General features: G+C 69.4%; 89 protein-coding genes and 13 pseudogenes (2 of these 102 only partly in view). 50 read left to right on the forward strand and 52 right to left on the reverse strand.

Going from position 1 to position 115,343, the window contains the following annotated elements; genetic code table 11:
• The 6 genes from OHT76_RS43210 to OHT76_RS43235 all read left to right on the forward strand — a co-directional run.
• Positions 1–2,038, forward strand: partial view of a polymorphic toxin-type HINT domain-containing protein gene (locus tag OHT76_RS43210; protein ID WP_328876324.1) — the final stretch only. 4,580 nt of this gene lie to the left of the window's left edge; only the last 2,038 of its 6,618 coding nucleotides appear in the window; the start codon falls outside the window, past its left edge; the stop codon is at positions 2,036–2,038.
• 15 nt (positions 2,039–2,053) lie between these two features.
• Positions 2,054–2,596: a hypothetical protein gene (locus tag OHT76_RS43215; RefSeq protein ID WP_328876325.1), complete on the forward strand. Its 543-nt coding sequence runs from the start codon at positions 2,054–2,056 to the stop codon at positions 2,594–2,596.
• Between the two features lie 73 nt (positions 2,597–2,669).
• Positions 2,670–3,377, forward strand: a complete 708-nt coding sequence (locus OHT76_RS43220) for a hypothetical protein (protein ID WP_328876326.1) — start codon at positions 2,670–2,672, stop codon at positions 3,375–3,377.
• Between the two features lie 77 nt (positions 3,378–3,454).
• A complete protein-coding gene (locus OHT76_RS43225) occupies positions 3,455–4,279 on the forward strand; it encodes a hypothetical protein (protein ID WP_328876327.1) in 825 nt (274 codons plus the stop codon).
• A 205-nt stretch (positions 4,280–4,484) separates the two neighbouring features.
• A complete protein-coding gene (locus OHT76_RS43230) occupies positions 4,485–4,958 on the forward strand; it encodes a hypothetical protein (RefSeq protein WP_328876328.1) in 474 nt (157 codons plus the stop codon).
• Positions 4,900–5,735 (forward strand): IS5 family transposase gene (locus OHT76_RS43235; protein ID WP_328868630.1). Its coding sequence is split into 2 segments (ribosomal slippage): positions 4,900–5,275 and positions 5,275–5,735, totalling 837 coding nucleotides; the frame shifts between segments, so codons are not numbered across the junction. The genes OHT76_RS43230 and OHT76_RS43235 overlap by 59 nt, the downstream gene beginning before the upstream one ends.
• A gap of 191 nt (positions 5,736–5,926) precedes the next feature.
• Here the strand turns inward: OHT76_RS43235 and OHT76_RS43240 are convergent.
• Positions 5,927–6,466: pseudogene (locus OHT76_RS43240) on the reverse strand (IS5 family transposase); the annotation flags it as partial.
• Positions 6,414–7,310, reverse strand: a complete 897-nt coding sequence (locus OHT76_RS43245; RefSeq protein ID WP_328876329.1) for an ISL3 family transposase — start codon at positions 7,308–7,310, stop codon at positions 6,414–6,416. The pseudogene OHT76_RS43240 and the gene OHT76_RS43245, both read right to left, overlap by 53 nt.
• Positions 7,311–7,471: 161 nt before the next feature.
• On the opposite strand from OHT76_RS43245, the gene OHT76_RS43250 reads away from it, so the two are divergent.
• Positions 7,472–7,819: an effector-associated constant component EACC1 gene (locus tag OHT76_RS43250; RefSeq protein WP_328876330.1), complete on the forward strand. Its 348-nt coding sequence runs from the start codon at positions 7,472–7,474 to the stop codon at positions 7,817–7,819.
• Positions 7,800–9,593: a caspase, EACC1-associated type gene (locus OHT76_RS43255; protein WP_328876331.1), complete on the forward strand. Its 1,794-nt coding sequence runs from the start codon at positions 7,800–7,802 to the stop codon at positions 9,591–9,593. Before OHT76_RS43250 ends, OHT76_RS43255 begins: the two co-directional genes overlap by 20 nt.
• Before the next feature lie 620 nt (positions 9,594–10,213).
• On the opposite strand, the gene OHT76_RS43260 is transcribed toward OHT76_RS43255, so the two are convergent.
• Positions 10,214–11,830: an IS4 family transposase gene (locus tag OHT76_RS43260; protein WP_328876208.1), complete on the reverse strand. Its 1,617-nt coding sequence runs from the start codon at positions 11,828–11,830 to the stop codon at positions 10,214–10,216.
• 112 nt (positions 11,831–11,942) lie between these two features.
• On the opposite strand from OHT76_RS43260, the gene OHT76_RS43265 reads away from it, so the two are divergent.
• Positions 11,943–12,659, forward strand: a complete 717-nt coding sequence (locus OHT76_RS43265) for an IS5 family transposase (RefSeq protein WP_328876209.1) — start codon at positions 11,943–11,945, stop codon at positions 12,657–12,659.
• On the opposite strand, the gene OHT76_RS43270 is transcribed toward OHT76_RS43265, so the two are convergent.
• The 15 genes from OHT76_RS43270 to OHT76_RS43340 form a co-directional block, all read right to left on the reverse strand.
• A complete protein-coding gene (locus tag OHT76_RS43270; RefSeq protein ID WP_328876006.1) occupies positions 12,631–13,101 on the reverse strand; it encodes a hypothetical protein in 471 nt (156 codons plus the stop codon). The genes OHT76_RS43265 and OHT76_RS43270 overlap by 29 nt on opposite strands.
• Before the next feature lie 508 nt (positions 13,102–13,609).
• The gene (locus OHT76_RS43275) at positions 13,610–14,788 is read right to left on the reverse strand and encodes a DUF2637 domain-containing protein (protein WP_328876760.1); all 1,179 of its coding nucleotides are present in this window, start codon (positions 14,786–14,788) and stop codon (positions 13,610–13,612) included.
• 212 nt (positions 14,789–15,000) lie between these two features.
• Complete coding sequence (locus OHT76_RS43280; RefSeq protein ID WP_328876332.1) at positions 15,001–17,574, reverse strand: bacterial transcriptional activator domain-containing protein; 2,574 nt, start codon at positions 17,572–17,574, stop codon at positions 15,001–15,003.
• A gap of 5 nt (positions 17,575–17,579) precedes the next feature.
• Positions 17,580–18,272 (reverse strand): hypothetical protein, encoded by a 693-nt coding sequence (locus tag OHT76_RS43285; protein ID WP_328876333.1) that lies wholly within the window; start codon positions 18,270–18,272, stop codon positions 17,580–17,582.
• On the reverse strand, positions 18,269–18,421 hold the full coding sequence (locus OHT76_RS43290) for a hypothetical protein (protein ID WP_328876334.1): 153 nt from the start codon (positions 18,419–18,421) through the stop codon (positions 18,269–18,271). Before OHT76_RS43290 ends, OHT76_RS43285 begins: the two co-directional genes overlap by 4 nt.
• 333 nt (positions 18,422–18,754) lie before the next feature.
• The gene (locus OHT76_RS43295) at positions 18,755–19,669 is read right to left on the reverse strand and encodes a replication-relaxation family protein (protein WP_328876335.1); all 915 of its coding nucleotides are present in this window, start codon (positions 19,667–19,669) and stop codon (positions 18,755–18,757) included.
• Positions 19,660–22,293, reverse strand: a complete 2,634-nt coding sequence (locus tag OHT76_RS43300) for an ATP/GTP-binding protein (RefSeq protein ID WP_328876336.1) — start codon at positions 22,291–22,293, stop codon at positions 19,660–19,662. The genes OHT76_RS43295 and OHT76_RS43300 overlap by 10 nt, the downstream gene beginning before the upstream one ends.
• On the reverse strand, positions 22,269–22,679 hold the full coding sequence (locus OHT76_RS43305) for a hypothetical protein (protein WP_328876337.1): 411 nt from the start codon (positions 22,677–22,679) through the stop codon (positions 22,269–22,271). Before OHT76_RS43305 ends, OHT76_RS43300 begins: the two co-directional genes overlap by 25 nt.
• A 224-nt stretch (positions 22,680–22,903) precedes the next feature.
• Positions 22,904–24,055 carry a C40 family peptidase gene (locus tag OHT76_RS43310; protein WP_328876338.1) on the reverse strand — a complete coding sequence of 384 codons (1,152 nt, stop codon included), beginning with the start codon at positions 24,053–24,055 and terminating at the stop codon, positions 22,904–22,906.
• Positions 24,052–26,823 carry a hypothetical protein gene (locus tag OHT76_RS43315; protein WP_328876339.1) on the reverse strand — a complete coding sequence of 924 codons (2,772 nt, stop codon included), beginning with the start codon at positions 26,821–26,823 and terminating at the stop codon, positions 24,052–24,054. Before OHT76_RS43315 ends, OHT76_RS43310 begins: the two co-directional genes overlap by 4 nt.
• A 1-nt stretch (position 26,824) precedes the next feature.
• Entirely contained in the window at positions 26,825–27,175 is a 351-nt protein-coding gene (locus tag OHT76_RS43320) for a hypothetical protein (RefSeq protein WP_328876340.1), read from the reverse strand.
• Complete coding sequence (locus OHT76_RS43325) at positions 27,175–29,859, reverse strand: ATP-binding protein (protein WP_328876341.1); 2,685 nt, start codon at positions 29,857–29,859, stop codon at positions 27,175–27,177. Before OHT76_RS43325 ends, OHT76_RS43320 begins: the two co-directional genes overlap by 1 nt.
• Entirely contained in the window at positions 29,856–30,428 is a 573-nt protein-coding gene (locus OHT76_RS43330) for a hypothetical protein (RefSeq protein WP_328876342.1), read from the reverse strand. Before OHT76_RS43330 ends, OHT76_RS43325 begins: the two co-directional genes overlap by 4 nt.
• Complete coding sequence (locus tag OHT76_RS43335; RefSeq protein ID WP_443049955.1) at positions 30,425–30,745, reverse strand: hypothetical protein; 321 nt, start codon at positions 30,743–30,745, stop codon at positions 30,425–30,427. Before OHT76_RS43335 ends, OHT76_RS43330 begins: the two co-directional genes overlap by 4 nt.
• 17 nt (positions 30,746–30,762) lie before the next feature.
• Positions 30,763–31,698: a conjugal transfer protein gene (locus OHT76_RS43340; RefSeq protein WP_328876344.1), complete on the reverse strand. Its 936-nt coding sequence runs from the start codon at positions 31,696–31,698 to the stop codon at positions 30,763–30,765.
• Between the two features lie 635 nt (positions 31,699–32,333).
• On the opposite strand from OHT76_RS43340, the gene OHT76_RS43345 reads away from it, so the two are divergent.
• The 3 genes from OHT76_RS43345 to OHT76_RS43355 all read left to right on the forward strand — a co-directional run bounded on the left by OHT76_RS43345 (position 32,334) and on the right by OHT76_RS43355 (position 34,498).
• A complete protein-coding gene (locus OHT76_RS43345) occupies positions 32,334–33,521 on the forward strand; it encodes a hypothetical protein (protein WP_328876345.1) in 1,188 nt (395 codons plus the stop codon).
• Positions 33,514–33,960: a hypothetical protein gene (locus OHT76_RS43350; RefSeq protein ID WP_328876346.1), complete on the forward strand. Its 447-nt coding sequence runs from the start codon at positions 33,514–33,516 to the stop codon at positions 33,958–33,960. Before OHT76_RS43345 ends, OHT76_RS43350 begins: the two co-directional genes overlap by 8 nt.
• Positions 33,961–34,231: 271 nt before the next feature.
• Entirely contained in the window at positions 34,232–34,498 is a 267-nt protein-coding gene (locus OHT76_RS43355) for a hypothetical protein (protein ID WP_328876347.1), read from the forward strand.
• A gap of 212 nt (positions 34,499–34,710) precedes the next feature.
• Here the strand turns inward: OHT76_RS43355 and OHT76_RS43360 are convergent, their stop codons facing one another.
• From OHT76_RS43360 to OHT76_RS43370, 3 genes are all read right to left on the reverse strand, one after another.
• A complete protein-coding gene (locus OHT76_RS43360; protein WP_328876348.1) occupies positions 34,711–34,881 on the reverse strand; it encodes a hypothetical protein in 171 nt (56 codons plus the stop codon).
• Positions 34,882–35,314: 433 nt separating this feature from the next.
• Positions 35,315–36,424, reverse strand: coding sequence for an NAD(P)/FAD-dependent oxidoreductase (locus OHT76_RS43365; protein ID WP_328876349.1), 1,110 nt, complete (start codon positions 36,422–36,424; stop codon positions 35,315–35,317).
• Between the two features lie 25 nt (positions 36,425–36,449).
• A complete protein-coding gene (locus OHT76_RS43370; protein ID WP_328876350.1) occupies positions 36,450–38,087 on the reverse strand; it encodes a LodA/GoxA family CTQ-dependent oxidase in 1,638 nt (545 codons plus the stop codon).
• A gap of 425 nt (positions 38,088–38,512) precedes the next feature.
• Here OHT76_RS43370 and OHT76_RS43375 point away from each other — a divergent pair, with 425 nt between their 5' ends.
• A complete protein-coding gene (locus OHT76_RS43375; RefSeq protein ID WP_328876351.1) occupies positions 38,513–39,193 on the forward strand; it encodes a DUF899 family protein in 681 nt (226 codons plus the stop codon).
• A 21-nt stretch (positions 39,194–39,214) separates the two neighbouring features.
• Here OHT76_RS43375 and OHT76_RS43380 read toward each other — a convergent pair whose 3' ends face one another.
• The 4 genes and pseudogenes from OHT76_RS43380 to OHT76_RS43395 form a co-directional block, all read right to left on the reverse strand.
• Positions 39,215–39,976: a hypothetical protein gene (locus tag OHT76_RS43380; protein WP_328876352.1), complete on the reverse strand. Its 762-nt coding sequence runs from the start codon at positions 39,974–39,976 to the stop codon at positions 39,215–39,217.
• A 598-nt stretch (positions 39,977–40,574) separates the two neighbouring features.
• Entirely contained in the window at positions 40,575–41,642 is a 1,068-nt protein-coding gene (locus OHT76_RS43385; RefSeq protein WP_328876025.1) for an IS110 family transposase, read from the reverse strand.
• A 225-nt stretch (positions 41,643–41,867) separates the two neighbouring features.
• A pseudogene (locus OHT76_RS43390) lies at positions 41,868–43,483 on the reverse strand (IS200/IS605 family accessory protein TnpB-related protein).
• 1,055 nt (positions 43,484–44,538) lie between these two features.
• Positions 44,539–44,643 (reverse strand): annotated as a pseudogene (locus OHT76_RS43395) (IS5/IS1182 family transposase); the annotation flags it as partial.
• Between the two features lie 303 nt (positions 44,644–44,946).
• On the opposite strand from OHT76_RS43395, the pseudogene OHT76_RS44285 reads away from it, so the two are divergent.
• Together OHT76_RS44285 and OHT76_RS44290 are read left to right on the forward strand one after the other, a co-directional pair.
• Positions 44,947–45,360, forward strand: a pseudogene (locus OHT76_RS44285) (aldo/keto reductase); the annotation flags it as partial.
• Between the two features lie 21 nt (positions 45,361–45,381).
• Positions 45,382–45,705 carry a cytochrome P450 gene (locus OHT76_RS44290; protein WP_443049956.1) on the forward strand — a complete coding sequence of 108 codons (324 nt, stop codon included), beginning with the start codon at positions 45,382–45,384 and terminating at the stop codon, positions 45,703–45,705.
• A 143-nt stretch (positions 45,706–45,848) separates the two neighbouring features.
• Here the strand turns inward: OHT76_RS44290 and OHT76_RS43405 are convergent, their stop codons facing one another.
• The 3 genes from OHT76_RS43405 to OHT76_RS43415 all read right to left on the reverse strand — a co-directional run bounded on the left by OHT76_RS43405 (position 45,849) and on the right by OHT76_RS43415 (position 50,756).
• Positions 45,849–47,423 carry a family 10 glycosylhydrolase gene (locus OHT76_RS43405; RefSeq protein WP_328876354.1) on the reverse strand — a complete coding sequence of 525 codons (1,575 nt, stop codon included), beginning with the start codon at positions 47,421–47,423 and terminating at the stop codon, positions 45,849–45,851.
• Between the two features lie 75 nt (positions 47,424–47,498).
• Positions 47,499–48,239, reverse strand: a complete 741-nt coding sequence (locus OHT76_RS43410) for a peptidoglycan recognition protein family protein (protein WP_328876355.1) — start codon at positions 48,237–48,239, stop codon at positions 47,499–47,501.
• A gap of 891 nt (positions 48,240–49,130) precedes the next feature.
• Complete coding sequence (locus tag OHT76_RS43415; protein WP_328876356.1) at positions 49,131–50,756, reverse strand: transposase; 1,626 nt, start codon at positions 50,754–50,756, stop codon at positions 49,131–49,133.
• A 323-nt stretch (positions 50,757–51,079) separates the two neighbouring features.
• On the opposite strand from OHT76_RS43415, the gene OHT76_RS43420 reads away from it, so the two are divergent.
• From OHT76_RS43420 to OHT76_RS43430, 3 genes are all read left to right on the forward strand, one after another.
• Positions 51,080–51,211, forward strand: coding sequence for an SDR family NAD(P)-dependent oxidoreductase (locus OHT76_RS43420; protein ID WP_328876357.1), 132 nt, complete (start codon positions 51,080–51,082; stop codon positions 51,209–51,211).
• A gap of 458 nt (positions 51,212–51,669) precedes the next feature.
• On the forward strand, positions 51,670–52,293 hold the full coding sequence (locus OHT76_RS43425; protein ID WP_328876358.1) for an RNA polymerase sigma factor: 624 nt from the start codon (positions 51,670–51,672) through the stop codon (positions 52,291–52,293).
• Positions 52,290–52,700 carry a hypothetical protein gene (locus OHT76_RS43430; protein WP_443049901.1) on the forward strand — a complete coding sequence of 137 codons (411 nt, stop codon included), beginning with the start codon at positions 52,290–52,292 and terminating at the stop codon, positions 52,698–52,700. Before OHT76_RS43425 ends, OHT76_RS43430 begins: the two co-directional genes overlap by 4 nt.
• 8 nt (positions 52,701–52,708) lie before the next feature.
• On the opposite strand, the pseudogene OHT76_RS43435 reads toward OHT76_RS43430, so the two are convergent.
• A pseudogene (locus tag OHT76_RS43435) lies at positions 52,709–52,891 on the reverse strand (transposase); the annotation flags it as partial.
• Between the two features lie 298 nt (positions 52,892–53,189).
• Here OHT76_RS43435 and OHT76_RS43440 point away from each other — a divergent pair.
• Both OHT76_RS43440 and OHT76_RS43445 read left to right on the forward strand, forming a co-directional pair.
• Positions 53,190–55,964, forward strand: coding sequence for a DUF6603 domain-containing protein (locus tag OHT76_RS43440; protein ID WP_328876359.1), 2,775 nt, complete (start codon positions 53,190–53,192; stop codon positions 55,962–55,964).
• Complete coding sequence (locus OHT76_RS43445; RefSeq protein ID WP_328876360.1) at positions 55,961–58,924, forward strand: hypothetical protein; 2,964 nt, start codon at positions 55,961–55,963, stop codon at positions 58,922–58,924. Before OHT76_RS43440 ends, OHT76_RS43445 begins: the two co-directional genes overlap by 4 nt.
• A gap of 45 nt (positions 58,925–58,969) precedes the next feature.
• Here OHT76_RS43445 and OHT76_RS43450 read toward each other — a convergent pair whose 3' ends face one another.
• The 3 genes from OHT76_RS43450 to OHT76_RS43460 all read right to left on the reverse strand — a co-directional run bounded on the left by OHT76_RS43450 (position 58,970) and on the right by OHT76_RS43460 (position 68,725).
• Positions 58,970–60,613, reverse strand: coding sequence for a hypothetical protein (locus OHT76_RS43450; RefSeq protein WP_328876361.1), 1,644 nt, complete (start codon positions 60,611–60,613; stop codon positions 58,970–58,972).
• Between the two features lie 3 nt (positions 60,614–60,616).
• A complete protein-coding gene (locus tag OHT76_RS43455; RefSeq protein WP_328876362.1) occupies positions 60,617–68,386 on the reverse strand; it encodes a hypothetical protein in 7,770 nt (2,589 codons plus the stop codon).
• 123 nt (positions 68,387–68,509) lie between these two features.
• On the reverse strand, positions 68,510–68,725 hold the full coding sequence (locus tag OHT76_RS43460) for a hypothetical protein (RefSeq protein WP_328876363.1): 216 nt from the start codon (positions 68,723–68,725) through the stop codon (positions 68,510–68,512).
• A 510-nt stretch (positions 68,726–69,235) separates the two neighbouring features.
• Between OHT76_RS43460 and OHT76_RS43465 the strand changes: the two genes are divergently transcribed.
• On the forward strand, positions 69,236–70,318 hold the full coding sequence (locus OHT76_RS43465; protein WP_328868654.1) for an IS110 family transposase: 1,083 nt from the start codon (positions 69,236–69,238) through the stop codon (positions 70,316–70,318).
• A gap of 209 nt (positions 70,319–70,527) precedes the next feature.
• On the opposite strand, the gene OHT76_RS43470 is transcribed toward OHT76_RS43465, so the two are convergent.
• Both OHT76_RS43470 and OHT76_RS43475 read right to left on the reverse strand, forming a co-directional pair.
• Complete coding sequence (locus OHT76_RS43470) at positions 70,528–71,232, reverse strand: hypothetical protein (protein ID WP_328876364.1); 705 nt, start codon at positions 71,230–71,232, stop codon at positions 70,528–70,530.
• Between the two features lie 421 nt (positions 71,233–71,653).
• Positions 71,654–71,794 carry a hypothetical protein gene (locus OHT76_RS43475; protein WP_328876365.1) on the reverse strand — a complete coding sequence of 47 codons (141 nt, stop codon included), beginning with the start codon at positions 71,792–71,794 and terminating at the stop codon, positions 71,654–71,656.
• Between the two features lie 199 nt (positions 71,795–71,993).
• Between OHT76_RS43475 and OHT76_RS43480 the strand changes: the two genes are divergently transcribed.
• Positions 71,994–72,815: a hypothetical protein gene (locus OHT76_RS43480; protein WP_328876366.1), complete on the forward strand. Its 822-nt coding sequence runs from the start codon at positions 71,994–71,996 to the stop codon at positions 72,813–72,815.
• A gap of 21 nt (positions 72,816–72,836) precedes the next feature.
• Here OHT76_RS43480 and OHT76_RS43485 read toward each other — a convergent pair whose 3' ends face one another.
• Positions 72,837–73,646, reverse strand: coding sequence for a hypothetical protein (locus OHT76_RS43485; RefSeq protein ID WP_328876367.1), 810 nt, complete (start codon positions 73,644–73,646; stop codon positions 72,837–72,839).
• 203 nt (positions 73,647–73,849) lie between these two features.
• On the opposite strand from OHT76_RS43485, the gene OHT76_RS43490 reads away from it, so the two are divergent.
• The 5 genes from OHT76_RS43490 (at position 73,850) to OHT76_RS43510 (ending at position 77,999) form a co-directional block, all read left to right on the forward strand.
• Positions 73,850–74,599 (forward strand): DUF6345 domain-containing protein, encoded by a 750-nt coding sequence (locus tag OHT76_RS43490; RefSeq protein WP_328876368.1) that lies wholly within the window; start codon positions 73,850–73,852, stop codon positions 74,597–74,599.
• 30 nt (positions 74,600–74,629) lie between these two features.
• Positions 74,630–75,511 carry a hypothetical protein gene (locus OHT76_RS43495; protein ID WP_328876369.1) on the forward strand — a complete coding sequence of 294 codons (882 nt, stop codon included), beginning with the start codon at positions 74,630–74,632 and terminating at the stop codon, positions 75,509–75,511.
• Between the two features lie 71 nt (positions 75,512–75,582).
• A complete protein-coding gene (locus tag OHT76_RS43500; protein ID WP_328876370.1) occupies positions 75,583–76,335 on the forward strand; it encodes a hypothetical protein in 753 nt (250 codons plus the stop codon).
• A gap of 4 nt (positions 76,336–76,339) precedes the next feature.
• A complete protein-coding gene (locus OHT76_RS43505) occupies positions 76,340–76,897 on the forward strand; it encodes a hypothetical protein (RefSeq protein ID WP_328876371.1) in 558 nt (185 codons plus the stop codon).
• 46 nt (positions 76,898–76,943) lie between these two features.
• Positions 76,944–77,999, forward strand: a complete 1,056-nt coding sequence (locus OHT76_RS43510) for a hypothetical protein (RefSeq protein WP_328876372.1) — start codon at positions 76,944–76,946, stop codon at positions 77,997–77,999.
• Positions 78,000–78,176: 177 nt separating this feature from the next.
• Here OHT76_RS43510 and OHT76_RS43515 read toward each other — a convergent pair.
• Positions 78,177–78,379, reverse strand: a pseudogene (locus OHT76_RS43515) (ISKra4 family transposase); the annotation flags it as partial.
• Positions 78,370–79,454, reverse strand: a pseudogene (locus OHT76_RS44295) (IS630 family transposase). The pseudogenes OHT76_RS44295 and OHT76_RS43515, both read right to left, overlap by 10 nt.
• A gap of 670 nt (positions 79,455–80,124) precedes the next feature.
• Here OHT76_RS44295 and OHT76_RS43530 point away from each other — a divergent pair.
• On the forward strand, positions 80,125–81,579 hold the full coding sequence (locus tag OHT76_RS43530; RefSeq protein ID WP_328876374.1) for an NF041680 family putative transposase: 1,455 nt from the start codon (positions 80,125–80,127) through the stop codon (positions 81,577–81,579).
• Between the two features lie 234 nt (positions 81,580–81,813).
• Here the strand turns inward: OHT76_RS43530 and OHT76_RS43535 are convergent, their stop codons facing one another.
• On the reverse strand, positions 81,814–83,061 hold the full coding sequence (locus OHT76_RS43535) for a helix-turn-helix domain-containing protein (RefSeq protein WP_328876375.1): 1,248 nt from the start codon (positions 83,059–83,061) through the stop codon (positions 81,814–81,816).
• 138 nt (positions 83,062–83,199) lie between these two features.
• Between OHT76_RS43535 and OHT76_RS43540 the strand changes: the two genes are divergently transcribed.
• From OHT76_RS43540 to OHT76_RS43560, 5 genes are all read left to right on the forward strand, one after another.
• Positions 83,200–83,739 (forward strand): hypothetical protein, encoded by a 540-nt coding sequence (locus tag OHT76_RS43540; RefSeq protein WP_328876376.1) that lies wholly within the window; start codon positions 83,200–83,202, stop codon positions 83,737–83,739.
• Positions 83,736–84,236 (forward strand): DUF6415 family natural product biosynthesis protein, encoded by a 501-nt coding sequence (locus tag OHT76_RS43545; protein ID WP_328876377.1) that lies wholly within the window; start codon positions 83,736–83,738, stop codon positions 84,234–84,236. Before OHT76_RS43540 ends, OHT76_RS43545 begins: the two co-directional genes overlap by 4 nt.
• Before the next feature lie 681 nt (positions 84,237–84,917).
• Positions 84,918–85,753, forward strand: a protein-coding gene (locus OHT76_RS43550; protein ID WP_328868630.1) for an IS5 family transposase whose coding sequence is annotated in 2 segments (ribosomal slippage) — positions 84,918–85,293 and positions 85,293–85,753 — 837 coding nt in all. Because the reading frame shifts where the segments join, the coding sequence is not laid out codon by codon here.
• A 30-nt stretch (positions 85,754–85,783) separates the two neighbouring features.
• Entirely contained in the window at positions 85,784–86,119 is a 336-nt protein-coding gene (locus OHT76_RS43555; protein WP_328876378.1) for a hypothetical protein, read from the forward strand.
• Complete coding sequence (locus OHT76_RS43560; protein WP_328876379.1) at positions 86,116–86,655, forward strand: hypothetical protein; 540 nt, start codon at positions 86,116–86,118, stop codon at positions 86,653–86,655. The genes OHT76_RS43555 and OHT76_RS43560 overlap by 4 nt, the downstream gene beginning before the upstream one ends.
• A gap of 560 nt (positions 86,656–87,215) precedes the next feature.
• Here the strand turns inward: OHT76_RS43560 and OHT76_RS43565 are convergent.
• Positions 87,216–87,593 carry a MerR family transcriptional regulator gene (locus tag OHT76_RS43565; RefSeq protein WP_328876380.1) on the reverse strand — a complete coding sequence of 126 codons (378 nt, stop codon included), beginning with the start codon at positions 87,591–87,593 and terminating at the stop codon, positions 87,216–87,218.
• 117 nt (positions 87,594–87,710) lie between these two features.
• On the opposite strand from OHT76_RS43565, the gene OHT76_RS43570 reads away from it, so the two are divergent.
• A complete protein-coding gene (locus tag OHT76_RS43570) occupies positions 87,711–88,784 on the forward strand; it encodes an alkene reductase (RefSeq protein WP_328876381.1) in 1,074 nt (357 codons plus the stop codon).
• 353 nt (positions 88,785–89,137) lie between these two features.
• On the opposite strand, the pseudogene OHT76_RS43575 reads toward OHT76_RS43570, so the two are convergent.
• Positions 89,138–89,809, reverse strand: a pseudogene (locus OHT76_RS43575) (transposase); the annotation flags it as partial.
• Between the two features lie 262 nt (positions 89,810–90,071).
• Here OHT76_RS43575 and OHT76_RS43580 point away from each other — a divergent pair.
• The 4 genes and pseudogenes from OHT76_RS43580 to OHT76_RS43595 form a co-directional block, all read left to right on the forward strand.
• Positions 90,072–90,491, forward strand: coding sequence for a hypothetical protein (locus OHT76_RS43580; RefSeq protein WP_328876382.1), 420 nt, complete (start codon positions 90,072–90,074; stop codon positions 90,489–90,491).
• Positions 90,428–91,201 (forward strand): ABC transporter ATP-binding protein, encoded by a 774-nt coding sequence (locus OHT76_RS43585; protein WP_328876383.1) that lies wholly within the window; start codon positions 90,428–90,430, stop codon positions 91,199–91,201. The genes OHT76_RS43580 and OHT76_RS43585 overlap by 64 nt, the downstream gene beginning before the upstream one ends.
• Positions 91,198–93,687: an ABC transporter permease gene (locus OHT76_RS43590; RefSeq protein WP_328876384.1), complete on the forward strand. Its 2,490-nt coding sequence runs from the start codon at positions 91,198–91,200 to the stop codon at positions 93,685–93,687. The genes OHT76_RS43585 and OHT76_RS43590 overlap by 4 nt, the downstream gene beginning before the upstream one ends.
• Before the next feature lie 384 nt (positions 93,688–94,071).
• A pseudogene (locus OHT76_RS43595) lies at positions 94,072–94,836 on the forward strand (IS256 family transposase); the annotation flags it as partial.
• Positions 94,837–95,033: 197 nt separating this feature from the next.
• Here the strand turns inward: OHT76_RS43595 and OHT76_RS43600 are convergent.
• Positions 95,034–95,504 carry an ATP-binding protein gene (locus OHT76_RS43600; RefSeq protein WP_328876385.1) on the reverse strand — a complete coding sequence of 157 codons (471 nt, stop codon included), beginning with the start codon at positions 95,502–95,504 and terminating at the stop codon, positions 95,034–95,036.
• Between the two features lie 143 nt (positions 95,505–95,647).
• Between OHT76_RS43600 and OHT76_RS43605 the strand changes: the two genes are divergently transcribed.
• The 5 genes from OHT76_RS43605 to OHT76_RS43625 all read left to right on the forward strand — a co-directional run bounded on the left by OHT76_RS43605 (position 95,648) and on the right by OHT76_RS43625 (position 101,017).
• Entirely contained in the window at positions 95,648–96,415 is a 768-nt protein-coding gene (locus OHT76_RS43605) for an IclR family transcriptional regulator (RefSeq protein WP_328876386.1), read from the forward strand.
• Positions 96,416–96,456: 41 nt separating this feature from the next.
• Positions 96,457–97,971, forward strand: coding sequence for a glycerol kinase GlpK (gene glpK, locus OHT76_RS43610; RefSeq protein ID WP_328876387.1), 1,515 nt, complete (start codon positions 96,457–96,459; stop codon positions 97,969–97,971).
• A gap of 1,013 nt (positions 97,972–98,984) precedes the next feature.
• A complete protein-coding gene (locus OHT76_RS43615; protein ID WP_328876388.1) occupies positions 98,985–99,533 on the forward strand; it encodes an RNA polymerase sigma factor in 549 nt (182 codons plus the stop codon).
• 62 nt (positions 99,534–99,595) lie between these two features.
• Positions 99,596–100,603: a CU044_5270 family protein gene (locus OHT76_RS43620; protein WP_328876762.1), complete on the forward strand. Its 1,008-nt coding sequence runs from the start codon at positions 99,596–99,598 to the stop codon at positions 100,601–100,603.
• Positions 100,604–100,606: 3 nt separating this feature from the next.
• Positions 100,607–101,017 carry a hypothetical protein gene (locus OHT76_RS43625; RefSeq protein ID WP_328876389.1) on the forward strand — a complete coding sequence of 137 codons (411 nt, stop codon included), beginning with the start codon at positions 100,607–100,609 and terminating at the stop codon, positions 101,015–101,017.
• Between the two features lie 90 nt (positions 101,018–101,107).
• Here OHT76_RS43625 and OHT76_RS43630 read toward each other — a convergent pair whose 3' ends face one another.
• Positions 101,108–101,806 carry a peptidase inhibitor family I36 protein gene (locus OHT76_RS43630; RefSeq protein WP_328876390.1) on the reverse strand — a complete coding sequence of 233 codons (699 nt, stop codon included), beginning with the start codon at positions 101,804–101,806 and terminating at the stop codon, positions 101,108–101,110.
• Between the two features lie 614 nt (positions 101,807–102,420).
• Between OHT76_RS43630 and OHT76_RS43635 the strand changes: the two genes are divergently transcribed.
• A complete protein-coding gene (locus OHT76_RS43635; RefSeq protein ID WP_328876391.1) occupies positions 102,421–102,840 on the forward strand; it encodes a hypothetical protein in 420 nt (139 codons plus the stop codon).
• A 144-nt stretch (positions 102,841–102,984) separates the two neighbouring features.
• On the opposite strand, the gene OHT76_RS43640 is transcribed toward OHT76_RS43635, so the two are convergent.
• From OHT76_RS43640 to OHT76_RS43660, 4 genes and pseudogenes are all read right to left on the reverse strand, one after another.
• The gene (locus OHT76_RS43640; RefSeq protein ID WP_328876392.1) at positions 102,985–103,719 is read right to left on the reverse strand and encodes a dienelactone hydrolase family protein; all 735 of its coding nucleotides are present in this window, start codon (positions 103,717–103,719) and stop codon (positions 102,985–102,987) included.
• 341 nt (positions 103,720–104,060) lie between these two features.
• Positions 104,061–104,480, reverse strand: a pseudogene (locus tag OHT76_RS43645) (transposase family protein); the annotation flags it as partial.
• A gap of 58 nt (positions 104,481–104,538) precedes the next feature.
• Positions 104,539–105,015 (reverse strand): annotated as a pseudogene (locus tag OHT76_RS43650) (DUF4253 domain-containing protein); the annotation flags it as partial.
• Between the two features lie 159 nt (positions 105,016–105,174).
• Positions 105,175–106,167, reverse strand: a complete 993-nt coding sequence (locus OHT76_RS43660; protein WP_328876393.1) for an ArsR/SmtB family transcription factor — start codon at positions 106,165–106,167, stop codon at positions 105,175–105,177.
• Between the two features lie 202 nt (positions 106,168–106,369).
• Between OHT76_RS43660 and OHT76_RS43665 the strand changes: the two genes are divergently transcribed.
• Entirely contained in the window at positions 106,370–107,794 is a 1,425-nt protein-coding gene (locus OHT76_RS43665; RefSeq protein WP_328876394.1) for an alpha/beta fold hydrolase, read from the forward strand.
• Positions 107,795–107,885: 91 nt separating this feature from the next.
• Here the strand turns inward: OHT76_RS43665 and OHT76_RS43670 are convergent.
• Positions 107,886–108,065, reverse strand: a pseudogene (locus OHT76_RS43670) (winged helix-turn-helix transcriptional regulator); the annotation flags it as partial.
• 428 nt (positions 108,066–108,493) lie between these two features.
• Positions 108,494–109,222, reverse strand: a complete 729-nt coding sequence (locus OHT76_RS43675) for an SDR family oxidoreductase (protein ID WP_328876395.1) — start codon at positions 109,220–109,222, stop codon at positions 108,494–108,496.
• Between the two features lie 76 nt (positions 109,223–109,298).
• On the opposite strand from OHT76_RS43675, the gene OHT76_RS43680 reads away from it, so the two are divergent.
• Positions 109,299–109,676, forward strand: coding sequence for a MerR family transcriptional regulator (locus OHT76_RS43680; protein ID WP_328876396.1), 378 nt, complete (start codon positions 109,299–109,301; stop codon positions 109,674–109,676).
• A 535-nt stretch (positions 109,677–110,211) separates the two neighbouring features.
• Here the strand turns inward: OHT76_RS43680 and OHT76_RS43690 are convergent.
• Positions 110,212–110,379: pseudogene (locus OHT76_RS43690) on the reverse strand (transposase); the annotation flags it as partial.
• Between the two features lie 413 nt (positions 110,380–110,792).
• Positions 110,793–111,500 (reverse strand): GntR family transcriptional regulator, encoded by a 708-nt coding sequence (locus tag OHT76_RS43695; RefSeq protein WP_328876398.1) that lies wholly within the window; start codon positions 111,498–111,500, stop codon positions 110,793–110,795.
• Between the two features lie 153 nt (positions 111,501–111,653).
• Between OHT76_RS43695 and OHT76_RS43700 the strand changes: the two genes are divergently transcribed.
• From OHT76_RS43700 to OHT76_RS43710, 3 genes are all read left to right on the forward strand, one after another.
• Positions 111,654–112,193, forward strand: coding sequence for a YbhB/YbcL family Raf kinase inhibitor-like protein (locus OHT76_RS43700; RefSeq protein ID WP_328876399.1), 540 nt, complete (start codon positions 111,654–111,656; stop codon positions 112,191–112,193).
• 8 nt (positions 112,194–112,201) lie between these two features.
• Positions 112,202–112,894 (forward strand): metal-dependent transcriptional regulator, encoded by a 693-nt coding sequence (locus tag OHT76_RS43705; protein WP_328876400.1) that lies wholly within the window; start codon positions 112,202–112,204, stop codon positions 112,892–112,894.
• A gap of 326 nt (positions 112,895–113,220) precedes the next feature.
• Positions 113,221–113,382, forward strand: coding sequence for a hypothetical protein (locus OHT76_RS43710; protein WP_328876401.1), 162 nt, complete (start codon positions 113,221–113,223; stop codon positions 113,380–113,382).
• A gap of 320 nt (positions 113,383–113,702) precedes the next feature.
• Here OHT76_RS43710 and OHT76_RS43715 read toward each other — a convergent pair whose 3' ends face one another.
• Together OHT76_RS43715 and OHT76_RS43720 are read right to left on the reverse strand one after the other, a co-directional pair.
• Positions 113,703–114,110, reverse strand: a complete 408-nt coding sequence (locus OHT76_RS43715) for a hypothetical protein (RefSeq protein WP_328876402.1) — start codon at positions 114,108–114,110, stop codon at positions 113,703–113,705.
• A gap of 278 nt (positions 114,111–114,388) precedes the next feature.
• Positions 114,389–115,054, reverse strand: a complete 666-nt coding sequence (locus tag OHT76_RS43720; RefSeq protein WP_328876763.1) for a TetR/AcrR family transcriptional regulator — start codon at positions 115,052–115,054, stop codon at positions 114,389–114,391.
• 110 nt (positions 115,055–115,164) lie between these two features.
• Between OHT76_RS43720 and OHT76_RS43725 the strand changes: the two genes are divergently transcribed.
• Positions 115,165–115,343: the start of an SDR family NAD(P)-dependent oxidoreductase gene (locus OHT76_RS43725; RefSeq protein WP_328876403.1), read on the forward strand. Its footprint extends 769 nt past the window's final position; the window shows 179 of its 948 coding nt (coding positions 1–179); its start codon is at positions 115,165–115,167; its stop codon lies off the right edge, out of view.

Raw genomic sequence — 115,343 nt, forward strand, 5'->3', positions numbered from 1 at the left:
GTCGGCGGGCAACAAGCTGAAGCACGTCGCATCGGGCAAGTGCCTGGACGTGCCGGCGTCGAACTCGGCGGACGGGACCGACCTTCAGCTGTACACGTGCGACGCGAACGGCCTGGCCCAGTCGTGGGCGCCGGACAAGGAGACGAAGTACATCTACGGCGGTGACGGCGCGCGTCTAATGGCCATCTCGGCGTCGGAACGCACCCTGTACCTGGGCGAGTCGACGATCTCGGTCAACGCGAACAAGACCCCCGCCTACACAGAGCGCTACTACTCCCAGCCGGGCGCTCCGACGGTGATGCGCCACGCGGTGGGCACGGGCGGCGCTGGCGATCTCTCGGTCCAGATCACCGACCAGAACGGCACGGCGTACGCCAACGTTGCGCTGTCGTCGGGCAACAAGGTCAAGTTCTCCAAGACGGACCCGTTCGGTGTGGAGCGGTCGGAGTCGTCGACCTGGCGTTCGCACCAGGGCTACATCGGCGGTGACGAGGACGCTTCGGCCGGTCTGGTGCACCTGGGGGCGCGGGAGTATGACCCGTCGACGGGCCGCTTCCTCTCCGTGGACCCGGTGCTCGACTTGGCGGACCCGGTGCAGATGAACGGCTATGTGTACTGCGAGAACAACCCGGTCACGTTCTCCGACCCGACCGGCTTGGCGACCCAGTACGACGGCGGCGGGGGCGGCGGCGGTGACTACGGGGCTCCGTCGGCGTCCGAAGAGGCGTGGGCGAAGCAGCAGCTGAACATGACGATGTCGGACGTCATTTTGAACAACGGCTGGGCGATCGCGGTCGGGCTCATCGGCTGGGACGATTTCCAGGGCTGCGTCAGCCGTGGTGACGCGTGGGCGTGCGGAAGCCTGCTGCTCGACTTCTTCGGAGGCGGGCTGGGCAAGGCGCTGGACGTGGTCAAGGCGATCAACCGGGCCATCAACGCGGTCCAGGCCTGGCAGAAGGCCAAGGAGCGAGCCCGCGCGATCATCAAGATGGCCGAGAAGGCCCGCGAGATGGCGCGCAAGGCGGCCGAGGCCAAGAAGAAGGCTGCCCAGCGAGCGGCTCAACTGAAGAAGAAGGCGGAGGAAGCGGCCACCCGGCAGGCCAAACGGGCTGCACAGAAGACCGGTAACGCCGTTCAGAAGTCACACAAGGCGGCGGCCAAGGCCCGGGAGAAGGTCAGTACCGGCTATCAGAAGGCCAAGGCCAGGCTGACTGGAAAGACCAGCTGCGAGGACAACAGCTTCGTCCCTGGCACCAAGGTCCTTATGGCCGATGGCACCGCCAAGCCCATCGAGGACGTTGAGAACGGCGACAAGGTCCTGGCGACCGACCCGGAGACTGGCGAGACCGCAGTAGAGACGGTCACGGCCGAGATCAAGGGCGAGGGCGTCAAGCACCTGGTCAAGGTCACGTTCGCTACCGAGCAAGGCGCGACCGCCGAGGTCGCTGCCACGGACGGGCACCCATTCTGGGTCCCGGAGCTGGGCGAGTGGATCGACGCCACCGACCTGAAGACCGGACAGTGGCTGCACACCAGCGCTGGCACCTACGTCCAGATCACCGCGATCGAACGCTGGACCACGCAGAAAGCCACGGTCCACAACCTCACCGTCAGTGATCTGCACACCTACTATGTGCTGGCGGGGACCGCTTCGGTCCTTGTCCACAACTGCAACGGCGCAACGCTTGAACTGAAGTACAAGGAGGGATGGGACGACGATCAGATAGCAGCCGCTGATCGCAAGGTTGCTGCTCTCAACGCTGCTGGATCGGCAGGAAAACTCGTCGTGACCAAGGTAGAACGCTCCGGAAGCGCAGCGGATATGTGGCGGCGCGCAGGCAAGAAGACGGTCGAGGGGACGGACATCGACCACATCGTTGAGTTGCAACTCGGTGGTGCGGACGATGTAAAGAACATGACGCCGCTTGACAGCTCCGTCAACCGAAGTATTGGAGCGCAGGTATCTCGCCAGTTGAAGAAACTGGGACTTAAGCCTGGTGACCGCGTATGCAAAGTCAATATCAGCAAACGATGCTAGAGCTGGGAGAGGTCAGTGTCCTTGCTTGACCTGGATATGACGGAGACGGTAGGCACGTCGGCGGGAATGTTTGCCTTGTGGCGGCTGTCGCGCTTCGCCTCGGTCAGGGATATCGATTCCTGGGAAGATGAGGTAGCGGACAACGAGAGCCTTGTCGAGGCTGTTCGGGAGGGCGCTCTCGTGCCCATCGATTTTGGCGGCGACGGTGCCTACCAGTTCGCTGTTCGTGGAGTCTCCTTGCTGGGGAGGCTGACGGAGCGGGAAGCGCGATACTGCTTGGTTTCGTCGCGCCCTTACCTCCTTGTCTCGGATGGCATCGTGGGACTTGGTGGGCTGGAGGCTGTTGGTGAGTACACGGGAGCCGATCGCCTTGAGATTCCCCTTGAAGCTGGAAGGTACGCGGTCCAGGTTCACCTCATCGATTGGAAGGCTGAACCCGGCTCGCTCGGTGCAGATGGAAAACCGACGGACGGTGCGCTGGGAGACTTCATCATCGAAGTCACCTCTGAGATCGCCGGTGCTGAGTACAGGCGGAGCCTGCAAACATTCGCCGGGTGAAGTGTCGATTAGCTTTCCGCCGTGGAGTTTCTGGAGGTCGAGCTGTCGGACTGGACGGTCATCCAAGGGAGATATGCTATGGCTCGATGGGAGGGGCGGGATGCGTTGTGTGTGGGCGTGCGCCGTGTTGGCGTTGTGCGCATCGATCTCCGGGTGCGGTGTCGCGAGCGGTGGCGTTGGTTCGGCTGACGAACTGGATCTGAGGCCGGTCACGCAGGCGAGTGCCGACCCCTTGTCCGGTGGACTGGACAAGGCGGCGCTGACGGGCCGGGAGGTGGACAGGTTCGCGGTGACCGTGACCGAGGCTGCGATTGATCAGAGGGAAGTGCGGGTGCCGTGGCGCGCCTGTGTCTCTGCGGCGTACGTCCTGTCCGGCACAGTGCTGGGTAAGCCAAAGAGCATGGTCGTACGCCAGGCGTCGGGGGAGGACGTCATGGTGACCGTGGTCCTCGCCCAGTATGAGGGCGATCAGGCTCAGTCGGCGATGGAAGGTCTTGCGGCAGCGGTCGACGAGTGTGCGGACGGTTTCACGGCGACCGTGGACGGCGAGGAGCGGGGCTTCAAGAAGGTCGCCTTGGATCTGGCTCCGGACGGTGCGGACCAGGCGATGGGGCTGGGCGCGGTCGTCGAGAGGGCCGGGGGGAAGACACGGGGGAAGGCAGTGCTCCTGCGGAAGGGGAACACCGTCGCCTACCTCAGCGCCGTGCCCAAGGGCCGTGCCCCCAGGGACTTCGCCGTGCCGGCGGCTCTCGTGGACGCCCAGTTGGCCAAGCTCCCTTGAGGCGCCTGGTATGAGCAGATTTGGCTGGCGGTACGTCAGTCACCTTTGAGGAACAGAGAAAGCGAACGCAGCACATCGTGAACAGATCCGGCATACGCCGCTCCCGCTTCCGTACCGGCGCTCTTGCCGCCTCCGTCCTGGTCTCCGTCGGCGCGCTCACTGCGTGCGGCGGCTCCGGGGACGGTGACTCCGCCGCCGACGCGTCCGCATCTCCGTCTGCTTCCGTTGCCGCTGCCGTTGCCGTTGCCGCTGCCGCTGCCGCCGCAAAGCCGCTGACCGTCGCCGAGTTGGACAAGGCGTCCCTGACTGCGAGTGATCTCACGGGCTTCGAGGTCGACAACCCTGGCGCGGCAGGTCTGCTCGCCCAGGGGCCAGTGAGTACGGGTGAGGAAGACTGTGCCGCGGTCGACCGGGTCATGTGGGGCGTCGCCCTCGGCGATCCGGTGGCCGCCACCCAACGGTGGATCACCTCCGAACTCGACGACGCCGCGATCGACTCGGCGCAGGGCGTCGAGGAACTGAACGCTGCGTTCACGGTCACCGAGACCACGCTGACCCTCGCCTCCTACGACAGCGCCGATGCGGCAAAGGCAGCCCTCAAGTCGCTGCACAGTGGGATTGCCGCATGCGACGGGGACTTCGACTCCGAAGCCGACGGTATGCCGCAGGACGTCGACACGGTGGACACGGCGACGGCGCCGGAGGTCGGGGACGAGGCCGTGGCCTTCACCGCGACGGTCAGCCAGGGCGGCGGCGAGCCGGGCCCGATGAGGGTGGTCGTCTTCCGCCACGACGGTGTCCTGGCCCAGTTCAGCACCGTCAATGCCGCCGCCACGGTCTCCGGCGACGACTGGGACTTCCCGACCGTCCTGGCCGAGACCCAGGCCGCGAAGCTGGGGTGACCGAAGGACTACTCGGCGTCGTCCGAGGGTTATGTGTCCGAGGTAGGGGCGGCGATCACGAACGTTCCCTTGGCGGGCGTGTGGCGACGAGCCTCGCTTCCGAAACGCGAGCACAGCAACCTCGGTGGTGGACGCGCGCAGCTCCAGGCTAGGGCCTGTCCGGTGAGTCGGCAGGGTCACCTTGCCTGCCTTCTAGGCTGGCGCCATGGACAACGGGCTCGCTCACGAGGAAAGCGCCTTCATCAACTTTCGACGCTGCGTCCCAGATCCGAAGGAGCACGGGTTTCGGTGGGTCGACATCAAGCAGCTCCGCTTCTCTGCGGAGTCCGTGGACGATAGAGGGCTGCTTGCCGCACTGATTGGGCACGAGCAGTTCCGGGACGACTATGCAGGTGGTGGAGTGCTGCCGGACGGACACCGGCACGGTCCGTACTGGCTGCGATTGATCACTCCCGACCTGTACGAGCCCATCAGCCAGGAGAATGCCGTGCAGATCCTGCGGGAGTGGGTGGATCCGCTCTGGGACGTGCCCACCGAGCTGGAGGCAGATCTGCAGCAGGAGGTGTTCGCCCGCTTAGAGGTCCTAACAGAAGCTGTTGATCATGTGACCTTCGGCTTGGATGGTCGTTGGTCTGGTCGTGGGAAAGCGACAGTCGCGGCCTTGGATCGTGTCGGATGAACTGTGGTCGCTCATCGAGCCGTTGCTGCCCGAGCCGGGGCCGAAGCTGGTGGAGGGCCGGCCGCGGGTACCGGACCGGCAGGCCTTGTGCGGGATCCTGTTCGTGCTGCACACCGGCATCCAATGGGAGTACCTCCCACAGGAGTTGGGCTTCGGCTCGGGCATGACGTGCTGGCGGCGGCTGGCCGCCTGGAACGAGGCCGGCGTGTGGGACGAACTGCACCTGATACTGCTGAAGAAGCTGCGGGTAGCGAAGAAGCTGGACTGGTCGCGGGCGGTGATCGACTCCTCCCACGTGCGGGCCGCTCGGCGCGGCCCAAAAGCGGCCCCAGCCCGGTCGACCGCGCACGGCCGGGCAGCAAGCACCACGTCCTCACCGACGCCCAGGGCATCCCGCTCGCGGTGTCCCTGACCGGCGGAAACCGCAACGACGTCACGCAGTTGCTGCCCCTGCTGGACAAGGTCCCGGCCGTGGCCGGCGTCGTCGGCCGGCCCCGACGCAGACCCGATGCGCTCCTCGCCGACCGCGGCTACGACCACGACAAGTACCGCCGATTGCTCTGGGCCCGCGGCATCCGTCCGGTCATCGCCGAACGAGGACAGGAACACGGCAGCGGCCTGGGCATGTTCCGCTATGTGGTCGAGCGCACGATCGCCTGGCTGCACGGTTTCCGCCGCCTGCGGATCCGCTGGGAACGACGCGACGACATCCACGAAGCCTTCCTCGGCCTCGCCACCTGCCTCATCACCCACCGCCACGTCCAACGCCTTTGTTAGGACCTCTTAGCCGCAGTCGATGGCATCTACTACCTCAGCGAGCTCGGTGACGATGCGATTCATGACTGGGGACGCGTGCACGACTACTTCCACGAGTTCGTGCTCATCGACCGCTCGGCTGGGCGTATCACGCTCATCGTCGCCGCCGACGACTGAGGCAACCACCGGGGCATCTGCTGCGGTGGCTGATATCAGTAGCGGAGCCACAACCGAATCGCCGCAAGAGTGACCGTGCCGTGAAAGACGTAGGCCCTCTTGTCGTAGCGAGTCGCCACGGCTCTGGAGCTTTTGAGTGCGTTGAGGCAACGCTCGACTTCGTTCCTCCTTTTGTAGGTAGTGCTGTCGAAGCTGGTCGGCCGCCCACCGTCGCTACCGCGCCGTTGGCGGTTGACCTTCTGATTTTTCGGCTCAGGGATGGTGTGCTTGATCTGGCGTCGCCGCAGGTAGCGGCGGTTCCGGCGAGAGCTGTACGCCTTGTCGCCGCACACGTGGTCCGGTCGCGTTCGCGGGCGACCGCCAGCTGGGCGAGGGACTCGAACACGATCCATAACATTGATCAGCTGTGGCGCGTCACCCCACTGTCCGGGAGTGATCAGCACAGCCAATGGGCGACAGCTGCCGTCACTCGCCAGATGAATCTTCGTTGTGAGACCACCCCGTGACCGGCCTAGCGCCTCATCAAGGCGATGCTCGGCCGGACGGCGCCGCCGCCCCAGCACCCGGGGCACGCGGTGATGAGCCCTCGTCGACTGCCGTGCCGGTCTCCATGACGATGGTGCCGGCGGTCGTGTCCTTGGTGGGCTCGGTGAGGCACGTGCGGTGCTGGGCGACGCACTTCTCGACAGCCTCGCACAGGTTCTTCCACAAGTGGAACCGGTCTGCGACTTGCGTGGCGTCGGGGCAGACGGTGCGGACGGCCTCCGCGTAGGCGCTGGCCCTGTCCCGGCACACGATCTGCGCGCCGGGGTGGTCGCGCAGCCATGTGGTGAGCGTCTCCGAGGTGCGGTCGGAAAGCACGTCCACACGCTCGCCGGTCTCGATATCCAAGATGATCGTCCCGTATACGTGGCCCTTCTTGAATGCGAAATCGTCCAGCCCCATCACGCGCGGAGCCGCGGCGGGCTGTCGGTCGGGGAGCTTGCGCAGCAGCCTGATTAGCGAGTTCGCGCTGACCGGGATCGCCAGGTGTGCGGCCATCCGGGCCGCCGGGCGACCTGCCAGTGCCAGCGCGACTCTCTCCAGCGTCCTACGCAGGGCAGGGGTGCGGCGCGCGAACCGCTCGGTGAGCCCGTCTATCTGCTCGACGAACGTACGCCGCGAGCACCCTGCGGCAGAGCACGCAAATCGCCTCACCAACAGGTTGATCACGGCCTTCCGTCCGGCCACCGCCAGATCGGTCAGACGTCGCCGGTAGCTGCCGTGGACACGGTCGGAAACGGTGCCGCAGTCAGGGCAGGCCGCCTTCGGGGTCACGGCCCGCGCCGTGAACGTCACCGACCACCACTTGATCCACCGCGACCGTCGCCAGATGAGCGAAGACCGACCAGAGCACGTTGCAATCACACGAGCAGCCATCCTGCCAGCCAGTGATGACGCTCCGTCACAGACCCCACAACAGGTGGATCAGAACCGCACCACGTGGCGATTGAGGCGGGTGCACTTCGGGTCAATCTCCTTCGCGGGAGGGCTCATTCCTGGAATCATCCGACCATCGCCAAGAACGAGGGACGGCAGACATGGATGTAGAGATCCGGATCACGAGCGGGGACCGGGCCGATGAGCTGGCGGCATTGTGGCGGTGGCTGCAGGAGGAAGATGAACTGCAGGGAGACGTCAGCCCGATGGAGACCCGGATCAGCGAGGGCGAGTTGGGAGGTGCCTTCGATCTGATCACGGTGGTCCTGGGATCCGGCGGGGCGGGGTTTGCGCTGACCCGGTCGCTGAACACCTGGTTGCGGACGCGCCACAGTGACGTGAAGGTGACCGTGTCGGCTGGGGAACGGTCAGTGGAGCTGGAAGCCACGAACGTCAAAGACGCCGTGCCGATGCTGCAGGAAGTGCTGCGTGACTTCGACCGCCCCTGACCTGCCGTTCCGCCAGGGGTCGCGGGCGATTTTGATCGGCGTGTCCGACTACGAGGACACCGCTGCGTTCCCGCCGATTCCCGCGGCGATGAACAGCCTGGCGAGGATGCGGGAGATGCTGACCGACCCGGCACTGTGCGGATGGCCCCCCGACCAGGTGACCGTCATGCCGAATCCGCGCAACGCCGGCAAGGTGGCCACGGAGCTTCGGAAGCTGCTCCAGGACGTCCCGCCCTCAGGGGTGGCTTTGCTGTACTACGTTGGGCACGGCAGACTCACTGTGGAGGGTCGGCTGTGTCTGACGGTGGCCGACAGCGTCGATGAAGCTCCCGAGTACACCGGCATCAGCTACACCTGGGTGGCTCAAGCTCTGAGGCGCGGCGCGTGCGCAGCCCGGGTGAAGACCACGATTTTGGACTGCTGCTATTCCGGGCACGCCGATGAGACCCTGGCGGCCGACTCCAGCGGTGGACTGGCCGACCTCACCCACATCGACGGCGTCTACACGCTGACCGCGACGGCCCGCAACCAGACCGCTCATGTCCCACCACTGGCCGAACAGGACACCGCCACGACCTCCTTCACCGGACAGTTGCTGGACCTGGTCCGCACCGGCATCCCCAGCGGCCCGGCCCACCTGGCCTTCGTCGACCTCTATCCGCTCTTGCAGCAGCGGCTTGCCTCCCGCGGCTTACCCCGGCCCGGCCAACGAGGAACCGGCACGGCCGATCGGTATCCCTTCACCAAGAACGCGGCGTTGAGTCTCGCCGACCCCGTACCACCTCCCTCCACCGCACGAGCCGGAGGGGCCCCGACCCCCAACAGCTCGCCGATTAAGCCCACGATGAGCATCGCGGAGGCCATCCGCTTTGCCGACCATGAGATCCTCGAGCATTCGGGCAAAAGGAATGGCGGCCTGGAGCTGGTGGAGCGGCGGGCCGTACATCGGATCAAAGCAGCGCAGCGCAACGGTTCTAGGGTCCTGGACCTGGGTCATCTGGTGTTGGAGCGTCTTCCCCGATCGCTCTACGACCTCACCGACCTCAAGGTGCTGAACCTCGGAGGCAACTGGCTGACGAGCTTTCCGCCCGACCTCCTTCGGCTTGCCGAACTCACCGAGCTGAGCCTCGACTACAATCCGCTCACCAGGCTGCCGGACAGCATCGGGCAGCTGACACACCTCACCTACCTGAGCATCTGCGGGTTCCGGCTCGAGCACGTGCCCGACGGCCTCGGCGGCCTGACCCATCTCACTCACCTTGACCTCGGCGGCCAGACGCCGAGGTCGCTGCCGAAAAGCATCGGTCAGCTCACCAACCTCACGTACCTGGACCTCGGCGGGCACCTGGATAGCAGGTGGCCGCGACCGAAAGCACAGGTCAACAGCCTCACTCAGGGCCGCAGCCTCATGACCGCACTGATGAAGCGCACCCCCGGCCGGTTCGTTGACTTCGTCGGAGTGGCGCTCACGTCCGCCACTCGTGGGCTGACGTACCTGCCCAAGGAGATTGGTCGGCTCGCTAACCTTACCCACCTGAACCTCTGCCAGAACAAGCTGACTACGCTGCCGCCCCAGATCGGAGAGCTCGCCAGCCTGACCCATCTGGACCTCCGCGAGAACGGGCTGACCAAACTGCCCAAGGAGATCGGTCAGCTCACCAACTTGGTCCACCTGGACCTCAGAGGCAACAACTTGGCTCGCCTGCCCCGCGCCATCGACCAACTCCCCAGCCTCCGCGTACTGGATGTCAGCGGAAACCCGCTCGTTAGGTGACCTCCGTCAGCCGCCTTCGGCACCATGGGCCGTTCCGGGCGCGGTAGAAGACTCAGACGTTGGTTGTGACCTGGGCTTCGCGGTGCGGAAGCGTAAATAGTGCGAAGCGGATCAAAAGGGGAGGCTATGGCGAGGCTGGCTTCGACCTCCTGCAACGGCAGATCATCCTCTCCGACTACGCATCGTGACGCCGCGTCACCACTCCACAAGAAGTGGATCAGATCCGAACTGAGACGCCATCCGCTTATCGATCACGGGGCTGGGCTGGTCGAACAGGGTTCCTGATCGGGTGATCGCGGGAAGGCCGACGCATGGCAGCAGGGCCTCTTGGTAGTTCGGGGGTGCGATCCCAACCGAGCACCAGGAGGCCCTGTTGCCGCAGTCTTTCGCGTCCGCGTGCGTGGAGTCCAACTCGCTGCCACCGTCGTGTGACTGTCTCGCGCACAGGTTCGGCAATGCGGCGGACCGGCCGGACCGCACTGCGAGTTATGGCTCCGACATGACGGAGGCGGAGTGGCGGGTCGTACGGCCGTTGCTTCCGGTTCCGGCCTGGCTGGAGGGGCGAGGCGGGCGGCCGGAGGGCTATTGCCACCGCGTGATGCTCGACCAATGCCACGTAGTTAAGGGCGAGTTGGCGGTGTCAAGCCATCAGGGAATGTGATCTTGTAGGTGCTCGGTGCCGTACGAATGAGCCGTCCGTTTCGGGCCCAGTAGCAGAGTTGCGCGTTGAAGCCGCTGAGGATGCGTCCCGTAACGGTGAGGCCGAGGCGTTGTGCGATCTCACGGGCGTGCATGGACTCGTTGGAGTTCATCGCCAAGATCTGGCAGACCCTGTCCCAGCGGCCGGAGTCAGCCCTGTGTCGGGCATGCGTGCCGGTGAGGCCCGGTGGACGAACGCTGATCTCGATGGTCGTGATCGACGTGCTGCCGCGAGATCGACCATCGCGATTCCAGTTGTTGTAGCGGGAGGTTCCGCATTTCACGATGCGGGTGGACAGCCGCATCCGACGGCCGGGAAGCAGCGTCTGGAGGACGCGGGCACCGATGCGTCCCACCAGGTCGCAACCGATGATCGGCTCAGCGGCGGGAGTGGATCCGGCTGAGCTGATGACCGTGTCGCGGGCGGCTTCCAAAGCGACGGTGAAAGCGGCTCGGTCGGGATCGCAGCCGGATGCCGTCTCCACCGCGGTAACCATGACAGAGCGCAGGGCTTGATAGAGAGTGAGCAGTGCCCACATCTCCTGCGTCAGCCCCACCGGGTCCTTCGAACGCAGGACTCGCCCCTGGAGCAGAGTGTGACGGAGCGCCAGGTATGCGATCTCGATCTCCCAACGCTCGTGGTAGAGATGCACCAGGTGGTCGGCGGGGTCGCTGGAGTGGTCGGTGAGTGTGGTCAGCAGGCGGTAGGTCCCGCCGAACACGCCGCCGTCGGCGGTACGGGAGCGGACCTCGGCCTCGATCACTCGCAACGAGAGGTCACCGATCCGGGTCAGGTAGGAGCCGTCGGGCAGCAGTGCCAGCACCGGCGGGCGTCGGACGCTGGTGGCGCGAATCAGGAACTGGGCCCCTTGAGCCGCGATGTCTACCAGCAGTCTGTTGCTGTCGAAGGCGCGGTCCGCCAGAACAAGCATGTCCGAGGTCAGGTGGCCGACCAGGTCGTGAGCGTAGTCGGTTTCACCCTTGCTGGCGGGGCCGAAGACGGCGCCGATCAGGCCGCGGGTGCCGGTTTCGCACAGAGTCATGAGCATCAGCCGGGGGTAGCCCGTTGGACCGTGACGGCGCTGGGTTCGGCCGAGCCAGGACCAGTTGCGTTCGTGGTCGGGGACGTTCAGGCTCCCGCAGCCGTCGAAGGCGACCGTGCGCCAGCAGCGGTAACGCACTCCGGGCGTGGACGGCTGGGCCAGCGGGCCGGCCAGCACGTCGAACAGCTGCTTGAGCGGGGCCACGCCGACCCGCCGACGGAGATCGCGAAGTGCCTTCTCCGATGGTCGCGGCACCATGACGGTCAGTCCGGCCACGAGTTTGCCCCACACCAGGCCGGTTCCCAGGTGCCCGAACAACCCGAGCGCGAGTACGAAGTACACCCCGACGCGTGAGGGGAGACTTCGCAGTCGTCGCTCGCGAGCCCCGGTCTCGTCCAGCACTGCATCCACCAGCTCGAGTGGGATGACCTGCGTCAACTCACCGATATGACCAGGCGCGAACACGTCGGTTCCGCCCGTGACAGACTGAGCCACAGGGCCTCTGCTTCCTCAGGTAGATCTTGGTCGATCCCCTGAATAGCAGAGGTCTCCTCTTTCTCACCTCACCCTTGACACTGCCAACTCGCCCTTAACTACGTGGCATTGGATGCTCGACGCGGTGCGCTATGTCGTGGACAACGGTGTGAAGTGGGCCAACCTGCCCGCGGACTTCCCGCCGTATCGGCGTGTGCATGCCTTCGCCCGCCGCTGGCAGGTCACGGGGCTGCTCGCTGAACTCCACGACCGGCTGCGCGACCGCGTCCGGGAGAAGGAGGACCGCACGGCGGACCCGACGGCCGCGATCGTGGACTCCCAGTCGGTGCGGGCGGCGGTGAACATCCCGCGCTCGACGTCCGGCTGGGACGGCGGGAAGAAGGTGGGCGGCCGCAAGCGACACCTGGTGGTGGACTGCCTCGGCCTGGTCCTGGCCGTCGCGGTGAGTGCGGCGAGCGTGCAGGACCGCGACGCCGCCGTCCCGCTGCTTCAGCGGCTGCGACGAGAGTACTTCTCCATCCGCCTGGTGTGGGCGGACGGCGGCTATGCCGGCCGGCTCGTTGACTGGGCCCGCGAGAAGCCCCGGCTCACCCTTCAGATCGTCAAACGCACCGATGACACAGTGGGGTTCGTGGTGCTGCCGCGCAGGTGGGTGGTGGAAAGGACGCTGAGCTGGCTGATGCGCTCGCGTCGCCTGGTGCGCGACTACGAAACACTGCCGGCCATGCACGAAGCCATGGTGCTGTGGTCGATGACCATGCTCATGAGCGGTCGCCTGGCCGGACGCCGCCCCGGCGCTTTCAGACGGCCGGCACCGCGAGAGCGGTGAACACTCCCGGCCGCACCTGGAGTGCCCATCCCCGCTCCACCAGGCGTTTCGCCTTCGATCGCAGTCCCTCGACCTTCGCCGGGACGGCCTCGAGCCCGAGAGTGACGGCCAGTTGCTGACAGCGCATGCCCTCCCGGCCCGCTTCAGACTCCAGCACCGACAGGATCCGCTGGTAGTCCGGCGCGAGGGCTGTCGCCGCCATGCCCGTCTCCCGCCGGGGCACCGTCGAACCCGCCACCGCGCTTCCCATCGGCTCCGGGACGACCGAGGGCGGCCCGGCCAGTACCTCGGTCACTGTCACCCGGGCGTCCACCAGCCGCTGAAGCACAGCTTCCGCCTCACCGAGCGCGGCCTGCACCCGCTCGGCCTCCTCCCGCAACCGCGCGATCTCTTCCCGGACCCTCTTCTCCCTGGCCTCCAGCAGACCGAGCACCGACGCCACCAGCGACCTCCACGAACCAGACCAGCGGACGAACCACGCCCATCACTCCCGCCACGAACGGGAGTTCATGCCCACCCACCCGAACTAAACGATCACGTTCGGAAAGCGGATGGCGTCTGAGTGGCCGTTGACAGCTGAGTCAGCCGCGGGGGACCGGAGCCCACCACCGCGTCCTTGGCTGGTGATCTTCAACTGGTGTGAATGGTGTGGTGGTTGAGGGTGTGCCAGCGGTGTTCGAAGGCGTCCAGGTGGGATGTGAGGTCGCTGGTGGTGAGGGGTTTGTTGTACTGGCCGGTGATGCCGTTTTGGGTGAGTTCTTTGAGGATGAGGTCGAGGTCGGGGTGGGTTGTGTGGGTGCGGTGGTGGGTCCAGGTGGTGTAGATGCGGAATTGGACGTAATAGCGGGCGAGTGTTTTGGGTTTGACGGGCTGGCCTTGCCGGCCCCGGATTCCGTTGCGGGCGAGGAGTTGGGAAAGCTCGCGGGGGGTTGGTTCTTGGTTGTGGTGGATCAGGTGGGTGTGCCAGGCGTGGTAGTAGCGGTCGACTTGGGTGAGTTGGTGGTCGGCGGGATCCGGGGAGGTGTGGCTGTCGTGTGCGGGTGACGCGGCCCGTTCGAGCGGTGCGGCATGTGATTGCCCGTCGGGCGGGGATGGCGGTCCGGAGCCCGGTGTGCGCTGGTCTCGTTGGGCTTGTGGGGTGGGGCGGCTGTGCTGTGGTTGCTGTTGGTGGGGTGCTCGTTGGTGGCCTTGGCCGTGTGAACGGGCTGCTGGCTTGTGCTCGTTGCTGTGGGCCGGGTCGGGAAGAGGCGGGCGGGGGAACCGTTGCGCTTGCTGGTTGCGGCAGTCGGCGGGGGTGTGGGCGGGTCGGTGGGGGGCTGGGTTTGCGTGGTGGTGGGTGTCGCGATGCCGCGCGGTTCGGTGGGCGGGGTGCGGGCTGGTGTGTCTCGGGCTGTGTCGGCGCCGGGTGCGGCGGTGTCGGGAGAGGTGTGCCCTGTCGGTTGTGAGGGCGGGGCGTGCGGGTTCGGTGGTAGGCCTGCTGCTGCCAGTCCTGCGGGGGCCGTTTCCGTGAGGGGGATGCCGTAGCGGGCGAGTTTGAGTGGTATGAGGGATTGCACTGGGGCTTTGCGGCGCCAGGCTCGGCCGTAGCGGGAGCGCAGTTGTGCCTGGTAGATGAGGCGTTCCTGCTCCAGCTTGATGGCCTGCTCGTAGGAGCGGAGTTCCCAGAGCTTCATGCGGCGCCACAGGAGGAACGTGGGCAGGGGGCTGAGGAACCAGCGGGTGGGGCGGACGCCCTCCATGTGCTTGTCGGCGGTGATGTCGGCGATGCGGCCGATTGCGTGCCGGGCGGCTTCGACGGCGACGACGAACAGGATCGGGATCACGGCGTGCATGCTGACGCCGAGGGGGTCCGGCCAGGCCGCGGCGCCGTTGAAGGTGATGGTGGCGGCGGTGAGCAGCCAGGCCGTCTGGCGGAGCAGCGGGAACGGGATGCGGGTCCACGTCAGGAGCAGGTCCAGGGCGAGCAGGACGCAGATGCCTGCGTCGATGCCGATCGGGAAGAGGTAACTGAAGTGCCCGAAGCCCTTCTTGAGGGCCAGTTCGCGGACGGCGGCGTACGACCCCGCGAAGCCGATGCCGGCGATGATCACGGCGCCCGCCACGATCACACCGGTCAGCGTGCGGTACAGGCGGCTCGGGGCGGGCGTCGGGTGGGTGTGTGCGGCCGGGCGTGAAGGCGGGGTTGGTCGCGTGCAGGACGGCCCCCGCTCGCCGGGCGTCGGGCTGCTGTGGACGGCCACGCGCAGTGGCCGGGTTGTCGTTGGTGTGTGCGGCTGGGGCGGTGTCCGGCCGACGCGGCCTGTGGGCTGTGGGGGCCCTGGTGATGTGGTGGTGTGACGGGTCATGGGTGGTGTGTCGGGTCGGGGCCGGTGTGGTGGAGGAGGGTGGCGATGAGGTCTTCGGTTTCTGGTTCGAGTGGGCAGCCCAGACTGGTGTTGATGTGCTGGAGGCGCGTGAGGGCAGTGTGGAGGCCTTGGCGGTTGCCGGCTTGGGCTTCGATGCGCATCCAGTCGCGGTAGAGGATTTCGGCGGTGTCGTCGACATCGAGTGCGGTGGCGATGGCCTGGCGGGCGGTGGTGAGGTGGTGGTGAGGGCCGGGTGGTGTGCGGTGGGCGGCGATGGTGTGGGCGACGGTGATGATGTGGGTGGTCATTTCCTGTTGGTGGGGTTCTTGCCAGGGCAGGGGCCGGTTGCCGAAGGGGCGGCTTCGTACGAGGGCCAGGGCCTGTTCCAGGTCGGGGAGTCCGGCGGGGCCTTGGGTGAGGGCGTGGTCGGTGAGGGTGCGGAAGCGGGTCCAGTCACACTGCACGTGGGGGGAGAGCCGGTAGGGGTCGTCGGCGGTGTGGCGGCGGGGGACGTAGGGGTGGCCGTTCGGGTCGTTGCCCAGGGCGCGGCGTAGGCCTTGGAGGCGGGCGTTGAGGGTGCGTGTGGTCCAGGGACGGGTGGGGTCCATGTGGGTGCACAGGGCGTCGGCGTTGCGGCCGGGGCGGAAGTACAGCAGGGCGGCCAGCTGTGCCTGGCGGGGTCCGTGCCCGGTGGTGGCGACGCGGTCCATCTCGACGGGGCCGAGGACTCTGAGCTCGGGTGCCTGCGCATCGTCCACCCCCGCCCGCACCCCGCTGCTGTGGCCTTGTGCTGTCTTTGCACCGGCTGGCGGTGCTGGGTTGGAGCGTGCCGGGCCGTATGTCCGGGGTGGGGCTGGGTGGGCTGGTATCGGTTGGGGGTGCGCCGCGGCCGGGGGGTGCGGGTGACGGGATGGAGTGGGGCCGGGCGACTGGTCCTGGCCGGTGGCGGCCAGCAGCGCCGGGAAGATCATGCCGTCATCTGCCGTGGGTTCGGGTTGCGGGGTGTTGTCGCCGGTGGGGTGCGAAGCAATGGCGGGGCGGGGTGCGTTCTCGTGCCCGCCCGGCCCGGTGTGGTGCCCTGCGTTGGACGGTGGGCCGGATTCGGCTGCGTCGGCCAGTGCCTGGATGATCTGGCGGTAGTCCGGGTGCGGAAGGCGTTGCAGCGTGATGCGGGTGCGGGCGCAGCGCAGTTGCTGCGGTCCGCTGCGGGAGGCATCCAGGATCTGCGCGGTGGGGAGGTGGGCGGCGGCAGTGTGGGCCGGTGCGATCAGCGTCACCGGGGCGTGGTCGGTGGTGGCGATGAGACCGGCGAACTGCTGTGCGGTGTAGGCGTCGAGGGTCGGCGCGCACACCAGGAGAGGGGCCGGGCGGGCGTTGGGGGGTTGTTGGTGGAGTTCCAGGAGCCGTTCGGTGAGGTGGCGCAGGGCCCGCCCGGCGTGGGGCAGGTGGGTGATCGGGCGGGTGGGCAGCATGTGCGGCAGGTCGTCACCGAATCCGATGGCCCAGAGTTCCGTTTCGGCTGCCCATGGGCTGAGGAGGGTTTCCAGGGTGAGGGAGTTGCACACCTCGGTGATGTGGTCGGGGCTTCCTTCCAGGAGCAGGGCGGGAAGTTGGGCGAGGTTGAGCAGGAGCAGGTCGCCGTGGTTGGTGGTGCCCACGGTGACGAGGCCGGGGTAGGGCGCGGGCACCGTGCGGGCGTCCTCGTCGTCGAGGAGCATCGCGTTGTCGGGCAGCGTCCACCAGCCGCGTCGTTTGCGGGTGAAGGGCGGCTGGGGCGCCAGCCTTTTGTCCTGGGGGAGTACCTGCAGTGAGCCGGCGGCGATGCATGCTGCCCGCAGCGCGGGGGGCTTGTGGCCGGTGTGGTGAACGCGGTGATGGTGGGCCAGCGTGCGCAGGGCCGTGTCCAGACGGTCCGTGTCCGCGCGGGCTGTTCCGGCTTCTTCGGCGCCCTGCGTCGGCACGTGTGGGTGTGGGGGGTGCGTGCGGGCCGTTGTGCGTGCGGCGCGTCGGTGCAGGCGCAGTGCGAGCAGTGCGGTGAGCAGGGCTGCCAGCAGGGCGCCGGCGCCCAGGACGGTGCGCAGGACCGGGACGCCGACGGTCGGGGCAGAAGCAGGTGGGGACGAGGGCGGGGAGGTGGCGGGCGGGCGCGCCTGGCGTGACGGAGGCGCAGGGAGCAGGGACGCGCTGGCGGTCGGTGCCGGGGTCTCCGCTGCGGAGGGGGTGTTGCTCGGTCCGCGGCCCGGCTGCTGCGCGGCCGGCGCGCTCGCGGAGGGCGCGGGCGCAGCGGTCTCGTCCTTTTGTCCGCCGGCCGGCCGGTGTTCGACGAGCTGCTGGATGGTGAGCCGGGTGACGTCGAGTTCGAGGATCTTGGGAGCGGCGAGGGTGGCGCCGTCGGGGAGGGCGAGGACCGGGTCGTCGCGATCGAGGGTGAGGGGCGGCTGCTCGGTGGGGGTTGGGGTGGGTTGGGCGGCGGCAGGGGGGTGTGGTCCCAGGAGCAGGCCCGTGCTGAGCAGGACGGCGGCCGGCGCGTGGCGTAAGCGGGCGGGCCAGGGGCGAGTGGGGGAGGCCATGGCGTTCACGAGAGGGGGAGGGTGGCGGTGTCGAACTGCGGGAGGTAGAAGTCGACGTGCGTCGTGGCGGCGGGCGGCGCCGGGAACTGCATGAACACCGCGACACTCTCCCCGGACTTGAGGGTGGACAGTCCGGTGGTGGTCAGGGGGCGTCCCTCGGTGTCGCGCAGCACGTAGTAGCGCTTGCGGCCGTGGAAGTCCACGAGGGTGGCCCCGCCCAGGGACTGGCCGTTCTTGGCGATGTCGTGTTCGTTGCCGCGCAGGGCGGCCGGCACCACGGTGGTGCCGTCCCCGGTGTTCTTGAGGGTGCCGCGCAGGGTGAGGATGCCGCTCGAGGTGCGGGTCGCCGAGCTGATCGTGAGGACAAGGCCGTCCTGCCCTGCGATCCGTGCCAGAGGCGCCGCCGAAGACGTCGCCTGCGGGCGCGGCGTACCGGTGGCGTCCGGCGAGGCGGCATGCGAGGTGCCCTCGGCCTGTAAGTCGCGGCCGATGCAGCCGGCCGCGGCGAGGGCCAGGCAGGCCGCGAGGGCCAGCACGGCCGGTGCCCTGCGGGTCAGGAACGTGGGCCGGCCCCGGTGGCGCCACGCGTTGAGGGCGGTACGCCGCCCGGCGCCGTCGCCGTGACGGTGACCGTTGCTGGGACTGGGGTGTTGGTGGTCGGTGCGGGGTGTGGCCGGGCGTATCAGGCGTATGGTCACCGTGCCTCCCTGGGGCGGGGCCAGACGGTGATGACGTCGCCGTCGAGGGTGACGTGGTGCTGCGGGAAGCGGCCGCGGACCTGGTTGAGGTCGTCGAGGTCGAAGTCGCCGGCTGCCTGCACGACCCAGGCGTTCCCGATGCGTGACACGCACAGTGTTCGGACAGGCCACAGGCTGTCGACGATTACGTTGTTGCTGCGAACTAACGGTGCATCAGAGTTCATCTCTGATCCCCCAAAGTGGTTGTAGTACAGGGTGTTTGGCTGGTGTGTCGTGTGACGCGACAGTAAGCTAGCGGTTCGCGTAAGCAAAGTTCAATGGGGTTAGGGAAGATTCATGACGTGTCGGCAAGGCTGTTGCGGTGCAGCCGTCCCGACCAGGCCTCACCCGGCGGTGACCGGTTCCGGTCGTGAACGGCCCCTTCGCTTGCACAGCCCTTCACCGTTCCCTCCAGGGCCGTCGTTCGACCCTCGCCGCGCTGTTCACAGCCCAGTCCAGGGCCGACAGGCGCCTCCGGCCAGGGGCACCCACACGTCAGAGCTGGGACCGTGCTCTTCCAGGTCGTCGAGGGTGACCGCGCCCAGCGGCACCTCGCAGGCGAGGTCTGCCACGAGTGGGTGGTGGGCCGTCATGGCTTTGAGATCGTGGATCCGGTTGTCCATGGTCCGGCGTGATGCACCAGTCAGCACGACAAGGACCCGCGGGAAGACGGGGTACCAGCCCAACCACCCGAGGCCGGGACTCTTGGCGCGTCGGCCAAGGGGCTGCGGCTCGTACGCCCACAACCGCGCGTACCCGATCAGCTTCGCCGCCAGGCGCCCGCTGCTCATGGTGGCGCGGTCGACCTCGACGAACGCCCGCAGCTTGCGCCGCTGTTCGCCCTCGATGAGCGTGTAGTGCATCACCGCGTCTGCCACGACCCGCTCTCCGTCACCGATCGAATGGAACACTTCCGGAGTCCAGTCGAGGTGACCGTGCTCGTCGCCGCGGCGGCGGGCGTCCGCGACGAACACCAGATGGGTGCGCAGGACCGTGAGGGTGTGCGGGGTCTTGAGCGAGGCGGCCGTCGCCGAGGTGATCGGATACGGCGGGCGGCCCCGCAGCGCGGGCCAGTCCCGGGTCAGGCGGGCTCCGTTCGGCGTGAGGTACCAGACGCGGGTGCGATGGGACTGAGGCAGTACCACGGAGTCGACCAGGCGCTCGCCGAACAGGTCGTTCAGCTGCTCCGAGACCGCCTGCCGGGAGCGGTCGGGCCGCAGCAGGATGTGCAGCTGATGAGTGGAGGCCATGCGGTGCTGCGCGAGCGTGGCCAGGAGCTGATGCTTGAGGGGCTCCATGGGGCTGGGCGTGAAGCCCCCCGTCGTACGGTCCGTGGGCTGGGCGGTGCTCAGTACCATTCGTTGTCCTTCGCAGGGCGGACAGCGGCGGAGCGGGCGGGGGCGTGCGCGGCGAGGAAGGCGCTCACCCGGCCGAGCTGGGCGGCGGCGCGGTCGGTGAGCTGGTGCAGCGGGAGCGCCTGGGCGTTCGCCTGGGCGGCCTGCTCCAGAGCCCGGACGTTGCCTGGGCGGGCCTGCGCGGCGAAGACGTCGTCGAGGTAGGGGCCGCGCAGCCGGATGGGTCCGATGCGCCGCCCGTGCACGGTCAGGGAGACGTAGTGCTCGAAGCGGTCCATGGTGGCGACCCGGTCGGGGCTGGGATCATCGCCCCACTCCGCGGTGACGGGTGCGATCGCGGACGTCGAACCGGCAGTGGTGGCCAGCGTGGAGGCGTTCTGCACCAGCGACAGCCGCACCGGCGCGGGCAGCCGTGACAGCAGCTGCGTCATGCCGTGGACGTGGCACCGGTACTTACGGAGATCCTCGAACATCGCGGCGATGGTCTCCGGGGCCACGCCGGTCAGGGTGATCAGCTCGTCGAAGTACGGGCGGAACGGCACCCGCTTCACCTCGGGGGTGTCGCGGCGTGAGCGCGCGGCCCGCAGCAGGTCCCGGGCGAGCAGCGCGGTCAAAAGACGGTCGGTGGGACCGTTGCCGCCCGGGCACACCCACACGATCATCTTCGAGTCCATCGCCGCACGGATGTTGTAGACGCCGACCGGCTGGCCGAGGAAAGCACGCGTGACCGGGTTCGCGGCCAGGCGGGCAAGCGGGTTGAGGACCACGGCGAACGCGTCGGGCGGCAGGGTGGGGAACACCGACTGCCACCACGCACGGCTCTCTTGATCCAGTCGGCCCGCCACGGCGGCGAGCGCATCCTTGCGGAAGGCGGGATCGGTGAGCAGAGCCCGCAGGTGGAAGAGGGTGGCCTGGTCGTCGGGCCGGCCGGCCCGGCAGGCCGCCTCATTGACCGCGACCAGGACGGTCAGCGCGGCGGTAACGATGGTCAGCGCACGCGGAGCGGTGGCATCGTCCCAGCCCAGCACGGAGGCGTAAGCGTCGGCGACCGACTCGACGACCTCGTGCACCGCCTGCCCGTGGTGCATGCCGAGCGGATTCCACGCACTCACCCGCGGGGAGTGGCCCAGCGCGTTGAGGTCGATCAGCGCGATCCGATCCATCAACTCCTCATGCGCGAGAAACGGCAGGGCGCGGGGCCAGGAGTCGCGGTGCGGATCGACAAACAGCAGCCCGCCGCCGGAATGGGCCCAGCCGATCGCCTGCGCCAGGGCCCGCTCGGTTTTGCCGCCGCCCGCCTTGCCCACCCCGACCTCGAACAGGGTCTCCTCGGCGTAGGTGGCGACCAGCCGCTCGCGGCCGTCCGCACTGCGGTAGCTGCCCTGCAGCAGCAGCCGCGGGTCGCCGAAAGTGAACGTCGGCAGGTCAGCGGCGAACACGGGCAGACGGCAGTGCACGGTGGGAGGCTTGAGCAGCCCGGTCAGTTCCGGCAGCTGGACCCAGTTCGCGCGGGGCGGCCGGCACTGCCCAAGATTCCAGCGGCGTTCGAAACCGCGGCGGGTGGGCCAATGGTCGGCCCCGACCCGCCACGGTCCCAGCCGCCAGCCACGCATCGCCCACCGCGAGCTGCCGCCGAACACATCCAGAGCGGCCTGCAGTTGGGCGAGCCGAGCCTGGGCCCGGCCTTCAACGTTGGACGCGCACATCACCAGCAGCTGCACCCGCACCAAGTGGTCGTCCTCGGCGAGCTTGCCCAGCGCCTCAGCCGGCTCCACCCGCCGCGGCACCGGCGGCATGACCAGGCGCCGCCCCGCCCCTGGCCCCTGTGAGGCGCTGCTGAACAGCTGCTGAAGCTGCCAGCGGAAGGAGTCCTCGGTACCGCCGGCGTCCTGCCGCAGCCAACGCGCGGCACGCTGGGCCTCACGATGCTCCAACCGGCGTGCGGCTCCCAGCAGTTGCACACGGCGTGCCCGCAGCGCCCACTTCGGTGCGCGCTGGATGTCGAGGTGGACCTCGGCGAGATCCCCGAGTTCGGCGCGCAGGTCGGCCACCGCATCGACGAGCGGCTGCAGTGGGTCAGGCTGCAGCGGCACCTCGCGCAGCGGCGCCATCGTCTTGCCCCGCAGGACGAACTCGGCCCGCACTGTGTGCGTGCGGGGCTTGTCGGCGATCGGCCTCGCCCGGTGGACGGTGACGTCCGGGCCGAACGGGGTGATGGACAACAGCCGTTGACCGCCGGCCGGTCCTTCGATGCGGTAGCGCAGCGGAGTGGTGCCGTCCGCGCGCAGCCTGATCTGCACCGTCTTCGCCCGGCGCGGCGCCCACCACGGCATCGCCGTGGAGGCACGCGCGAGCTGAACTCCGCGCCGGAAGATCTCCTCCAGGCCAGGGTCGAAGTGCCGGGTGGGGACGAGTTCGAGGGCCATCCGCTCGGCGGAAACCTTCCTCGCCAGGCGGCGCACCACCCACTCAGCCACGCCCCAGGACACGGCGACAGCAACGGCCACCACGTACCAGTGCTCGTAGAGCCAGCCGACAGCATCGGCCAGGCCGGTGAGCAGACCGAGCGCTGGACCAGCCGCCCTCTGGTCGGCCTGACCGGTCAGGTACCGGGCTGCGGAATCCACGTCGGTGCTCCCTTCTTGATGGCGCGAGTGAAGAACCGGTCGGTGATACGCAGGTCGGTGAAGGTGCCGCCGCGGTCCATGCCGGCCCACACCAGGTGGACCACCGCCCTGTTCGGGCCGCCGTCGCGGCGGGCGATCGCGGCCTGGATGCGGAAGCGAGCAGTGGCGAACGCCGGAGCCACCACCCCCGAGCGGGGAAAGACGCCTGGCCACGTCGCCCGGCCGGCTCCGGTGGCGTCCGCGCGGAGCAGCGCGCGGCCGACGATGAGCAACTCCCGCTCGTCATCGGTGGGAAGGTCGGCGGGCCAGGCCGCCTCCAGCGACCGCTGGATGGCCCGGTCGCCGGCCACGCCCTCGCCGTGCGGCGCCAGAGCGGCCCCGGGCACCGGCGGTGTCGATACGGCGGCCGTCGCTGAGCGAGCCGCACCCACGCTCGCCCTGCCCTCTGAAGGCACGGATGCCGCGGACAACAGATCCGCGATCGCGGTCGATGACACCTCAGGGGCCGGTGACTTTGGGCCGTGCGGCACGCTCAGCAAGGCGACGCCGACGACGGCGAACAAGACGGTGCTCAGCAACAGCAGACGCGGTGAGCGCGACATCGGTGTCGTCATAGCAGCCGTGCCCCTCCCGCATAGCCCGGCATCGCGCTGACCGCGTCCACGCGTATGACGGTGCCCGGCCGGGCAGCGTTGACCATCTGGCCGCCTCCGAGGTAGATCCCGACGTGATAGATCGTCGAATCCCGGCCTGGGGCGTAGGCGTAGAAGACGAGGTCGGCCGGTTTGAGGGCGCTGGTACCGAGGCGCGCGGGGATCCGCTCGCCGACGCCGGCCTGGGCGGCCGCGGTGCGCGGCAGGCGGATCCCGGCCTTGGCGTATGCGTACACGGTCAGCCCCGAACAGTCGAAGCCTTTGATGCTCACGCCGCTCTTGCCGCTGGGGGAGCAGCAGATCCCGTACGACGGGCCGTTCGCGGTGCCGCCGCCCCACGAGTAGGGGACGCCCCGCTGGGCGAGCGCGGCCTCGATCACCGTGCGGGCCTTGCCCGAGACCTCCGTCAGATTCAGGTCTTTGGCCGCTGCGGCGTACTGGTCGATCCAGCCCAGCACGTTGGCGACGTAGGCATCGGAGTGGTTGTACTGGAAGACGGCTGACTTGAGTTGGTCCCGCTGGGTCAGGTCGCGGCCCTCGCCGCACAGGTAGATGGCAGCGCCGAGGGCGGCGTCGTCGGCGTTGTGCGGGTCGGCCGCCTTGTCACGGTTGGCGTCCTCGCCGAACACAGTCCAGGTGGAGGGAAGGAACTGGAAGGGTCCGACGGCGCGCTCCCCGCTGGCGGTGCCGTCCCAGCGGCCGTTGTCTGTGTCGGGGAAGACGGTGGTGTTGCCGCCTGCGCCGGAGCCGTTGAGGAGCACTCCGTAGATGCGCGGCCGTATGTCGCCGGTATCGGCGATGTTCCGGCCCACGGCGTGGTTGGACTCGACCTTGGCGATCCCGGCCAGGATCGGCCAGCGCATGCCGCGGCAGTGCGGCGCGTGCCTGCCGACCTGTGGGACGGCCTTCTTGTACGCGGTCAGCATCCGCGGTGGGATGTCCGCGGCCGTGCCGCCTTCGGCGTTCCCTCCACCGTCCATCGCCCCAGCATTCAGGGCGACGTAGGTGCTGATCGCGTTGCCGGCCGGGACGGCACAGCACACCGCGGCGAACAGCAACGCCGCCCCCACACACCCCCACCGCGCGAGGCGGCGCCTGGTCCGCCTCACTCTCGCTCACCGCTCTGGTCGTCGTGCCGCCAGCGGGCGCGTAGCTGGCGCAGGGCGTCCGCCTGCCGCTGCCGCTCGCGCGCCTGCTCGTCTTGATCGTCAGCGGGGCTGCCATCCTGGCCTGGCGGTTGGGGTGGGTCGCCACGCATGGCCCGCGCGAGTGCGGGATCCACCCGCGCAACGTTCGCGATGGTCTGGCGCCGCAGTTCCGCGGGGTCGTTCAGCAGGCGCTGCAGCGCCTGGCCCGGAGAAGCGGCGGAGGCCGGCCGCGGCGAACTGCTGGTGCTGGGCGCGGAGGGTGTCGCCGCGGGGCGAGTGCCTGGGATGGCGGTCTGTGAGGCAGTGGGGCGGCGGCCTCCGGTGGCTGGGCTGTTGGTGAGGCGGCGGGCGGTGAAGGGGCCGTTTCCGCCGCGGTCGTCGGTGTTCTCCCGCAGCGCCTGGGCAACGTGGCGTCCTGCGTCGCCCCAGGCGCGGCCGTCTTCGCGGAGGGTGTTGCCCCACACCCGCACTTGCTGGCGGGCGTCCTGGGAGAAGCGGGAGCCTCCCGTCCTGGCCCGGCGCACATTGGCGGGCAGACCGGCCGTCGCCCCGTAGACGGTGCGGCTGCCGCGGTGAAGGATGCGGTAGCCGCGGAAGCGGACGAGCCGGTTGTGGGCGCGGGTGGACAGCAGCGTGCGGTCGGCGTGCTGATCGTGCAGGACCTGTCCGGAGGTGCGGTCGACGACCTGGCCCTCCTCGTTGCGGTAGCGGTCGGGCGGGCCACCGGGCCGCGACGGCCCCGCTCCGCCTGACCCCCCGCCGCCCGCAGGACCACCTGGATCCCCCGGGCCGCTGCGGCTGGGGTCGCCGTCGGCGGTGGGCTTGCGCCACGCGGCAAGCTGCTCCCGGTCCGGCCGACGCCCGATCAGCAGCCAGTTGGCGCCCTTGGCGCCAAGTCGGGCGCCCAGCCCGCCTACGGCGGCGGCCGCGGTGAGCGGGGCAAGCCCCCGACCGGCTTCTGCGCCTGCGTCGGGGAGGACGCGTCCGGTGTCCACTGGCATGCCCGCCCCGTCGGTCAGCGAGGCGAGCGCGCCCATCAGCTTGTGGCGGGTGCCGAGGATCCCGTACCGGCCGCCACCGCCGCCGGTGAAGGCGCGCAGCCCGCCGCTGTAACCGCCCAGCATGGTGGGGGAGTTCATGGCGAGGGCGGCGCCGAGTTCGGAGGTGTCGCCGGGCAGGTGGGTGCCGCCGATCTTGGCGTAGCGCATCCGCATCGCCATGCGCTGCCCGAAGGAGGAGATCGAGGCCAGCAGGCGGCGGTGTCCGGCCGCACCGGCGATGGCCAGGACGTCGATGAGCAGGATCCGTTCGACCATCAGGTCCGGGCCTTCTGTGATGGTGGCGTCGACGGCGATCCCGAAGAACGGCACGAACGCGCAGATCCCCACCACCGCCAGGACCGCGATCCCCCACAGGGACAACCACTTCCACACCGACTGGCGTGCCGGGCCGGGCAGCATGCCCGCGATGAACGCCACGCCGCCGATGGCCGCGGCCGCGGCGCAGATGCCCTGGGTGCCGAGCAGGACGATCGCGCTGGACAGGAGCATGCCGCAGATGAACAGGGCGGCGATCAGCAGCAGGGCGGCGCCGCCGATGCGCCACCAGGTGGGCTGCTTGGCGTAGGCGGCACAGGCCTTGCCGACGTCCCCGGCCTTCTCCAAGTCGGCAAGGAACGCAGCGAACTCCTGGTCCTCCTCGCTGACCACCGCGTTCGAGGAGTCCAGCAGTTCGCCCCCGGGCGTCAGCGACGGCAACTCGCCGTCCCCGGCCGCGTCGCCGCCGTCCATGCAGTAGTTCTTGGCCGGGCCGTAGACGAGGTCGCAGGCACCCTCCCGGTCCTGCTTCGACTTCTGGGCGTCGTATCCGCCGGTGACCCACTTCAGATGCACGGCGTAGGCCTTCTGATCACCCTTCTTGGCGGGGTCGAGGATGCGCCCGTACTGCAGCAGCATGTACGGCTTGACGATCAGCGCGTTGGTGACCGCGTCCTGCAGCGGGCGGGCGACGTCGGTTGCGTCGACCGGGCCTTCGCCCTCGCGTTCCAGACACCTGATCTCGGCGTTGCCCGCCAGGCCGTCGCACGGCCCGATGCTGGCGAGCTTGCCGCCCCAGTCATAGGAGTTGACGCTCTGCTGGGCGACCTCGGCGGCCACCTGCTGGGACTGCCCCAGCGGACCGTCCTCGGTAAGGAGCACATCGGGGCGTACGAACGTCGAGGCCGCGAGGGCGCCGATGAGCAGGGTGAGGAAGATTTCGCCCAGGCCGCGGCCCACCCGCCCGCGCACGATCATGAAACCGGCGAACACGAACGCCCAGGCCAGCAGCAGACCCTTCAACCCCAACGAGTTGACGACCACGTCGTTGTAGGTGTCCGCGACCTCCTGTGCAGGGCGGGTCAGGATCGACAGCAGCGGGAACCGGAACGCGACCTCGATCGCCCACCCGGCCAGGCCGACCAGCAGCCGGATCAGGGTGAACAGCCCGGACAGGGCGAAGGCCAGGGACTGCGTCTTGAAGCTGACGATGGAGCCGCCCTCGGCATTGAGCTCGTAGCCGTTGATCGGCACGCCCTCGGAGGAGGTGATGTTCAGCGGGGCGAGCAGGTCCCCGGTCTCGCTGTTGCTGCCCGCCGCGTACACGACCTGGCTGTTGACCATGACGAACACGCCGGTGAGCAGTACGAGGACGCCGGCCGACCGGAGCGTCGCGCGAGCTGGACGGACCATGTCATCGCCGCCCGGACCCAGTTGCGCTCCTGCGCCGCCACATCACGAGGGCAGCGACACCTGCCCCGGCCGGGACCAGCCGCCACGCCGCACCGGCAAGGTCGGGCTGCTCAACGTCGGCACTCGTCGTGGTGCCCCGCTGGCAGTAGTCCTTGGCCGGGCCCACGATCAAACCGCACGGATCCTGGTCCCGGGCGCCGGCGGTGAAGGCCTGCCCCGTGTGCGGCCACCACGCCTCCGCCACACTCACCCCGACGGCCAGGACGAACACGCCGACCCCGACGACGATCAGAGTAAGGACACTCGCGACCACGGCAGGGCGCCGGGAGCGTGCCCAGGAAGAGGAGGTCATCAGATGCGTTCCTTCGGACAGGGTTCCGCGGTCTCACCGGCGAGCGGCTCCGGCAGGGAAGGCGAGGCATCGCTCGTGCGGCGTCCAGGCGTGGTGGTGATGGACGTGGTGATGCGCGGGATACGCGGAATGGTGACCTTGATGCGGCCGGTGTTCTGCCGCGGGCAGGTCAGCAGGAACTCGCCCTCCCGGCCCTTGTGGCCGACGGGGGACAGACCGTTGGTCACCAGCCGCAGCAGCTCGCCGTCGTTCGGGTCGAGGCCGATGAACTCCAGGCCACGGCGGGCGCGTTCGCGGTCTGCGGTGCGGGCGAGCGCACGATAGGCCATCAGACCGCGGTCGGGGCCGAGTTCCTCGGCGTCGTGAGAGGCGGCGAGCAGACCGGCGCCGTGCTTGCGGCCGTCGTGGAGGATCTCGTGGACCAACGCGGTGCCCTCAGCCGAAGAGGTGAGCCAGTACAGCTCGTCTGCGACCACCGCGGTGAACCGCTGGGGGTCCTCGAAGGCTGTCTGCCGGGCGATCGCAGCAATCAGATAGAGAACGGCGCGCCCGATAAGCGCCTCCAGCGGCTGCTGATGCAGGACCTCCGGATTGCCGAACGCGGCCTTCGGCGGCAGCTTCAGACCCGTCGTCGTGATCACGATCATGTCGGAGGTGCTGGAGGCGTCCAGCCGCACCGGCGGCAGCGTGGGGTCGAACACCATCGCCGCCAGGGAGTTGGAGGCCACCACGCGGATGAGGCCGGCGAGGGTGGCGGCCGCGTCCTGCCGCTTGCCCCCCTCACTCTCGCCCATAGCCTCCAGGATCTGAAGTGCGCGGTGCATGGACGGCTGATCACTTGCGGCGGCCTGCTCGATCGCGTGGTGCAGAACTTCGCCGTTGGTGCTCATCGGGCCGATGCCGAGCTGGAGCGTGAGGTAGGACAAGGCGTAGTGACGGCCTTCGGGACCGTCGAACATGCGTAACGGGTCGATGGACACCTCAGCGCGGGCGGCGTCGATGATCTGCACGCGGCCCTGGGCTGCGGTGCGGGCGAAGGTGGCCCATTCGCGGACGGGGGTGCGGTCGATACAGATCGCGCAGCCGCCGCGCGCCCACACCGCTTCCGCGATCAGCTTCTGCAGGACGCTCTTGCCCGCTCCCAGGTCCCCGACGATCCCCATGGAGGCGGAGGCATCCACCTTGGGGGCGTCCGCCACGTTGATCATCACGGGGCGGGTGGTGCCCGAGTCGAGGTCGATGCCGAGGAACATGCCGTTGGGGTCGCCGACCTCGGCAGAGGTGAACGCGCCGCCCAGAGCCCAGTCTTCGGAGATCTGGTGCTGGGTGAACTCCCGCACCAGGCCAGGGCGTACGGTGCCGGGCAGGCCGAGGGTGAACAGAGCCTCCTGCAGGCCTGCTGGCCGCACCGCGCGGTAGTCGGCACCGCCCAGCAGTGCGGCCAGCGCGCGGGCCCGGGCGTCGCAGACCGAGGCGGTCGACCCCCACACCGTCAGGATCGTGACGGATTGCACCTCGACCTCCACCGACGTGCGCGACAGGCGCGCGTCCAACTCACCGAGGTCGCGGGCGGCCTCGGTGAGGGAGGCGGGCATGCCGGTGGGGCGGGCGTCGTACTGGTCGGCCTGGTCGATGAGTTCGTTCTTCTTGCGCCTCACCTGGTCGCGGACCTTCTCCGCGGGCACGAGAGTGAGGTCGACGGCGTAGTCGACGGGAAAGTCGAGGGTCTCCAGCTGGGCGAACAGATCGGCGGCGTCCTGGCTGACCGCGGGCGGGCACTCGGCCAGCGCCACCTGTGCCTGGTAGCCCACCCCGGCGTCGGATTCGACCTGCAGCCAGCGTCGGCCGAGCGGCGAGCCGGTGTTCAGCCGCCACCAGGCCCTGCGTCCAGACCGCGTGATCCGGCCCGCGCTCTTGAGCTCGTCGATGTCGTCGAGTTCGGGGTCGATGCCGCCTTCCTGCAGGCGCACCTGTCCGAGGTCGGCGTAGCTGGGGGAGCGCAGCACACCGTCCCGCAGCTGCCCGCCGTACAGGTCGCTGGTCTCGGCTTCCGCCAGCAGCGGCTCGGCGAGCCCGCGGTGCAGGGCGTGCTGGATCATCCACACGACCTCCGCCGGGCGGGCCGGACGGAAGGCGATCCCGCCAGCAAGCGCGGCCTCGACCCGGGAGGCCTGCTCGCGGTAGGCAGCCACCTCGCGCCGGGCGACGGGCGACGGGCGCATGCCGAGCATCGGGGTCAGCTCCGCCCACGCTGCACCGAGGGACGCCGACACCTGCAGACCGGCGGTCTCGGTCGTGAGGGGGACAGCCAGCCACAGGGTGCGGCGGTGCATCTCCTGCCCGTCCAGCAGATCCAGGGCCGCCTCGACATTCTCGACCCACGGGTGCGCGCTTGGTGCCTCGTTGGCCGGCTCGATGCCGTCGATCATGCGCAGGGCAATCTCACCGGGATCGACCTGCGCGCACAGCCCGAACAGTCGCGGCGCCCCGGACAACGACCGCACCAAATGCGTGATCTTGGCGAGCTGTTCGTCACGGACCGCCGCAGGCACGTACGTACCCTGGACGGTCTCCTCATGCTGTCCCTGCGCGTTGGGGCCCGGGTGAAGGCGGTAGACGGCCCACACGCTGCCGTGCGTCGACCAGACCAGGTGCCCGGCGATGTGACGGATCGGAACCCTCACCGCGCACCCCCCTGCTGGGCGAGTGCGAGCAGCTGCTGAACCCCCGACACCGGCCCCGCCGCAGCTGGAGTAGCGGGCTCCGCGCGGTGGGGCGCGGACGAGCGAGCCGCTTCCGGCCTCAGGTTCGGTGCTCGATCGATGCGCCGCTGCGCCGCACGGGACGGTGCGATCGCCGGGTCGAGGTTCGATGTGTCCTCGATCGTGAAGGCGCCGATCAGCGGGTGGGGAGCGCGGTCGCGGGCGGCCCGCCCGCCGATCCTCCCTCCCTGGGGCTGCCAGCCCAACAAAATCCAGCCCAGCGCCGCCTGGACCGGGGCACGGCCCCGGATCTTCGGACGGCGCACGGCCCAGATCGCCAGTAGCCAGGCCACGACCGGTACCGGCCCCATCCACGACCACCAGGAGATCGTTTTGACCAGCAGGAAGCCGCCGCCGACAGCGAGGGCGATCTGCGCAGGCGTGTACGGACCCAGCGGGATCTTCCAGTCCGCGACCTTCCCCAGCACCCATGGATGGCGCCGGGCGGCGGTGTAGAAGCGGCCCACCCGCCCCGCGGCCGCCGCGCTCACAACCACCCTCCAATGCCAACGGAGTGCTCCCGGGCGGCCGGATCAGAACCGTGCACGAGGCCGGGAACGACGGGCGCGCCCTTGGCCGGGTTTTTGACCTCGTCCTCGAACATGTCCGCCAGGTCTTGGCGGGACCCGTACAGGCCCAGCGCGACGATCATCAGCAGGAGGGCGCCGATGCCGGCCTTCAGGCTGAACTTCTGGATCATGATGATGACGACGAGGACGATGAGACCGGCCTGCAGGCCCTTGGTGCCCCAGCGCTCAAACATGCCGATCCATGCCTCACCGAAGTCGTCGAGCTTGCCCGCGAGCATCAGGCTGTCCCCGGCCTTCACGAGCGTTCACCCCCACCCCGGGAGGTGCCGGTCTGCAGCTCTGCGATGTCCCAGCGTCCGGAGCGGGCGGTGAGGGTGAGCTCGTAGCCGAGCGGCCACCGCCCCTGCGCATCCCGGGCCTCCACCTGCGCGAGGACGCGGACCTTCGTGCCGTCCCCCGGCATCCGCTCGGCGGCTGCGGCCTCCTCGACGGCCAATACCTGCTGGACGGTGACGGCCTGGTACGGGGCGGGGGAGACGGCCGTCAGGTGCACGCCGGGGGCGAGGTAGCGGTCCACCTCTCCGGCATCGGTCAGGTACGCCGACAGGAACTCGCCGACGGTGGCGGCCAGTTCGCCGTCCGGGACAGTGACGGCGTACGGTGCCGGCGGTGCCTCGGCCCGGGCCGGGCCGGCCACCACGCCCGGCGCACCGGTCACCGTGAAGATAGTGCCCGCGCGGTCGGTGGCCACCGGCACCGTGTAGTAGCGCACCGCTCCGTCGGCGTATTGCGCAGCCACCGTCACCGACCATCCACCGTCGGCGCGCTGTGCACTGCGCACCGCCGTGACCGACTCCGGCGCTGGGTGCGCATTCGTAGCGGGGTCGGGCAGTTCGACGTCCGGCGCCAGCGACTGCGCAAGCCGGGTCTGCGCATTCGCGGCATCGTCGGCGTTGCTGCGCAGCCACGCACCGACGAACAGCTGCGCATAGCCGGCCGGGTCGGCGGCCACCGCCGTGGTGCGCACCGTGGACGGCTTGGGCAGCGGCGCGGCCCCGGCCGTGGTCGGGGTGGAGGTGACGGCAACGCCCAGGGCGATCGGGCCGGCCGCGATGACGCTCCACACGGCGATGCGTGTGAGGCGTGCGCGGCGCCGCATCGCTTCGAGCGCGAGGCCCGCGGCCATCGGTGGGGTCGCCTTGTTCCGTGAGGCATGCCTGCCAGGGGGCATGGTCAATCTCCCAGGTCAGAAACGGATGTTGCTGGCCTTGAGAACATCCGCCGGGCCCGACCGGACCACCGACCACGAGACCCCGACCACGGTCACGATGGGGTCACGAAGTCATGGTCGGTTCCGTGGTTGGCCCCACCACCGCCCCCACCACGCTCCGGCCGTGCCCCGGCGACAGGGCATCACGTTCGGCATGCGTTGCACTGTCGGGCGGCTGCGCAGTGTGATCCGGACCTGTGCAGCACGCGACGGAAAACTGCGGAGCGCCTTGCGCAGAGGCATTGCGCAGCGTGACTGCGCAGGATGCCCGGCCGGTTGCGCAGCTCGCTGTGCGCAACCGGCCGTTCGAGGTTGCGCAGCGGCTGTGCGCAATGGCTGCGAACGGGGTGAAGGGGGCGTGGTGGGGTCTGTGGTGGGGCCAACCACGGACCCGACCATGGCTGCTGGACAGTTGCGTTGCCGGATCGTGACCGTGGTCGGCATCTGGTGGTCGCTGGTCGGGTCGGGCTCGGCGGGTGAGCTGAGTTCATGTACCACACCCCCGTCCCCGCCTCTGGGACTACCGACCGCCGGTCCGCGGCGGGCCTGCTGTGCTGCCTGGACCACCGGAAGCGGCCCGCTGCGGAGGCCTGGCGGTGAGCCGCTCGGGGGTGGGGATCCGGCGCGGGGTGATGGCGGCCGATCAGTTCACGCAGATCGCCAACGGCCTGTTCCGGCACCCGAAGCTGTCCTTCCGAGCGAAGGGGATCTTCGGCTATGTCAGTACGCACCAGGACGGCTGGCACGTCACCGTCGCCGACCTGGTGCGCCGCGGCCGTGAAGGCGTCGACGCCGTCACCACCGGGCTCAGGCAGCTGGAGCGGCACGGCTTCCTGCACCGCACCCGTGAGCGCAACGCCAACGGCACGCTCGGCCAGGCGCTGTATGTCATCACCGACCTGCCCGCCCTGCACAACCCCAGGTCGCAGCCAGAGTCGGGTTTTCCAAGCCTGGCTGAGCCTACGTTGGCTGACCCCGCCACTAAGAACACCAACAGAAAGAACACCAACCAGCAGAACACCAGCCCCCTCCGTCCGTGCCGCCGCAACAACGCGACGCGACCACCGGCACGGACGAACCCGCCGCACACACCGCCCTCCCCGCCGGCCGCTCCCGCGGCGGATGAGATGCACCCCGGGATCCGGCTGCTCCTGGACCTGGCGGCCGCGCGCCCCGAGCTGGTGCTGACCGGGCAGGCACTCACCGACCAGGGCCGGGTGGTGACCGCGATGCTGGAGGCCGGCTGGAGCACTGAGCAGCTGCGCCACGTCATCGCCGGCCGGCCCTTGCCGTACCCGGTGCGCACTTCGGTCGGCGCGATCATCGCCGCCCGTCTCCGCGCTGCGCAGGCCTACCCGCCGCCCGCCCTCGCGGCCCACCACCGCGCCCCGCCCTCTGGTGACACTCCCCGGCTGCAACCGGCCAGTTGCGCCGCCGCCCGCTCAGTGAGCCAGGCCCTGAGCTACCGGGCCATGGTCGAGTGCGCGGGCTGCGGCCACCCCGCGACCGCGCCCGGCGAGGACCTGTGCCCGGCCTGCCTCGGCTGGCCGCCCTGCCGTACCTGCCCCGGCCCCACCCCACGCCGCGCCCACCCCGACGGTGACGGCCGCTGCACCACGTGCGTTTCCGTCCTGGCCGACCGCCTGAGGGGGGCCCGCTGGGGACCGACACGCTCCATACCCCCGCCGCCGACCGCCACCGGGCATTACGAGCGCCCCTGCACCCGACGCCGCCTGACAGTTCACCCGTCATCCCCGACCGGAAGGCCGAACCCTCATGAATGAGACCCACGACCGCTCCCAAGCCGGCACTGTCTACCTGCTGTTCTCGCACGAGCCGTACTACCTCGGCCCCGGCAGCCGGGAGATCAACACCACGGTGGTGGCTGGTGCTTCGCTGCTGCACCCTGGTGTGCGCCAGCCCGACGGGGCGCGGATCCACGACCTCCTCGTCCGCGAGCGCCGGCCGGGTGAGATCGTCCCGCTGTCCACCCTCACCCACGAACTGGACGGCGGCGCCCGGTGGCCGCAGGTCGGCGACTGGGAAGCCGTCACCAGCGACCTGGTCCAACTCGTGCGCGGCGGCCAATGCGACGGATTCAGCCTGGGCCTGCCTTTGGTCGCGCGCGCCCTGCTGTGCGCCGGGCCCGGAGTCAGGTGGTCCGTGCCCAAGCCGACGACAGCGGACGGCTCACGACGTACGGGCCAGACGACCGCGGCGTAGTACTCGCCGAGATCGACAAGGTCCTCACCCCTCTCGTGACCGAGCGAGCCTGGTGGTCCGGTGACGGCCTGCTGCCCCCGCTAAGCCACCGCTCATGAACCGAGCGGTATTCACGGCGCCCCGCACACCCGCACAGCCACCCCCGGACGGGAAACGGGCCGTGCTGGGTCATGAACCACGGCCGGTGAGGGCGGTGTTGAGCCGCCTGATGCCGACCGCACCACGCCGCGCAGCTACTCCCGCCAGCCCACCCACCAAGGAACGATCTCTGATGCCCGTACCCCACACTGTGGTGGCCGCCTTGACCGGCGCCGCCGTGCTGATCGCGCAGGCATTGCACCGCCGCCTCAACCCCGAACCCACCTGCGTCACCTGCGGCAACCGGTCCGGTCACCGGGTGGCCGGCCACGACGATCGCACCTGCCGCGACTTCGTCCAGGAACAGCGCCGCCGCGTCCAGGCTGCGGCGACTGCTGCCGGCAACCCGCCCCCGACCCTGCCCGACACCTACGGCCACGCCTGGCCCACCAGTTCGTGATGGCCTTCAACGTGCCGCCGCATCTGGTGTGCTGCGACGGCGTGGCCGCATCATCGCGAGGGCCTTGACACCTTCGCTGCAAGAGGAGGCACACCGGGCGTTGCGTTCGCGAGGGGAGTCCGCTGGTTGTAGGGCTGTCCCGTAAAGATCCAGCTGACTGCCTCGAGCCTGAGGGCCGCCAATGAATCCGAGGTAGTGCGCCAGCACGAGCCCTACGGGTTCGGGGGCAGGTCCAGGGCGCGGCCGAGGGCGGCGGTGGCAGGGGCGGTGTATTCACGCAGGTGCAGGGTGGCCCAGGCGGCGGCTAGTTGGAGGAAGTCGATCAGGTCGCGCTCTGCGTCGGCAAGTAGGCGACGCAGGTCGGTGACGGGTAGCTCGATCACTGGGCTGTTGTCATGCTCGGCGTCGAGGGTCAATCGGACGATTTTGCCGTCTCGTTCAGCGAGCGGAGAGGGGTCGTGACCTAAGGACGCCCAGCCACGCCAGGGGTACGGCGTCGGCCGCCGGCACGAAGACGAGCCGTCAACGGTTGCGCTGCCAGCGGGCCAGGCTGCCGAAGAAGTAGGTCTCCAACTTCGCGCCCCGCTCCGGCGTGAGCAGGTCGCCAGGTCCCTTGCTTCATCGCGGCCGTCAGGGTGTCCCCGGCGAGCGCGTCGCGGTCCGCCATGGAGTCCTGGATGGTCGGCCGGTCATCGAGAGTGGGGTACACGGGGCGGTCCTTGGACGCGCACTTCTCGAAGATCTCGCCGTCCCTGATCATCCGCGTGAGGGCGGAACGGTGCGATGACCCGACCCCGTGTCGGAGAACCGCACCGCTCAGTGCCGACGGTCCCAGAACGGGGTGTCCCAGCGTTGTTCCCGGCGGTACTGTGCGGCCCTTGTCTCCAGGTACTCGGCGTGAACGGCTGACATACGGCGGGCGTAGGCCGTCATGGCATTGGCGTCACCGGCCCAGGCGGCCAGGATCGCCCGCGCCCCGACGAGGCCGGTGGCCAGTGCGGTGACGATCCCCCGGGCAGCTAGCGGGTCAGTGGCGGTGGCGGCGTCTCCCACCGCTACCCAGCCCGGGCCGGCCGCGGGAGTGGCGCAGGCCGAGCCGGCGGCGAGCACCCGCAGCCGCCGCGGCGGTCGCTCCCAGCCGGCGATCCGGTCCCGGATATGACCGGCATCCTGCGCCTGGGTCCACCACACGCCCGGGTCGAGCAGGCGTAGGCCGGCGAGGAGATCGGCATCGGTCATGGCCATGAGGATCCGCTCACCACCGGGTAGCGGGGCGGTGTACCACCAGCCCCAGCGAGTGGCCTGCACCAGCGACGTGCGGTCCAGGTGGGCGGGCTGCTTCCTTGGCGGGCCCAACAGCCCGGCGACCGCGATCAGGCGGTCGGAGCGGGTGCGTGCCGCGCCGACGCGACGAGCCAGCCGAGCGGCTCGGCCCGTGGCGTCCACCAGATAACCGGCCTCCAGTACACCGCCCTCGCCAGTGGTGATCTGCCAGTGGCTCCGATGCCGACGGGCGTCGCGGACATGTCCGGCGAGCCAGAGAGCACCACTGGCGCGGGTCGCTTCCAGGAGGGTGGCGTCGAACCGGGTGCGGTCCAGATGCCAGCCCTCGCCGTACGGACCGAGCTGGTGGTCCACCGCGGTGAGCGCATCCTGGCCCCAGGCGGCCTGGGTGCCGTAGCAGGGAGCGTGCCCAGCGCCGGCGAGCCCGTCGAGCACCCCCAGTCGTTCGAGAAGCGGGCGGGCGGTGGGAGCGAGACTCTCTCCCACCCGCCAGTCGGGGGAGCTCACCGGGGAAACGAGGACGACGCTCGCCCCTGCCCGGACGAGGGGCAGCGAGGCTGCACACCCGGCGGGGCCTGCGCCGGCGACGAGAACGTCGAAGCGCCGGCTCCTCCCACAGCCGCTCGGCCCGCCGCTGTCCAACGTGCCGCTCCCGCCTCTGCCCGGCCTACCCGGTCTCGTGGTCGGTCCGTTCCGTCTCCACCAGGATCACGTCGCCGTTCGGCACGGTCCGGGCGACGATGAACCCGAGAGTGCTCCACTTCTCGACCATCTCGTTCATACCTTTTTCGGCGTTTTCACCGTCGCCCACACCGCGGTCCCACTCCTGGAACACCCCGGCCGCCGCGTCTTGTACCAGCCCGTCGTGCGCCGGCTCGGGAAGGACCTCATCGGGGCGGGAGGCCGGCCACCAGTGGTCCATGCACATGTAGAAGTCGGCCTGCCAGGGCAGGGCCATGTACTTGGTGACATCTCCGGCGACCAGATCTTCGCGCAGCCGGAAGGGCGCTGCCCAAGTGGACTGCCGGTCAGCGATATACGTCATCTCGATGCCGGGGAAGAATCCGCCGCCGCTCGCCGTTTCCAGCGCGGCCCGCACCAGGGCGTGGGGCTGGTCGGCCGGCGCGAGAGCCTCGAACGGGAGCGGGGCGGGCACGCCCGTCCAGTCGGCCAGGAAGTCGCCGGCGGCCCAGCGCTGCATCCGCGCGTACTGGCCCGGCAACAGCGACAGCCACGTCCGTGGCTTGTTGGGCTCAGCGTCCCCGTCATCGCCGGACAGGACGGGCATGAACCCCGCGTTTGCCTGGCTGGTGTCGTCCACCAGTCCGGGCTTGCGCAACCTCTTGAAGACGATCTGACGCGCAGTGGCGTCGTCCGGGGCGTTCGAGGACAGCCGGGCGAGACGGCTCGGCGTGAGGAAGTTGCGTCGAGGGTCGCCGTGCATCTCTCGCGCTCTCTTGTTGACCCATGCGAACAAGACCGGGCGGGCGAGCAGCGGATAGATGTCGCGGGTGAAGGAGACCTCCGGCGGGGTGGGCAGTCCGCCCGACGTGCGGGCGACCTCCAACACGACGTCGTACAGGGTGACCAGACTCGGTACGACGGCGGCGTGATCGGGCGGGGCCACCACGCACCAGGCCGAGGTCACCGGGACCTGGCGCCCGTCCGGGCCCAGGCGCACGGTTGCGCTGACCGGGCCGTCGGAGACGTCGTCGTGCCAGCCGTCATTGTTGGCGTAGTGGCGGAGCGGATTGGCGGGCTGGACCGAAGCGGACGTGCCGAAGCCGCCGAGGACGAGCAGCCGACCGGCCTCGTCGGTGCGCAGTTCGCCCAGCGGTACCGGCGTGTCCAGGAAGGTCCCGGTGTCGAACCTGGCATCCGTGCCGTCCTGGGACGAACCGGTCACACTGCGCGGCCCCGGCCGGATGACCAACCGCGCCCGAGCGGCGGGATCAGCGGGATCGATGTGGTGGTTACGGCGGTCGGAGTCGGCGGTGGACTCATGGAAGCGCCCGGCGAACTTGAACCACTCAGCCTTGGCATTGGCCAGTTCGGCGGTCCAGACGATCTGCGCCTCGGCCGAGGTGAGCTCGCCCAGGACGGTGCCGGCCCGGTCATAGGCGTACACACGGAACCGGGCGGCCTGACGCTTGATCCGCCCGTCGGCGTCCTTGAAACCGCCGGACGGACTCGACGGGAGCCCGGGGGTCTCCGGGCCGATGAAGAAGCCGTCGGGGCTGTTGCCCACCCGGGCGATGCCGATCGTGGGATGGATCTCGCAGCGTGCGACGTTATCGAGATTCATGTCAGCTCCCGGTGAGGGTGAGAGGCTCGGGATCGAAAGGCCCGTGATGCTGCTCGGCTCAGCCGGGCGCGGAGCACATGACGACGTCCCGGAACGGCTCTCCTTCAGCCGGCCGGTGCTGTGCACCGCTCTCGTCCTTACGAGGTGCGGCAGCGCTGAGAGTTCGCTCGCCACCCGCTCGAGTCCGGCGATACGACCCAGCCGTGGAGGACGCATCCATCGTCCCCCCGATCGTGGGTGGTCGCAATCCAGTGGCAAGCCGCTGCAACCCGGTGCCGGCATGTGTTCCGAGGCGATGTCCGGGAGACGAGCGGCAACTGGTCGCTTCAGGTGAACCGCGCTGCGCGCCTGGCGCACCGCGGCGGACCGACCTGTTCTTCTGGGGCGGGTGAGCCGCGCCGAACGGCGACTGACGAGGAGGAAACATGCGCGTGACCAACCTCGGCAACGAATCCGCTCAGTACACCGCCGCCATTGAAGAACTGCGCCGGGCGGAGACCGAGATGATGCGCCAGCGCGAGCACGTCGCCGAACTGAGGCGACGCCTGCCCGAGGGCCCGGTCGTCGAGGACTATCCTTTCCACGAGGGGCCGGCCGACCTGGCAGCCGGGGACGATCCGGTGCGCGAGGTCCGGCTCAGCGAGCTGTTCTCCGGCCCTGACAGGCCGCTGATGCTCTACCACTTCATGTACGGCAAGGAACAGGACCGGCCCTGCGCCTCGTGCACGATGTCGATCGACGGCTTCCATTCGGTCGCCGACCGCCTGGCCGGCACCCTTGACTTCGCCGTCGTGGCCGCCGCCGAACTGCCCGCGCTGCGCGCGTACGCCAGGGAACGGGGCTGGACGGGTCTGCGGCTGCTCAGCGCGGCACCCAGCCGCTTCAAGTACGACCTGGGCAGCGAGGACTCCGCCGGTGGCCAGGACGCCACCTTGTCTGTGTTCACCCGCGACGAAGGCGGCGCGGTCCGCCACTACTACAGCACCCGTGTGCAGATGGCCGACGGCGACGGTCAGCAGGCCACCGACCTGCTAAGCCCCGTCTGGCACCTGCTCGACCTCACCCCGCAAGGCCGTGGCGACTGGTATCCCCGGCTCTCCTGGTGATGATCGGAGGGTGCCGCTGCGTCAGTGAGGTGTCAGTTCGCCGGTTTCGAAATACAGCTCGGTGCCGGCCTCGACCTCGACCGTGACATGCCCGCCGTTGACCGCAGCGACGGCGGCCGCTCGTTCACGTTCCCTGAGCTTCCCGCGGGGCTCGTCCGGACGACCGGTGACGGTGATCTCAATGCCATGGCGCAGCCGGTCGTCGGACACCTCCAGGCCCTGGACATCGGCCGTCATCAGGTGGTCGAACTCCTGACGGCTCGTGGGCTGGAAGGGGCCGGTGATCCAATGCGCTAGGAACCGCTCGGGCCCCTTGCCGAACAGCAGGTACGTCAACTCCTCCGGCTGTTGGTCGTCCGCGGTGAATTTATGGTGGTTGACCACGGTGGCCACCTCCACCACGACATCGGAGGCGATCTCGACAGGCGTCTCGGGGTGGGCTTCCGGCTGTTCGAAGTGGTTGCGGAACAGACTCCCGGTGAAGGACGTGCGGGCGGGCGGTTCGCCGGCCTCGCCGGGATAGAGGTCGGAAAGCGTGAACACCTCGGGGGCAAAGGTGTAGAGCCGGGCTTCCGGGTGCGCCTTGCGGTCGTTGCGATACGCGCGGTGGGCAGCCCCGAAGGCAGCTTGCACGATCGTCTGCTCGTTGTGCGGTGGTCCGGGCATCGACAGGTGGGAGAGGAAGGGGGTGTCCTCGCCCACCACCGCCATGCCGTGGAAGGCAGGGGCGTCGGGTTCCGGGTGTCCGCCTGTGTGGTGCATGTGGCCGCCGTGCTCGTCCATGGGTCTCCACCTCTTCGCTCGGACCCGCCGGGGGCTGCTGTAGATGGCGGCGGTTTGTGGATGAGAGCGCGGTCAAGGATCCCGTGTGTGGGGCACGACCGGCCCCGGTTGCGCGAGGAGCATCTAGCGCTCCTGAGCCCCTGTGTCAAGGATGTGACCAGCCGGGGCGTGACGCATCTTGGGAAGCTGGCCCGGTGCTGGGCGAGCAAGCGGTCGGCGGTTAGCTGGAGGCGTCGGCCATCTGCTGCTCGTGGTGGTGCTTGAGCGCGTCACGGGCCGCGAGGACATCGGCCGGGGCGAACTCGCTCCAGTACGCGTGCGAGACGATCGCCGTGGCGAGTTCGAGCTCCCGCGCTCGTAGCCGGGCGATCTCCGCCGCGTCCTGGGGATCCCAGCCGGGGGAGGCGGGGCGGGACGAGGGCCGCCAAGGCGTTCTCGTGCGTCTCCGACGCGTCCAGCGGTTCGGCCGACCACGGCACCCGCCGGTAGACCGTCTGCAGATCAGTGCGGACCTGACGGAGTTCGTCCTGAGCGTCTGTCAGCGAGGTCTACTTCCGACCGTTCCTAAAGACTGAGTGGGAGAAGCTCCTATAGATCGTCAAGCGGCTTGCTTGAACTGTTCGGCGGTGATGTGCGGGCGGGGCAGATGCTGGTAGACCTCGCGGGCGACGAACCGTTTCAAGCAGCGCATGATGTCCTTCTTGGTCATGCCTTCGGCGGTGCGTCTGGCGACGTACTCGCGGGTGCGCTGGTCGTGGCGCATGCGGACCAGCACGATCGTGTGCAGGGCCCGGTTGGCTTGGCGGTCGCCGCCCCGGTTGAGGCGGTGCCGGTTGGTGCGGCCGGAGGAGGCCGGCAGCGGGGCGGCACCGCACAGGTGGGCGAAGGACGCTTCCGAGCGCAGGCGGTATGGGTTGTCGCCGACGGTGGTCAGCAGCTGGCCCGCGCTCTCGGGGCCGACGCCGGGCAGAGCGATCAGCCGTGGTGCGGCCCGGGTGACCAGCGGGCCCAGGTCCACGTCGGCTTCGGTGATTTCCTCCTCCAGCCGCTGGCAGCGGCGGGCGAGCCGTCGCAGCGTGATCCTGACCGCGCAGTGCGGATCCGCGAGGTCGCCCGCGGGCCGGGACCGGGCCAGGGCGTCGATCAGCTCGCCGGTGGCCAGGCCGCGCAGCCTCTCGCGCACCGCGGCCGGTGCGGTGATGATGAGTGTGCGGATCTGGTTGATGGTCTGGGTGCGGGCCTTGATGGCCGAGCTGCGGGCCACCCGCAGGGTGCGGATGGCCTCCACGATCCCGTTGCGAGTCTTCGGAATGCCCGAGGCCCGGCCGGACAGCACGGCGGTCGCGGCGGCGTAGGCGTCCACCGGGTCGGACTTTCCGTTGTCCCGCCTGGCCTTGCGGTCGGGCCGGTCGACCTCGATGACGGTGACACCCTGTGTGGTCAGGAAACGGGCGATCTCGGCACCGTAGGCGCCGGTGCCCTCGATGCCCACTGCCAGAACCTCGCCATGCGAACGCAGCCAGTCGAGCAGGCTCTCATAGCCGGCGGGACCGGTCGGGAACGGCTCGGTGGCCAGGTGCCGGCCCACGGTGTCGATCACGGCCGCCTGGTGCAGGTCGGTGTGGGTGTCGATCCCGCCAATGACCGCTATCTCATCTGCTGCCATGCTGGATGTGCTGTCCTTCCGTACGACGCGTCAGGGAGGGCACGCGCCGGTCGGACGGACGGACAAGACAGTGATGGGACCTTTGGCCGGGCTCCTATGAGGTCACGAACGCCTGACCGGCACGCGCGCGGTGGCACCGCCCGACAGACCGACGGTTCTCCCGACAGACAGCCGAAGCGCCAGTGAGTCCTTGAGTCAGGCCTCCGAGCGGTGCCACCGCAATCATCACTGTGAGTCCTGGTGCCAGGACTCGTGCTCAGCCGAGCGCCCCGAACGGTGTTGGGCGTTCTGGTCGACCGCTTTCGCTCCGCGTCCGGGCGGCACGGATCGTGTCCGTGGTCCGGGGATGCGGGGGCGGTTTCCCTCGCGCCCTGGGGTGCCCGGTGGGGCCTGGACGGTCCGATGCCCCGCACGATCGCTCTGGTCGTGTGGGGGCGGTGCCGTCCGTCGCCGGATCGGGTGCTCCAGGGCGCGCCTGCCGATCGCCACGGCGGCTGCGTCGTGGCGGGTGGTCTTGCGTGTGGTGCTGGTGAGGGGCTTTTGCCAGTGCTGGGCGCCCCATCGGCTGGTGTAGGCCGGGTCCACGGCCACGATGGCCAAACCCTGTTCGGCGGCCATGGAGATGAGGCGGGCCCTGAGTTTGCTGGTGGGCATGCCGGAGATCAGCTGCCGGAACCGTGTGCGACGCCCGTGCTTCTCGCGGGTCTTTTCCGCGGTGAAGTCGAGGTTCTCGATGGCGATCGCGGCTACGCCGCGCTGCTGGGCCCAGTGCAGCAGGCGGGTGATCGCGTGCCGGACCTGGGCGTCGCGGTGGTCGGCGGTGCCGGTCAGGCCGAAGGAGAAGCGGTGCGGGTTGCCAACAGGGTTGCCGTGGACGTCGAGGTGGTAGGCGGCCAGGTGGCCGGCGTTGGTGTCCACGCCGATGAGGCCGTGGGCGCGGGCCGCGTCCAGCGGGATCGGCTCGACGGGCGCTGCCAGGACGCGGTGAGGTACCAGCGGCCCCGGCCGGTGTCGTAGTGGATGCGGTAGGCGACGGCCCGGTTCGCCTCCACGCGGTCGGCCCATTCGCTGCCCCGGTGCTTGAACTGCACGCGGCCGGTGAGCGTGTACCGGCCGTGCGGGGCGTTGGCATGTGTGGCGAGGGGTGCGGGCAGTTTGATGCTGATCTCGCCGTCGGGGCTGACGCGGATGGTCTCGTTGCCGAACCTCTTGCCGGACTCGCCGTCCGCGGCCAGGAACCAGCGTTCGGTCTGCCACCGCTGCCGCCACTGCACTTCGGTGAGACCGGCCGCCTCCAGGTGGTGGCGGGTGTTCAGCAGTGCTTTGCCGCCGCGGACGATGTGCACGCGCCCGGCCTCGCGGTCCGCCCGCGCCCGCTTGAGCCGGTCACTGAGCACGTGCAGGCGGCGGGACTTCGCCAACCACTCCCGCCTGCTGCCATAGCCGCACGGCGCTTGTTTGCTGCCCTTCGCTCCGAGGGGCTGGGACAGCCGGTGCGTGATGGTGCGCACACCCGCCTCCAGGCTCTGGATGTGCGCGAGCTGACCACGGCGGGCCAGCGCCCACTGGTCGTTGCCGGCCTTCGTGATCGACCCGGCCCAGCGCGAGGACGACTGGCCGGTGAGGATGCGCTTGCGCTCAGCCCATTGCCTGCTGCCGTGGTCCGGCCCGGCCTGGCAACGGGCTTTGAGATCACGAGAGGCCAGCGTTCCGAGATGCTCCCCGACCAGACGCAGAACCTTCTCGTCCGCGGCGGTCAGGCCCTTGAGCCGGTCACGAACCGCGACCCCGGCCGGGCCGGGCACCACGAACGACGGCCCCACCTCCCGCAGCCCGCCCACCCCACAACCTCCCTGCCGTGGACTGAAGATCCTGCCATCACATCCAACGACCGCTACCCGGCAAGGTCACGCACTCGACGGACGAACCTCCGTTCCCCCGCGAGCATCACGATCTCCGCGGACAAGGCGCCCACGCGCACGCCAGAACACACTCATACACAGTCACTGAGCAGCAGCTCCCAACCCCTCGCCTGGGCCCTGACCCTCAGCGGCCGCGGGTACGACGAGGACATGGGCGAGTCCGTCTTCGACAACCCCAAATGGGCGACTCGGAGCGCGCCCTCGCGCTCATGGACACCCATGACGAGGAAACCCGCCAATACGCGTGGCCTGCTATCGCCGAGGAAGCCACAGAGCTCGCCATCGACGTGGTGAAACGGATGGCCGGTGTTGACCGCTGCTGTGTGGCCCTGGGCCGTATCGTCCGATCACTTACCGCTTCGGGTGACAAGGAGGACCGAGCATGGGCAGCGCACCTACTGGAGTTCGCCGTGGCGGACGCCGACGCGGCCGAGGCAGAGGCACAGCGCCATGACGCGGCGAATGCCGAGACGGCCCGTCAATGGCGAGAGGCAGCCTTTTCCGCACAGGCGGCGGTCGCCCAAGCTCGGATCGCTCTCGGCGACCACGAGGCGGCCGAACGCTGGCTGATCAAGGCCGCACCCCAACTCGCTTCCGATCCCGAGTTGTTGATCCATCGCGACCGATGTGAGGCCTTGGCAGCCGTGCAAATCGGTGTTGGCCGCTATGACGAGGCCGAGGAACCCATCGAGGATATGGTCCGGTCCGATATCCGGGACCAGTCGCGACTGGCCCTCGTCAAGGTGTACCTCGGCATCGGCGAGTTGGAGCGGGCCGCCGTGCAGGCCCAATATGTCGACCCATCCAGCGACGAGGCTGTCGAGGCGTACATCCTCATGGCCGAGCACGCCGAATGGCCAGACGCCTGCCGTTGGCTCTGTCTCGCGCTGCACCACGGAGAGTGGACGAGAGCCCTGCCCACCCTTCTCTGGGCTGAGCCCACGACCGCACAGCAGGCCATCGACGCTTGCCGTTTTCTTGGCCGGGTCGGTGCCTTGGCTGGTCAGGGGGATGGTGGCGGACGTCTTGATGCTCTGGCTGTCGATCAGGCAGGCGCTGGGCTGGCTCGAGCGGCCCTCGGCTTGTGGGCCTGGTGGAGGAGGGTGTGGCGCTGACCGAGAGGGCGCTGGCTGAGACTGACTCGTCGAAGTCGTGCGGAACGGAGGCCTGTTCGAGGCCGAGCACCCGCGAGGCACGGGATGGCGTGGTGCCAGCCGTCCCGGGTGAGGGCTTCGGCGAGCAGGGCTCTGGCGCGGGGCAACTGAACGGCCATATGCAGGCGGCAGCCTGGCGATCCGCCGGGAAAGCGGCTTATGTAGAAATCTGTAGGCCGGTGATACGCCGGTTTCCTTGACAGAACTCGTATCGGTGGGGATCTGAGCGTGCGGCGGCTGGGGTTCGGGGCCATGCACTTGCCGACGGGGCCGGGTCCGGCCCGTGAGACGTCTGTCGCGGTTGCCCGGCGGGCTGTCGAGCTGGGTATCACGGTGATCGATACCGCGTATCTGTATGGCGGGGGAGCAGGCGAGGAGTTCCTGGCTGAGGCCCTGCACCCCTACCCGGAGGGACTGCTGATCACCACCAAGGTCGGCGTTGCCCGATCGGGCGCCTCGGGTGAGTGGAAGCTCGACGGGCGGCCGGCCATTGTGCGCGCTCAGGTCGAGCAGGCACTGCGGCGACTGCGCGTCGAGCGGATCGAGCTGCTTCAGCTGTCGGTGATGATCGCGGTTCCGGAGACCCCTCCGTTCGCACCGTTTCTCGGCGGCCTTGCCGTCCGTGACCTGCCCCTGCGAGGCATGTTGGTGCCGGCCGACGGGATGGTGCTGCTCGATGTCCTCGGCCAGAACCACGACGAGGAGCTGTGGGGCGACCCGCACGCCTTCCGTCCCAAACGGTTCCTCGAACGCGCAGTCGATCCTGACGAACTGATTCCCCACAGTGGTGGTGAGCCGAACACCGGGCACCGCTGCCCCGGGAGGGGCTCACCGTCGGGCTGCTCGAAGCCCTCGCGCTCCGTCTGGCCGGCCTCGGCTTCACCGTCCCCGACCAGGACCTCAGGATCTCCCTGCGGCGGATCCCCGCCCGGGTACGCAGCGGCTTCGCCGTACGGGCCGTGTGTGTGCCGAGTGAGTGCGCGCTGAGGACCGTATGAGCCTTGCGGTCGCGGAACGTGGAGGCGGTACGCCTCCGGTGAGGTCGTCCCCGAGGAGGCGGGTGTGACGTGACGGCTTGAGCAGACCCGTCAGGGTCGGTGCTGTGCTGCGTACAGTCGCAGTCGCGGGCGTCATGGCATGGCGAGGAACGGCGGGAACGCCGTTTTCGCGAGGCTGCCTTTCGTCACCCTCACCACGGTCTTCACAGCGCCGATCACACCCTTGGGCAGGGAGAGGGTGAGGAGATACAGACCCGGTTCCACATGGGTGAAGCCGAACCAGCCCGAGCCGTCGCTGAGCCGGGTGGTCTTTTGGCCGCCGCCGGTGAGCGGGGCGAGCGTCACCGGTACTTGGTCCAGCGGGCCGCCGCTGCGGAGCAGGAGCCTGCCGGTCACGTGCCCGTCCCGGGGTGCCGTCTTCCACGGCATGCCGGGCACCGCCGCCTCGTTGCTGAACGGCGCGTCCTCGCCCCGCGTCAGCGCCTGCACCAGCTTGGCACGCTCGGCCGCCAGGCCGTTGGCCGCCACGTCCTTGCTGGGGGCGGCGTACGAGTAGCCGCTCCAGCCGGCCGCGGTGTTGCCTGCCGCGCTGGGTCTCAGCGCCTCTCTGACCTGGCTGAGCGAGTCCGCGACGCCGTTCAGGTACAGCGCGGGTCCGTTGACCGCCTGCCGCTGGCCCTGGTGGTCGGCCAGGAACTCGGACCACTCGGAGAACATCCGCGCCTGGTCCGGATTCCAGTTGCGCTTGTAGTTCATGGTCACGGCGGTGTCCATGATGCCCTCGTCCAACCATCCCGCCCAGTCCTGAAGGACTTCGGTGTACGTGCGTGTGGCCCGCCAGCCGCCGACCGCCTGCGGCCCGTGTCCGTAGGTGATGGCGTCCATCGACAGGCGGGCTTGCGGGTCGACCTCCCAGACTCCGAGGTAGATCCTGCGCACCAGCTGGGTGACCTGGCTGCGCCGCCAGTCGCTCCAGGCGGTGTCGGACGCAAGGGGTACGTCCGTCCGGCCCGTGGCCTGCTGGAAGCGGGCGACGGACACGGCGTTGTAGCCCCAGTCGCTGTGGGTGGTGGTGGAACTGCCGTCCGGGTAGCGGACGTAGTCGAGGTTGACGCCGTCCACGTCGTAGTTGCGCACGATGCTCTGGATGCCGCGGACGATGTAGTCGACGGCCGCCGGATGGCCGGGGTCTACATAGGCGTTGGCACCCACCAGTTCCTGGCCGTCGGCCTTCTTGTTGAGCCAGCGGTCGGCTCCGGTGGCGTTTGGGCCGTGCTGGTTGAAGACGTGGTCCGGGGGGCGGGGCGGGGTGCTGCTGTTCCACATGGTGTTGACGTTGACCCAGGCGTGCACCTGCAGTCCGGCCGCGTGTCCCTGTCGGACCACTTCCGCCAGCGGGTCGTAGGGCTCCGGGGCGATCGCGGCGTCGGTGCGCGGGTACAGGGCGTTGTTGCAGAAGCAGTCGTACCGCCGGGCCGTCTGCACGATCAGGACGTTGGCGTTGACGTCCAACGCGTCCTCGACCAGGGCCGTGACCTGTGCGGGTGTGTAGATGCCCGGGTTGAACGCGTCCACCCAGTAGCTGCGCCACTGGGCCGGCGCCGCCGCGCCGTCGTCGGCACGTGCGTGGGCGGGCGGCGAGGTGATCGCACCGAGGAGCAGGCCGAGGCCCGCCGCCAGGGTCGTGAGTACGCGAGGCAAACGCATGTCGAGGTGTCCCCCCCCGTGGAGTTCGTCGGCTGCGGGCGTACGTCGTGGGAAGGCGGTAGGCCCTGGCTGGCTCTAGGCGAACGTGGCTCCCCAGGTGGCCGGCCCGACGACGCCGTCCACGCTCAGACCCCGGCTCGACTGGAAGCTGCGGCAGGCGGAGTCGGATCCCGGCCCGTACTGGCCGTCCACGGCGAGGGAGTAACCGTGCGCGCTGTTCATCCGGTACTGCCAGGTCGCCACGCTGGCGTGCACGAAGGTCGGCGGCTGGCGGAAACTGACGCCGGGGTAGGGCAGGGGGCCGCCGCCGGGGTTGACCTCGCCGCTGAGCACCCTGGCGTACAGGTTGCCCGGGCATGCGGTCGCGTGGTGGTCCCGGTGGCCGGTGATGGCCCGCGCGGCGCCGCCCGACACCCGCAGGCGGTTGATGCCGTGGCGGACGGCGTCGATGAGCCCGGCGGTGATGGTGTCGTAGCTGCTGCTGGAGCCGCCGGTCAGCGCACAGACCGCGTACCAGTCGTCGTTGCCCTGCGTGGTGCCCTGGGCGGCGGTGCGGACGTGCTCGCCGCGGCCTTGGAAGAGGTAGCCGTGGACGCAGGCGAGGTGGCTGTAGGCGATGTCCGACCAGCCGTTGGAGTCCATGTGGAAGTTCTGGATGCCCCGCACCTGGGCGGCGCAGTCGGCGTGATTGGCCTTGGCCACCTTCACGGCGTCGACGTGATGGACGACCACGCCGCCCTGGGCTGGGGTGATGTTGTTGCTGACGCTCCTGGGCGCCCTGGCGCCCCATTGGGAGCGGGTGACGAACGTGGCCATCAGCTCCGCCCTCCCCGGTCCAGGGCGCAGTTGACGGCGGCGTTCAGGGGTTCGGCGTGGGCGCCGCGCGCGGCTTCGGGGCCGTGGACGGCGCCGGGGTGGCGGGAGTGCGTGACGATGGGGAGTTCACGGCGTCCCGGCGGGAGGGGGGTGCCCGCACGCGCGGGTCCGGAGCATATGGCGGGCAGCGCGAACGCACCGGCGGCTGCCGCCAGCAGCGTCGTGCGGCGAGACGGGCCGTGGGTCAACGGTCCTCCAAGGGGTGGGGAGGTACGAGCAATTGTCGAGACATTGACAGGTTCCAGTCAAGACAGCGGTAGTCGTCCGACGTACCGGCGTGGAAGCTGTTCCGCTCTTGGTGGCCGTGGATCGATGTGCGCAGTGTCAGAGGCTGATGGCAGCATCAGCCGCCATGAATGTCACCCGGACCACCCCGCCGCGACCGCTCGATGTCGCTGCGGTGTTCCGTCGACTGGCGCCGCTGGCCCGTAGGGCGACCCGGTTGCACCGACGCCCCGGTACTCCTTCACCGTGCGACAGTTCAATCGGCGGGCCGCTGTTGTGGCCCGCCGGCGAGCAGTGGCCGTACTGCGACGGCCCGCACGCCCTGGACGGGCTGAAGCCGGCCCTGTCCCTGGAGGACGTGCGACGGGAACGCTGGATCCGTGCTGCCGCGCACGGCAGGGGCATGACCCCGCAGGAGCGGGAGACCCTCGCCCGGATCCGTCCCCCGAGGAAGTACCCGACAAGGAGGTCGCCGGGCCCTCACCCGTACGAGGGCCCGGTAGCGATGCTGCCGTTGGCGCAGCTGTACGCGTCCGACATACCCGGTCTGCCCGCGCTCGCGGGGACAGAAGTGCTCCAGGCGCTGTGGTGCCCATTCGACCGTTCCTATTCAGTGAGCGGGAGTGAGTTGTGGACCCACGCCTGCGCATCTGGCGCATCCCGAACGGTTTTGGATGCACTGGTCGCCCGCTTTCGCTCCGCGTCCGGCGACACGCATCCTGTGCGTGGTCCGGGAATGCGGGGGCGGGTTTCCTCACGCCCGCGGGATCCGTGTCCGGCCTGGGTGGTCCGATGCCCGCGACGATCGCTCCGGTCGTCGCGGGGCGGTGCCGTCCGTCGCCTGATCGGGTGCCCGAGGGCGCGTCTTGCGATGGCCACCGCGGCGGCGTCGTGCCGCGTGGTGGCCCGCTTGGAGCTGGCCAGGGGCTTGCGCCAGTGCTGGGCGCCCCACTTGCTGGTGTAGGCGGGATCGACCGCGACGACGCAGATGCCCAGTTCGGCGGCCATCGACACCAGCCGGGCCCGCAGTCTGGCTGTGGGCATGCCCGAGATCAGCTTGCGAAACCGCTTGTGCCGTCCGTGCTTCTCACGGGTCTTCTCCGCGGCGAAGTCGAGGTCCTCAACGGCGACGGCCAGGCGGTGACGCTTCGCGAAGTGCAGCAGCCGGATCAGGGCGTGCCGGATCTGGGCGTCGCGGTGCGCGGCGGTACCGGACAGGTCGTAGCCGAACCGCAGCGGCGCGCCGACCGGGTTGCCGTGCTGGTCCAGGCGCCAGGCGGCGAAATGGTCGGCGTTGGTGTCGATCCCGATCAGCCCCTTGGTGCGTGCCGCCGCCAGCGGCACCGGTGGCACCGGTGGGATGGTCCAGGAGGCGGTGAGATACCAGCGGCCGCGGAGCACGTCTTCGTGGATGCGGTACGCCACGGCCCGGTTCGCGGTGATGCGGTCGCGCCACTGCTCGCCCCGGTGCGCGAACCGCACGCGCGCCGTGAGCACGTACCGGCCGTGCGGCGCGTTGGCCAGATGGACCAGCGGCACGGGAAGCTTGATGCTCACCTCACCCTCCGGTGTCACCCGGATGGTCTCGTTGCCGTACCGCTTGCCCGACTCCCCGTCGGCCTTGAGGAACCGCCGCCCGGCCTCCCAGCGGGCCCGCCACCCGGCCTCACTGAGCCCGGCCGCGTCCAAGTGGTGGCGGGTGTTCAGCAGCTGCTTCCCACCGCGCACCACACGCACGACGCCGGCCTGCCGGTCGGCACGCGCCGCCTCAAGCCGGTCCTGAAGCACCCGCAGACGGCGGGACTTCGCATGCCACTCCCGCCGCGAACAATAACCCCCGGGCGCGTGCCTGCCCGCCTTCTCCCCCAGAGGCTGCGACAACCGGCACGCGACCGTCCGGACACCGGCCTCAAGCCCCTGGATGTGCCCGAGCTGGGCGCGGCGGGCCAGCCCCCACTGATCGTGCGTGGCCTTCGTGATCGACCCCGCCCACCGCGACGACGACTCCCCCGTCACAACCCGCTTGCGCTCCGCCCACGCCTGCCCGTCGTGATCCAGCCCCGCCGCACACCGCGCCCGCAGATCACGCGAGGCAAGCGAGCCGAGATGGTCACCGACCAGGCGCAGCACCCGCTCGTCAGCAGCGGTCAGCTCCTTGAGCCGGTCCCGGACCGCCACCCCGGACGGGCCGGGCACCACGAACGGCACCGCCACTTCCCGCAGACCATCCAACCCCACCATCCCCGCCCACAGACCGACGCTCTCCCCAACACACCCAACGACCACCACCCACAAAAGGTCACCCATTCGACGAAGGAACTCCCGTTCCCCACCCAGGCACGACAGCCCTCAATACCCGATCACGCGCACTCACACACGCCCAAGCAGACTCCTGCACAGCCATCCCGCAACAGTTCACAACCCCTGGCCCGCCTGGCACCGCACGGTAGCTACCTGTCCGTCCCCCATGGCGACCATCTCCTCGGCAACGCCCGCCCCGACTGGCTGCCCCACCTCAGGGACTACATGGCCCGCACCCTGACGGAAACACCAGCATGAAGCGCTCCACCGGCAAGACCCTCCTCATCACCGGCGGCACCAGCGGCATGGGCCTGGCGACCGCACATCGCCTTGTCACCGAAGGCGCCCACGTCATCGTCACCGGCCGCACCCCGCGCACGGATTGACGCCGCCGTGAGGCAGATCGGCCCCGGCGCCTCGGGATCGTGGCCGACGCCGCTGACCTCGGCGCAGTGGACGCGCTGATGCAGACCGTCCGTGACCGTCACGGCCAACTGGACGGCCTGTTCGCGAATGTCGGCACTGGCACAACCGCGGCCGCCACGGCGGCCGGCCACCGGCATTCGACCGGCAGATCTACCGTCAGCGCGTCTGTGGCTGCGGGAGCGGGGTCCAAAAGAGACTTCGGCCGGAGGTGAATCCTTTTCGGATCTCCGCGCCTCTTGTCTGTGTACCGGCCGAACGGGCCGGCAGAACTGGGAGGAACCACCAATGATGGTCACTGGCCTCGTAGTGATCGGAGCCCTGCTCGTGGGTGCGTGCAGCTGGCACCTGATGCGGCGCTACAAGAGCCGAAGCTGACCAGTACCTGCCCGTAGGGCGCCTTCCGGGTAGGAGTCTTTAGATGAACCAACGCTTCACATGGCCGGACGAGCGGCTGATCAAGGCCGCTCAGGACGGTGACGTCACGTCGCTCACCACCGTCGTCATGGAATCGCAGCCTCATGTACGCAGGTTCGCCATGTCGCTGTGCTCCTCACCGCAGGACGCGGAGGACGCGGCGCAGGAGGCGCTGATCATCCTCTACCGGAAGATCGGCACCTTGCGGGCCGCTGGCGCGCTTGCCTCATGGATGTTCCGGATCGTGCGCAACGAATGCCTCCGGCAGGTACGGCTGCTCGTCTCACGGAGCGACGAGGCGACAGCCGAAGCGGAGGCGACTGCGGAACCGTCCGCCGAGGACGCGGTGCTGCACAGGCTGGAGGCGGAGCGGGTCGCGGCTGCGGTCAGTGTCCTTCCCCGTGACCAGCGGCAGGTCCTGATCATGCGGGACGTACAGGGCTTGCCCGGCAAGACCGTCGCCGATTCGCTCGGTCTGAGCAACGCCGCGATGAAGTCGCGGCTGCACAGAGCACGCGCAGCACTGCGTCACTCTCTGGCAGTGACGGACCAACCAGTCGGTCAAGTCGCCGATCAGGCGCGCGATCAAGCTATCGACCCACCAGTCGGAGGAGTCTCACGACCGTGAACGTCGCGACCACAGTGAAGCCCGCGCAGAAAGCGAAGGCCCAGGCTGCCGCGCCCGAGATGAACTTCGCCAGCAAGTCCGTCCCGCGCCATCTGGCGCGCGGCGCCGCTGGCTTCGGGCTGATCATCGGCTCGATCGCCCTGGTGCCCGTCGCCGGCCCCGCCACCCTGCTTGCGGCCCCGTTGGCCCTGATTGCCTTCCGCGGCTGCCCTACCTGCTGGATGGTCGGCCTGGCACAGACCATCGCCCTCGGCCGTCTGGAGCGCCGGTGCGTGGACGGCGTTTGCACCCTCACCAAGGCGTACACGGCGGCGAAGGCCACAGACAGCCGACAGCCGACAGCAGGGATCAGCACCCGACAACAACCCGAAGAGATCAGTAACTCCTCGGTCAGCGCTACGGCTTGACAACATCATTAGGAAGTGAGTTCGGTCGGGAGGACGGTGTCGTCGGTTTCTGACTCGATCGGGTGGAGGCGGGCCTTGGCGAGCAGGTCGAGTCCCATGTATCGGCGGGCCTCGGTCCATTCGTCGTTCTGCTCGGCCAGCACCGCGCCGACCAGGCGGATCAGGGCGGGGCGGTCGGGGAAGATGCCGACCCCGGAAGCCAGGCCTGGCTGGAGTCCTGTGGCGGAACATGCTCGCCACCACCTCCAGCCGCACCAACTACTACGCCACCAGCGCGCAGCTGCAGTCCATGCTCGTCGTCACCCACAGCTGGACGCCGTGAAACCCTCTCTGAACCCCGTGAGGCGCGACTCCCGACGCCGCTCGCCGCCGGTCGCGGACCGGCCACGGTCCGCGACCGCCGGCCGCGAACTCGCCGAGGGCCGGCGGGGGACCTACCGTCGAAAGAGGACGGCGTTTCCCGCGATTCCGCTGGGAAGGCGAGCGGCGATGGACCCGAACACACTCTTGAAGACCGTGTCGGCGTTGTTCTGGAAGCTGGCCGACGACGCGGCCCTCGCCCTACGAGAACCGCTGGAAGGCCTTCAGGAGCTCACCGGCGAGCACTCGGCCCTGCAGGACAAGCTCCTGGAGCCGCTGGACGCCCTCCCCGACAGCCGCGCCCTGCTCCGGCTGCTGCGTGACGTACTCGGCGACGTCACCGACGCCGGATCGCGCGTCCGCGCCCACGGATGGGAGCGCGCAACAGGAGCGGCACGCGGGCTGGCCCTCGTACTGACCGATGGCGGCTCCCGTGCCGTGCTCGCCGTGTCACCCGGGCCGGACGACACCGGACCGATCGTCGATGTCGTCGTCACCCCGGGGGTGACGTTCAGCCGCGCACACCCCGACGGCCTCTGGAGCGTCACCGCCGAAGCGCAGTCCCAGGACGCCTGGACCGCGTCCTTCTCTCCTGGCGGCGCGTCCGTGACACCGGCGGGGACCGCGACGATCAGCCTGGACCATCGCGCTCAGATCACCTGCGGCCCGGCCGACGGGCCGCACATCTCGATGGACGCCCTCCACCTCAAGACGACAGCGTCACCTGAGGTCCCCTTCGCCGTCGAACTCGGCGTGTTGGGCTTCCAGGCTGCCGTACTGCCGCCCGCGCTCTCGTCCTTCCTGGGTGACAGCGGCGCCACGACGACCCGCAAGACCGACTTCGCCATCCGGGCGAGCCGCGCGGACGGCCTGCGGTTCAAGGACGGCGGCGCCCGCGTCGAACTCCCCGTCAGCCTGAACCTGCCGGGGGTAACCGCACGGCGCTTTGCACTGGAACTCGACCACGACGGCACCGGAGTCGTCCTCAGACCCACCCTGTCCCTGTTCGCGAAACCGCCCGCCCTCCCGCTGAGCGCCGGCCTCGACGGCCTGGGGCTCAGCCTGCCCGTCAGCTTCGACGCCGACCGGATCGGTGTCGACCCACTGCGCATCGCGGCGAACTTCCCCACCGGAATGGGCATCGAGCTCGCCGCGGGCCCGGTCTCCGGCGGCGGGGCGGTGCGGCAGCGCGGCGAAGCCGGCAGCGGCGCGTACGCGGGCGTCCTGGACATCGACCTCGGCGTGGTCCGCGTACAGGCGATCGGATTGCTGCAACTCCCCGTGAACGGCAAGCAGTTGTCGTTCCTGGTCCTGCTCGGGGCGGAGTTCGGGTACCCGGGGATCCAGCTCAGCTTCGGCTTCGCACTCGATGCGGTCGGCGGCCTGGTCGGCGTCAACCGGCGGGTCGACGAGGAGCGGCTGCGCGGGCTGATCCTCGATGGCAATGCCGACCGTGTCCTGTTCCCGGGCAACGCCGTCGCCCGCGCCGACGAGATAGCGGGCTCCCTGGAAGCCTGTTTCCCGGTCGCGCGGAGCCGGTTCGTCATCGGCCCGATGGTGCGCATCACCTGGGGCGGCCGGATCGTCTCCCTGTCCGCCGCGCTCATCCTGGACCTGCCCGACCCGGTACGGGCCTTCCTCGTCGGCCGGCTGGTGATCGCCCTGCCGGATCCCGTCGTGCCGCTGATCCGACTCCAGGCCAACATCTTCGGCAAGATCGATCCCGGTGTGCCGTCGGTCGAGCTGCTGGCGACCCTCACCGGGTCGCGCATCGTCGGCCTGCCCGTCTCCGGCGAGTTCTTTCTGCTGCTGCGCGGCGGCCGGGATGCGGTGTTCGTCCTGTCCGCCGGCGGCTTCCACCCGCGCTACGCCCGCCCGCCCGGCGTACCCCAACTGCAGCGCCTGTCCATGGACTTGGGCAACGGAATCATCAACCTGCGCGCGGAGGCCTACCTGGCGCTGACCTCGAACTCGCTGCAATTCGGCGCCAAGCTGCACCTCGACGCGGTGATCGCCGGGTGCGGCGTGGAGGGCTACCTCGGCCTCGACGCGCTCTTCGTGTGGGAGCCGACGCTGTCCTTCGCCGTGCACGTGTACGCCGGGGTCGCCGTCCTCGCGTTCGGCGAGCGACTGGCCTCCATCGGGCTCGACTTCACCCTGGAAGGGCCCGCGCCCTGGCATGCGTTCGGCACGGGAACCATCTCCGTGCTGTTCTGGGACGTGTCCCTGGACTTCGACGAGCGGTGGGGCGAACTCCCGGCGTCGGCGGCCCAGGCCGAGGACATCCTCCCGCTGCTGCGCGACGCGCTGGCCAAGCCGGATGCCTGGACGGCAGAGCGCAGCCCGGCGGACCGCAGCGGCCTCCGGTACACCGACGCGGCCAACGGATCGCTGGCCCGCGGCGAAGTGGCAGCGCCGGACGCGACCTTCCGTGTGAGCCAGAAGGTCGTACCGCTCGAAACACCGATCACCCGGTTCCACCGGGTGGGTGTGCCCGAGCAGTTGTGGCGGATCACCCCCGTCGAGCGTGCGACGGACGAACCGATGGATACCTTCGGACCGCTCACGCAGCCGTTCGTACCCGGCGAATTCTTCGCGATGAGCGACGAAGAGCAACTGTCACGACCGGCCTTCGAAGACTGCACGAGCGGCGTCCGCCTCTCCGACACCGACGTCCAGATGGGTGCGCGGCACCTCGTCGACGAGAGCTACGAGACCGGCTACAAGGTCGAGCCGGACTGGTTCACCGGCCTCCCGGTGCCGGACAACGGCAAGCCCCTGCCCGGCGCCGGAGCGTTCGTCCTCGAAGGCTTCGCCCGCCCTGTGCGCGCGGCCGAGCGGGCCGACCGGTGGCGTGCCGCGCAACGACCGATCGACACGATGAAGGTGGAGATCCTGCGATGACCCGACGTTGGTTCATCTCGTCCGCAGCGGTCGGCGCCGCCGCCGACGCGACGTCGGTGACGGGCTCCCGGCCGTCGTTCAGCCCCGCCGTCCGTATCGCCCGGGCGATCGAAGACCAGGCCGCCGAGACCTTCCCCGACCGCCCCGGCCCCGCCCTCCAGCTCCTCGGCCCTGGCGACACCATCGGCTTCGACCGCGCGGTGGTCGTACGGGAGGAACCGCCGCCGGGCTGCCCGAACAGCCCGGCCAATTACCTCGCCCATGTGGAGTTCTCGGACGCGAGCCTCCCGTGGCTGCTCAGCTTCCCGGCCGCCCGGAAGCTGCCGTGGCTTGCCCTGCTCGTCCTGCGCGACGACGAGGGCGACCTGAAGCAGGGTGTCCCGCTGCCCGTCGTCGACGCGCCCGGGACCGCGCTGCCCGACCTGGGCGATGCCTGGGCGTGGGCGCACGTCGAGGCGCGGGTGGAGGACGGCGAGACCCCCGAGGGCGCCGTCACCCGCGATGTGCGCAGCGGCGTCGACAACGTCGTCGCCCGGCTGATCTGCCCGCGCGCGCTGGACCCGGACCGGGGCTGGCTGGCCTGCGTGGTCCCGGCCACGAAAGCCGGCGTCGCCGCCGGGCTCGGCGACACACCGCCACCGGACGGCACCGCCCCGGCATGGTCCCCGGGACAGCCGCACGCCCGGCTCCCCGTCTACCACTGGTGGCGCTTTCGCACCGGGAAGAAGGGATCGTTCGAGGAGCTCGCACGCGACGTAGACCCGGTCGAGGGAGACAGCCTCGAAGGCTTCGGCTCCCGCACCGTGGACGTACGCCACCCGTGGCCGCACAAGGACGTGCTGCAGGGCGTGGCACCCGCGCAGGTCACCGTGCCCGTCCACGGCGCCCTGCGGCTGCCGCACACCGATACCGCGAAAGACGTGTGGAACGACACGGCCAGCATGAACAAGTTCCGCGAGCTGATCGTCGAGCACCTGGACGCGCCGGCGGCCCGGCGGCAGCCCGACCGGGTGGGGATGCCGCCGGACCGCGACGAGAAAGCCGTCGCCGCACCCCTGTACGGAAGCCACCACACCGGCGCGCAGCAGGTCCCCGCGGACGGCTGGATGAACGAGCTGAACACGCAGGTGAAATATCGCATCGCGGCCGCGATCGGCGCCCGGTACGTCCAGCTGGAACAGGAATTCCTGATGGCCCGGGCCTGGGAGCAGGTCGGGCAGGTCAACGAGGCGAACCAGGCCCTGGCGGCCACGGAACTCGCCGCCGAGGCCGCCCGGGCCGCGCAGGCCAAACACCTCGACCCCATGCGGACCGCCCCGCTCACGGAACTGTCCTCGCTCTACCGTGACGTCATCGAGACGGAGGAGGAGGGCACGGGCGGAGTGCCGGTCGCGAGCCTGTTGCGCCACTCGGCCGTCCCGGACGGCGTCGCCACGACGGCGTTCGTCCGGCTGACCCGCCCCGGCGGGGCACTGCGCCGCCGCAGCGGCCGGGCCATGGAGGTGGCAGCGGCCGCGGCGCCGGCGTCGGCAGCGGTCCCGGCGGGTGGCGTGAGGGCGACGGCCGCCACCGGGGCCTTCCTCAGCCGGGCCCTGGATGCCTCGAAGGTCTCGATACCGTCGACCTGGCTTGCCGGCGTCGAGCGCTCGGCGATCCCGCCGGCCGGCGAAGTGGTACACGGGCCGATGGCGGCATCGGAGGCCCGTGCCGGCGACCCGTCGGCCGCGTTCGCGTCCCAGACCCTCAACGACGTGCTGTTCGGGCTGTGGATGGTCGCCGTCGACTTCTGCGAGCAAGGCATCGCAAGCCCGATGTTCGACGAATTCGGCGACCCGAGACAGGAACTCGAAGAACTTTTCGCCAGGAAGAAGGAAGGGGAACGGCCGGGTGATCCTCGTCCAGCGGCGCGGCCGGTGGCCCTGCGTGGGATCCGCCGGAAGATCAGCGTCGAGAAGCGAGCCGCACCCCTGCTGACCGCAGCCGACATGGGCATGACGTCCGAAGCCCTCGTCAAGCACATCCGGCGCGTAGTCCGCCCGGTGCCGCAGTGCATGGGACACATGACGTCGCGTCTCGGAGAGGTGGTGATGGGCGAACGCAGCGACCAGGATGCCCGCCCGCTGCGTCCGATCATGGCCCACCCGGAATTCGGTTTCCCGATCGCGGCGGAGCTGCTGACCCGCTGGCCCGAATGGGCCGTACCGGGTATATCGGCCTTCCCGGACAACTCGTCGACGCTGCTCGAACCCAACCCGGCCTTCGTGGAGGCGATGCTCGTCGGACTGAACCAGGAGTTCAACCGCGAGCTCCGGTGGCGTGAATACCCGACGGACGAGGCGGGCACACCGTTCTCCCGCTTCTGGCCGCCGGGCGGCACCCAACCCGGCTACGGCGAGATCGCCCGCTGGGCGCTGGACGGAAAACTGGGCGACCACGACCCCGACCGGGGCACGAGCCTTCTCGTCCTCCTGATCCGCGGCGAGGTACTCCAGCGGTATCCGGGCACCATCGTCCTCGCCGCCAAGTCTGTGGACCGGAAGGTGGAAAGCCCGGACGTCACCTGGAAGGAACCCAGGTTCGTGCTGACCGTGGACGAGCGCACCAACCTGTACTGCTTCGCCGGCCTGACCGCCGCACAAGCCGTCGCCGAACACTGGATGTTCGTGATGCGCGAACCCATGCGCGGCGCACAGTTCGGCTTCGACGTACGGACCCCCCGATCCTTGCCGTTCGACTCCTGGCCCAACCTCACCTGGGACGAAGTCCCGACCGTGAACGGATTCGTCGTACCGAGGGTTCTGGCCGGGGCCGAGGGCGAACGCCCGCCCGCCCTCGGCCCCGGCCAGGACCCGCCCGGATGGGAAGGCCTGGACGCTTCGAATTTCGCGCGAATCCTCTTCCAGCGCCCGTTCCAGCTGGCGTTCTCGGCGAGCGCGATGGTCGGCGAACCGCCTGCGTGACGTAACCGCTGCTTCGTGCCAGCCGTACGTACCACTGCGTACCGCCTACGGCCACGTCTCGGACGGCCGGACCACGTCGAAGTGCAATCCGCTGGAACTCTCGCCGCCGCCAGGGTTCTTCTCGCGGCGGACCCACACGTGCCAGGAGCCGTCGAACCACCGCGCGAGCACCGGGCGGCGGGTGATCAGCGCCCCCTCCCTCGGCACCTCCTCCTCGTGCACCCAGTGGTCGGTGTGCAGCAGGCGGCCGAGCGGCTTCGAGTCCGCGCCGGGCTGCAGCAGCGGCACGAGGGCAAACCGGATCGACGCCGCCGTCATCGCGTGCGGCACGAGCGGCAGCCAGTAGTCGGGCACGATCGTCTGCACCGCGTACGAACCGACCGGGTTGGGCGGCGGCCCCTGCGGGGCGATGGGCAGCCAGCGCGCCCTGCGGTCGACGAGTTCGCCCCGGGCATCGGTGAAGGACGTCTCGACGGCCCATGCGAGATTGGCCAGTTCGTCGCGAGCGAGGGTCACCGATTCGAGCCGCTCGCCGACAGCGCCTTGCCCGGACGGCAGGAGCAGCAGTCCGTCGTCGGCGCCGGTGACCGTGAACAGGTTCCAGTGAGGGTTGTCGCGCCCGGCGCGTTCGACGGTGTGCGTGGCGCCGAACGAGTCGGTGACGACGATCGGCTTCAGCGCCGTCAGCGAACCGGCCGGCACTTCCAGCGGGACCAGGAACCAGTCGTTGCCGTAGACCTCGGCAAAGGCGATCATCAGCAGGCGGCCGGTGTCCAGTGCGGAGACGTCCGTCGACCCGAAGTCCAGTTGGGCGTCTTCCATCTCCCAGAAGCGATCGGCCGGGATCCCGCCGAAGCGTACGGTCGAGGGGACCACCTCGTGATGGAACGGCCTGACGGGTGCGGAGGCCGCTGCCGGTGCCGGTGAGGCAGCCGGGTCGAGATCGACACTGAACCAGTCCAGGCCGTCACCGAGGTATTCCTCGGCGTGGAAGACCCGGTCGCCGAACGAGAAGTCCGCGCTGTGCTCGAAGCGGTGCGGATCGAAGGTGTCGAGCGCATCGGGCGTACCGGGTCCAGAGGGCGCTGGCGCGGGAGCGACCCCGTGCCACCAGCCGATCCACTCTTCGCCGACGGCGGCCAGCCCCGGCACCCGCAGCCCGTTGCCGTCCAGATCCTTGGCCAGTTCGACCGCATCGGGGACCCTGGGCGCGAGCAGCGTGACGAAATTCGCCGGCTCCGCAGGTATCGACCTGAACGCGTATACGGCCAGGACTTGCGGGAGTTTGGCCGTCAGGCCCGCCTGGTCCAGCAGCCGGACGAAATGCGCGCCGCCTTCCACCCGCAGGTATTCGTCCGGCCCGGCGCCGTCCTCCGACTCGACGAGCGCATCGAGCGGACCGGTCGTCGGGTCGTACGGCACCCAGGGCCGGGGACCCGCCGGCGCCGGCAGGTCCCCCTGGCCCGCCGGCCGCCATGCGGAAATGAGGGTGCTGTGCCCGTCGATCTGCGCGAGCACGGGCGAGCCGGCATCCTGGCCGGCGAATTCGCCGAATTGCCACTGCCGGGCGAGGGCCCATGCCGGATCGTGTACGCGGGCCGCGAGCCCGGAGGCCACCTCGTGGGTACGCGAGAGCGGCTCCAGCCGGAATCGGAAGAATCCGCTGTGCTCAAACGCCGTCCGGGGCATGGGTTACTCCTCTGCCAGCTCGATCCAGAAGTCCTCCAGCATCGACGCCAGCGCCGTGCTGCCGAAGTCGCCCACCCGGCAGGCGGGGAGTATGTCGTCGATCAACGGAAGATCGGCGAGGTCGACCGTGCGCATCTTGGCCAGCTCCAGGGTGTCGCGCACCACCAGTGCAAGTCCGTCCGCGGTCCAGCCGCGTACGGGATTGGGCGGCACGGCGATCAGGACGGCCTGCGGCGCCTTCGCGTCGGGCCGGTCGAAGTGGAACGCCACTCCGGTCAGTTCCGATTCCACCGGGACCGGGTCCTGGCCCGTCTTCGTCGCGGCCAGCGCATCGGCGCCGGGCAGCACCTCGGCCCACTCGTCGAAGACGATCCCCGCGATCGGCTTGCCGGCGGGCAGATCGGCTGGTGTGTGGCAGACCAGGTGCCGGCGGGTCGAGGGCCGCTTCAGGGGCTCGAAGGTGCCGCCGATCCATGCGCCGCCCCGGGGCAGCTGCGACGCGGACAGCCGGCAGGGCCTGCCGGCGCGGGCGCCCGCCAGCAGCAGCGTCTCGTGCCAGGTCCGGACCGCCGGCCGGACCGTGCCGAAGCGGCGCACCCAGTCGGCCACGGCCGCGCCGGACGTACCGGTCGCGGAAGCGGGCAGCGCCACGCCGGGCAACAGCGCGGTGAGCGGAAGGGCGGTGCCGAGCAGCTCGCCCAGCACGCGGGTCACGTTTCCCAGCCAGCCGGGGGCGGTTGCGTCCGCGGCAAGTGCCTTGAGGCGGGTCAGGTCGCCCTCGATGCCGAGGATGTTCCGCAGCCCGGCATCAGCGAGGCCGGCGACGAAGCCTGCGACCCGCCGCCGCACTTCCTCGTTGTCGGGGGCCGGCAGGTCGGACTGGCCGATCTGGTCGTCGAGTACGTGCGCCGGCAGCAGGGGGCCGGCGCCCGCCAGCAGGCCCTGGATCCGGCCGGCGACTGCGCGTAGCTCATCCCAGCCCCGTGTGAACTCGACCTCCGTCGCGGAGATCTGGGTCAGCTGACCGAGTCTGGCGTACAGCCTGCGGTGTGTGCTGCCGGCGGCATCCAGGACCAGTCCCAGCGCGCTGAACCCGATCCGTTCGAGCGTGACGTCGAACGGCCTTGACACCGATCCGTCCTTGATCGTACCGGCCAGCTTCCATGCGGCGGCAGGCCCGAGGAGACCCGCCGCCCAGGCGTCCACCCGGGGTTCGAGTGCGGAGAACAGGTCCGCACCCCACCCGGCAGGACGCGGCGGGTCGGCGGGCAGCACGGCCGCGATGCGGTGGGTGATGGCCCTCCCCCGGTGCGGGGTGCGCAGTACGTCGAACCGGTCCGGTACGTGCTGTCCGCTGCCCAGGGTGTCGGCGGCCAGGCCTGCCCGCATGGGATTCCCGCCGACGAGCTGGTGCACGCTCTCGGCGAGCAGCAGGTCGCTCACCGCGTCGAGCGCGTCGAGCAGATCGTTCAGCAGCGGAAGGACCAGCGGGTCGGCGGCCGGCCGCTCGTTCGCGGCCAGCAGCCTGTCCACCGTGCCGGCCGCGTGGGCCCGCGCGAGCGCGATGCCGTCGACGACGTTCCGGGCGGCGATCGCCTGGGAACTGCGCTTCCAGAGCTCGGGGTCGGGCTGCCCGGTTGCGGGCTCGGGGGCGACCGGTGCGGGGAACGTCCGCCGGAACTTGTCCTTCTCCCGGTCCAGCTCCGCATCGTGCAGAGCCCGCTCGAAGCGGTACCCGAGCAGCGCCCCCAGGTTCTGACCACGCCGGACCCCGCTGAGCAGCCAGCGGGCGGTCCTGGCCCGCCGGGAGGTCAGGTCGACAGCGAGCGGTGAGAGCGCGCCGTCGGCGCCGTCCGGGGGCTGGGGCAGCCCGTCGACGGGCGGCGGAGCCTCGTCCCGATGGGCCAGATAGCCGGACCGGAGCACGGCTGCGGTGGCCGCGTGGTGCAGCGAGGGGGCGTGCACGTACCCGTCGGACGGCTTCGCCGAACCAGGGTAGAGGTTCTCCACCCAGCCGTACCCGCCGAAGCGAATGCCGGTGGTGCCTGCCGCCCGGGTCTCGCTGAGCCTCTTGGTGGCCAGGGAGGTCGCCCACGCGTCCCACCGGTGGGAGTAGACGTCGAGCAACTCGAAGGAGAGCGGCAGGAATTCACTCGCGGCCACTCCTGCGAGGGCTTGCAGCCCTGCCGCCATCGCGTCGACCTCCGGCAGCCCCTGCTGTACGGAGGCGATGAGCCTGGCCGCGTCGGCCTCGACCGTCGGCCCGCCCTGCTGTCGTAGCACAACCAGCCGGTCGACGGTGTGGGGGATTGTGAAGGCGATGTCCGTCGAGTCGCCGAAGACGTCACGATGGGTCATGAAGACGTCGCGGCTGTCGCCGTTCAGCATCAGCGGAACGAAATCGCTGGGTTTCTGGGCCGCCGTGTTGAAGTGGAAGTTCCTGAAGATGGTCGGCTTGCGGTCGGGGGAGGGGAAACCCTCGGGGGTCAACGGCCACCGTGCCACGTATTGTTCATCGGGCAGTTGGTTGCGGAGTACCGCCACGGCGTCAATGAGGTGCCGGCGGCTGGCGTCGAAGAGGGCGGGATATTTGTCGGCATTCGGTGCGAGGCGTTTCGGGACGAGGGAGTAGTCCGGTTCCGTGCTGTCGGAAGTCCAGGACAAGTTGCTGATCAGCTCGGACGGAATGGTCCATCGCACTCCGGACCGGACGCCGGCAACGGCCACGGTGGGACCGGGTGCGCGTTTGCTGATGCCGTCCCACTTCTCGTGTCCGCCCCGGGAGGTGGTTTCGCGCCGGATCACGAAGTCGTTCGACACCGGAAGCCTCGACAAGATGTCCGCGGCGATCCGGTCGGCGGGCGTGCCGTCGGTCACGCGCGGAATCCAGCCCGGCGCGAGCGCGCCCCTCCAGTGGTGGCGCAGCCGCTGCAGCCAGGGCAGGATCAGCGCGTCAGCGCCGTCGGGGCGGTCCGGAACCCACTCGTCGACGGCCGTCACCGGGAGGAAACCGTACGGCTGCCGCCCCAGCCGGACTGTCGGCAGCGGACCGCGGCTGCGGACGTGCTCGGCCAGATGAGTCCGCACCTCCAGCCACCGGGCGAGGGCCTGGTTGCGCGCGTCATCCGGTTGCGGGCTGCCGTCGTCGAGCATGACCGATTCGCTTTGGAACGCGAACGCCAGCGCCCACCAGCTCAACTGTGACAGCGCGCCGATGGGACCGTCGCCGTCGTGCCCGGCACCCGGGCACTCCGCGAGGAACGCCGCGTCGCCGGGCCCGGGCCCGGTTCCGGTTCTGGTATCGAGTCCGAGTGCTCGTGCGAGGCGGGCGGCGTCGGTACGGTCCGCCGGCGCGGGCGCCGGGCCGGGCGGCATCGGTACCGGACGGGAAGACCACGCGGAGCGGGTCTCCGGCGTGTTGTTCGTCGGCATGCCGGGCGAGAGGAAGCCCAGTCCGTCGGTGAACGCGTGACCGTGCAGGTTTCGGCGCAGCCGTTCCGCCCCGGCCTCCGGCGGCAGGTCGCTGACCCCGATGACGAACAGCTCGTCAAGGTGGTCGCATCCCGCGGGCAAGGCCAGCACAGCACCCATGCCGGCGGCCACCGCGGCGTCGAAGTCGATCGCCCACTGCGCATGCCCGTGGTCGGGCGCGGACTCGTCGGCGGCGAGCAGGCCGAGGGGAAGCGGGTCGGGGATGGCCGTGCCGGTCTGGTCGACGACCGCCTGCCCGTCGACAAACCCCAGGAAGCGCCACTGGGCGGGCAGCGTGGACACCTCAGGAGCCCGCCTGCGTCCTGGATCCCGCACCCGAGGGGCGGGCGCGCCGGGGCGTGCGGCTCGAGTGGCCCAGGCCGCGCGCGGTGCGGCCACCGTGCGGAGCAGGGTCTGCCACGCCCGGTCGCCCGGATCGGCCCAGTAGGCGCGGGCTGCTTGGAGCTCGTGGGGAGTGAGAGCCGGCTCGAACGCGTCGATATGGATGTCGTCGGGGTAGACCCGCACCTTGATGCTGCGGTTGTCGGCGGCCCACTTCGTCTCGATGCGCACGGGCAGTAGTGCGATCGGCACGTTGGTCCGCTCGCCGAACAGGGGAGCCTCGGCGTCGAGCGCGGTGGTGAGTTGCTGATCGGCGCTGTCGAGCTGGGTGCGCAGGACGGAGAGTTCTTCGCGCCGCTGGTCCTGGTTCTTCTCGGCCCAGCGCACGAACCCGTGGATAGTGCCACCGAAGTTCGGATGATGCGTCGGGGCCCCCATGCGCTGCCACTCGTGAATCCTGCCCAGCGTCACCTCCCTGGCGTCCACGTCGATCACCTTGATGTCGTGCTGCAGGCGAGCCGCGTCGAGCGCGCGGCGCAGCGCGAACGGGCTGGCTCGGGGAGGTAGTGGCGCAGCCAGGGAAAGGACCAACGCGTCAGGCCCGTCGAGCCGCACGATCGCCCCGTCGACACCGAGACTGAACTGGAAGCGAACGCCCGGCACTCCGACCGCCGTCAGCACGTAGACAGCCGCCGGAATGAGCGTGACCTGATGAGCGGCGCTGTGTGACAGGACTCCGGCGGACCAGCCCAACAACTCCGGCATCAGATCATGCGGCAAAGCCCGCCCGTCCACGGTGACCGCGAAGCCGGAAATGGTCAGCGTGCGCCAGGAAGCCACGGCGAACCTGGAATACCGCGGATCCAGCACGATCCGCCCGTCGGGAGTTACCGCGAAGTGGAAGTCGGCCATGCCTCTGGCGAGGATGAACATGTATTGCTGCGACGGCATCAGTGTCAGCTCGTGGACGCTGGTTCGGGACAGTGGTCCTGCGGTCCATCCCAGCAGCTCTGGATTGAGGTCGTGCGAGAGTGCCATCGCGTTGATGGTCACCTTGAATCCGTGGAGGTTCAGGGTCCGTCCGGCGACTTCGGCGAATGCGGCGTATTTGGGGTCGAGTTTGATCTGTCCGTCGGGAGTTACCGTGAAGTGGAAGTCGGTCATGCCTCTGGCGAGGATGAACATGTACTGCTGTGACGGCATCAGTGTCAGCTCGTGGACGCTGGTTCGGGACAGTGGTCCTGCGGTCCATCCCAGCAGCTCTGGATTGAGGTCGTGCGAGAGTGCCATCGCGTTGATGGTCACCTTGAATCCGTGGAGGTTCAGGGTCCGTCCGGCGACTTCGGCGAATGCGGCGTATTTGGGGTCGAGTTTGATCTGTCCGTCGGGAGTTACCGTGAAGTGGAAGTCGGTCATGCCTCTGGCGAGGATGAACATGTACTGCTGTGACGGCATCAGTGTCAGCTCGTGGACGCTGGTTCGGGACAGTGGTCCTGCGGTCCATCCCAGCAGCTCTGGATTGAGGTCGTGCGAGAGTGCCATCGCGTTGATGGTCACCTTGAATCCGTGGAGGTTCAGGGTCCGTCCGGCGACTTCGGCGAATGCGGCGTATTTGGGGTCGAGTTTGATCTGTCCGTCGGGTGTCACCGTGAAGTGGAAGTCGGCCATGCCTCTGGCGAGGATGAACATGTACTGCTGGCTGGGGATGAGGGTGAGTTCGTGGGTGGTGGCGCGTGACAGCGTGCCCGTCCCGCCGAGGAGTTCGGGTGTGAGGTCGTGGGACAGAGCCCGCGCGTCGACGGTCACCTTGAATCCGCGAATCGTCAGGGTGAGCCCGCTCACCTCCGCGAATCCGACGTGGTCGGGGTGGAGACTCACCTGGCCGTCGGGCGTCACGGTGAAACGGAAGTCCGTGAAGCCACGCGCCAGGAGGAATCCGTAGCCCTCGGCAGGGATCAGGACCAGTTCATGGGCGGTGGCGCGCGGAAGCACCGCGTCGTTTCCGTTGAGGAACGGCCGAAGGTCGTGGGAGAGGGCTCGGCCGTCGATGGTGACGGTGATTCCGTGGATGGTGAGGAGGGGTGTGCCGTTGGGGGTGGTGCTGGTGGTGGCGCATTGGGCGGTGGTGGGGGTGAGGGTGATGGTGCCGTCGGGGTTGAGGTCGAAGGCCGGGACGATGACTCTGGGGCCGGGGACGAATCCGTAGCCTTGGGCGGGGATGAGGACGAGTTGGTTGATGTTGGTGCGCGGTAGTTGTTCGGTGTTGCCGTTGAGGAAGGGTTCGAGGTCGTGGGAGAGGGCTCGGCCGTCGATGGTGACGGTGATTCCGTGGATGGTGAGGAGGGGTGTGCCGTTGGGGGTGGTGCTGGTGGTGGCGCATTGGGCGGTGGTGGGGGTGAGGGTGATGGTGCCGTCGGGGTTGAGGTCGAAGGCCGGGACGATGACTCTGGGGCCGGGGACGAATCCGTAGCCTTGGGCGGGGATGAGGACGAGTTGGTTGATGTTGGTGCGCGGTAGTTGTTCGGTGTTGCCGTTGAGGAAGGGTTCGAGGTCGTGGGAGAGGGCTCGGCCGTCGATGGTGACGGTGATTCCGTGGATGGTGAGGAGGGGTGTGCCGTTGGGGGTGGTGCTGGTGGTGGCGCATTGGGCGGTGGTGGGGGTGAGGGTGATGGTGCCGTCGGGGTTGAGGTCGAAGGCCGGGACGATGACTCTGGGGCCGGGGACGAATCCGTAGCCTTGGGCGGGGATGAGGACGAGTTGGTTGATGTTGGTGCGCGGTAGTTGTTCGGTGTTGCCGTTGAGGAAGGGTTCGAGGTCGTGGGAGAGGGCTCGGCCGTCGATGGTGACGGTGATTCCGTGGATGGTGACGAGGGGTGTGCCGTCGGGGGAGACGCCGACCGAGCCGCACTGCGCCACGGTTTCGGTCAGGTGCACTGCTCCGTCGACACCTACGTCGAACAGCGGCACCACTACCCTCGGGCCGGGGACGAATCCGTACCCCTCGGCTGGCAGGAGCGTCAGCTCGTGGGCCGTGCTCCTCGCGAACTGTGCCGCGCTGCCCTTGAGGAATGCCTCCAAGTCATGCGACAGCGCCCGCCCGTCGAGCGTGACGGGGAAGCCGCGGAGAATCAGAGTGCTGGTGCCGCGTCCTCCGAGGAAGGCGTCGTTGGCGGCGTCGTACTCGACGAACCCCTCTTGCGTGACCTGGAATTCGAAGCGCGCCGGCCGGCCGGGGATCTGCTCGATGCCGTAGGACCCGGGGGCGAGGGCGAGCATCGGCGCGCCCGCGCCGTCGACGAGATCTGGGCTGTGCCCTGAGACAGAAAACTTGGTGAAGGTCAGACCACTGCTGTCGATTCTGATCTCGGCCATGTCGCTTCCCGCTTCTACCATCCCGCCGATCTGGAGGTGTACGCCGTCGTGCCCTTCGCCGCCCGTGAACCTCGGCTTCAGGGTGAACGCAATCGACCGGAAGAGCCCGTTGAGGCGCACGCTGCCGTCGGAATCAGTGGACTCGGTCGACTCTGGGGGTGGTTGGAACACCTTGCCCATGACCTTGTTGCCGTCGACCTTGAACTCCTTGAACTCCGTGGCGTCGCCGCTGAGCCGGGTGACCTCCGTACCCACCGGAAGATCCAGAAATTCCAGGGTCGAGGCGAGCGATCCCAGATGAAAGACGGGATCCTTCACCTCGGCATCGAATTCCACTCTGAACGAACTCCCGCCCCTGAGACCGACGATTTCCACGAGGTCCGAGGCGGGCAGCGGCGGGGTGAAGGACGCCGTATGAAAGCCTGGGAACGTCCCGTTGAGGATGACTGTGCCCAGGGGGGCCGGGTCCGTGGCCACGGTGCGCTGCCCGGTGAGCGTCACATTATGGCCGCCCAGGGTTCCGATGGCCTCGGTCTTCTCGTCGTTGTGGAACGTCCAGTCGACGAACGCGAGCCGGAGTGCTGCCATTTGTCTCGGCCTTCCTGACGATCTGGCCCAGGTGAGCCAGTGGCAAGAGGAACGGCCTTGCCTCATGGCCGGGCAGTGTTCTGCCTATTGGGCACCTTGATGAGATGCGCGGCTCCCGGGGCCTTACCCGACCTGGGCGGCGTCGTACGCGACGATCCCCTCTTGCGTGACCTGGAATTCGAAGCGCGCCGGCCGGCCGGGGACCTGCTCGATGCCGTAGACCCCGGGGGCGAGGGCGAGCACCGGCACGCCCGCGCCGTCGACGAGATCTGGGCTGTGCCCTGAGACAGAAAACTTGGTGAAGGTCAGACCACTGCTGTCAATTCTGATCTCGGCCATGTCGCTTCCCTGTCGCTCTGAACATCCGGGAAGACGTCCCGACGACGGAGATGTCCCGACAACTCCGTGTCGCGCCCGAGGAAGGGGGGCACAGAGCCGATGTTTGGGTGTTGCGCCCAGCCGAGGCGGTGACTGCACGCGCCGATCTGCTCATGTCTTCACATTCCAGGATGTCACGGCGACCTCCGGTCGCAACACGGATCAACGCCGCCGAGCGCGGTGCACTCGGCTGTGCGAGCATCGTGTCGGCGACGCGACGTGTGAATCCACCAGGCAAGATTCCTGACGTGCGGCGGGTTATAGGTCGAGAGTGGTCCGTGCCTTGTTGGCGGCGCGCTCGTAGAAGAGGCTGGCTAGCTGCGAAGAACCTCCGCCAACTTGGAAGAAGGCGTAAGACAGGGCAACGCTCTCGCCTAGACCGTATGGAGAACCGGCGCCTCGCTCGCAAGTTGGCGCGGGTTGCCGCCACTCTGAGTGGCGGTAGAGCCGCAATTGCGGGAGGTGCCGGTCATGTTCGAGCGTACGTATGCCGGGCTGGATGTTCACGCCCGTTCCGTCGTCGGGGCCGCGATCGATGGAGTATCCGGGGAGATCCGGTCGCTGCGGCTGGCGCCGGAAACGGACGCGGTGGTGGCCTGGGCGGCGTCGCTGCCGGGTCCGGTGGCGGCAGCGTATGAGGCCGGGCCGACCGGGTTCGGCCTGGCCAGGGCGTTGCTGGCGGCGGGCGTGCGGTGCGTGGTGGTCGCACCGTCGAAGGTCGAACGGCCGCCGGGTGACCGGGTCAAGACCGACCGGAGGGATGCCGAGCGGCTGGCGAGGCTGCTGCGGATCGGGGAACTCCCGGCCGTGCGGGTGCCCACCGAGGCGGAGGAAGCCGCGCGGGATCTTGTGCGGGCCCGCGAGGACGTGCGCGGAGATCTGATGCGGGCCCGCCACCGGCTCTCCAAGTTACTGCTGCGCCACGGCCTGGTGTGGCAGGGCTCGGCCTGGACGCAGGAGCACGAGTGCTGGCTGCGCTCGCTCTCCTTCGACCGGCTCGGCGTGCAGCTGGCTTTCGACGAAGCCTTCGACGCCGTGCTGAACACGCATGCCCGCCGCGGGCGGCTGGACGGGGCCATCGAGCAGATGGCCGCCGTCTCGCCGTTTGCGCCGGTGGTGGGGCGGCTGGGGTGCCTGCGCGGCGTCAGCACACTGACCGCCTTCGGTCTGGCCGTCGAGGTCGGCGACTGGCACCGGTTCACCGGCGCCACCATCGGCTCCTATCTGGGACTGGTGCCCTCGGAAGCCTCCAGCGGCCAGCGCCGGGCGCAGGGCCCGATCACCAAGACCGGCAACAGCCACGCCCGCCGGCTGCTGGTGGAGGCGTCCTGGCACCACCGCAAGCGGTACCGTCTGGGCCGCGAGCTGATGCGCCGCCAGGCCGGTCAGCCGCCCGCCGTCCGGGACCGGGCCGAGCGCGGCAACCGGCGCCTTAACCAGCGGTGGAAGCGATTCGACGCCCGCGACAAGCGGCCCACCATCGCCGCCGTGGCCGTCGCCCGCGAACTGGCCGGATGGTGCTGGAGCCTGGCCGTGATGGACGAGCCGTCCTGACCCCATCCGGCCTGCAAGCCGCCGGTGGGAGACCGGCGCTGGACGGGCAGCGCGAGGAGGACCCGCGGCACAGCTATGAGCAGCCCCGCCGGAGATCGGTGCGGCCACGCTCGACCCTAGACCCGCGGAACACTCCCGACGCACAACCGGTCATGCGGTACCCAACCCGCGCATATCAGTCTGACCGCGCGTCGAGCCGACACGCCTCACTACACGCCCTCTCCCACCGGCCCAACAACACGAAGACCAGGCCCGGCACCTGAATGTCGAGCCGGACACCGCACGTCCCTTGACACCCAGGCCCTCCATATCAGCTGTTCGATCGCGATGTAGCCGTTGACGAGCACCCCGTGATGCCTAGCGTCCATGCGCACAGCGGACGAGTCCGGACCGCCGAAGCGGATCGGCGTCAGCGAAAACTTGATCGTTTGACCGGCAGATACAAGGCTGATGGCGTCGCAGGATTCCAGAGCATGCTTGGCCTGCGCATAGGCGGCGTCGAGAGCGGAGGGCGGCCCGGCCGTCAGTGCCTCAAACACGGAGGCCTGTCCATCCCGGCTAGCGAATGCAGCCACGGCCTGAGGATGTTCCGAGTAGCTGTCGCCTTTCTCTTCCTCTCCGTTCAGCAGTTGCGCCAAGGGCTTGCAGCCTTCGAATCTGGGGTCTTTTTCTCTATTCTCGGGCCTGGACGGCGAGGGGCTGGCGGTCGGCCGCTGTATGAAGGCTGGTCCCAGCTCGTCGGCTTTCAGCAGAGCCGACTGCAGCTGGTCAGGGTCAGGAAGGCTCACGGTGGGAGCTGGCGAGGCGACTATCTGCGCCGATGCGCCGGCCGACGTCTCCGCCAGCGCAGAAGCCGTGCCATTGCCGGCACTGACCAGGCCCATGATGCACGCGAATGCCGCAACTCTGATCATCCGACCAGTGCGAACGCTTCTCATTGTGCCTCCCGTGACCTTGACGGGGTGGTCAGCGGGCCGGGCGGGGGGCCAGGCCCCGAAGTCAAAGGTAGACCCCGGGATCCCACAGCCGACGCCGAAGGCGACTCACTGTGCGTGGGGGCCAGCTTCGGCATCGATCCGGCAGGTCCGTCCCCCGTGGGTTTGGGGAGCAGCGGCTGGCGGAGTTCCGGTCGGCGGAGGGTTTGGGACCAGAGGGGGCCCACGGTGCGCAGCACGTCAAGCGGTATCGCGCCTCTCGCTGTACGGCCTCATCCGGACGCCGCTGAACTCGGCGTGCGATCTGGCCGGACAGCATGGCGGAACTCCTTCTTCCCGGGACCACGTGGAGGAGGCACTCGGTCGATGATCGAGCGCCGCCCCGCATTTCCGGTCGTCGTCAGTCGGTGGCGGCTACCACCTGTGGGAACGGGTTGCGGATCTTGCAGTAGTACGCCGTCATGTCGGCGCCGCTGTCCCAGTAGCGCGAGGGCAGCGCGTTCACATAACCGTCCACGAGCCGGAACTGCTCGATCGCCATCTCGGACGATGACGTTATAAGACGCTGCTCGAAGCAAGGTGTGGCTGTGCCGCTGGCCAACGGCACAGTCGCCTTGCCCGTCAGGCCAGCCCTCCTCCCGAGGACCTGCTCTTCGAGGACGCCTGATAGCCTCGCTCGTTCACCAACGGGGCTTCACCGCGCTCCCGTACGACCAGTCGGAGCCCCTCGACATCCCGAAGTGCAGGTGCGCTCCGCCGGAATTGCCTGTGCTGCGGACCTTGCCGAGCGGCTGACCGGCGGTGACGCCCTTGTCACCGGCCACGCGCCGCAGCCCTGGTGCGGCAGGGCAGACCGGCCCCGGCGTTCCCTGACCCGGCTGACCGACGTGTTCGGCCGGCAGCACACCATCGAGCGGGCGGGCGGCGCCGACACCGGCTGGGAGCTCTTCGGCCTGACGGACCCCACAGCCCGCGACACGGCCGACCCCTGGTTCTTCCTCGCCCCCGCCCTTCCGCACGTCGTCGAGAGACCACCGATCGAAGCGGTACTGCTCCTGCGCGACGAGATGGCCAACCTCGCCTGGGCCGTGGAGCAGAATGTCCAGGACGACGACACCGGAGAGGTGATCGACCGCTACGACCGGTGGACCGCCGACCGGCCGGCCCCGGTACTGCCGCAACCCGGTGCCGTCCCGCGCTATCGGGTGGACAGCGAGGTGCCGGACCACTGGTACCCACTGGCACCCGTGCGCGTCGGTGAGGGGGCGTCGGTGCGCCTGCAACTCACCCCGCTGGCCCGCCACTCCGCCGATCCGACGGGGGACGGGCGCGCACCCCTGCTGCCCGAGGGCCGCATCTTCGGGCGCATCCGAACCGACGGCCCCGTGTGGGTGTACGAGGAGGAGGTCCCGCGCTCGGGAGCCTTCCTCACCCGCACCCTTCACCGCGCCCGCTGGCACGACGGCACGATCCACACCTGGACCGGCCGACGCAAGACCAACGGCACCGGCGAAGGAGCGAGCGGCCTCCGCTTCGACTTCCTGGAACCTGACCCGCCATGAAACGCGCTCCGAGGAACCCGTTCAAACGTTGGAGTGAACCCCGTGCAGTTCTCCGTCCAAGCGGCCCGTGAGCGTGTCGCCGTCGAAGCGGGAGAAGGTGAGGATCAGCTTCCAGGTCCAGCCGAAGAGGATCGACGCAAGGATGCCGGACGCCCCAGCGGGCGAGAAGTTGAGGGAGACGACCACGGGCTCGGTGGATGCCTTGGCTCCGAAGAAGCCTGCGTAGGCCTGCATGTACTTCGGGAGGAGTGGAGTCGGCCCCTCCTCTGTCAGCACCTTCACTCGCGTAGGCACGATGCCGCCTGCCGCGAGCGCGGCGGCAATCGCGGGAGGCTTCTTGAGCAGATACTCGGAGCCTGCGCCTGTGTCAGAAACTCCCGTCAGGTGCGGCGTTGACGTCGGTGTGGCGGTCAGCAATGTGCCGAACGAGAGGTTGCAGTTGAGCACATGCTCAAAGGTCGCGCCACCACCGGCCGCTTCATCGAACATCGGATTCGAGCCGAGCGACACCGGGAGGCCGAGGAGCGGATCACCCGGGACGCTCTGAAAAGGCAGCTCGACGCCGAACAGAGCCTCGGGTTGGGCCTCAAGTCCCGTGACCTTCGTCGGTACGAAGTCGTCTACGAGAGCGGCCCTCAGCGCGACGGGTGATGCTGTACGGATGATGCGGTCGAACCGGGGTTCGTCGTAGTCGAAGGTCCACCCTGTCGAGGCCGGAAGGCGGAGGTCTCCGTAGGGGTCGCTCCGTGAACTGTCGGGCGGGTCGGCGTTGGTCGCCAGACGGCACTGGAATGATCCCTGGAAGTGCAGTTTGATCTGCTTGAAGGCCATGGGGGTTCCTCTTTTGCACAGACCTCTCTTCCTTCCACGTTAGGCAAGCCCGTCCTGCTGTGCAGCTCGGGCCCGGCGTGGAATTCCCGGGTGTGGGCCGATGGGCCGAGGAGTAGTGTTGAAGTGCGGACCGCGTGGGTTTGTCACCCTCAACGCCGTGGTTTCCGGTCCGCAGTTCTCTCGGGGAGAAGGAAAGTTCGGCCATGGCCGACTTCACACCCGTCCAGTACGGAGCGGCGTGGAACAGCGCCGCTGCGATCCCGGGCACGGAATGCGGATTTCACGCGGTACCTGCCATCAAGAACGTGGCGGTCGGTTTCGCCGACCGGATACAGAAGACCGGACACTCGGAGTCCTTCCGCTGGGGCAATGCCAACGCCTGGGCCACCGATTTCGAGCACCCTGAACGCAACTCGACCGGGATGTCGCTCCACTTCGTCGACGATGTGCACCTGATGTATTTCGCGGGGCACGGGGCGGAGGAGCTGGCCGCGTCGTTCGCCTCCGACCACTTCGGCTGCCGCGCGTTCTACAAGAACATGCGGCTCGGTGTGAAGAAGCTGCGCTGGCTGGTGCTCGATGTCTGCGACGCCGTGACGTTCCCGGTCCCGGACAGTGTGGTGCGTGTCTGGTCCGCGCCGCTGAGCGGCGACTCCAGCCACCCGCAACAGGCCCTCAGCGTCCTGTGCACCTTTGTCAAGCAGAGCTTCGCCGGGCTCAACACCGAACGCGGCGATGACTTCGCTGTCGCCGTCTCCAGGGGAACACCGGTGGGCACGGCATGGCTGGACTCGGCCTTCGCCCGCTCCGGCTCGCAGACCAACACGCCTGTCGTCATAGCCTGCGGCCTGGATGCGAACGACGCCATGTTCAGGCGAGACCGCAGGACATTGGCGGACCGTGACGTCGGTCCGGTGCCTGCGCGGTTCCTGTCAATGAAGTGGCGCAGCTAGCGCAGCCCGGAGAGGATCGGAGGCCTGCCGATGCTGGACTACGCGGCACTGCTGGAGTTCTGGCTGTCCTTCGGGGCCCCGGCGAACATCTACGAGGTGGACTCGAGCGTCGAACCGCTGGACGACATCGTGGAGTTGGCTCAGCTGGCCGGGATGTCCGGAGCCGATCCATCGGCCTGGAACGAGTTCGGCCCGCTGCTCGAGATCGAACAGGAGCCGTACCTCTGTACGGTCTTCAGGCCTTCCCGGGCCGTTCGACTGGTGGACACCGGACGCTGGCAGGTGGACGACGGAACGGCGCACCTGGATCTGACGGACTCGGAGGCGACCTTCGCCGCAGTCCAGGAGGCCGGCTTCCTGCGGCTGCTCGACGAGGACCAGTTCGCACTCTCCCGGGTGACCCGGTTGAACGTGGCCACCGCCGAACGCGGCCAACCGGCCGGCGACGAGCGGGTCATCGACGTCGGCGTGGTCCTCACCCGGCAACGCGACGGCCTGAGTTTCCTCGGCCAGGGCGGGAACGTCGTCATGTACCTGGGACCGGACCTACGGCCTACCGGCTTCGAGCGGACGGCCCGCCGGATCGCCGGTGTCCGTGAGGCGGTGAGCGGCTGGCGCGGCCTGGACGAGGTGCTGGCAGAGCTCGATGCGTACTGGGGGCCGTGGTTCGGCGGGACCTACACCATCGAGGATGTTCAGCTCGGCTACCTGGAGCTGGGTCGGCTGGAGGAGCAGGAGATCATCCAGCCGGTGTACGCGATCGACCTGAATCTGGCGGGAGGAGGGGGCAGCGATGACGCGGTGCCGGAGTCGGAATTCCTGGTGCAGCACCTCACACCCGCCGCCCAGAACGGATTCGGCCCGCTGATGCCGAGCCTGGAGCCCGCGGAGGAGGCGACGCGTCAGGAGTGACCGGAGCCCAGTGCCGCGGCCCTGAGGCGTCGGCGACACCCGTCCCCGAAACAGCGTGCAGGAGCGATGCGATGGACCTGCTGCCCGTCGAGATCAAGGTGAACGTCGAGGGCGACGTGGGCGCGGCACTGTCGGCCCTCGGCGGGTCGCGCGGCGCCATGACGACGCGTCGCATCTGGTTCGCGGAGGACCGGGACGGCGTCGCCGAGGGGCGGGTGCCGTTGCTGGACGGCGGCGTGATCGTACGGTTCAGGATCCATGGAGATCAGGACGACCTGACCGCCAAACTGCGTCCGTCCACCCGAGAACAACTGGTCGGCCGGTTCTCCGGCCCGTTCGATGTGCAGCCCGTCACCTACAAGATCGAGGAGGACTGGTCGCCGAGCGGCCGTGTGCTGGCGGCCTCTCTGGTGCGCAGTCACCCGCCCGGGGCTCTTGCGGACGCGGTGGAGCCCGGGGCCGATCCCGCCGCGTCGATGGACGCGGTCCAGGAGCAGTTCCTGCATGCCTGCGCACCCGCCGTCCCGCTCGACGGGCTGGTCGCGTTGGGGCCGATCTTCTCGATGAAGGTCGACGACGTTCGACTCGACGACCTGGACGTCAACCTGGAGGCGTGGTCGGCCGCCGGTCTGGACTTCCTGGAGGCCTCGATCCGGGTCAAGCCCAAGGAGGAGGACGACCAGGAGGAGTTCATCGCGCGGGCCGAGCGCATGCAGCGAGAGCTCGAGGACGCGGTGCGGGAGCGCGGAGTGGTGCTCTCCGCGCACCCGGAGAGCAAGACCCGCCGCGTTCTCACAGCCTTGTCAGAGGCTGGAAGGGGCTGAGCCGATGGCAGTGCACTTCGACATCAATGTGATCACCGTCGCTGAGGATACGTTCACACCCGCCGAGTTGAAGCAGGTCAACGACTCGGTGGACATCATGAGGACGGTCTTCGCCACGCATGGTCCGGTGATCGCCACGGTCCACCGCTTCAAGATCGACCTGAGTGTCGCCGGGGCGAACGCCGTCATCAGAGGTGCGGCCGACGCGATAGCGCTGGCCGACCGGTTCGCCGTACGCGGCAACGAGGCTCTCGACGTGTTCGTCGTGAAAAGTGTGCTCCACCCCACGGATGTCGGCTACTCGCCCGCACCCGGAAAGTGCGGGAAGAACAAGGCCAAGGGCCGGCTGAGAGCGCCGGTCGTGTCCCTGGACGGCAGCACGGCGGACAGCGGCAACACCTTCGCCCACGAGGTCGGTCACTTCCTGGGGCTGCCTCACTGCGAGAGGGACGAATCGCTGTGCGGGCCCGCGAACTTCATGCGGGCGCAGTCGGGCACCAACACGGGGGTCACACCCGCTCAGGCGGTCAAGATGATCACCCATTGCCAGGTCGTCCTGTAGGCCGGACCCACTGTCCCGAGACGGTTGCGAGAGAGGCGCGGAGCCCATGACCGACCGCATCGACCAACTGCTCGCCTCCAAGGACGGGGTGGACCCCTCGCTCCTGGCGGCACTCGACGCCGACGACCTCGCCGACGCCCTCGGCCGCGCACTCACCAGGGAAGACGCACACCGGGTCCGTGCCCTGGGCATCCTCGCCCTGATCGACCCGAGCCCGCTGGGGCCGTTGGCCCAGGCTGTCGGCCAGGTGCTGGCGGAGCCCGAGCCCGACCCGTTCACAGTCGCCGCGGCGCTCGACCGGGCCGCGGTGATGGGCCGGGACGCCGTTCCGCTCGCCCAGGCCGCGGCGCTCTCCGGTGAACCGGTCGTCGCGCTTGCGGCGTGGCGCACCCTGCAGCAGGTCGCCACCTCCGAGTTCCTGGACACCCTGACCCAGATGGCGCCCCCGGCCGGGGACATGGTCGGTGACCAGGCCGCTTTCGCGCTGTCGGTCATCGCCTATCGGGCGGGCCTGCCGGGCTTTGAACTCACCCCCGCGGACGATACGCGCATCGTGGCGATCCCGGCCGACGAGGAGCAAGTGTTCGTCATCAACAACCCTGCGCCGACGGAGGAGGACGTGGCGCTGCTGAGCCGCCTGTCGGCCGGTGAGCTGTACCTGGTACGGCCCGAACGGGAGGGGATGCGTGCCATCGAGTGCGGGGACGAACGGATGCTGCTCTGCATCGACTCCGACATCCAGATGGGCATGCCGGACACGTTCGTGCGAGGGCCGTCGCTGGCTGGGCTGATCACTGCGCTCGCCCCGCTCGGCACGGACTACTCCGTGCGCTACCTGGTCCTCACCTGGCCCGACGGTACCGGTGGATTCCACGTCATGCTCTGCCAACCGGACGGCGTCCAGGCGTACTACGGCCATGCCGACAGCGACGAGATCTCCGACGGGACCGCCACCTTCGGTCTCTTCACCGTCGACCGGCCCGGGGCCTGCCCGATCTCCCTCACGCCGAGCGTGAGCGCGAGCGGAGTCGTCCTCGGCGGAGACCGCCTGTCGATGACCGAGACGGTGACGGACCGGCTGGAGCCCGAAGCCGCAGAGTGAGCCACCCGGACCGAAACCGAAAGGCGCGCCCGCGTGGGCGTGCCGGCCGTCTGTTCGTGCGTCTGCGAGCCGTCCGTTCGTGTCGTGCGTACTGGAGGGCTATCCCAGCGTCACCACGTCGACGAACACCGTCCGTTGACGCAGCTCGGTGGAAAGGCTGGCGTCGTCGCCGACGACGGCGGGCACGATGTCCGGTGCGGCCTGGGCGGTCATCTCGGTGGCGGCGCGGTCGGCGTGTCCGCGCGGATCGCGGTGAGTTTGTCCGCGGCCCAGGTCTCGGCCTTGCGGCTGCCGGGCGGGTGGAAGGCGTGCGCGGCCGTCCGGCAGTACTCCGCGACGTGGACGAAGTCGAGCAGGACGTTAAGGGGTCCTACTGACCTTTCCGTTCAGTTGTCGCGTTGAGCGAGAGGCCAGTTTCCGTGAGGCACCCCTCGATGAGGTCGGTGCGTAGTTGGATGCGGCGCAGGCCAAAGGCGGACGGCTTGGACGAGGTGGTCGCGGTCGCGGAAGACGACGTTGGCGGTCGTGGTGCGCCGGAGCAACGACCAGATGCCCTCGACCGGATTGAGGTCGGGCGCGTAGCTGGGCAACTGCACGATGGTGAGCCAGTCATGCTCTGGCGCGTACTCGCGTAATCGACTGCAGCGATGAACATTCAAATTGTCCCAGATCACCACGATGGGACCGCCGAGCTGGAGGTGAGCCCGCACGAGAAGGTCACGGTAGTCCTGCCAGGTGAAGCCGCGGTGGGCACCTCGGTGATGGCCCTGGACGCGCGGACGGTAGATCAGACGGCTGCGTTCGCCGGCCTTGAAACACACCAGCGCGGCCATCGAGATGCGCCCGCGGGAAGCGCCGTTGAACCGAACCACGGGCGTGCCGCCTGCGGGTGCCCAGGTGCGTGCCGGTGCGACGTCATCGAGACGGCGGCCTTGTCCTCGAAGACCAGCCATGCCCCGAGCGTCGCCGCGGTGGCTTTGCCCGGGGCCAGGTCTCCTTCACCCAGCCGACCACCGCCGCCTCGTCCCGTTCGACTGCCCGCCGGGCAGGCTGCTGACACGACCAGCCGTGCCGCCGTAGCAACACCCACACTCCGCGGATCGACAACGACACTCCCAACTGATCTGCAATCAGCAGCCGGACCCGCGCAAGCGTCCACCGCTCATCCGCCCAGCCCTGAGCCATCGCGCCTTCCAGCAACAGGGGCTCGAGGACAGCGAAATCACTGTCGCCGACCTTCGGCCGCTTGGCCGGGCCCGAGGGACGCAGGGCCTGTCGCCCTCCCTCGCGCCAGGACCGGCGCCACCGTTCCACCGACCGGACACTGACCCGCAGCTCTTTCGCGATCACCGTGTTCTTCTCACCCCGCGCAAACCCATCGGCGGCCAGCATGCGCACCCGATCCCGCGCGGCCTGGCCCTGCGGCGTGAGACCACCGCCCTGCGCATACCTCATGGCCACGAACTACCGCAGGGATCGAGCGCTGTCACCCCCGACAACTGAACGGAAAGGTCAGTAACATTGAGCTGTTCGACGACTTGTTGAGGGCGTGCAGGCAGCGCGCGAGTGAGGCGCTTGATCATGCTCTGCATGACGGCATGTGGATTGACCAGCTGAGCTGTGGCCCTGTGCGTCACACGGGGCGCATGCGGCCAGTCCTGCCAGAGGGTGTGACCCCCGACGAAATCAGCGGAGCATTTGATGCACTCGACGCTGCCACAAAGCTGATACGACAGCGGGTGATCGCCGGGCGGCCTCTGGGCCGGAGAGACCGAGCTTTGATCCGGAACGCTCTGGATGAAGTGCGAGCTGCGCGTGGTCGGACATCGTCGCTCCTGCTGGATCGCATTGCCACGCTTACCGGGGATCGCTTCCGAGTCGTGTAATCCGGATGCGTGAGTCCGCGAACACCCAGGCGCAGGTGGTGGTCAATGACCACCCAGGTCAGCGACGTCTCCGTTGTCATGAAGGGCTCAGGCACAGCTTCTCAACTTGTCTTTTAACCTCTGACCTCGAACGTCGCGTCGTACGCACTCACCCATCTGGGGATTCGCTGGGCAGGCGGACGGCCTTCGCATGACCATGCGTTCCGCCACGGAATCACGTTCATACGAAGGCCGCAGAGGTGAGTGTGCTGGACCACGATGCCCGGCGGGACGCGTTCGACTTCACGTCACGCTTCCGGGAGGACCTATTCGACTGCCTGACCGCGCGCAGGGATGAACTGTTCGACCTCACCGACGCGTTGCTGTGTGCGGACGGGCCCGTGACGGCGCCGGTGGACCTGACGCTGGTGGCCGAGCACCGGCGCGGACACGGTGCCATGTACGACGCGCTGAACAGCGGAAACGTGGATGTTCCGAGGCTACGACAGGTACTGGCCGGCCTGCCCATGCCGCAGGCCGCCGACGGGCGCCTGGTCCTCGCCGTCGACGTCAGCAACTGGCTCCGCCCAGACGCACCGACCAGTGCGGACCGCCTCTTCTGCCACGTCTACGGTCGCGGCGGCCGGTCCTCCGACCAGTTCGTGCCCGGCTGGCCGTACTCGTTCGTCGCCGCACTCGAATCGGGCCGCGCGTCCTGGTGCCAACTGCTGGACGCCGTCCGTCTCGGTCCAGCCGACGACGTCGCCGAGATCACCGCCATCCAGGTCCGCCGGGTGGTCACGGACCTGATCGAGATGGGCCGCTGGCACCTCGGCGACCGCGACATCCTCATCGTCTTCGACGCCGGCTACGACGCCCCGCGCATGGCCCACCTCCTTGACGGACTCCCTATCGAGGTTCTCGGGCGGATGCGCTCCGACCGCGTCATGCGACGGCCGACGCCCTCGCTCAAGGAGTACGCCCTGGCCTACCCCCGGGGCGGGCGGCCGCCGAGACACGGTAAGGAGTTCCGCTTTGCCAAGCCGGAGACCTGGGGCGAGCCGGACGCAGCCACGGTGCAGGTCACCGACCGGTACGGCACCGCCCGTGCGATGGCCTGGGACCGCATTCACCCGAGGCTGACCACCCGTTCCGCGTGGATCGACCACAGCGGTGAACTCCCCATCATCGAGGGCACGTTGATCCGCCTCCAGGTCGACCGCCTTCCCGGCGGCCACGACCCACTGCCGCTCTGGCTGTGGTCCTCTGCCACGGGGCTGAGCGGCAAGGACGTCGACGTCCGCTGGCAGGCGTTCCTGCGCAGGTTCGACCTGGAACACACCTTCCGGCTGATGAAGCAGACCCTCGGCTGGACCCGACCAAAGCTACGCACTCCCGAGGCCGGCGACCGCTGGACCTGGATCGTCATCGCCGCCCACACCCAGCTCCGGCTCACCCGCGAAGCCGCAGCGGACCTCCGCCGCCCCTGGGAGAAGCCGGCCGAGCCCGCACGGCTCACCCCGGCCCGAGTCCGCCGAGGGTTTCGGAACCTCCGCCCGCACCTGCACTGTCCGGCCCGTGGGCCGAAACCCTCAACACCCGGACCAGGAAGGCCACTTGGCTCCAAGAACCGCCACCCCGCGACCCGCTATGACGTCGGGAAAACGACCAGGCGACCCGAGAGCATCATCGAACGCGACAGCCGCAGAGGTTAAAAGACAAGCTCAACGGCAAACAGCCATCAGCCACACCCGGTCCTCCCGGACCGGCCAACATTCTTAAGGAACAGTCATGCCGGGCCCGGAGGCCAGCGGCCCTCTTGCAGGACCGCGAAGAAGATAACGGGGGGTACGGTTCCCCGTGGGTGCTGAGAACGGAGACCAGCATGCCCTCACTGGACGGCTGACCGCCGACGAGCCGAGCGGGTCGGAGACGGGCGTAACCGCCGCTCAGTCGAACTCGCGCAGTGCAGCGACCAGCTGGTCTCCCTCGCTGGCGCCACGGCGCAGCAGAACCGCTGCTGTCGTATGCAACTCGTTCCATGAGTGCGGGCGCCCGATGGCCGCCGCATCAGACACGCTTGCCGCGGCCACCGTGAGGGCCTGCGCAGGTTCACCTGCCCCGGCAAGTGCATGCGCGAGGCAGGCGCGATACCACGTCTTGTCCCGCCGGTACTCGTCCGGCAGCGCGTCCAGGCCGACCGTGAGATGGTCGACTGCCGTACGCCAGTTCCGTAGATGTAGTGCGGCCATGCCCCGTTGCAGGGTGAACCAGGTCTCGCCGTAGAAGTACATCCACGGCGGCTCGTCCTCCGGGTGCTCGGATGCTCGACAGATCAGGTCCTGCGCGTCGTCCAGGAGCCGTTCGGCGTCGTCAGCATCGCCATTGAGCGCATGCCCGCGGGCGGCCATCTGGGCGGCCATACCCTGCACGCCGAGAGACGTGCCCGGGGCCGACCAGCGCGCCGCCTCAGCGAGCCGCACGCAGCGCGTTCCGCGCCCGCCAGACCAGGCCATGTGCGCCTTCATGCTGAGCGTCGTGGCGGCCATGTTCGCGTCTCCGGCCTCCAGCGCCCATTCGTGGCTGCGGTCGTACCAGGCCAGCGCGGCGGCCGGCTGTCCCTGGTCCTGCGCCATCCATGCCAGGAACTGCGCATGTTCGGAGGCGAGGCGCACCACGCGGTCGACGAGGGGGCCGCGGGCGCCTGCGTACAGGTCGACGACGGTCCGCAGCTGCTGGCGCATCACGTCAACGAGGGGCCGCGATCCGATCTCGTCCTCGGCTCGTCGGTGCTCAGCCAGGAGCCGGTCAAGCCAATCCAGGGTGGCGGCATCCACCCGGTGCCCGGTGCTGACGACGCTGGTCACACGGGCCAGAAGATCCTCGTCGGGTCCCGGACCGGCCAGCGCGAGCGCTGGGACCGGCGCCGGGGCCGGCCGCTCCGCTTCGGACCGAAGGCGGGCGGGGATCTCCAGGCCGGACAGGATCCGCTGCTGCACGTCGGCAGAGGTCACGCGGCGTCGGCCGCGTTCGATGTCTGACACGTCCGATTGGACCAGGCCAACGCGTTCACCGAGCCTTGTCTGGCTCAGGCCGGTGAGCCTCCGGTAGGTGCGGAACGCGGCGCCCCAGTCCGCGGCGGCGACTGCCGCGGCGAGCGCGGGATGTGACCAGAGGTCGATGTGGGAGTCCCCCATAACTCCCCAATATAGGGCGGGGCTATAGGGCCATGGGATGGGAACAACAGGCGCCCGGCGCAAGGGTCTTTACCCAAGGACCCCGGCGACCGCGCGAACGGCCCCGGGGCGTGGCCAACGCTGCTGAGGAGCGTCGACATGACGAACAGTACGGCCCGGAGCGGGGCGTTCACACCGCCGAGTCCGCCCTCGACAGGTGAGGTTGAGGCCTGGCTTGCCTCCGCGCACTCCTCGCCCGCCGTGGTGCACCGGGAGTGGAGCAGCGCCGCTAGGCTTGCCCTGATCCCGCTGGGGCGGCTCTTCGAGGCGGTCCGTATCGCCGCCGCCGGCGCTCACCACGTGTTCGCCAGCCATGACCCGTCGGTCGTGAGCCGGCGGCTGGCGCGCCATCTGCAGGGCGGTCCGGTCGTTCACGATCCTGAGGGCGGCCGCTACTACGCCCTGGTCCCGCCCGGCACCGCTGCGAACTGGCGGGCGCCCGCCGCCCAGTGCCTCGGAGAGGGCACGTACCTGGGCGTTCCCCGCCCCGATCTCACGGAGCTGGACGAGGGCACGCTCGCGTCGTACTGGGCGGTGCCGATGATCGGGCCGGGCAAGCTCTGTGATCCGACGGATGTGCTGGCGCTGGTGATGGTCGGCGGCTGCCTGGCCGACGACGACAACGAGGCAGCGTCATGAAGGCCACCGGGAGTCGTGAGGGTGTGAGCGCGCCGCCGGTGGACGTCGCCACGATGCGCGCGAGAGTGGCCGAGGTGCTTCCGCCCGAGGTGACCCCGACCGACCGCGGCACGCTTCAGACGCTGACTGGCCTGCTGCGCGGCCACTTACAGCTGCTCATCCCGGAGATCGAACAGCTCGCGGCGCTGCTGACCGTCGGCGACGTCCCGCGCTACTGCGCGCAAGCCTGTGTCGGCGAGGCCCGCGGGAAGCTGAACGCTCGCCCTGGTCTGATGTCTTACGACGCTGTCGCGCATGTGCGCAGACTCGGCCGGTCGTTGCTGGCGCTGTGCGACCACTACGAGGCGTTGACCGGTGTCCGGATGTGCCTGGCCTGCGACCGGCCCCTCAGGGAGGGCGAGGCGACACTGCCCTACGGCAAGGCGAGCCCGTCGGCAGGAGCGGTCGTGGCGGGCCGGATCCACGACCACTGCGCCAACACCGTCCGCATCCGCTGACCCGGCCCCCGCCCTGCCCTGGCGTGAAAGGGGTCCCAAGGCGACCCCAGGATCGGGGTCGCACCCCCACAAGCCGCCCGTCCCGCCGGCGTACCCCCGGCAGTCCCTGGCGGGACGGGCCTGCCAACCCCCGCCCCGGTTCCCCCAACCCTGGACAGGTCGAGCGACCGGGGCGGGTCCCCTTCCGGCTCCCCTGACTGGAGGACCGTATGACGACGGCCCTGGCCTCGAAGCCCGCCCATGATGCCGCGGCCAGCATCCGCTCCGTCGAGCTGGAACTCACCAGCTGCTGCCGGCTGGCGTGCTGCCACTGCTGCGCCAGCTCCGGCCCGAAGGCCAGCCCGGACACTTTGTCCGGCCACGACTCCGGGCAGGCCATTGCGGCCATCGCCGGACTCGGTATTCCTGCCGTGCACCCCTCGCCGTCCCGATCTGCGGCGCCGCGCACTTCGACCATGGGGCGCGGTCACTGTCTCGTCGATTTCATGGCAGGCACTTGGGGTGTTACCGAGGGCACAACGAGCTGGTGCACTCTCCCTCTCGCTGAAGGACCTACTGACATGCAACTCGTTGCGGAGACCGCGCCGGTCTGGCACAGGATCCCGCTGGCTCTCCCCGCGGATCGCAGTGCCGCGTTAGAGGTCCTAACAGAAGCTGTTGATCATGTGACCTTCGGCTTGGATGGTCGTTGGTCTGGTCGTGGGAAAGCGACAGTCGCGGCCTTGGATCGTGTCGGATGAACTGTGGTCGCTCATCGAGCCGTTGCTGCCCGAGCCGGGGCCGAAGCTGGTGGAGGGCCGGCCGCGGGTACCGGACCGGCAGGCCTTGTGCGGGATCCTGTTCGTGCTGCACACCGGCATCCAATGGGAGTACCTCCCACAGGAGTTGGGCTTCGGCTCGGGCATGACGTGCTGGCGGCGGCTGGCCGCCTGGAACGAGGCCGGCGTGTGGGACGAACTGCACCTGATACTGCTGAAGAAGCTGCGGGTAGCGAAGAAGCTGGACTGGTCGCGGGCGGTGATCGACTCCTCCCACGTGCGGGCCGCTCGGCGCGGCCCAAAAGCGGCCCCAGCCCGGTCGACCGCGCACGGCCGGGCAGCAAGCACCACGTCCTCACCGACGCCCAGGGCATCCCGCTCGCGGTGTCCCTGACCGGCGGAAACCGCAACGACGTCACGCAGTTGCTGCCCCTGCTGGACAAGGTCCCGGCCGTGGCCGGCGTCGTCGGCCGGCCCCGACGCAGACCCGATGCGCTCCTCGCCGACCGCGGCTACGACCACGACAAGTACCGCCGATTGCTCTGGGCCCGCGGCATCCGTCCGGTCATCGCCGAACGAGGACAGGAACACGGCAGCGGCCTGGGCATGTTCCGCTATGTGGTCGAGCGCACGATCGCCTGGCTGCACGGTTTCCGCCGCCTGCGGATCCGCTGGGAACGACGCGACGACATCCACGAAGCCTTCCTCGGCCTCGCCACCTGCCTCATCACCCACCGCCACGTCCAACGCCTTTGTTAGGACCTCTTAGCCCGCCTCCAGGCCCGAACCTTGCTCACTGTGCTGGGCTGGTCTGGAGACCATTACTGTGCGATCGACGTCCTGCACGTCCTCGTCGACAATGCGGTCGAGCACGGCCACGCGCTCACAGCCGCAGGACAACGGCTGGCCGCCTGTCTCAGCGTCACCGAAGCTCACGAACTGCTCGTCGACGTCACGGACCCCAACCCCACATTCCCTCACTTCGACAAGGCGATCGCCGGCGAACTGGGCCACGGCCTTGGGGAAGTTGCGTGCCAGGGCGTGGCCCTCTCATGGTTTGTCAGCCCTGAGTTCGACGGTAAGACGGTCCGTGCCGTCCTGCGCCCGGGTCCGGTGGCCCAGTGATCGCCCCTGCCGAGGCGCTGCCGCCAGGCAGCGCAGTGATGCAGCACCTGGTCGAGTCCGTCGGCACAGCCTGTTGCCCGGCCGCCGACTTGGCCGACCTCGCCGAAGTGGTCCGCGCTCTGTTGGCTGTTGAGGCCCGCCGCGACACCCGCGTCCGCCTCGGGGGCCATCTCTTCGACGTCGTCATCACCAGTTCCGGCGTCCAGGCCCGCAGTGTTGTGGCCCTGATGGATGAGATCCAGGGCGGATGCGGGCCTGTGATCGAGGATCCCGACAGCGGGTGGCTCTACTGGCTCGTCCCACCCGGTTCCTCCGGCCGGTGGGAGCCGCACACCCACGCCGTGTGCCTCGGTGCACCTCACACGATCACCCTGCCGTCGCTGAACCGGACCGTGCCGCCGGGCCCGTACTGGTTGCGGCCCTCGGCCAGTGACCGGCTCGTGCCAACGGCGCCGCTGCGGGAAGCCGTGGCGCAGCTGCGGCCCGAGCCGCCTCCGCACGCTGCGTTCACGGCCCGGCTTGGCATATTCCCCTGAGACACCGTGCTCGTCGGCGGGTGACTTCTTGGGACGTCGCCGGGCACGGGCTGACCCCTGCGGCTGAGGCGGGCTTCAGCCACCTCAACTGGCAACGAGCGCCTCCACGTTGAAAGGCGCACCGCAACGGTCCCGCTCCACTCCAGAACACGCCTACGACCTGCGGTGTTGCGGACTTCTTCGCAACAGGACACGCGCGCTGCCGGCCGAACTGGAGTCGTTGCGCGAGCTGCACGACAAGGTTGTGACGCAGATGAAGGCCCACAGCGTCGCTCGACAGCCGCGGACGAGGCGCAAGAACGGCTGAGAGGGCAGAGCGGCGGAGCCGTCAGTTCGCGAACGAGCAGCAGCCAAGCGCCGCCGCCGGTAGGGGAGACCGAGGCGCAATTGCTCTGGTCTCGCGAGTGCGAATGTCTGCTGTCGTCTCAGTTGATGTGGTCCGGTGCGGCGTGTGACGGCTGGCTTCCCCCATTGCCATAGCTACAGGACGAAGGGCTCCGGGAGAGGCGCCATTCGGTCACAGCGGGACGGCCGATGGGTGGTGGCTCGGGGCCTGCCAGTCAGCTGGCCGCGGCCGTCCCCAGCTGTTCCCGGTGCGCCCGGGCCGTGGCCATCAGCCGGTCGAGCGTGTCCCTGGTTCGCACGAGGTCGGCGATGTGTGTGGAGAGCCGCTCGCGCTCCAGAGCCATCCGCTCCAGCGCAGAGTCGGAGTTCTCCTCGCTGGGCGCGTCGACGCAGGGCAGGAGTTCGGCGATGGTGCGGCTGGACAGGCCCGCGGCGTACAACCGCTGGATGAACGCGACCCGCTCGACCTCGCCGTCCGTGTAGTGCCGCTGCCCGCTGGGACTGCGGGTGCTGGTGAGCAGCCCCTGCTCCTCGTAGTAACGCACGGACCGGACACTGACTCCGGCCCGTGACGCGAGCTCCCCGATGCGCACAAGGCCCTCCCGGCTGAGTTCTGCGTCACAGACACTTGCCTCTGACGTCAGTGTGAGGTTTTAGCGTAGCCGCCGTGCCCGAGGCGCGGGCACGGCGGACCGCGAAGGAGTCCCGACATGACGACCCTTTTCACCAGCTACCGGCTCGGCGGCCTCACGCTGCCCAACCGGATGGTCATGGCCCCGATGACCCGGGTCCGGGCCGCCGCCGGCGGCCTGGCGACGCCGTCGATGGCGATCTACTACGCCCAGCGGGCCACGGCCGGGCTGATCGTGAGCGAGGGGGTGCAGCCGAGCGCGATCGGGCAGTCCAGCCCGGGTACACCGGGACTGCACACCGACGAGCAGGTCGAGGCATGGCGCCCCGTGACCGCCGCCGTCCACGCCAACGGCGGACGGATCTTCGCCCAGCTCATGCACGGCGGCCGGGTCTCACATTCCGACACCACCGGCCTGCAGCCGGTCGGGCCCTCGGCCGTCCCCGCCGTCGGCGACGTGTTCACCCCGACCGGGCTCCAGCCCGCTCCGATGCCGCGCGCGCTGGACACCGCCGAAGTGCCCGAGCACGCACAGTCTTACGCCCGGGCCGCCCGCCGCGCCGTCGACGCGGGCTTCGACGGCGTGGAACTGCACGGCGCCAACGGCTACCTGATCTCGCAGTTCCTCTCGTCCAACGCCAACCTGCGCACGGACCGCTACGGAGGCCCGATCGCCAACCGGATCAGGTTCGCCGTCGAAGCGGCCGCCGCCACCGTCGAGGCCGTCGGCGGGGCCAGGACCGGCATCCGGCTCTCACCAGGCGGAACGTTCTGGGGAGTCGAGGACACCGACGTCCGCGAGCTCTACACCGCGCTGCTGACCGAACTGGCCCCCCTCGGGCTGGCATACGTGCACCTCGAAGCCACCGCCGACGAAGAGGTGCTCGTCGCCCTGCGCCGGGCGTGGCCGGGCACCCTCGTCATGAACCCCGTGCTTCCGATGGGACCGAAGCAGACCAGCCGGGACGACGCCGACCGCTGGCTCGGCCTGGGCGCCGATCTCATCAGCTTCGGCCGCGCCTTCCTCGCCAACCCCGACCTGGTCGAGCGGCTGCGGGGCGGGCTTCCGATCGCCCCCGTCGACGAGGCCACGTACTACCAGGGCGGTGACGCGGGCTACCTGACCTACTCGGCCCACCAGTACGCGGCTTGACTCCAAGCTGCGGCGAACGAGCAAAACCAGCGCGGGCGGTGGTGCTCAGCCCCGCTCACGAGCACCCCCGCCAGCTGCCCCAGCCCTTTACGCACGAACGTGGAACACGTCGGGCAGCACCGGCACCCAGACGCCCGAGGCGCCACCTGCTACAGCGACACCTCCCTCGAACAACCTGGCGGACCAGATCACCTAAGACGACGAGCGAATCGGACCCGTTCATCCGAGACGAGGACCAGATCGGTAGATACGGGACACCGCCAGCCTGACGCGTCGGCTGGCACCCGCTGTCCTGTGCCATCGATTCCTAATGCCGTTTGTCAAGCCGCGAGAGCGGAGGGCGGTACGACCTTCTAGGTCCGTCCGTCGCGCAGGAGGGCCCAGATGATGTTGACGCGGCGGCGGGCGAGGGCGAGGACCGCCTGGGTATGGCGCTTGCCCTCGGCTCGCTTGCGTTCGTAAAACCGGCGGGATTCCTCGCACCTTCGGCTGCTGAACAACGCGGTGGTGTAGAAGACTCGTTGGAGTCTGCGGTTGTATCGCTGAGGGCGCCGCAGGTTACCGCTGATCTTGCCGGAGTCTCGCGGAGCGGGAGCGACACCGCCGAAGCCGGCGAGCCGGTCGGTAGTGCCGAAGATGGCCATGTCACCGCCGGTGGCGGTCAGGAACTCGGCGCCGAGGATGACGCCCAGGCCGGGCATGCTGGTGATCACTTCGAAGTCGCTGTGCTGGCGAAACCGGGCCTCGATGAGCTTGTCGATCTCGGCGACCTGCCGGTTGAGGGCCATCACCTCCTTCGCCAGAGTGTGCACCAGCTGGGCGGTCAGCTTCTCGCCTGGAAGGCTGGTGTGCTGGCGTTCGGCGGCCTGGAGGGCGGTCTCGACCAGCTGCTCGGCGTTGCGAACGCTGCGGTTGCGCAGCTAGGTCTCCAGGCGCTTGGCGTCGATCCGGCGGAAGGCGGCCGGGGTCTGGTAGCCGGTCAGCAGGGTGAGAGGGCCGGTGTTGGTGAGGTCCAGGGCCCGTTGATCAGGCAGGACGGGGGAGCCGCCGGCACCATCGGGTTGATCATGGCGGCGGGCGGCATGGGCGGGCTGTGCGGGGCGCTGTCGGGCGGCCGGCTGAACCGGCGGCCGGCCATGCGGCAGGTCATGATCTTCGCGCACACGGCATGGGCCCTGGTCATGCCCGCAGCGGTGTTCTTCCGGCAAGCCCCAGCACCTGGGGTTCTTATCTGGATAACGTCGTTTACAGCAGCCACTGTTACGGTCCCCGGCATGTTCTTACCAGGTGCGCATCACCCCCAACGACATGCAGGGGCGGGTCGGCGGTGTCGTCATGCTCCTGGTGTCCGGGGCGAGTTCGCTCGGCGCGCTCGGTACCGGATACCTGCTGGAGGCAGTCGGCAGCCGCGACATTCTCGTGGCGCTGTTGGCGGTGTTGGCGGTGCTGGCCCTGGTGGCGGCCGCCGTCTTCAGCAGGGCCGGAGCGGCCCGGGAGGACCGCGCGGACAGCATCGAACCACTCGACGCTGCGCACACCTCGTCGGGGCGGGCGGTGCTGCCCGGCCCCGGACGTGCCCGCGCCGGCCTCCGTCGTGGACGGGACGCCGGCCGATCCCCTCACCCACGAAGCGCGGAGAACCGATGGATGACGCAGTGCGGCTGGAGTCGCTCACCAAGACCTACGGGTCCGGCGACAGCGCGGTGAGCGCCTTGCGCGAGACCAGCTTGTCCTTCCCCCGCGGCAGTTTCACCGCGATCATGGGGCCCTCGGGGTCCGGCAAGTCGACCCTGTTGCAGTGCGCGGCCGGGCTCGACCGGCCCACCTCGGGCCGGGTCTTCATCGACGGTCAGGACACCTCGGGCCTGAGCGAGACCCGGCTGACCGAACTCCGCCGCGCCTCCACCGGGTTCATCTTCCAGTCCTTCAACCTGCTGCCGTCGCTGACGGCCGAGCAGAACGTGGCGCTGCCGATGCGGCTGGCGGGCCGCAGGCCCCCGCGCGGCGCGGTCCGGCAAGCCCTCGCCCAGGTCGGCCTGGACAAGAAGGCCGGTAGCCGGCCCAGCCAGCTGTCCGGCGGACAGCAGCAGCGGGTGGCCATCGCCCGTGCCCTGGTGTCCCGGCCCGCCGTGCTCTTCGCTGACGAGCCGACCGGCGCCCTCGACCTGTCGACCGGCCGTGAACTCCTGGTCACGCTGCGGGCGTTGGCGGGACCGGGCCGTGGCACCCCCGGCACCACTCCCGGCACCGAGGACCGGGTGACCACCACCATCGTCATGGTCACCCACGACCCGAACGTCGCCGCCTACGCGGACCGCGTGCTGTTCCTCGCCGACGGCAGCCTCGTCGGAGAGCTGCTCCAGCCGACCGCCGAGGACGTCGCCGCCCGCATGACGCACCTGGCGGTGTCGTCGTGATCAGGGTGGCCTTCCAGACCCTGCGGGCGCGCTGGGTCTCCTTCCTCGGCACGGTGGTCGCCCTGGTCCTCGGGGTGGCGCAGGTCGCGGCCATGGGGCTGCTCGTGACGACGGCGTTCGACCTGCCCGACCGGCCGGTTGAGCGCTTCGCCGGCGCCGACACGGTCGTACGCCCGCAGTCGGACGGCTGGGACCCGGCCCACCACGACCTGGGCGTCCGCTCTCCCGAGGCGGCCCGCGGGCTGAGCACCGAACTGCGCGACCAGGTCGCCGCGACCGGCGAGACCGTCGTCGACCGTGCCTTCTACGCACAGCTGCGCGGCGGCCCCGAGGACCAGGTCGGGCACCCGTGGGCGGTGGCCCGCTTCGGCGGCTACCGTCTCACCGACGGCGCCGCGCCGACCTCGGACGGGCAGATCGTCGTCCCCTCCGACCGGGCCCGCACCGGCGACGAGGTGACCGTACTGACGGCGTCCACCGTGCGGACGTACACCGTCAGCGGCACCGTCGCCCCCGTCGGCTACGAGGACGCCGTCTTCTTCTCCGAGGCGGAGGCCGCTCGGCTGTCCCCGCGGATCGACTCGCTGGTGGCGCTCGGCCCCACGGACGCGGTCCGGGACGCTGTCGGGGAGAAGGCCGACGTCCTCACCGGCCAGGACCGGCACAAGGCCGACGCCAGCGAGGCCGAGGACCGCGAGACCCTGGACAACACGATCACGCTGGTGCCGGTGATGGCGAGCGTCGCCGGGACCACCGCCATCTTCGTGGTGGCGTCCACCTTCGCCTTCGCGGTCGTCCAGCGCCGCAGGGAGGTCGCCCTGCTCCGCGCGGTCGGCGCCACCCCCAAGCAGGTGCGGAAGATGGTCCGCAACGAGGCCCTCCTGGTGGGCGGCGTGGCCGCTGCCGTGGGCACCGCCCTCGGCCTGTTCGGGGCGCAGCTCCTCGCCGACATGCTGATCTCCATGGGGGTGTCGCCGGACTGGTTCACCGTCACCCCGTCCCTGCACTGGACCGTGCTCGCGCCGCTCGCCGCCGCCTTCCTGGTCGGGCTGCTGGTGTCGGTCGGCGGTGCGGCCGCCGCGGCCCGCCGAGCCGGCTCCATCCAGCCCGTCGAAGCGCTGCGGGAAGCCGCCGTGGACGACACGGGCGTCACCCCGGGCCGCGCCCTGCTCGGTGTCGTGGCCCTCCTCGGAGGCGTCGGCTGGACCGCCTGGATCGCCACCGGCTCCCCGGTGACGGTGCTCTCGCCCACGGTGTACGTGGTCTCGCTGATGGTGCCGGTGCTGGCGGCGGCCGTGCTCGCCCCGCTGGCCGTGGGCCCGCTGGCCCGGCTTCTGATGTGGCCGTGGCGCCGCGCCGACGGCCCCACCGCGATGCTGGTCCGGGAGAGCGCGCTGACCGCACGCCGCCGGACCGCGGCGACGGCCGCGCCGGTACTGCTCACCGTCGGCCTGGCGTTCTCCCTGCTCGCCGCCACCGACTCGCTGGGCGCCGCCCGGGACAGCGGCCTGCAGAACCGGATCGTCTCCGACTACGCCCTCGCCCCCGACGACACCCCCGGCATCAGCACCGAGGTGATCGAGCGGGTCGCCGAGGTGCCCGGCGTGCAGATCGCCGCGCCGCTGCTGACCACGGTCTACTGGAAGGACGAGGACCGTTACGACGAGAACGACGGCCTGGTGGTCGACCCCGAGGCGCTGAAGCGGACCATGGACCTCAAGGTCGTCGAGGGCTCCCTCGACGGCCTCGACGAGAACAGCATGGCCGTCGCCGACCTGTGGCGCATGGACCTCGGCTCCACGCAGACCGTGCTGATGGCCGACGGCAGCACCCAGAAGCTGAAGGTGGCCGCCGTGTACGAGGCGCTGCGCGGCGAGGACGTGGCCTACCTGCCGTCCCGGTTCACCGACACCGCGCTGTTCGCACGCGACGGCCTGGCCCGCCGCGCGTACATCTCCCTGGACGAGGGCACCGACCAGGAGGCCGCGACCGCCGCCATCCGCAAGGCGGTCGCCGGCAGCGGCGCCACCTTCATGACGCGGGACGAACTGGTCGCCTCCGAGGCCGCCTACGCCCGGCACCTGAACGAGGTCCGGCAGCGCTCCACCGCGGTGATCATCATGTTGTTCTGCTTCATCGCGATCCTCAATACGCTGCTGATGGCCACCGCGGACCGCTGGCGCGATCTGGCGGTGCTGCGGACCGCGGGCGCCACCCCCAGGCAGGTGCTGCGGTTCTTCGTCGCAGAGTCGCTCCTGGTGTCCGCGATCGGTGTGGTGCTGGCGCTGGCCGCCACCGCCGTCAACCTGGCCGGATTGTGGGGAGCCCTGTTCCAGCTCTTCGGCACCACCCCGATCGTCGTGCCGTACGCGGTGGTCACGGGCGTCGCCGTGGTCTCCACCCTGCTGGCGCTCCTCGGCACGGTCCTGCCGGTCGGAGCGGCGCTGCGGGCCCGAGCCGTGCAGCTGATCGGAGCCCGCGAGTAGGACACTCCGGCACGCCTCCGCACCCCCCGCACCACCCCGGACCCACACGGCTCGGTCCCGAATCCCCCGTCGGGACCGGGCCGTGGGCACCCCTCAATCAGGGCCTTTGCCGTGCTCCTATCAAGCCACACCGACCGGTGCGGCCCCGCGAGCCGCACAAGGGGACCAGGCCACGACCGCGAGGCCGGGCAGGAAGTGGTGGAGCGAGCTCCCGGAACCACCAGCAGCATGACATTGAGGAGATGGTGTAGCCGGGCATGGTCCCAGAACGCGCGGGTGTCTGCCCGGGGCGTGCATCCGCTGGCCGTGCGTGCTCCCAGAGCAAGGGCAGGCCATCGCGCAAGTCTCCCTGGTGAACGGGCAGTTCAACCGGAGGAGCACGCGATGGTCTTGTCCCAGTCTGAGCTGATGCGGCTGCTTGAGTCACTACGCAGGGCCGATGGAGTTGAAGCAATCAGGGTGGTGTGCGAGCGCATCCTGCAGGAGCTGATCGAGGCCGAGGCCACCGAGGTGATCGGTGCCGCGCCGGGCGAGCACTCCGAGACGCGCACGACCTGGCGCAACGGACACCGGGAGAGGCTGCTGACCACGCAGGCCGGCGACCTGGACCTGAAGATCCCGAAGTTGCGGACCGGGTCGTTCTTTCCCTCGTTGCTGGAACGCCGGCGGCGGATCGACCGGGCGCTGTTCGCCGTGGTGATGGAGGCATACGTGCACGGGGTCTCGACCCGCTCGGTCGATGACCTGGTCAAAGCACTCGGTGCGGACAGCGGGATCTCCAAGTCCGAGGTCTCCCGCATCTGCGGTGAGCTGGACGAGGAGCTGACCGCATTCAAGGAACGGCCGCTGGACCACACCGTCTTCCCCTGCGTCTTCCTGGGCGCCACCTACTGCAAGGCGCGGGTCAACCACCGGATCGTCTCGCAGGCCGTGGTCATCGCCACCGGGATCTCCGCCACCGGGCACCGCGAGATCCTGGGGCTGATGGTCGGCGACAGTGAGTCGAAGCCGCTTTGGACGAAGTTCCTGCGCAGCCTGCGGGCCAGCGGCCTGGACAACGTCCAGCTGGTCATCTCCGACAGCCACAGCGGCCTGGTGGCCGCGATCCGCACCGTTTTCCTCGCCGCGGCCTGGCAACGGTGCCGGGTTCAGTGCGCCGAGGTTGGACGAGGCTGTAGCCGCTGGTCTTCCTGGGCTCGCCTGCTTCGCTCCTCAGCGCGCCACCCGCGGCTTTGAGGAGCGGCGGGTGGCGGCTGGACTGTGCGCTCTCCGGCTACCTCAGGGCGAGCGACCCTGGAGACGGCTCGCTCATGGGCTTCAGCCTGGTAGCGAGGGCCGACCTGCCGTCACTCCCCGGTGACGCCTTCCACGCTTCCGCCCGACCCGCCGCGCCCCACGAACACCTCTGCCCACCGGCTGGTCCCGCCGGAGTGCACTCGCACGCCGCACCGAACCGACAGCGTGGTGACGATGCCAAGACCTCGGCCGTGCTCGTCCGGGTCACAGGCAGCTGTCGGCACTTGTGCCGGAGCCGCAGGTCCGGTGTCGGTCACCTCGACGCGTACGACGCCGCGCTGGTCCACCGGGCCCCGCGTCAGCCTCAGCGTCGCCGGCGGCAGGGCGTGCACGATCGCATTGGTGAGCAGTTCCGAGACCACCAGGAGCACGTCTTCGAGGACGTCGCCCGCCAGCGTCCAATCGGTGAGGACCGCGCGTACATGTCGACGTAGCGATGAGACCGCCCCCGCGGCGTGCGGCACCGGAAGGATGTGTTCCACCTCCCCGCGAGGCGCGGTGCCGAGCTGCGCCATGATCATGGGCCCTCCTCAGGCAAGCGTTGCCCGGCCGGGAGCCGAGCGTCATGACACGCTAAGGAGGGAAATGGGGCCGGTCAACGAACAGCGGTCGGCATTACCGAACGGGGGTCTAAATTGGGGTGAAATCGGACTACTATCGCTTCATGGCCGGCCCGGTCCAGTCCATAGAACGGGCGGCAGCGATCTTGCGTCTGCTCGCCGGCGGTTCCCGGCGGCTGGGCCTCGGTGAGGTGGCGTCGTCCCTCGGGCTGGCCAAGGGCACAGCCCACGGGATTCTGCGCACGCTGCAACACGTGGACTTCGTGGAGCAGGACCCGGCGACCGGGAAATACCAGCTCGGCGGGGCGCTGTTGCACCTCGGCACCAGTTACCTCGACGTCAATGAACTGCGTTCGCGCTCCCTCAACTGGGCCGACGCCCTGGCCGGCCGCAGTGGGGAGACGGTCCGCCTGGGCACGCCGCTGGAGGGCAGAGTGCTCGTCATCCACCACGTGTTCCGGCCGGACGACACCCTCCAGACCCTGGACGTGGGCGCACTGCTGCCGCTGCACGCCTCCTCGCTTGGCAAGGTCCTGCTGGCCTTCGGCACCGCGCCGGTCGCCCCCCTGCTGGAGACCGAACTGGAGGCCTACACCCGGCACACCCTGGTCCTCCGGGACGACCTCAACCGGGCGCTCGACGAGATCCGGGACCTCGGCTGGGGCGCCGAGGTGCAGGAATTGAGCATGGGCGAAGCCGGAATCGCCGCACCGATCCGGGGGCAGGGCGGTCTCGTGGTGGGCGCGATCGGCGTCTCCGGCCCCGTCGAGCGGATCTGCGACACCAAAGGCCGGCCTCAGCCGGCCCTGATCACCTTGCTGCGGGAAGCGGCACGGGCGATCTCCAGAGACCTGGGCGCGGCCCGCTGGTAGGTCCCAACGCCTGAGCGACCCATCGGAAAGCAGGCCCGATCATGGTTGAACGGTATGTGATGTCCATCGACCAGGGCACCACCTCCACACGATGCATTCTGTTCGACCACAGCGGACGGCTGGTGTCGGTCGCCCAGCGGGAGCATCAGCAGTACTTCCCCCGGCCCGGGTGGGTCGAGCACGACGCCGTCGAGATCTGGCGCAATCTCCAGCGCATCGTGCCCGAGGCACTGTCGAACGCCGGCCTGGACCCCGGACAGATCTCCGCCGTCGGCATCGCCAACCAGCGGGAGACGACCGTGCTGTGGGACCGGCGGACCGGCGTTCCGCTGGGCAGGGCGATCGTCTGGCAGGACACCCGCACCGCGCCGCTCGTGGAGGACCTGAGGATCCAGCCTGGGAACGATTTCTTCCTCGAACGCTGCTGTCTGCCTCCCTCGACCTACTTCTCCGCACCCCGTATCCGCTGGCTGTTCGACCACGTCCCCGGGCTGGAGCAGCGCGCCCGGGACGGCGAGGTGCTGTTCGGCACGATGGAGAGCTGGCTGATCTGGAATCTCACCGGCGGTACGGACGGCGGACTGCACATCACCGACGCCACCAATGCCAGCCGTACGATGCTCATCGACATCCGCACGCTGACCTGGGATGACGTGTTGATGGAGTTCTTCGGGGTCCCGCGTGCGATGCTGCCGGAGATCCGCTCCTCGGCCGAGAGCTACGGCGAGGCCCGCACTGTGCTGCCGGGCGTGCGCATCGCGGCGGCCCTGGGCGACCAGCAGGCGGCTCTGTTCGGACAGACCTGTTTCTCGCCCGGCGAGGCGAAATGCACGTACGGGACCGGCAGCTTCCTGATGATGAACACCGGTACCGACCTCGTACGGTCCCGGCACGGGCTGCTCACCACCGTCGCGTACAAGATAGCCAAGCAGCCCACGGTCTACGCCCTGGAGGGCCCGATCGCCGTCACCGGTTCGCTGGTCCAGTGGTTCCGTGACCGCCTGGGCCTGATCAACAGCGCACCCGAGATCGAAACCCTGGCGCGCACGGTCGAGGACAACGGCGGCTGCTACATCGTCCCCGCCTTCTCCGGCCTGTTCGCACCCCACTGGCGCAGCGACGCCCGAGGCGTCATCGTCGGGCTCACCTCCTACATCACCAAGGGGCATTTGGCCCGAGCCGTCCTGGAGGCCACCGCCTGGCAGACACGAGAGGTCGTCGACGCCATGAACGCCGACTCCGCGCTCGCCCTGAAGGAGCTCAAGGTGGACGGAGGCATGACGTCCGACCACTTGCTCATGCAGTTCCTGGCCGACGTGCTCGACGTGCCCGTGGTCCGGCCCCTGGTCGCCGAGACGGTGTCCCTGGGCGCGGCCTACGCCGCCGGCCTCGCCGTGGGCTACTGGCCGGATCTGGCTATCCTGCGCCGTAACTGGCACCGGGCCGCCCAGTGGCTGCCGGACATGGACCCCGAACGGCGCGACTGGGAGTACGACTGCTGGCAGCGAGCCGTTCAGCGGTCCCTTGGATGGATCCGACCGCCGAGACGCTCGTGACGTCTCCCCCCTTCCGCGGCCGGCCCCTGCTCATGCCCGCCCATGTACCTCCTGCGAGCGTCGTGCCAGTGCGTCGATGACGATCGCCGCGAACAGCACCCCGCCCGTGATCATGAACTGGCGGCACGGGAGCCTCGTGCGTTTCGCATCCCACCAGCGTCACCCGATCAGTGGCCCCACTGAAAATGCTCATTGATAGCCGCAGGTCGCCGTCTGTCGTTGCGTCGTAGGTGGCCATCTTGGGGTGCGCGGAAGGCTTCGGATCGATCCGCAGGTAGTGGCAAGGGGTGACGGGAAGCTCGTTTGCCGTCACCCTTCCCGCGCCGCCTACGAGGACCGGGCCGCAGCCGGATCACTGGCGTCCGGGCCGCGGCCGGGTCGTTGCTGTGAGGTCACCGCAGGTCGCGGAAGAACTCCCTGACATCGCGGGTGAGCAGGTCGGGGGCCTCCAGGGCCACCCACGGGATGGATCGCTCGGACATACGGCAGGACGTGCTCGAAGGAGCAGCCTGCTTCCTGGGCGCATGCCTGTAGACGCTGATCCACGTTCGGTAGAACGCCGTTTCTCCTGTGAACGAAGACCTGGCCCTCCCAAAAGGTCAGGCAGGCCAGCACCCAGCTTCACAGCCGCAGCCTGTAATTCGATGGCGGGCACCGTACCGACACCCCACAGGGCGGCGTCGGCGGCCGACCGGCTCGGCCGCTCACGCCGACGGGCTGCGTCGGCTCCGACGCCATCCGGGATCAAACCGCGGGGGCGGCTGGGCGGGAGGATGGCCGGCACGATGCCGCGAGCGCGAATCTGGTTGATCGTATGCGATCGCCGTGAATGCGTGTTGGAGTCCGGCGGCCGTGGCCGTCGGCAACTTCCGTACCTGAACATCGACAGCGCTCCCACCGGCGGCTCAGGTCTGGCCGGTCTGCCGGTGGGGCAGAAAACCTGTGATCGGCTGTAATCGCGCCGGGGCGCTGGACACAAACAGTCTGCGAGCATCATCGGAAGGGGAGGCCGTGTGGGTGAGATCGCAGACGAGTGGTCTCGGTTCGAGGCGGTGTACCGCGACTCGTACCACGCCGTGGTCCGGTACTTGAGGCGCAGGCTGGCACCGGACCTGGTTGACGACGCGGCTTCGGAGGTCTTCACGATTGCCTGGGAGCGCTGGTCGACACGGCGGGGCGCCGCTCTGCCGTGGCTGTACGGCATCGCCCGGCGGGTCGCCGCAAACGCGCGGCGATCCCAGGGGCGGGCTGACCGGCTGGCAGGTCGGCTGCGTGATGAGGAGGACGCCCATGGTGGCGAACCGGGCGCGGACGCCGAGGTCCTGGAGCGTATGGGGGCTGCCCGGGTACTTGAGCGGCTACCCGAGCGGGACCGTGAGGTGCTGATGCTGGTCTCGTGGGACGGCCTGCCTCCGTATGAGGCCGCCCATGCGCTCGGGTGCAGCAAAGCCGCCTTCACCGTGCGTCTGCACAGGGCCCGGCGGAGGCTGGAGCGCGAGCTCGCGAGGGAGATACCGGCGGTGGCCGGCCATGGCTCTGTAGCGGAGAGGACAGCGACGTGAAGCGAGACGTGGAGCGGGTGCGAGCACTGCTCACCACAGCCAACGATCCGGCGGGCGGACCCATGGACGATGCCGGTACCCTCCTGACGCCGCGTGCGGAACACACGCTCCATGCGCTACGCCAGTCCCGGCGCCCGCGGCGAGTCCGTGTGGGACGACGGCAACTTCTCGCGGGGGCAGGCCTTGTGGCCGTCGGCGCGGTGGTGGCCGTCGGCGGCGGCACCCTCGTCCCGGACACCGCGGCACCGGCACCGGTCGCCTACACGCCGCCTGTGCTGTCCCTGCATCCCGTTGAAGGGCAGTCGGCGCGCGCGTTCCTCCTTGCGTTCGCGCAGCGCGTCGAAGCGCTCGAACCCGAGGAAGCGCAGGGTGTGTACCAGTACTCGAAGACGTGGGGATGGTGGCTCGACACTGCGGGGGACGTTCCAGGGGGCGTGGCGAACGCAGCCGTTCCGACGGTGATTGAGTCATGGGTGGACAAGGACGGTTCAGGACGGCAGCGCAGCGCGTACGGCGAACCGCTCTACCCCAACCCGGAGCAGCGCAGGGACGCCGAGGAAGCCGGGCTGGTCGCCGACACAGGAGTCGAGGACCGGAGCTTCGGGCCCGGGAAGTTCCCTGCGCCGGAGGGCGGTGACTGGGGCACGGTCGCACCCTTCTCAACCGATCCCCGAGCGCTCGCACGCCAGTTGACCAAGGTCAACTGGGAGGGCGGGATGATCGTCCACGGAGTGCGTGACATGCTCACCTACGCGGGCAAGACCGGCGCCGTCGATCCGCGTCTGCGCGCCGCCGCCCTGCAGGTCCTCGCCGACAGCACTGGCGTGACCGTGGCGACCACCACGACCTGGAACGGACGGCGCGCGGTCGCGGTGTCGCAGAGCGAGACGCTCGACGGCAGCACGCAGCGGGAAACCGTGCTGTTCGATCCAGAGACGGGCTACCCGGTGGGCACGGAGTCGGCCCTGCTCGGACACGCGCGGCACCTCAACGTCTCAGTCCCCGCCACCCTCGCCGTGACCGAGACGCTCGACCGGAGCAGCGTCTCCACGACCGGCGAAAGGCCGTGAACGATGCCGGAAAGGAAGTACGACAGGCCCTCCGACCTGGAAGCGATCCGGCTGCCCGGACCGACGAAGAGCGACGTGGACGGAGCACGGGACCAGTTCGTCCGGCACATCCGTGACGGCCTGGCCGCGGGCCTCTACGCCTTCGGCGACGTGCTGCCCACCATTACCGAGGTGCGGCACCAGTACGGATTGCAGGAAGAGGACGTACACCGTGCGATCCGCGAACTGCGCAGGACCGAGCATGTGCAACTGCACGACAACTACCTGGACACCTACGTCCTCGATCCCGGCCCTGCCCATCTCGCAGGCGAACCGCGAGAGAACCTCGCCGAGCGTGTGACCAGGCTGGAAGCGATGTACCGCGACCTGGCCGCACGCGTCGAGGCGATCGAGGCGCCGCCCTCTCGGCCCTGACAGGCCAAAGGACAAGAACTGCGGGGCGCCCCGGTCCAACCCGGGGCGCCCCGTGGGCCATCACGATCAGTGCAGTGCTGGCGCGCTCCGCTAGATCCGGCAGGCCCTGAAACTACTGGCCTTGTTGTCGTGGAAGGAGTCCACCCGGCTCACCTTGGTCCACGGCTGTTCCCGCCACAGTGTGTCGACGAACCACCCGTCGAAGACGGTCACCCTTATCCCCACATTGTCGACGTTCCTGGTCGTGTTCACCCACCCCGTGGTCTTGTTGTCGAAGCCGTAGTCGGTGAACCGGATTCCCGTTTGGCAGTGCGCCCAGTTCCACTGCAATCGGCGCCCCTCGAAGCCCGCGTACTGGTAGAAGCAGTACCAGCGGTTGTCGTCGGCACCGGCCGGACAGTCCTCCCAGTCGACTTGCGGTTCCACGTCGCTCGTCGAGCTGAGCCCCTCGGCGTTCCGCGCTGCTGGGCTGGAGGGCGGAGCCTTGGTCTCCCCAGGAAGGGGGAAGACCAAAATGGGCTCGCCACCGTTCCAGGAGACCTCGTTGGCGCTGATCTGTACGCCCCCGTTGCCGGTCTCGGCGAGGGTCGCGTCAATCTCCGCCTGCAGCTCCTGCCGCTCGTCGGTCGACAGGGCACGCACTTCTGGCCGGTTGTCGGTAGCTGCGACCGCCGGGAGAACCGGGCGTGGCTGTGCCTGGGCCGGTGTACCACCCATGATTGCCGTGGCGAGGAGGACCACTGCCCCCGCGACCGTTGATGCCGTACGGATCGAACGTCTCGTGTGCATCTTTCCTCTTGGTGATTGGCGTGCGTTGGTCAGTCACACAGGCGTCACACTAGGCACAGAAATACGAACAGACGTCTGAAACGGAGGTGGTGGCGGGAACTGGCTGCACGGCCGCAGGCCTCGGAATAACGCCGTCCGTTTTGAACCGAAACGGTCGGAGAGGGCTAGCCTGCAGCGATCACTGCCCGGCTGGGCGGAATCCCTTCCTCGATGGCCTGACGCCTCGGGTCTGTTCACACCCGGCTCGACCGAAAACAGGCCTCACTGGCCGTTGCTGTTTCGGCTGTGGAACATGCGGATCGAACGTCCACCCCGAGATCGGGTGATCATCGGGCACAACTCGCATACGGACAGGGCCTCTTGGTAGTCACCCCCGGGCCCTGTCAGCCCCGCCCCGTGCTCGGGAAAATCGGGGCTGGTGCCCGTCCGGAGGACGTCGAGAGAGCTCGCGTTCCGCGCCGCCGGCCGGCTCGGACTGCGGGAAGCCCTGCAGGCCAGCGCGTCGCGTACCTACCCGCCCCGCTGGCCGAACGGCTCCGCAGCACCGCGAGCAAACTCCGGCAGCACGCCGCGCGACACCACCAGCGCATCACTGCCCAAGATGGAGACGCCCTGTGAGCCCCGCTCTGGACGAACGCGAGCGCATCCGCTCCGCCATGAACCGCATCCTCACCGGCACCGCCCAGCACACCAACGGAGCCCTGACCATCGTCGCCCTTGCCCAGGAAGCCGACGTCCCCCGCAACACACTCACCCAACGCCATCCGGATCTGAAGAACGATTTCTACGCCATGGTCCGCCCGAAGGCCCAACCTGCCAAAGCCGAAACGCAGCTACGCAAACAAGTCGTGAAACTCAAGGAACTCCGCGCAGCAGACAAGGACGAGCTCACCGAACTCCGCGCCGACCGCGAAGCCCTCATCCGCGTCGTCCACCAGCTGACCCTGGAGAACCGGCAGCTCCGCCAGCAGCCCACGGCCCCTGCCCCCGTCGTCCGTATCCTGCCCACCCAGCCCCAACCACCCGTCGCCTGAGGATCGGGCAGCGCACATCACCGCCATCAACCGATGGCCCCCAACCGGTGAGGGCGGGCAGAGCCCGCCCTCACACCAGCTTCGAACACCTCCACGGCTCCGGAGCCGTGTACTTCAGAGGCTTGGTTTCCGCGCCGGAGCGCCTCAACCCCTGGTCAGGGTGCGCCCGAGAAGGGGCAGCAGGCGGTCCCAGTGGCGCTGCATTGCGGCGGGGTTGAAGGCATCGGTGTCAGACATGGTGAAGCCGTGAACGGTGCCGGGATAGATCTCGGAGGTGTAGCCGACACCCGCCGCATCCAGGGCCTTGTTGAGCTCGCCGAGAGCCTCGGACGTCAAGTCGCTCTCGGCATGGCCGAAGTGGACCTCGGCGGAGAGCTTGGAAAGGCTGTCGGGTCCGTCGACTCCCACCGGGCCGTGAAATGCGGCGAGAGCGGCCACCTGGCCGGGGTGGGCCGCGGCGGTACGCGTCGCCAAGAGGCCACCGATGCAATAGCCGGTCACCGCGACCGGTCCGGCGCTGACCTCAGGCTGAGCAGTGAGGAACCTGAGGTAGGCGTCAGCGTCTCGCAGGACACGGTCGGCGGTGTGCGCCTCGATCAAGGGCATCAGCTGAGCGAAGACCGCGGGCCGGGCCTCTTCTCCGATGTGCTCGGGAAGTTCAATCACCGGTGCCGTGCCGTGCCGGTAGAAGAGGTTGGGGACGAGTACGTAGTACCCGTGCCCGGCCAGTTCGCGGGCCATCTCCCGCAGCACGGGCCGGATGCCGAAGCCGTCCGCGTACATCAGCACCCCTGGGTGCTGCTCGCCGTGGACGGGGAAAGCGGCAAAAGCATCGGCCTGGCCGTCCGCGGTGGGAATCTGCAGCGTCTTGGTGGGCATGAATTCTCCTGTCGTGGTTGATGTGTCGAGCCTGTGATCAACACGACGGAGGCGGAGCCCGCGCGGCAGCGCACGATCCTCGATCGAACAGCGGGCCCGCACTGGCCCGTACGGCGCTCAGAAGGGCACCGGGTCACCAATCCGTGTGTGGCGCAATGCCGTCCCGGTAGTCATGTCTGCAACATAGCCCACCCGACGAAGCCGCCGCCAACACCGTCAAACCACAATGCAGTTCGCAAGAATGATCTCGGCCAACACCTCGCTCCCGAACCGCTCGACGCGCTGCCCGTGGCACCCATTCCGATCTTGAAGCTGCACGGTCCTCACTGCACGGAGCGTTTTCAGCGTTGTCTGTCCAGGGTGAGGACGGCCTTGGTGCTGACGGTCATGTGGTTGGGGCTGATGCGGGATCTGCGGAAGATCTGCCAGGACTTCAGCCGTGCCATGGCGCGTTCGACGGGCGCTCGGGCCCGGGCGAGTGCGCGGTTGACGGTGCGCTGGGTCGGGGTGAGTTCCCCGCCGGGTGGCCGCTTGAGGCCGGTGGTGACCCAGGAGCCGGCTCGCGTGCAGGCGCGGTCGGCGAGGACGGGGACGCCCTGGCGTTCGCAGATCCGAATAATGCGGTGGGTGCGGGCCGCGGTCAGGTCGTGGGTGCGTCCCGGCAGCGCGGGCGAGAGCCACAGCAGGTTCCCGTCCGGGTCGGTGACGGCCTGGACATTCACGCCGTGCCGGCGGTGCTTGGCCGAATAGTCCGCGCGGCTTGTCGGGGCAGAAGGCGAAGTGCTCGGCGGCAACGGACAGGGCGTCCTCACGCCGGCTCGGGGGTGTGGCGACGCTGAGGTGGAGGGTGCTGAATCCGATGCCGACGACGCGTACCCCGAAGCGGTCTTCCCAGTCGCGGACGACGGCGGAGAAGGTGGCTGTGTCGTTGTCATAGTTGACGGGGCCGGTCCAGCCGACGGCGGCGAGGGCCTCGGCGCCGCGGGGTGCTGCGACAAGCCCCAGGCGTACATGCGGGTTCTGGGCCAGGAAGGCTCGCGCGTACTGCTCGGCCATCTGCTCAGGGTCCGCGGAGGGCGCCGGAGCGGGTGCGGGACCGGGCCAGGTCTGGCCGAAGGGGGCGGTGACGGCCAGGCGTTCGTCGGTGCTGAGCTGGTCGTCGTCCTCGTAAGCCGTCCAGACGGACCCGCAGTCGACTGCCGAGGTGCCCTCGCAAGCCCCGAGCCCGTCGCAGGACGGCGGCCTGACCGCCGTCCCCGAGCTGCGGATCTCCTTCACGCTCCCCAGCCAGGACATCGGCCCGATCGACGCCAGGGTCGCCGACCGGGGCGGCTACTGGTCCGCGAACGCCGTGAACCTGCCCATCCCCGGAACCTGGACCATGCGGGCGACGGTACGGGTCCGACATCGACCAGGTGACCAAGGAGGTGACCGTATGGATCGCGAAGTGAGCGGTTATGTACGTTCGGTCAGCCGGGAGCCTTGCGGAGTGCGGCGATACAGCACTGCCCGCCCGGAGCGGGCGCGTGCGACGAGGCCCGCCTTGTGCAGGATGCCCAGGTGGTACGAGACCGTGGCGGGGCTGAGGAAGTGATGTGCCGCCAGTTGCGCGGTGGAGGCGGGCCGGGCGAGCGCTGCGAGGAGTCCGGCGCGGGTGGGGCCGAGCAGACGGGCCAGTTCGGCGGAGGGCGCGCTGGACGGCGCGGTCCCGCGGTCGCGGCGGACGGGGTACGTCACTATCGGGGGCCGGCTCCCGCCCTTGACGGGGTCCACGGCGACCGCCGGCCCGGGCGCCACCAGTGAGGGCACCACGACCACCAGGGGCGCGGGCAGCGCCACCGAGAACCGGCTGTCGATGCGGAGTGTGGCTTCGGTCCAGCGGATGCCCGGGTGGAGCGAGTTGAAGAGACCGGCCGCGCCGCGTCGGGCCAGCGCCCCGGCGCACCGGTCGACTTCCGCCTCCAGGGCGGCCTGTGCGGCCTCCCAGTGCGGGGCGAAGGCGAGGTCCCAGTAGCGCCGCAGTTCCGCCGCGGCCTGCCGGGCGACGTATGTACCGCCACGGTCCATCAACCGCCGTACCTCGGGCGGCAGTTCGGCTCCCGCGAGGCCGTTGCGGGGGCGGCCGTGGCGCAGCGCCTCGAGCTCGCCGAGGACGCGCTCGGGCGGGGTGGCGCGGACGCGGTCCAGTTCCTCCTCGACGGTGGGGGAGGGGCCGGCGGGGTGCGGGCTGAGGAAGTCGGGGACGTAGCCGCCGCCGTCGAGCGCGAGCGCGCCGAGCAGGGGCAGCCGGGCCCGCCGCAGGACGCGCCGGGCGCGGGCGACCCAGGGATCGGCGTCGTCGGCCGGCCGCAGGCCCCAGGGCAGCAGGGTGGCGGTGACCTCATGCAGGGGTGAGACGGCGAAGCGGGAGCGGGCGAGACCCGCGGCGTCGACGGTGAGCTGGATCATGGGCTTCCCCCTGTCCCCGGGTCTCCTGACCCTTCGAAGCTGTTCGAATCGTGACACGAACGCTCGCGGCGCAGGGTGCCCTCGGCGCAGTCTGATGGCGGACGTAGCGGAGGGGACCGGAGCGGGGGGAGAGGACGTGCCGGGGATACGGGGGAAGAGCGGGACAAGGGGAATCCGGCGGCGGGGAGCACGGACGACGGCCGTGGCGGCCGCCGCCTTCGGTGCCCTGCTGCTGTCGGGCACCTGTACGTCGGCCGCCCAGGACCGGCAGGCCGCGGCGCCGACCGGGGGGAGCGGGGGACCCCCGTCGGCCGAAGGGAGTGGGGGACTCCCGGCAGCCGGGGAGAGCGGGGGACTCTCCGGCGCCGTGGCCTGCCCCGGTCTGGACGGTTTCACCTGCGCCACCCTGACAGTCCCGCTCGACCACAGCGGCCGCGCCCCTGGCCGGCTCGGTCTGAAGGTGGCGATGGCGGACAACGCCAAGGCCCCGCGGGGCGTCCTGCTCTTCCTGACGGGCGGCCCGGGCCAGCCGGGCGTGCCGTACGTGGCACGCCTGCGCCAGAAGCTGGCCCCGGTGCTGAAGGACTACCGCCTGGTCATGGTCGACCAGCGAGGTACAGGCGGCGGCGCCCTGCAATGCCCGGATCTGCAGCGGCAGATGGGCTCGTCCGACCTCACCCCGCCCACCGAGCAGGCGGTCACGGACTGCGCGACGGCTCTCGGCCCCGACCGCCGCTACTACGGCACGAACGACACGGTCGCGGACCTGGAACTGCTCCGCCGGGCACTGGGCGCGCGGAAGATGACCCTCGACGGCGTCTCCTACGGCACGTACACCGCCGAGCGCTACGCCCTCGCGCACCCCGGTCACGTGGCCCGCCTGGTCCTGGACTCGGTGGTCCCGCAGACGGGCTACGACCCCATGGACCGCGCGGCCCTGCGTGCTGCGCCGCGGGTGCTGACCCAGGCGTGCGAGGCGATCGCCTGTACGACGGACCCGGCGGCGGATCTGGCCGAGGTCGTCGACACGTACGACAACGGCGTGGACGTCCTGGACGCGCTGACGACCTGGGGGTTCGTGGACCCGGACTACCGGGCGATGATCGAGGCCCTGCACGAGGCGGCGAACGGCGATCCGGCCCCCCTCCGGCGCCTGATCACCGGCACTCGCCAGGGCAGCGCGGCGACCGCGGAGGAGCTGAGCCAGGGACTGCACGCGGCGACCCTGTGCCTGGACGGCCGCTACCCGTGGGGGCGTTCGGACGCACCGGTGGCGGGCCGCGCGGACGCCCTGGCCAAGGCCGCCGCGCGGCTGACGCCCGCCGACTACGGTCCCTTCGACGCCGCCACGGCGACCGGCAACGGCTCGATGCTCAGCTGCCTTTACTGGCCCAGCACCCCGGCACCCCCGCTGCCTTCAGCCCACCGCCGCCTTCCGGCCGTACCGGTGCTGCTCCTGGGCGGCGACCGTGACCTGTCGACCCCGGTGGAATGGCTCTACGACCAGAAGAGGCTGACCCCACGAGCCCGTGTGGTGGTGGTCCCGGGCGCCGCGCACTCGGTACAGAGCCGGGCGACGAGTGACGTGGGCCGCGAGGCGGTGCACGACTTCCTGCTGGGACGCTGAGGGCAGGCCGGCAGCGCGGCTGCCGGCCGACCTCGTTCTTGAGCGGCCGTACGCGATCTCGGGGCGCTCGCCACGATGGCCTTCGCGACCGCTACCCGGTCGTCTTCACGCACGGCTGGGGTCCCGGCAGGTAGTTGTGCGCCCACCGCCCGAGTTCTTTCAGCGCGGGCCCCAGTGCGGCTCCCGCCTCCGTCAGCCGGTACGTCATCCGCAGCGGCGGGCCCTCGTCGACCTCGCGCAGCACGAGTCCCGCGGCGCCGAGTTCGGCGATTGGCATGCTTGGTGCTCGTCATGAGTGGGAATCCGGCGCTGCTACTGACACCGTGCAATGTTGGATTTACGAAGTAGCTCTCCTTCTAGGCATATTGATGCCGTCTTCGTTGGGAAGATGGCTGCTTGTGTGCTGCTGAGGACCGAACGGTTGAGGTTGCATGTCTGGCGAGTTCGTCCGGGCGGATGAGGGGATGAGTCGAGGGAACATCCCTGCGGCTGCCGGGAACAGGCCGCCGCCATGTGCTCGGCGACATTGAGGGGACCGACCATCCCCGCCCGCGGGGATGGTCCCTGCTTGATCTGCCCGAACTTCTGCTGGAGTCCGTGCTTCCCGCGCGCCCGCGGGGATGGTCCTGCATTCTCCGCAGCGAACTCGTGGCAGCCGAAGAAGTAGCCGGCCGAAGTCCGTGCGGCCCCAGGGGCCCTTCAGGCTGCCATCAGTGCCGCCAGGGCGCGGTCCATTGCGGCGTTGAATTCTTCCGGTGTCAGCGGCAGACGGGACTTGACGTCCCGGCTCCACTGGTCGGCGAGGACCTCGGCGGAGCCCGTCTCGACACCGTCGAGCGCCGCGTCGGCCAGGTCCGACGGAGCGATCTTGTCCACGGGCCAGCCCGCTGCCATGTCGGTGTCGGCCAGGCCGAGGTGTACCGCTGTGACGAGCGTGCCCTGCTCGGCGAGCTCCAGGCGGACACCGTTGGTCATGGCCCAGGCGGCGGCCTTGGTCAGGTGGTAGGCATTGGCGCCCTTGACCCCGAACCACGACATGGCGGAGAGGACGTTGACGATTGCGCCCCCGCCGTTGTTGGCGAGCGCCGGCGCGAACTCCCGGATCATTCCCAGGTGGCCGAACAGGTTGGTTTCCAGCTCGTGCCGCACTGCGTCCAGCGAACCGGTCACCAGGTCGGTCCCCGTATTGATTCCCGCGTTGTTGATGAGGAGCGAAACGTCCGGGGCGGCCTCGGCGGCGGCCTTCACGGATGCGGGATCGGTGATGTCGAGGGGCAGTACCTCGACCCCGGGCAGGTCCACGGTCTGCGGTCGGCGGGCCGTCGCGTAGACCTTGCGGGCGCCCCGTTCGAGCAGGCGCTGGGAGAAGGCGCGGCCCAGGCCGCGGTTGGCTCCGGTGACAAGGGCGACGGAGTTGTTGATATCCATGGCCGGTACGCTAAAACCTGACGCTAGCGTCAGAGGCAAGTGCTGGTCGTCAGGGCCAGGGGTGAGAGGAATCACCATGACTGTCACAGTGGCCGCGGCCGAGCGGTTGATCCGCATCGGCGAGGTGGCACGAGGTGCCGGCGTCTCAGTGCGCGCCGTGCGCTACTACGAGCAGCAAGGGCTGCTCGTCGCGGAGCGCAGCCCGTCCGGTCAGCGCCTGTACCGGCAGGACGCCATCGCCCTGGTCCGCTTCTTCCAGCAGATGTTTGCCGTCGGCCTCACCAGCCGAAGGATCGCCGAACTCCTGCCGTGCTGGGACTCCGGGCACACCGACGCCGAGCAACGAGCCATGCTGCGAGCCGAACGCGAGCGCATCCAGGCCAAGATCGACGACTTGCAGGCCGCCCTGGACCACCTCGACGAGGTCATCGCGATCACGGACACGCACCCGTAGGCGCGGTCGGCCAGACGTCTCTTCAGCGATCTGACCTTGCTGTCTTGGTTGGGGCGATGAGGAGTGGTTGAGGGGGAACTGTTGTCGGGCGGCCGATGTGATTTTCGGTGTTCGGGCAGGGCGGAGACCAGCGTTGTGGTCTGGTTCTCCAGGGTCTTTGCGGTCGTAGGCCGTCAGGGTTTGCCGGTCAGCTGGCAGGACGGTGTAGTGCGGCCATGCGAGGGAAGGCCTTGACCCCTGATGTTGGACACGCGAGACACTGGATCCTTAAGGATCTGAGAACGGACATCTCGTGGTCATGAAGAACTGTCCGCCGCAGTTCAAGGCGGACGCGGTCGCGCTGTACCAGTCGCGGCCCGGGGCAACGATCAGGTCGGTTGCCGCCGATCTGGGGATCAAGAACTGATGACGTTCGGCGGTCAGCCCGCCCCCTTTTGGATACCGCGTGCCTCCGGTGATACCGGGGCCGACGGCCAGCGGTCAGCCCCTAGGACACCACGAGTTCAACCTCAGTAGAGGGTGTCTGAAAAGCTGGTCAGCGGGCTGGTCTTGCGAGGCGGCGCAGAAGGATCAGGGCCATGGCGAGGTAGATGGCGTTCTCCGAATTGACGCGCAGGTACTCGTAGTCCTTCGAGAGACGGCGGCAGCGCCCCAGCCAGGCAAACGACCGTTCTACCACCCAACGGCGCGGGACAACCGTGAAGTTGGGCACCTCCCACGGTGGCGTTTCCGCCCGAGCCCAGGTGGAGCGGAAGCCGCCGTCGCGGCGCGCCCATGTGAACTGGGCACTCATCACCATGATGATCCGGCGCCTGACCCGCAAGAACCCCCGAACGGGCCAGTGGACACGGAAGGCACCGGCCGCCGGCTGACGAGGGTCGTTCTACTCGTTGGCTCCAACACCTCGTCCGCCCCGCGCCGGCGCCGCTTCTTGTTGTCCCGGTCGTGCATGGCCTCGATGAGGTCGTTGGAAGGCGTGCGGCCCTCGGCCTGGGCAAGCGCCTTGAACTTGTCGCGTGGTGGTTTGGACGGGCGGAGCCTGACTCGCGTCGGCGACGTCCACAGCTCCGGTGTCGGTGATCAGGTGCAGATCTCCGGTCATGTCGGCGGGGCGCATCAGGCTTTCTTCGTGGGTTCGTGGTGGGCGCGGCCGGTCAGTACGGCCGCGGTCTGGGTGAGGTGCTGGGTCAGTACCTCGGCCGCGGTGTCGGCGTCGCGGGCCAGCGCCGCCTCCTCCAGTCGGCGGTGCTCGCCGACGTGGTCCCGGTCGGGGTTGTGGTGCGCCGACCAGCGGCGGGCGAGTTCACTCGCGGTCCACATCCGGTCGAAGGTCTCCAGCAGCACGGGGTTGCCGCACCCCTCCAGCAGGGTGCGGTGGAAGACCCGGTGTGCTTCGGACCACGCGCTGCTGTAGTAGTCGCCCTCCTCGGGCTCGTACGCGGGGGTGCGGGCCAGACGGTGGTGGGCGGCTCGTACGCGGGCCTCCCAGTCGACGTCCCCGCGCTCGACGGACATGCGCAGCAGGACCGGTTCGATGGTCCGGCGAGCCTCCGCGATCTCCTGCCAGCGGCGGTCGGAGAAGGCGGGGACGGCGAACCCGCGGTTGGCCAGCCGGTCGGCGAGACCCTCGCCGACCACCCGAACGAGCGCCTCACGCACGACGGCCAGGCTCACGCCCTGTTCCTTGGCGAGCTCCTGCGGTTTGAGGGCGTCACCGGGGGCGTGGTCTCCGCGCATGATCGCGTCCCGAATGTGTGCGTATACCTGCTCGGAGAGCATCTGCTTCCCCGGCGGCGAGGTCGAGGTGTGGGCCGTCTCGGTCATGCCCTCAGCATAGACGATTCCAGAGATAATCGATTATCTGTGTTATCGTCGATTTAGAGCTGGTGAGGAGCGACGGACGTATCCCTATGCGGGCCTGCGTCGGCCGCATCACCGGCACCCACCCCAGAGCACAGTCCTGAAAGGAACGACGCGATGAGCGCCAACGACCCCTTCGCCCGCCTCCCCGAGGCGGCCTCCTTCACCGTTACCAGCGCCACCGTCACCGACGGTGCCGCCTGGTCGCCCGAGCAGTTCTCCGGCATCTTCGGCGTCCCCGGCGGGAAGGACGTCTCGCCGCAGCTGTCCTGGAGCGGCGCCCCGGAAGGCACCAAGAGCTACGCCGTCACCGTCTACGACCCCGATGCCCCCACCGGGTCCGGGTTCTGGCACTGGGCGGTCGCCGACATCCCCGCCACCGTCACCGAACTGCCCGAAGGCGCCGGCGACGACACCGGCTCGGGCCTGCCCGAGGGCGCCTTCCAGCTGCCGGGCGACGCCCGCGCCGCCCGCTTCATCGGCGCCGCCCCGCCGGCCGGGCACGGCCCGCACCGCTACTTCGTCGTGGTGCACGCCCTCGGCGTCGAGTCCATCGGCGTCGCAGCCGACGCCACCCCTGCCGTCCTCGGCTTCACCATGGCCGGCCACATCCTCGGCCGCGCGGTCCTGACCGCCACCGCCGAGACCCGCGCCTGACCATCAGCATGTCCCGACTCATCGACACCACGGAGACGTATCTCCGCACCACGCTGGAGCTCGAGGAGGAAGGCACGGTCCCCCTGCGCGTCCGCATCGCCGAACGTCTGAACCAGAGCGGCCCCACCGTCAGCCAGACCGTGGCCCGGATGGAGCGCGATGGTCTGCTGCACGTCGCGCTCGACCGGCACCTGGAGTTGACGCCGGAGGGCCGCCGGCTCGCCACGCGCGTGTTGCGCAAGCACCGGCTCGCGGAGTGCCTGCTCGTCGACGTGATCGGGCTGGAGTGGGAACAGGTGCATGCCGAAGCCTGCCGCTGGGAGCACGTGATGAGCGAGGCCGTGGAGCGGCGCGTGCTCAAACTGCTCAACCACCCCACCGAGTCGCCGTACGGCAACCCGATCCCGGGCCTTCAGGAACTCGGCGAGAAGAGCACCGTGGATCCGTTCCCCGACGAAAGCATGGTCAGACTCAGCGACCTCAAGCCCGGGCCGAACGGCGCGAGCGCGGTCGTACGGCGCATAAGGGAGCTGATCCAAACCGACCCCCAACTGATGTACACCCTGCGGCACGCCGGGGTGCAGCCCGGCGCGGTCGTGACCGTGACGTCATTGCCCGGCGGCGTGATAGTCGGCAACGGCGGGGAGGCCGCCGAACTCACCACGCAGACTGCCGCGCACGTCTTTGTGACCAAACGCTGAGCCCAGCCGGGTGCCGGCCCGTTGCCGTGGCCCGTGCAGGCACGAGGATGGCCCTCGACCACGATCGTGGTCGAGGGCCATCCTCGTTGATTCAGCGGAAGGTGTACATGAGGTTGCCCCGCAGGTGACGGCCGGCCAGTTCTCCCCGGGCTGCCGGGACCTCGTCGACGACGCGTGCATTCTGGACAGCGAATGCACGCACCAACCGGGCCCACGATCACTCAACGAGCCGGGTTGAAAAGCACCTACTCAGCACCGCCGCCGACCTCCTCTTCGACCACCGCCGGGCCTGGACCGGCGGCGGCAAGTGGCTGCCCCGCCGTCTGTTGCAGGCCGACCCCGAGCGCGGAGCGCTCCTCGGCGGCTACCGCCGCCTCTGTGAGAGAGGCGAGCCGCAGGGCTTCGCCGACGCCGCCGCAGAGATCCTCGCTCTCGCGGGCGGCCCTCTTCGCGAGGGCTACGCCCGAAGCTGGCGCGCCGCCCTGTGACGACCGCAGGCTGTCAATCCCCTCGAACTGTGGAGGCCTTCCTGTGCAGCCAGTTCCTCGGTGAGGCCGGCCCGGTAGCCGTGTTCGTAGTCGATCGGGCTCTGAGGCCGCACACGCTGTGTAGCCGACGGCCGTTGTAGAAGCCGGCGATCCAGGTCGCGATCCGGAGGCGGGCTTCGGTGCGGGTGGTGAAGGTGTGCCGGTGGACGTACGCGGCCTTCCGCACGCTGCTGAACGCCTCGCTGACGGCATGGTCGAAGCACGAGCCGACCCGGCCCATGGACGGGAAGACACCAGCCGAAGCCCTCAACGAGCATCTGCTATCGGCCCAGGAAGCCGGTGTTGCGACGACCGGTTGAGTCCAGGCTCGCCGGCGCGGTCGTGTGGAAAATGACGCCGCGCACGTCGCCGCCGCCGGGTTGTCCCGGCCGCGTGCGGGGCGGCGACGACCTGGCCACGGTCATGTCTGCGCACCAGACGAGGTCAGGTGCCTCGGCGGTGAAGTCCCTCCGCACGAAGTCCGGGGCGGCCGGCCGTTTCCCCGGGGTCAGTCCCCGCCGTCTGCGCACCTTCCGCGCGACCAGGCCTGTCGCCAGGCCCGCGACTGGAGCCAGGTCGAGCGGGCCGAGCGCCTCGTGCAGGCCCGCGCCGATGGGCCGGCGTCGGTCCTCGACGCCGCCCGGCAGATCCGCACTGCCCCAGGACGACGTCGCTGGCGCGCTGGGCATCAGCCGCAGCCTCTACGCCGCCGTCGAGCAGGGTAAGCGGGCGGCGAGCGCCCGAGACGACCGCGCTCGCCGCGGCTGTGCACACCTCGGTCGACCAGGTCCGCCGGGCGCTGCCGCCGTCGCCGGCGTGATGGCTCAGCCGTCGCCGGGGCCGAGGAAGAGCGTTGACGCGGAGTGGGAAGTGGTCAGGGCCGGCGGCCCGAGCTTGGGCACCGCGGCCCCTTTGCCGTCCGGGCGCGAGAGGTACAGAGGTTGTGGCCTGTCCAGTGCGACGCAGGTCAGCGGCGGGGTAGCACGCCCAGGAGGGTTGCGGTCAGGGCCAGCTTCAAGGAGTCCTTCAGCTCCAAATGGAAGCGGGCCAGGTCGGGCTCGGCCTGGTAGGCCGCCTGCAGGCTGGGTGGGGGTGTGCTGTACGCCGACAGCGCGCCGGCCATGACCATGGTTTGCAGGCTGAACAGTGTTGCGTTCTCGCCCAGCTCCGGCAGGTACTTCAGGAGCAGGGCGGTCATGGTTGTCAGGCGGTCCAGGGAGGCGCGCTTGTAGCGGGCTACGACCTCGACGGAGACGTTGTGTTCCAGGACGCTGCCCTGTGCGCCGAAGAGGTCGCACAGCACCACTCGGCTGGAGAGTGAGCGGCTGAGGATCTCGGCCACCGCTGCCGCTCGCTCGGCCATGGGTAGATTTTTGTCGATGCCGGCCGCCAACTCGCCTGCCAGTTCCGTCAGCCACTCCTGCAGGAAGTGGTCCAGCAGTTCCAGCAGCACCGCCTCGCGAGACTCGAAGTAGCGCAGCACGTTCGGCTTCGCCAGGCCTACCCGGCGGCTGAGCTCGTTCAGGGTGACCGCGGCCACAGGCATCTCGTCGAGCATCGCGGACGCCGTGTCGAGGATCGCCCGTCGGCGCATCTCCCGCTGCTCTTCGGTTCGCGCCCGCTGGAAAGTCACGATCACCAGCCTAACTTAGGTACCTGCGGTACGTTGACAACGTACCGAAAGTACTTTAACGTCGATCGGCACAAGATACCTTCGGTATGTTAGTTAGTTGGGGGCCTGGCATGAGCAAGAAGTGGACGACGGCGAACATTCCGGACCAGCGCGGGCGGGTGGCCGTGGTGACCGGGGCCAACACCGGACTGGGGTACGAGACCGCCAAGGCGCTCGCCGAGCGCGGGGCGTCCGTGGTGCTCGCCGTGCGCAACGCAAAGAAGGGCGAACAGGCCGCCGCCCGCATGAC

The sequence above is a fragment of the Streptomyces sp. NBC_00287 genome (genome assembly GCF_036173105.1).
Lineage (GTDB): Bacteria > Actinomycetota > Actinomycetes > Streptomycetales > Streptomycetaceae > Streptomyces.

What these genes read in the sequence shown, in the direction of transcription:
- OHT76_RS43220 (WP_328876326.1), top strand. Translation starts at nt 2,670, where the DNA reads ATGCTATGGCTCGATGGGAGGGGCGGGATGCGTTGTGTGTGGGCGTGC.
- OHT76_RS43230 (WP_328876328.1), top strand. Translation starts at nt 4,485, where the DNA reads ATGGACAACGGGCTCGCTCACGAGGAAAGCGCCTTCATCAACTTTCGA.
- OHT76_RS43245 (WP_328876329.1), bottom strand. Translation starts at nt 7,310, where the DNA reads ATGGCTGCTCGTGTGATTGCAACGTGCTCTGGTCGGTCTTCGCTCATC.
- OHT76_RS43250 (WP_328876330.1), top strand. Translation starts at nt 7,472, where the DNA reads ATGGATGTAGAGATCCGGATCACGAGCGGGGACCGGGCCGATGAGCTG.
- OHT76_RS43265 (WP_328876209.1), top strand. Translation starts at nt 11,943, where the DNA reads ATGCTCGACGCGGTGCGCTATGTCGTGGACAACGGTGTGAAGTGGGCC.
- OHT76_RS43280 (WP_328876332.1), bottom strand. Translation starts at nt 17,574, where the DNA reads ATGGCCTCCCCCACTCGCCCCTGGCCCGCCCGCTTACGCCACGCGCCG.
- OHT76_RS43295 (WP_328876335.1), bottom strand. Translation starts at nt 19,669, where the DNA reads ATGGTACTGAGCACCGCCCAGCCCACGGACCGTACGACGGGGGGCTTC.
- OHT76_RS43315 (WP_328876339.1), bottom strand. Translation starts at nt 26,823, where the DNA reads ATGGTCCGTCCAGCTCGCGCGACGCTCCGGTCGGCCGGCGTCCTCGTA.
- OHT76_RS43320 (WP_328876340.1), bottom strand. Translation starts at nt 27,175, where the DNA reads ATGACCTCCTCTTCCTGGGCACGCTCCCGGCGCCCTGCCGTGGTCGCG.
- OHT76_RS43335 (WP_443049955.1), bottom strand. Translation starts at nt 30,745, where the DNA reads ATGCTCGCGGGCAAGCTCGACGACTTCGGTGAGGCATGGATCGGCATG.
- OHT76_RS43340 (WP_328876344.1), bottom strand. Translation starts at nt 31,698, where the DNA reads ATGCCCCCTGGCAGGCATGCCTCACGGAACAAGGCGACCCCACCGATG.
- OHT76_RS43350 (WP_328876346.1), top strand. Translation starts at nt 33,514, where the DNA reads ATGAATGAGACCCACGACCGCTCCCAAGCCGGCACTGTCTACCTGCTG.
- OHT76_RS43355 (WP_328876347.1), top strand. Translation starts at nt 34,232, where the DNA reads ATGCCCGTACCCCACACTGTGGTGGCCGCCTTGACCGGCGCCGCCGTG.
- OHT76_RS43370 (WP_328876350.1), bottom strand. Translation starts at nt 38,087, where the DNA reads ATGAATCTCGATAACGTCGCACGCTGCGAGATCCATCCCACGATCGGC.
- OHT76_RS43375 (WP_328876351.1), top strand. Translation starts at nt 38,513, where the DNA reads ATGCGCGTGACCAACCTCGGCAACGAATCCGCTCAGTACACCGCCGCC.
- OHT76_RS43380 (WP_328876352.1), bottom strand. Translation starts at nt 39,976, where the DNA reads ATGGACGAGCACGGCGGCCACATGCACCACACAGGCGGACACCCGGAA.
- OHT76_RS43385 (WP_328876025.1), bottom strand. Translation starts at nt 41,642, where the DNA reads ATGGCAGCAGATGAGATAGCGGTCATTGGCGGGATCGACACCCACACC.
- OHT76_RS44290 (WP_443049956.1), top strand. Translation starts at nt 45,382, where the DNA reads ATGGTGCTGCTCGATGTCCTCGGCCAGAACCACGACGAGGAGCTGTGG.
- OHT76_RS43405 (WP_328876354.1), bottom strand. Translation starts at nt 47,423, where the DNA reads ATGCGTTTGCCTCGCGTACTCACGACCCTGGCGGCGGGCCTCGGCCTG.
- OHT76_RS43410 (WP_328876355.1), bottom strand. Translation starts at nt 48,239, where the DNA reads ATGGCCACGTTCGTCACCCGCTCCCAATGGGGCGCCAGGGCGCCCAGG.
- OHT76_RS43420 (WP_328876357.1), top strand. Translation starts at nt 51,080, where the DNA reads ATGAAGCGCTCCACCGGCAAGACCCTCCTCATCACCGGCGGCACCAGC.
- OHT76_RS43425 (WP_328876358.1), top strand. Translation starts at nt 51,670, where the DNA reads ATGAACCAACGCTTCACATGGCCGGACGAGCGGCTGATCAAGGCCGCT.
- OHT76_RS43440 (WP_328876359.1), top strand. Translation starts at nt 53,190, where the DNA reads ATGGACCCGAACACACTCTTGAAGACCGTGTCGGCGTTGTTCTGGAAG.
- OHT76_RS43445 (WP_328876360.1), top strand. Translation starts at nt 55,961, where the DNA reads ATGACCCGACGTTGGTTCATCTCGTCCGCAGCGGTCGGCGCCGCCGCC.
- OHT76_RS43450 (WP_328876361.1), bottom strand. Translation starts at nt 60,613, where the DNA reads ATGCCCCGGACGGCGTTTGAGCACAGCGGATTCTTCCGATTCCGGCTG.
- OHT76_RS43455 (WP_328876362.1), bottom strand. Translation starts at nt 68,386, where the DNA reads ATGGCAGCACTCCGGCTCGCGTTCGTCGACTGGACGTTCCACAACGAC.
- OHT76_RS43460 (WP_328876363.1), bottom strand. Translation starts at nt 68,725, where the DNA reads ATGGCCGAGATCAGAATTGACAGCAGTGGTCTGACCTTCACCAAGTTT.
- OHT76_RS43465 (WP_328868654.1), top strand. Translation starts at nt 69,236, where the DNA reads ATGTTCGAGCGTACGTATGCCGGGCTGGATGTTCACGCCCGTTCCGTC.
- OHT76_RS43470 (WP_328876364.1), bottom strand. Translation starts at nt 71,232, where the DNA reads ATGATCAGAGTTGCGGCATTCGCGTGCATCATGGGCCTGGTCAGTGCC.
- OHT76_RS43475 (WP_328876365.1), bottom strand. Translation starts at nt 71,794, where the DNA reads ATGGCGATCGAGCAGTTCCGGCTCGTGGACGGTTATGTGAACGCGCTG.
- OHT76_RS43485 (WP_328876367.1), bottom strand. Translation starts at nt 73,646, where the DNA reads ATGGCCTTCAAGCAGATCAAACTGCACTTCCAGGGATCATTCCAGTGC.
- OHT76_RS43490 (WP_328876368.1), top strand. Translation starts at nt 73,850, where the DNA reads ATGGCCGACTTCACACCCGTCCAGTACGGAGCGGCGTGGAACAGCGCC.
- OHT76_RS43495 (WP_328876369.1), top strand. Translation starts at nt 74,630, where the DNA reads ATGCTGGACTACGCGGCACTGCTGGAGTTCTGGCTGTCCTTCGGGGCC.
- OHT76_RS43500 (WP_328876370.1), top strand. Translation starts at nt 75,583, where the DNA reads ATGGACCTGCTGCCCGTCGAGATCAAGGTGAACGTCGAGGGCGACGTG.
- OHT76_RS43505 (WP_328876371.1), top strand. Translation starts at nt 76,340, where the DNA reads ATGGCAGTGCACTTCGACATCAATGTGATCACCGTCGCTGAGGATACG.
- OHT76_RS43510 (WP_328876372.1), top strand. Translation starts at nt 76,944, where the DNA reads ATGACCGACCGCATCGACCAACTGCTCGCCTCCAAGGACGGGGTGGAC.
- OHT76_RS43535 (WP_328876375.1), bottom strand. Translation starts at nt 83,061, where the DNA reads ATGGGGGACTCCCACATCGACCTCTGGTCACATCCCGCGCTCGCCGCG.
- OHT76_RS43540 (WP_328876376.1), top strand. Translation starts at nt 83,200, where the DNA reads ATGACGAACAGTACGGCCCGGAGCGGGGCGTTCACACCGCCGAGTCCG.
- OHT76_RS43545 (WP_328876377.1), top strand. Translation starts at nt 83,736, where the DNA reads ATGAAGGCCACCGGGAGTCGTGAGGGTGTGAGCGCGCCGCCGGTGGAC.
- OHT76_RS43570 (WP_328876381.1), top strand. Translation starts at nt 87,711, where the DNA reads ATGACGACCCTTTTCACCAGCTACCGGCTCGGCGGCCTCACGCTGCCC.
- OHT76_RS43585 (WP_328876383.1), top strand. Translation starts at nt 90,428, where the DNA reads ATGGATGACGCAGTGCGGCTGGAGTCGCTCACCAAGACCTACGGGTCC.
- OHT76_RS43600 (WP_328876385.1), bottom strand. Translation starts at nt 95,504, where the DNA reads ATGATCATGGCGCAGCTCGGCACCGCGCCTCGCGGGGAGGTGGAACAC.
- OHT76_RS43605 (WP_328876386.1), top strand. Translation starts at nt 95,648, where the DNA reads ATGGCCGGCCCGGTCCAGTCCATAGAACGGGCGGCAGCGATCTTGCGT.
- glpK (WP_328876387.1), top strand. Translation starts at nt 96,457, where the DNA reads ATGGTTGAACGGTATGTGATGTCCATCGACCAGGGCACCACCTCCACA.
- OHT76_RS43620 (WP_328876762.1), top strand. Translation starts at nt 99,596, where the DNA reads ATGGACGATGCCGGTACCCTCCTGACGCCGCGTGCGGAACACACGCTC.
- OHT76_RS43625 (WP_328876389.1), top strand. Translation starts at nt 100,607, where the DNA reads ATGCCGGAAAGGAAGTACGACAGGCCCTCCGACCTGGAAGCGATCCGG.
- OHT76_RS43630 (WP_328876390.1), bottom strand. Translation starts at nt 101,806, where the DNA reads ATGCACACGAGACGTTCGATCCGTACGGCATCAACGGTCGCGGGGGCA.
- OHT76_RS43640 (WP_328876392.1), bottom strand. Translation starts at nt 103,719, where the DNA reads ATGCCCACCAAGACGCTGCAGATTCCCACCGCGGACGGCCAGGCCGAT.
- OHT76_RS43660 (WP_328876393.1), bottom strand. Translation starts at nt 106,167, where the DNA reads ATGATCCAGCTCACCGTCGACGCCGCGGGTCTCGCCCGCTCCCGCTTC.
- OHT76_RS43675 (WP_328876395.1), bottom strand. Translation starts at nt 109,222, where the DNA reads ATGGATATCAACAACTCCGTCGCCCTTGTCACCGGAGCCAACCGCGGC.
- OHT76_RS43680 (WP_328876396.1), top strand. Translation starts at nt 109,299, where the DNA reads ATGACTGTCACAGTGGCCGCGGCCGAGCGGTTGATCCGCATCGGCGAG.
- OHT76_RS43695 (WP_328876398.1), bottom strand. Translation starts at nt 111,500, where the DNA reads ATGACCGAGACGGCCCACACCTCGACCTCGCCGCCGGGGAAGCAGATG.
- OHT76_RS43700 (WP_328876399.1), top strand. Translation starts at nt 111,654, where the DNA reads ATGAGCGCCAACGACCCCTTCGCCCGCCTCCCCGAGGCGGCCTCCTTC.
- OHT76_RS43705 (WP_328876400.1), top strand. Translation starts at nt 112,202, where the DNA reads ATGTCCCGACTCATCGACACCACGGAGACGTATCTCCGCACCACGCTG.
- OHT76_RS43715 (WP_328876402.1), bottom strand. Translation starts at nt 114,110, where the DNA reads ATGCCCAGCGCGCCAGCGACGTCGTCCTGGGGCAGTGCGGATCTGCCG.